Here is a 115343-nt window from a genome sequence, read left to right on the forward strand (position 1 = left end):
TTGAGCCGAAAATCGATGTCATCGAGCACCCGCACGATGTCGATGTAGAGCAGGCTCGCGTCGGTGGTGTAGCAGCGGCCCTCGCCGAAGTAAAAGCCGCCGCCGACGATCAGCGAGGGCTGGATGATCGGCACGATGCCGGCCTCCGAGAGCCCCTTGATCTCGCTCGGCCCGTACTGGCTGGCGGTCGGCACGCTCACGCCGCGCACCTGCTTGAGCACCATCGAGACCTGCGGCGCGTAGCCGGCGATCGCGCCAGTGGCCGCCGAGGCGACGTCGACCGTCGCGCCGCGCGCGGCCACCAGCACCATGCGGCTCACGTCGCTCTTCAGCGGCGTGGCCGTGGCGTCGACGTCGTGAACGTAAGTGGGCGACTTCGCGGTCGCCGGGTTGATCATCGCCACGCCGAGCCGTTTCTGGCCTTGCGACGACATGGTCTCGACGTGCGCCTTGAGCGCGAGCAGGTTGGTCGGCGGATTGCCGCCGGCGGCGGGCACGCCGACATCGGTTTCGTTCGCGAGGCAGACGAAGTCGACATCGTCCGCGGCTTCGAGCGACGCCAGCGCGCCGGCGTAGTCGTTGCCGTTGACCTTGACGCCATACACTTTCGAGGGCGTCGGACTTTGCAGCATCGCGAGCTTGAGCGAGGTCGACAGTGTCGTGTCGGCCACGCTGCCGTCGGGGTTGACCTTGGCGAAGTGCTGCGACACGTCTGACGCCGTGTCCACGACGGTCGGCATGTCGAATGCCGCATCGCCGCCGTCTGCGCCGGCGGGGGTCTTGCCAACGATCGCGATCACGCCGGGCGAGCGCTGCGCGATGGGCATCAGCGCGGACGTATCGATGTTGACCAGGATGAAGGGAAACGCCGCAGGGACGGTTGCTGACATAAGTTGCTCCTTTGATGTCAGTTCTGAACACGAAACGGGCGATCCATGCTGGCCCGGTGAAATTTCGCAATGCCAGGTTTAATGGCTCGAATCGATATGGATTGCTAACATGCTTGTTTAGACGACCGCGAGGCCGATTCCCTGGAGCACCAGCCAGCCAGCGGCCGCCGCACGCCGCGCGCTTCGCGCGGCGTCGGCCGCCATGCCTGCGGCGGCGCCCGGCCAGCCGGTATCGTCGAACGCCGCGGCCGGCACGATCCACGTGATCGGCAGCGGCTCGCGGATCGGCAGCGTGGCGTCTACCGCGCGGGTGAGGCCCATCTGGCCAAGCTGCTGCCGAACGATCCGCGATTCCGTGAGCAGGTCGCCAACCGAAAAGCCCACGTCGCGGATCATCAGCGCGGTCCCGATCGGCAGCGGCTCGGGCAGCGACGGCACGTCGTTGGGCGGCGAAAAAGTGATTTGCAGGGGATAGGCATGGAGCACGCCGCGCAGGTTCACGATCAGGTCGCTTACGGACGATGCGCCGTTGTCGTGCAGCCACTGGTCCAGCAGCGCGCCTGTCATCAGGTCGGGCTGCGCGAAAGCTGCACGCAGATGCGTGAGCAAGCGCGTGCGCCGTTCGTTTTCGAGCGCGGCGGAATCGGCCGGCAGTGCACCGAGCGCGGCCACGATCTCCGCATCGATCCGTCCAGCATCGACCACGTTGCCGCGCGCCGCGCTTACGTGTCCGGTAGGCGGCGTCGAGCGGGCGATGATCGCGCCGCGCCAGAATGCATCCACGCGAATCGCGCTTTCGCCGAGCCCCGACAGCACGAACTGCGAGTCGGTGCGCTCGCCCGTGGCCGAGCGTCCCCAGTATCCATCGAGAGTGGCAACGCGCGGGACCGCGAGGCCGAGCTGGATATCGTCGAAAACCGCGCTGTACGGTCCTTGAATGGGCATCGCGCTGGTGTCGTAAGCCGTCGACGCGATTTGCGCGAGGCTGTCGCTGTCGAAAACACCACCGCGAGCCGCCGGATCAGCGAGCCTGATGAGGAGCGTATCGACGAAGTTCACGCTGGCATCCTTTCTTCGCTAGCCTGCAGACAATCGTGGCACTACGATGAAAACAGACAGCACTGTTTTGAATTGAAATTCAAAAGGCTTTGCCGTGCGTTGAGCGTAGACGATGGGTGAATCTTGTCAAGAAACGGCGAGATTGCGCATCGCTCATTCCTCAGGTGTGAGGCACCTTACGCGCGAATCGTTCGTTGGAGATTATTTAAGCATCTCAGTATCGAATGTTTATTCACGTTTGGACGGATGAAAGCGCTTTCGCAAAGGTCGAAAACAAACTTTGGTATCCGAAACGTGATTGCGCGCGAGGATCGATGGCAATGCGTTTTGCATGCGTAAAGTTTTTCCCGTCGTCCTCGGTTGCATTGCTGATTTCCGGATACGGCGCGTTATCGGCTTGCCAGCACACTCAGAACTTGTGGCGCAACCCGGCCACCACCACGGTTTGGCTTGCAGAACTGGACGGAGAGAACATGTAGACGTCGGCGTTCGCACCGCTGGCCCGCTGGTAGTCGCAGAAAAGGTAGATATCGGTGCGCTTCGAGAGGAAGTAATCCGCACCGGCCTGGATGTTGTTCCAGTGCGGCGCGCGGTTATAGCCGCCATATCGGCCGGCAGTGTACACATAGCCTGTCGAAAGCAGCAGCGACGGAGTTACGCTATATGACGCGCTCACATCGACGTTTACAAGATGCAGGCTGGTCGTGTCGAGATAGTCGTACCGCACGTCGGTCACGAGACCGGAGACGCGCAGTTTCCCCGCCGTGTATTGCGCGCCCGCGCCGAACTCGCGCTGACGCCGTACGCCCACTGAGGGATCCAACGGACTCGAATGGAAGAGCAGGAAGGGGGCACCTGCGTAGTCGTCGGTCAGCGCACCCGAAGGGTTGGCACCCGCGCCAGGGCGATCGTTCTGCAGGTAGATGGCCGCAAGCCTGAACTGGCTTGCCTCGTAAGCAACACCCGAGCTCACCGAGCGATTGAGCGCCCACTGGCCGGCGGCGTTGCTCATGGCGTACATGACCTGCGCGCGCAAACCGCCGACCGTAGGGCTTTGGTATTTGAGCGAATTGTTGTAGCGATAACTGCCGAACACGTCGTCGTTGTCGCCCGGGTGCACGGCAAGCCCCGTTGCGGCAATGGCCGATTCGAAGGGCGCGAGGTAATCGTAAGCGGTGTCGTACTGCCGCCCCGCCGTCAACGTGCCGAAGCGTTCGCTGCTCAGACCCACGTAAGCCTGGCGCCCAAACATGCGGCCGCCCTGTTGAAACTTTCCGGTCGTGATGTCGAAGCCATTCTCCAGCGTGAAGATCGCTTTCACGCCGCCGCCCAGGTCTTCCATCCCGCGCAGCCCGAAGCGGCTGTTCTGGTTCGTACCCGAGACGAGTTTCAGGTTGGCATGGCCGCCCTCGTTGCTGGCCCACGCGAGACCCTCTGAGAGAATGCCGTACAGCGTGATGGAGCCTTGCGCCTGCGCGGGCGCATGCAGAGCCAGCAGGCCGAATGTCAGGATGAAACCGGTTCTCAGGCGCACGAACGCCTTGCATGGGGTTGCAGTCATTGTTCTTTCTGATGGTGATGGGAATACGTTTCCAGCGGCGCTACGATTGGCAGTCCAAAAAATAGTGGACAGGAAAGACGATTCGATTGTCGCGGGACGGGCAGGCCGTCCCGGTGCGGTCTAAAGGAACTTGGGCGGCGAGCCTAGTCGAACGCGCCTGCGAGCAGCGCCCCGTAGCCGTGCGGCCGTTGCGCGAGACCGAGCGTGCGCAAGCAATGCCAGAGCAGCGCCTGGTTGCTGGTCACCACCGGTTTGCCGCGCGCTTCGATGGCGTCGATGACGGGCGCGAGCTGAATGCCCGCGCAACTGATCAGGAACGCGTCGACGTTGGCGAGATCCACACGGTTGGCGAGCTCCGCCCAATGCTCCGGCGGCAGCATGCCTTGCTCGACCGGCGTGGATCGCGGGTCCGAGATTTCACTTACGATCTCGATGCCCGCGCGCGAGAGAAACGCACGCTCCATCTCGACGACCTCGGCCGGATACGGCGTCATCAACGCGACGCGTTTCGCGCCGCAGGCGGTCAGCGCGGCGAGCACCGCGTCGGTGGTGGTGACCGAACGAATGCCGGTTGCCGCGAGAATGCGCCGGTTGATCGCATCAGCCCCGACCGCCATGCTGGCGGCCGTGCAATTCATGGCGATGAGCTCGACAGCGGCTGTGGCGAGCAACCCTGCGTGCGTTTCCACGTCGGCAATGACAGCGGTGTCGCTCTCCAGCGAAGTCCGCGAGAAAGGCATGCGCGTGGTGACGAACTGAACTCCCTCGGGCGCCATCAATTGCACTTCAAAGTCGCACAACCCGCCGGACGGATACAAATGCCCAATGCGGGCCCGAGTGCCAAAACCGAGACTCATAACCAGTTCCGTGACAAGAAAACAGATTTGCCGAAGCACGTGCGCATCATGCGTCGCGCGCGCGCCGCACGTGTTCCGGCGTGGGCGTGAGCAGCACGGCAAGCGATGCGAGCAGCGCGGTCGCGGCGAACATCACGAAATTCCAGAAGGGGGAGATATTCAGACCGGCAAGGTAGCCGCCGATCACCGGGCCGCACATCGCCCCGAAGCGTCCCACGCCCACTGCCCAGCCCGTGCCGGATGCGCGCGCGTGCGGAGCGTAGTAGTTCGCCACGTAGCCGAGCAGCACGAGCGCCACGGCGATACTGCCAAACCCCGCACACGCGACGAGAAGGTAGTTCACTACCATTACGCTTTTATACGAGAGCGCGGCGATCGACACTGCACCGACGAGAAACGCCGAGGCGATCGTGAGGCGCGGGCCGAAGCGGTCTGCAATACGCCCGATCGCCACGCCGCCCATTGCCGCCGCAAGATTGAACACCGCGAAGAACGACAGGCTCGAGCCAAGATCGTAACCGTTCTTGCGCATGATCTGCGGTAGCCACGTGCCCAGGCCGTAGACAAGCATGATCGCCATGAACTGCGCGGCCCATAGGCAGAGCGTGCCCATCGCGTTCTTGCGCGAGAACACTTCATGCAGTACCTCTCGAAACTGCGCCTTTTTCTGCTCACCCGGTGCGCCGCGCGCCGGTTCGCTCATGCCGAGCCGCACGGCAAGCTTACGCGCATCCTCATGGCGGCCTTTGCGCACGAGGAACTCGAGCGACTCGGGCAGCCACATCATCAGCACGGGCACGAAAAGCAGAGGTGTTGCGCCGATGGCCACGACCGCGCGCCAGCCAAAACTCTCGATGAACGCCATGCCGGAGAGCGCCGAAACGAGCGCGCCGATCGGATAGCCCGAGTACATGATCGCGAAGTTCAGGTTGCGCCGCTTCGGCGGCGAAAACTCGATGGTCAGTGCTGCCGCCACGGAAATGACGCCGCCGAGTCCAAGGCCGCCTATGCCGCGCATGAGCGCGAAGATGGCAGGGGTTGGCGCCCACACCGCGCCGAGCATCGACAGCGAAAACAGGGCGACGCAACCAATGAGGAGTTGCTTGCGGCCCGCGAGATCGCTCAGAAGGCTGATGAAGTAAGCGCCGAAAAGCGTGCCGACGAGCGCAGCGCTGCTCATCTGGCCGATTTCCAGCGGCGTGAGGTGCCAGTGCGTATCGGCCAACAGCGAGGGGACGATCGTGCCCATTACGCCGATGTCGTAGCCCTCGGAGACGATGGCGACCCAGCATAGCGCGAGGACGAGGCAGGTTGTGCGCAGCGGGATGGTTTGGGCGGGGCTTTCGGCCGCCGCATCGGCAACGTGCATGACATCTCCGGGTGATTGGGAAATATGGAATCGGAACGGGCGCTATGCGGACCGCCCAGGCGATGCCATGGCGCGTCAGACTCAGCGACTCGAATAAATAGTGGCATTCATTATTTTTGAGCGCAAACCAGTGTTAACCCTGATTAATATCAAATTGCTCCCTGCGTGGCGCGATAGGGAGCAGGAAAAAAGCCATAAATTCAGGGGAATTGTGGAGTCTGCGCGGGAGGCCGTGCGCCGCGGTAAACGCGCGGCGCTGGAATTGTGTGAATCGTATTAGTTATACGCTTTCCGCACGCTTGCGACGCGTGCGTGGCGCCGGTACCTCCGGCCCCAGCACGAGGTCGACCATGAGCGCCGCAACGGCTTCGAGGTCGCGCGTGTCGCCGATGCGGCTGTTGATCGCAAAGCCGTCGTGCGCCATCCACAGCACATGCGCGAGCAGCTTGTTGGTTGCCACATGGGCGACCTCGGGCGGCAGGCTCTCGACGATCAGTTCCGTCACGAAGTCTTCACAACGCGCGAGCAGGTCGTTGGGCTTGGGCGTGCCGCGCGGCGCGCTCGCGAGCGCTTCGATCATGGCGTTCGCGAACGAGTAGTCGGCGGCCGGAATATCGCCCCAAAGCCCCAGTACGATGCGGCGTAGGCGCGTGCGCGGCGTGGGGAACTTGCGTACCGCGTCGCGCAGCGTCTCGAGCTGCTGCATCAGCCACGGCGTATAGATCTCGTAGAAGATCAGCAGCTTCGAATCGAAATATACATACAGGTTCGCGACCGTCATGCCCGCAGCGCGGGCAATTTCCGTCATTGTCGTCGCCGTGTAGCCCTTGCGGCAGAACAGATCGAATGCCGCGGCGACGATTGCGTCGCGCACGTCTGCCTTTTTGACTTGTGCCATCCATGTCCCCTGTGCGGCCGCCGCTTCCCGCGCGGCCCTGTTGTTGAGCGGTCGATCCCGGAGCGTGTCATGACCGGGTTGCATTCGTTATTTTACCAGGCCTCCCGGGCTCGGCATGTCGATCAGCGTTAAGTCTTGGTCCGGATAAATTGATACTTGACAAGGCTAGTGCTTCAAAACAGAATGGCATTTAATTTTGAGAGTTGATTGAACGGAGGCATCGCACCATGAAACCCGAAACGTTTTTCCTCACGGACCGCTATCCCGAGCTTGGCAAAGGCCCGGTGCCGCTCGAACCCTATGTCTCACCCGAGTATTACGAGCGCGAGAAGACGCAGATCTTCAAGAAGACCTGGCTGCAAGTTGGACGTGTCGAAGAGATTCCGCATCCGGGCGACTATTTCGTAAAGGAGCTGGCTGCCTGCGATACCGAAATCATCGTGGTGCGCAACAAGGCCGGCCAGATTCGCGCCATGCACAACGTGTGCGCGCACCGCATGAACCAGCTCGTGTACGACAAGTGCGGCCATACGCGCAAATTCTTCTGCAAGTTCCACGGCTGGGCCTATGACCTCGACGGCAAGCTCACCGGCGTGCCCGACGAAGACTGCTTCTTCGACATGAGGCGCGAGGACTATGGTCTCGCCCAGGTATCGTGCGATGTGTGGCAAGGCTTTATCTTCGTGAACATGGACCCGCAGCCAGCGCAATCGCTGGCCGAGTTCATGCAGCCGGTTTATGGGGAGGTGGAGGGCTACCCGTTCGACAAGCTCACCTGCGGCTTTCAGTGGACGAGCGTTGTGAACTGCAACTGGAAGCTCGCGCTCGATGCATTCCAGGAGGCTTACCACGTTGCCTATGTGCACGGACGCTCGATTGCCGATGCCATTGACCGCAGCGAAGGCGGCAGCATGCGCCCGCTCGACGTGGTATGCGGCGACCTGCACCGGCGGCTTTCGCTCGCCGGCAACCAGAAGTCCGTGTATGGCAACCCCAAGGCCGTGACCTCGGGCGGCGCCGCGGCCGAGCAGGCGCTGGCCGAATCCGCACAGACTCGCCCGATTGCGGCAGCGGCCTTGCGCGCGGCGATCGGCAGCGCGAAGCATGAGTTTCCGCTCGACGCGCTGCCCAAGGGCGTGAACTGGACGAAAAGCGAAAACTGGCTGTTCGACATCAACGTCGTATTCCCCGACTTCTACGTTTCGCTGCGTCCGAACTATTGCCAGGCGTACAACTTCCGGCCCATCGCTCACAACAAAACCCTGTTTGAAGGCCGCGTGTATTACCCGGAGATGACTACCGCGGGCGGGCGCTTCTTCCTCGAGTACATGAAGGTCGCGCTGCGCGACGTCCTGCTGGAAGACATGAGCACGCTGGAGCGCACCCAGCGCGCCGCGGAAACAGGGGCGAAGTCTCACATGATTCTTCAGGATAGCGAAATTCTGGTCCGGCATGGCGCGCACGTCGTCGACCGGCTTGTCGCTGCTGCCATCTGAACTCACGCCCGCCTTTAAATCCTGAGGATTTTTTTATGGAAACGAAGACCATCAATATCGAGGCGCTGCGCGCCACCGCCGCGCCGGTGCCCGAACTGCCAGCGGAATTCGCAAGCCTGCAGTCGTTTGCCGGCTGGGCGCTCGACACGGAAACTGCGCGCAACGTGCGCCGCCACGCCGTGACGATGGACGAGATCCACGCGTTCGTTGCCGCGATGCTGCCCGAAATGGAGCGCATTTTCGCGTGGCTCGATCGCTTCGACATGAACGCCCTGCCTGCCGACGCGCGCGCGCTGATGTGTCTGACGCTCTCACTGGCCGAAGTCGCGCCGGCCGTCGAGTTCTACGCGCAGCAGGCCGTGGTGGACGGGTTCGACCCGCGCCGTTTCGCCGCCGATGAGGCGTTCGTCATGTCGCCCGCGCTGTGAGCGACGCAAGGAGACAAGCATGAGTCAATGCCGCGTTTTCGCCATCGACGACAACCTCAAGGAAGTCGTGGCAGATGGTCTCTACATGAAGCATCTCTTCGGGCAGACGATGAGCGTTGCGGTCGTGAAGTTTGTCGAGGCCGCTGGTCACGCCCTGCCGGTCAAATCGCACCAGCACGGTGAGGAAGCATCGCTGCAGGTGAGCGGTGGCTGCTCGGTGTTCACGGGCGAGGGCGCCGCCACGGACACCGAATTTCCCATGCACGCTGGCGAAGCGCTGCTGATTCCCGCCAACACGCCGCATTACGGTCGCAACCGCTTCGAACCTGCCGGCATGAGCCTGCGCCTGAACGCGGTCACGCCGCCGCGCAAGGAGTATGGCGCGGAAGACACGGTGCCTTACTATCCGCTTGCCGAGCGCAAGGAGCAGCCGTGAGCGAATCATCCTTGCAGCCCTGCCGGCTCGTCAGGCAAGCAGAGTCCGCCACGCGCGGTTCGGCGTTCGACATGAGCATTCGCGAGTTGCGGGGCGGCGAGCGGATCGAAGCGGCCGCCGGACTCGCAGGCGAAGAAGTGGCGGCAATTCTCGAAGGCAGCTTCAGCATTGAAGCGGCTGGCGAGCACTATCGGCTCTCGTCTGGCGAAGCCATCATCATTCCGCCTGGCGCGGCGCGGGCGTGGACCTGCACGTCCGCCACCGGTGTGCTGTATCGCGTGATCAATCAGGGCGGCTTCGCGGCCGGCGAGGCGGGGGCATCATGAGCGCCGCGCGGCATGTAGTGATCGTCGGCGCGGGGCATGCAGGCGGTCGCGTGGCCCAGCATCTGCGCGCGCTCGGCTATCGCGATCGGCTGACGCTGATCGGCGAGGAGACGCACGCGCCCTATGAACGGCCCGCGCTCTCGAAAGAACTGCTGCTCGGCGAAAAGCGCGGCGACGAACTCATGCTCGGCCCCGCTTCGTTCTGGGATGACGCCAGTACCGTCGAGCGCGTGCATGCGCGCGTCACAGGCGTCGACAAGCAGGCGCGGCGGCTCGCGCTCGACGACGGAACGAGCCTCGGCTTCGACGAACTCGTGATCGCAAGCGGCGGCGCACCGCGCATGCTCGACGTGCCGGGTGCGATGCTGCCTGGCGTGATCGGTCTGCGCACGCTCGACGACGGCCTCGCGCTTGCCGAAGCGTTGCGCAGCGTGAAGCGCATCGCCATCGTCGGCGCGGGCGTGATCGGCATGGAGGTGGCGAGCAGCGCGCGCGCGCTCGGTATCGAGGTCACGGTGCTGGAGGCCGGCGAGCGCATTCTCGCGCGCAGTCTGCCGCCCGCGCTTTGCGCATGGCTGCGTGAGCGACACGAATCACAAGGCGTGCGTATCGAGACCGGTGTGCAGGTGCGCGCCATCGCGTCCAACGAGGGCGAGTGCGGCTATATCGTGCAAGCCATGCGAGAGGACGGTACGACGTTCGCATTGCCGGCCCAGCGCGTGCTCGTGGCCGTCGGCATTGAATGTGCGGTGGGCTTTCTGGATGGCACAGGCCTCGCCTCGCGCGAAGGGGTGAGCGTTGACGAGCGCTGCCGCAGCCCGCTCGCGCCGTGGTGCTACGCGGCGGGCGATGTCGCGCAGGCCTGGCATCCGCTTTACGGAAAGCCTGTGCGCCTCGAAACATGGCGCAATGCCGAAAACCAGGCAGCGGCCGTGGCGGGCTTCATCATGGGGCGCAATGAACCGTACATGGAGATCCCGTGGATGTGGACCGACCAGGCTGGGCATAACGTCCAGGTTGTCGGCCTGCCTTCGCGCGACGACGAGGTATGCGTTCGCGCAACGCGCAACGGTCATCCGTCTACGGTGCTGCTGCTGCGCGAAGGATGCGTCACGGGAGGTGTGCTGATCGATAACGGCCGCGAGCGCCGCCATCTCGAAGCACTCGTCGCCCGGCGTGCGAAGCCGGCGCCCGAGCGGCTTGGCGACGCGTCGATTCCGCTCAAGGAGCTTGCACAATGAACGACGCAAGCCTGCACGAGCGCGTGGCGCGCCTCGAAGCCGTCGAGGCGATTCGCGAACTCAAGGCGCGCTACGCGGCACTTGCCGACGCAAAATACACGAGCACCCACGAACGCCAGCCCGCCGACGTGCTGGCACGGGTGGCATGGGACCAGGCACTGTGCTTTACCGAAGACGCCGTGTGGGAAGGTGGTGCGGGATTCGGCGACTCGCTGGTGGGCCGCGCGCAGTTGCACGAGTGGTTCAAGCGCTCGCCGTGGTGCTTTGCGGCGCACTACTACGGCAGTCCACAGTTCGATATTCGCGCGGATGAGGCGAGCGGCACCTGGCGGCTGTGGCAACTCGCCATGCGCGAGGACACGCGCGAGGTCGTGCTGCTTGCCGCCGTCACGCGAGAACGATATCGGCGCGACGCCGATGGCGCATGGCGTTGCGCTTACATGAATTTCGCACAGATCCACCTTGCGCCGCTCGGCGCCGGTGCGAGCGCGCTCGCCGCGACGCTTGCGGCGCTCGACGCTGCTCGATCAGTGCGCGCGTGATTACGTGAATTTTCAACAGGAAACCGGAATATGTGTACCCTGACAATCGCACATGACGAAGCCCACAGCGAAGCCAACCCGGCCGCCCAGCCGGTGCATTGGTATCGCGCCGGCGAGGTGGCCACGCTCTTCGCAGCCGGCCCGAGCTGCGGCGTGCGCATCGAGCATCATGAGCTGGCGCTCTTCGAGATCGACGGCACGGTCTACGCCCTCGACGACATCTGCACGCATGGCCACGCACGCCTTTCCGAAGGCGAGTTCGAAGGCCATGAGGTTGAATGCCCGTTGCACGCAGGGCTGTTCGACGTGCGCAACGGCCGCGCGCTATGCGCGCCGCTCTCGCGTGACGCTCGCTGCCACGCCGTGAAGGTTGAGGACGGCGTAGTGTTTGTCAACACCGAAGCACTGCAGGAGAGAGCGTGATGCAGGCGCCAGGCAATCGCGCCGCGCTGGCTGTTCGTGGCAAGCCGCGGGTCGCCGTGATCGGCACGGGCGGCACGTTCGCGATGCAGGCACGCCATCGTTTCGACTGGATCGAATATGGCGAAAGCGGCGTCGTCCGATCGATTGACGAACTGATGGACGAGATGGGCGCGCTCGGCAACGTTGCAGACACTGTCGAACTCGTACCCGTTCCGTTTCGGGCGCTGGGCAGCACGGCCATCGCGCCAGCCGACTGGCTGGCGCTGGCGAAGCTGATCCGGCGCACAGCCGCCGCGGACCCTGGCATTGCAGGCTTCGTCGTCACGCATGGCACCGCCACGCTCGAGGAAACCGCGTGGTGTCTCGATCTGCTGCTCCATCTCGATGTGCCGGTGGTCATCACGGGCGCGCAGCGCCCGTTGAATACGGCCGGCAGCGACGCGCCCGGCAACCTGCGCGCGGCGCTCGCGCTCGCGCAGTCAGATGAGGCCCGTGGCGCGGGCGTGCTCGTGGTCATGAACAGCCAGGTGTTTGCCGCACGCGACGTGACGAAGGCCGCAAGCTTCGAGCTTGGCGCATTCGAGGCGCCGCAGTTCGGTCCGCTTGGGCGCGTCGAGGCTTCGGGGCGCGTCGTCATGCGGCGCGGGCGCGTCGGCGCCGGACCAAGTCTGCCGCTCGACATGGAAACACTCGGCACGCTGCCGCGCGTCGATATCGTGCTCTCGTACGCGGGTGCCGACGCCGTGGCGATCGACGCCTTCGTTGCTGCGGGCAGCCGCGCGATAGTAAGCGCCGGCCTGGTGCCGGGACGCCCTGCAGCGGCGGAGCAGGCCGCGCTCGCCCGCGCGGCGAAAAGCGGCGTGGTGGTGGTGCAATCGAGCCGCGCAGCGCGCAGCGAAGTGCCAACCCAGGCGTTCCTCGAAGCAGCCGGCGTGCTCGCGGGCGGTGACCTTGCCCCGCAGAAGCTGCGTGTTCTGCTGATGCTCGCGCTGAGTTGTACGAACGATCGCGCGCAGATCCAGCGATGGATCGATGAGGCGTAAGACGGATCCCTGTGAATCCGCCAGGAGCGGTATTAGCCGTGACCGCATCGACGATGTTCACGGCAACGATGCCTGGACCAATTTTCCCTAATTTCAGGAGACAGAATGATGAGCGCACAAGTATTCGGCTCGAAGGAAGTGCACAGCCTGCTGATGGCGGCCGCGAATCTCAATGGCGGCAGCGGCAACGCGCGTTTGCAGCAGATCGTCCATCGATTGCTGCGCGATCTCTTCATGGCCATCGACGATCTCGACATCACGCCAGATGAAATCTGGTCCGGCGTGAACTATCTGAACAAGCTCGGCCACGATGGGGAAGCGGCGCTGCTCGCAGCCGGGCTCGGTCTCGAGAAGTACCTCGACATTCGCATGGACGCCGCGGACAAGGCAGTTGGTCTGGAAGGCGGCACGCCACGCACTATCGAAGGCCCGCTTTATGTGGCGGGCGCGCCGGTGCGCGAGGTCGTATCGGCCATCGCCATCGATCCGGATGAGGACGCAGGGCCGCTGGTGATTCACGGCACGGTCACGGATATGGCCGGCAAGCCACTCGCTGGCGCCCTGGTGGAATGCTGGCATGCGAACTCGAAGGGCTTCTATTCGCACTTCGATCCGACCGGCGTGCAGAGCGATTTCAACTTGCGCGGCGCGGCGAGGACGGGCGCGGACGGCAAATACGAATTTCGCACGCTCATGCCCGTAGGCTATGGCTGCCCACCGCACGGTGCGACGCAGCAACTGCTGGACGGGCTCGGCCGCCATGGCAACCGCCCGGCCCACGTGCACTTCTTCGTCACGGCCGAAAATTCGCGCAAGCTCACTACGCAATTCAATATCGAAGGTGACCCACTGACCTGGGATGACTTCGCCTACGCTACGCGCGAGGAGCTTATTCCGCCCCTGGTCGAGAAGACCGGCGGTACGACGCTGGGTCTGAAGGGCGATACGTACAAGGCCATCGAGTTCAATATCACGCTCACGCCGCTGGTTCAGGGTAAGGACAACCAGATCGTCAATCGGCTGCGCAAGGCCGCTGCGGCGTAACGTCCAAGCCGCAAAGCCCGAAAAGACGATTGCATCCGTGAAATTGTCGTGCTAATTTTTCATGAAATTAAGCCGATTAAATTTCACGGATGCTGCCATGTTCGTCGAATCGACCCGTCATGTGGAAAGCTATTACGCCCGCACGCTGCCCGGCGAGGCGCCGGAGCGCCCGTCCCTCGCGGGCGAGTGCGACGCCGACATCCTGATCGTCGGTGCGGGTTTCAGCGGGTTGCATACGGCGCTGCGGCTGGCGCTAGCGGGCCGGCGCGTGGTGGTCGTGGAGGCGAGCCGCGTGGCATGGGCCGCGTCCGGACGCAACGGCGGGCAGGCGCTGCTCGGCTGGTCGTGCGATATGGGGCCGATCGAGCAGTCGCTGGGACTCGAGGGCGCGCGCGAGCTATGGGACAGCATGCGCTGGGCGGCGCGCGAGGTGCGCGAACTGCCCGCGCGCCACGGCTTCGATATCGACTACCGGCCCGGCAGCCTCTGGACCGCCGTGAAGCGCAACCGCATTGCGCTGCTGGAAGAGGCACGCGACGAAGCCGCGCGCACATGGGGCTACGACGCGTTGCGCGTTATCGCCGAGCCGGACATGTCCGAATGGGTGGGCAGCCCGCGCTATCTCGCGGCGCTTTACGATCCCGAGGCCGGCCACCTCAATCCGCTCAAGCTGGGGCTGGGCATTGCCGCCGCGATCGAGCGCGCGGGCGGGCGCATCTTCGAGCAGACCCGCGTGCAGCAATGGCGCGAAACGCCAACGGGTTTCGTCGCGACCACACCCCATGGCCAGATCCGCGCGGGCACGCTCGTGCTCGCCTGCAACGCTTATATCGACCGGCTCGACCGCGAACTGGCGCGCCGTGTCCTGCCGGTCGGCACGTATCAGGTGGCGACCGCGCCGCTCGACCCGCAACTCGCGCATACGCTCTTGCCGCGCAATAGCTGCGTGATCGATAACCAGTTCGTTCCCGACTACTTCCGGCTGAGCCCCGATCATCGGCTGCTGTTCGGCGGCGCGTGCACGTATCTCGGCGGTATTCCCCAAGACATTCGCGCAGCGATCCGGCCGAGCCTCGAACGCGTTTTCCCGCAACTGCGTGGCGTCGAGCTCGAATACGCGTGGGGCGGCCATATCGATATCAGCATCCGGCGCACGCCGGACGTGGGGCACGCGCGCGGGCGCTACTGGCTCCAGGGTTTCTCGGGGCACGGCGTGCTGCCCACGCTGGCCGCGGCGCGAGCCGTGTCCGATGCGATCCTCGGCGACACGCGCTTGCTCTCGCGCTACGAGGCCATCCATAATCCGCGTTTTCCGGGCGGCGACGCGCTGGCCGCGCCGCTCGAAGCGCTCGGCAAGCTTTGGTATCGCATGCGCGACGTAGTCTGAATGAGGTATTCGGCATGGACAAGGAAGAAGAGATCGAGGGCCTCGCGATCCTCATTCGCGATCTGCGCAAGCACAAGAAGGTGACGCTGGCCGATCTCGCGCAACGGATCGGCCGCTCGGTGGGTTTTCTCTCGCAGGTCGAGCGCGGCATGTCGCGGCCCACGGTCGCCGATCTCACCGCCATCGGCGAGGCGCTGCAAACGCCGACCACGTACTTCTACAGCGTGAGCAAGCCGCGCGCGCTACCGTGGGTCACGCGGCCCGGCGAGCGGCGCACGCTTTACTACGGTGGCGGCATCACCGATGTGCTGGTTTCGCCGAGCATGTCGTCGGGCTTTTCGATGCTGGAGAGCCTGCTGGAGCCGGGCGCCACGAGCGGCGAACGCCCGGTGGACGACAGCGACGAGCAGGGCGGTTTCGTGCTCGAAGGTGAGCTCACCATCTGGCTCGATGGCGAGGATGAAGCGGTCACGCTCAAAGCCGGTGACAGCTTCCAACTGCCGGCGCGCTGCCGCTTCAGTTACGCGAATCGCTCGGACAAGGACGCGCGCGTGCTTTGGGTGTTCACCTGAGGCCCGATTCGATGACTGCCTCGACGCCTGCCTGATACGTCGCTACGAGAGACACGCGCTTTGCCGGCGCGCGCGTGTTCATCATGATTTGGAGTCCGGATTAAATGGCAGGTCCACCATTTCCCGCTAAAGAGGAACTCGACGTGAGCACCACCGCAACTGACCTCGTGAGCGAAGTACGCGCCTTTCGTGCGGCCCATTCCGACGTGCAATACGTCGACCTGATCTGCCTCGACATCCCCGGGCATTTCTACGGCAAGCGTTACCCCATCGCCATGCTCGAGAAAGTGGCCGCCGGCGCACTGCTCAAGCTGCCGCAAAACTGCATCTTGCTCGGTGCGCAAGGCGGGGTGTATCCGATCGGCGAATACTGCTTCCACGACGGCGATCCCGATGTGCCGCGCCGCCTGGTGCCGGGCACGCTCAAGCGGGTTCGTTGGGAGCAGCAGCCGCTCGCGCAAATGCTCATTACCTCGGACGGCACCGCGACGCCCATCGGCTTCGAACCGCGCCAGGTGCTCGCCCGCGTGCTCGACCGTTTTGCGAAGCGCGGCCTGAAACCCGTGGTCGCGTTCGAGTTGGAGTTCTATCTGTTCGATGCGAAGCTGAGCGAAGGGCTGCCCCGTCATGCGCGCGATCCACTGTGCGATGACGAAGACAATCAGCCGAACATGCATATCGAGCGCCTTTCGCGTTTCGCGCCCGTGCTGCACGAGATGGTCGAGACCGCGCGCGAGCAGGGTGTGGACGCAACGGTCATCACCGCCGAGCTCGGGCCGGGGCAATTCGAAATCAACTTTGGCCATTGCTACGATGCATTGCGCGCGGCGGACTGGTCAGCGCTCTTTTGCCGGAGCACGCGCGCAGTGGCGCTGCGGCACGGCTATCGGGCGAGCTTCATGTCGAAGCCATTTCTCGATGCGCCCGGCAGCGGTATGCACGTGCACGTGAGCCTTTACGACGAGGCGGGCCGCAACGTGCTCGCCGCGCGAGAGCAGCGCGCGTTGCGGCATGCCGTGGCGGGCTGCCTCGCGCTGCTTCCGCATTGCATGCCGGTTTTTGCGTCCAATCACAATGCATTCCGGCGCTATGGCGCGATGGTCAACGCGGCAAGCCGGGCGAGTTGGGGTTTCGAGGATCGCGATGCCTGCATCCGCATTCCCGAATCCGATGAGGCGAATCTGCGCATCGAGCACCGGCTCGCGGGCGCGGATGCCAATCCGTATCTCGTGCTCGCGGCCATTCTCGCGGGCATCGAATATGGCCTGGAAGCGGGCCGCGAGCCGATCGCGTCGCTCAATCGGGACCGCACGAGCGGTGTCGATTTTCCGTGCGACATGCTTTCGGCGGTGGCCGCCATGCGCGGGCATGCCGGCGTGCGGGAGGGGCTCGGCGACGATTTCACCATGGTTTATTGTGAAAATAAACGTCAGGACCACCTCGATTTTATGAATTCGATCGGTGCGCGAGAATATCGCTGGTTTTTGTAAAATAACGCGAAATAGTGACAAAATCGGCGAGAAAATCGCCTGCAGGAATCATTCCCGGCAGTCGCCCAGCCCGTAAGCCCCGTGTGCTTTGCGTTTCGATATGCAACGTAATTTGCCTGTTTGGCCCGTGTGAGGTAGGGTATGCAGGTTTTCTCAACTCAACACAGGTAGCAGATGAACAAACAGGAACTCATTGACGCAGTCGCCGCAAGCACGGGCGAGACCAAGGCAGCCACCGGAGCCGCAATCGACGCGATCCTCGAAGTGGTCACCAAGGCGGTCACGTCGGGCGATTCCGTGCAACTCGTCGGCTTCGGTTCGTTCTCGACCGGCCAGCGTGCTGCCCGCGTGGGCCGCAACCCGGCAACGGGTGCGGAAATCCAGATCGCTGCGGCAAAGACGGTGAAGTTCACGGCTGGCAAGGCATTCAAGGACGCCGTCAACGCGTCGTGATGCGGGCTGCCGCCGCGTGAGGTTGCGGTGGCGAAGCGCATCATAAACCGGGAGCAGGGCGCATGACGCCTCGCTCCCGGTATTCTTTTTGCCGCGCCGAATCGCCAGGTGTCCGTCTGGTTATTTCAGTTCATTACAGTGACCGTCGTTGGCTGCCGGGCTGTCCCGGTCCGCATCACCCGCATCGCCTGCATCATTCGCCCCAGTGCGCTGCAATTCGTTGCGCCGCCGTTTGGCCTCATACATGGCTGCGTCCGCGGCACGCAACATTGCTTCCACGCTTTCGCCTTCCTCGCAGCTTTGCCAGCCCAGCGAAAAACTCAATCGCGGTCCGCCGTAGAACTGGTTGTTCAATTCCACCAGCTTGGTGATGCTTTGCGCAACGACTTCGGCGTCGCGCGGACCGCTGCCGGGCATCAGCACCACGAATTCGTCGCCGCCGATGCGTGCGGCGTGGTAAGGCTTTTGAATCGCTTTTGTCAGCACCTCGCCTGCGCGGCGTAGCAACGCGTCGCCGGCGGCGTGGCCCAACTGGTCGTTGACGGCCTTCAGGTTGTCCATGTCCACGACGATCGCGCTCACCGGGAACGGCCCCTTGCGCTGCAGGCGGTTCATTTCATCCACGTAGAACGAGCGGTTCTTCAGTTTCGTGAGCACGTCGTGCTTGCCGAGGAATTCGAGGTAGGCTTCGGCCTTCTTGCGTGCGGTAATGTCGGTGAGCGCGAGCAGTACGAGATCCCACGACTCTTCGTGACCGGGAAACACCGAGAATTGCAGATGCACGTTGAGCGCGCTGCCATCAAGTGCGTAATTGACGACCTCGCGCTGCTGAAAGAGACGGCCTTCCCATAGATCGAGAAGCTGCTCGCGAAAATACGGGCGCATGTCGTCACGGAACACTTCGGGCAGGCGCGAGAGCAGCGTGTCCTTGTCGGGTGCGCGATACATGCCGAGTGTGTAGTGATTGACGTCGATCACCTGGATCTCGTTCATGCAGCGCTCGACGAATTCAGGGTGCACGTCGGTAAATGTTCTGAAATCGACGATGCCTTGCATGCGCACTTCGTCCAGCAGTTGGCGAATCGCCGTGAAATTCTCGACCCATAGCGATACTGGCGCATGCTCGAAGATCCCGTGCGCGTATTGCTCGCTCATGGCGGCGCGATGGCGTGCATCCTCCAGTGCGGAGACGTCTTCGATCGAGACGAGCACGCGGCTCCAGTCGCCTTCGTGACCGGGCAAAATCACGCCGCGCAGCAGGATGTCCATGCGCCGGCCACCGAGCGTGTAGTTCACGCTCTTGCTCCGGAACGTCGTGCGGCCTTGCCACATTTGCTCGAGTTCGCCCACGTGCGCCTGGAACATGTCGTCGCGCAGCACGTCGGCAAGACGCGCGGTGAGCTCCTCATGGCTGCGCGCGCCGTAAAGCGCAAGCGTATGCCGGTTGACCTTCAGCACGCGGATGCAGGCCGAGCATTCGGCTACGCGGCGCGGGTCTTCTTCGAGCCACGCGCGCAGATTCGTGACGCCCGCTTCGCGCCACCGGTCGAACAGGGCGCGCAACTGGCTATAGTCTTCGAGCCAAAGCGAGGTGGGGGTGACGTCGAAGAAGTCGAGCAGGTCGACGCCCATGTTGGCAAAGCTGGCGGCGGTTGCCTGTGTGCCTTGTTGCATGTTTCGTGCGTTGAGAGAGGGATGGCGCGAGCGCGGGCGGCGCGGCGGATAACTCGCATCCTACCCGAATACCGGGTGCATGAAACTGCGTTCGTGGCTGACTATGCAACGTGTATCGTTTGCGTATTGAAAGGCGGCCCGGCAGGCAGGGTCGCTTTGCGATTGCGTCCGGCCAGGCGGTAGCGAGCGATGACGTAGCACAGGGAGCAGGTGATCATCGGCCGAGTGATGGGGCAAAGGATGGTTGGACGAACCCGTGTAGCGGACACCGGGTTCGTCGAGATGCCGTGCTCGAGTGGCGCGCGACGCTAAAACTCCGCTTCGCCTGCAGCCAGCTCGAACCCTTCGTTCAGCCACCCCGTGATGCCGCCGATCATGATCTTGACGGGCCGCCCGAGTCGAGCGAGCCGGATCGCGCCGCGTGTTGCGCCGTTGCAATGCGGGCCCGCACAATAGGTCACGAAGAGCGTGTTCAGCAGGTAGCCTTCGAGCTTCGAGGCGACGATCTTGCCGTGCGGCAGATTCACCGCGCCCGGCACGTGGCCGCGCGCAAAAAGCGCGGGGCTGCGTACGTCGAGCAGGACGAAGTCCGCCGAGGACGGACTGCCGGACAGCGACGCATACACGTCGGCGCAATCGGTTTCGAAGGCGAGTGAGGCGCTGAAATGCGCGAGCGCCTCGGCGCTCGGTGCAGCGGGGAGTTCGGATACAGGTGACATGCCGGTTGCTTGTTGTGGTGTCGATGGCTTTATTCTCTCGCCTCGCACGGTGATGTCGACAGTGGCGCGATCGACAATTTCCGGTAACATCGCGCCATGTCCGATTCCACTTCTCATCTCGTCGTTGCGCTCGCCTACGACCGTCTTTGCACTTTCGAATTCGGTTGCGTGACGGAGTTCTTCGCACTCGAGCGGCCCGAGCTCGACGTCGCCTGGTATCGCTTCGCCGTGTGTGCTGTCGAGCGTGGGCCGCTGCGCGCGGCAGGCGGCATTACCGTGTCCGCACCCTATACGCTTGCGATGCTCGATCGCGCGCAGACGGTCGTGATACCTGGCTGGCGCGATGCCGGGGAGCGTCCGCCCGAAGCGCTGCTGAGGAAGCTGCGCGCGGCGCATGCACGCGGGGCGCGGCTGTGCTCGATCTGCTCGGGTGTGTTCGTGCTGGCTGCGGCTGGCGTGCTCGACGGCAAGCGCGTGACTACGCATTGGCGTTATGCCGAACGGTTGCAGCAGTGCTATCCGCAACTGCATGTCGAACCGGATGCGCTTTATATCGAAGAAGGGCAGGTGTTGACCTCGGCGGGGTCGGCGGCGGGCATTGACATGCTGCTGCACCTCGTGCGCCGCGATCACGGCGCAGCTGTGGCCAATCGCGTGGCGCAACGGCTGGTCGTGCCGCCGCATCGCGAGGGCGGCCAGGCGCAATACGTGCCGCGTCCGATGCCGCACGACGAAGCCAGTCCGCTTGCCAAGCTGATGGATTGGGTTCGCGCCAATCCTCGCCTCGACCACAGCGTGGCTTCGCTCGCGACGCGCGCTGCGATGAGCGCGCGCACGCTGCAGCGGCAGTTTCTCGATGCGACGGGGATGGGGCCTTACGCCTGGGTGGTGCGGGAACGTGTGAGCCTCGCGCGCGATCTGCTCGAATCGCGGCCAAACTTGCCCATGGACCGTGTGGCGGATCTGGCGGGCTTCGGCTCCGAGGAGTCGCTGCGACGGCATTTCCGGCGCATCGCGCTTACGAGTCCCGCCGCGTATCGCGAGCAATTCGCCCACGGTGCGCAAAGCAAGCGGCCGCGCGCCCCAGGCGCAAAACGGCGCGCTTCCCAGTCCGGGTAAATCATCCACTGATGCATCAGTACTCCAGAACAATCTTCCCGAAGTGCCCACCTGCCTGCTGCAGACGGAACGCATCGGCAATCGCCTCCAGCGGGAACGAGCGGTCGATCACGGGCTTGATGCCGGTGGCGTCGATGGCGCGCACGAGCTCGATCTGATGCTGCCGGTTCCCGACGATCAACCCTTCCAGGCGCTGCTGGCGGCGCATCATTGTGCCGGTGGGCACCGGGCCCGCGATACCGGTCAGCACGCCGATCAGCGCAATATGCCCGCCAACGCGTGTAGCCAGGATCGACTGTTCGAGCGTTCCGGGTCCACCGACCTCGACCACGTGATCGACGCCGCGTCCATTCGTGAATTCCAGCACTTTGCCCGCCCATTGCGGCTCGCTGCGATAGTTGATGGTGTGGTCCGCACCGAGTTTCCGCGCGCGCTCGAGCTTCTCGTCGGATGACGAGGTGGCGATCACGGTCGCGCCCATCGCCTTGGCGAATTGCAGTGCGAACACCGACACGCCGCCCGTGCCCAGCACCAGCACCGTGTCGCCGGCCTTGAGCGCGCCGTTCACAACCAGCGCACGCCATGCGGTCAGCCCCGCCGTGGTGAGCGTGGCCGCTTGGGCGTGACTGTAGCCGCGCGGGCTGTGCGTGAAGGCCGTGGCGGGTGCGACCACGGCTTCGCGCGCGTAGCCATCGACGCCGTCACCTGGTGTGGCGGAGAAGTCGGCAAGCGTGGGCTCGCCGTCGAGCCATGGCGGGAAGAACGTGGACACCACGTGGTCTCCCACGGCGAATTCGCTTGCGCCAGGACCCACGGCTTCGACCACGCCCGCGCCGTCGGACATGGGAACGCGCCCGTCGGCGGCGCCCATTTTCCCGAGCACCACGCCCAGGTCATGGTAGTTCAGCGAACTGGCGTGCAGACGCACGCGAATTTCACCAGCCTGCGGCTCGCCTGGCGGGGCGAGATCCACGAGCTTGAGATTGTCGAGCCCGGCGGGCGCGATCAGCTGGATGGCTTTCATGACGATCTCCTGGTACGCGCCGCAGCGCGGCGTCGCGGGTGTTGGCGAGCTTGCCGTTGCGAACAACAGAACGAAGCATAGACGCGTGCGCGTGACGGAGTTCGAGAAGAGGCCTGCCTGAAAGCCATTGTTGCCCTGGAGGCCGGTGGTTCACTTTAATCGTTTACGTTTGACTAATTGATTAGCTATTGACAAATAAATTACGTCGCTCCTATGATGCGCCAACGGTAGTCGCAAGAGGCACGGCGGCGCAGCAATCATCCGTACCAGAATCCGGGCGGCCGTTAGTGGAGATTTCATCGAGTCATTCCGAAGGCGCGTCAGACGCCACTCAACGGAGATCCGCGTGGCGCGGATTTCCCAAAAATCTGGAGACAGGCACATGCCGCAATCGATCATCACGGACCGCGCATCCGACCCCACGCTCGCGCCGTCCGCCGCCGCTTCCCCGACCAGCGACGACCTGCTGTACCGCAAAGTCGCGTGGCACGTCATTCCGTTTTTATTCGTCTGCTACGTCGTATCGTTTCTCGATCGGATCAACATCGGCTTTGCGCAGTTGCAGATGAAGCACGACCTCGGCTTCAGCGACGCGATGTACGGACTCGGCGCGGCCATTTTCTACGTGGGGTACGTGCTGTGTGAGGTGCCGAGCAATTTGCTGCTCGCACGCTTTGGCGCGCGCCGCACGTTCATGCGCATCATGCTGCTGTGGGGCATCGCTTCGACCTGCATGATGTTCGTGCATACGCCCACGCACTTTTACGCGCTGCGTTTCCTGCTTGGCGTGTTCGAGGCGGGTTTCTTCCCCGGCATCGTGCTGTACCTGACTTATTGGTTTCCGCCGCGCCGCCGTGCTGCGGTGCTTTCGATCTTTTTTGCCGGTGTCGCGGTGGCGGGCGTGCTGGGCGGGCTCGTCTCCGGATGGATCATGCGCGACATGGGTGGCGTCATGGGTCTGGAGGGCTGGCGCTGGATGTTCGCGATCGAGGGCCTGCCCGCTGTGCTGCTGGGCCTCATGGCGGCGTTCTGGCTCGTCGACGGTCCGGAGCAGGCACGCTGGCTCAGCGATTCGGAAAAAGCTCATCTGCTCGCGCAGCGCGACGGAGCGACGCTGGACGCGCGCGCGAGCAAGCACGCAAAGGCGTCGTCACATTCGTTCGGCGCGGCGCTGCGCAATCCGCGTGTCTATCTATTTGCGTTCATCTATTTTTCGCTGACCTGCGCATCGCTCACGCTCAACTTCTGGATGCCGCTGATGATTCGCGACTTCGGCGTGCATGACGTGCTGGCGATCAGCCTCTACACCGTGATCCCGAACGCGATAGGCGCGGTGGGCCTCATGCTGATCGCGCGCCGATCCGATCGACGCGGCGAGCGCCGCTGGCATTTCGCGGCCTGCACCATCGGCGGGGGCGTGGCGCTTTCGCTGCTCACGCTGCACCTGGCGAACTTTGCCGCGATGATGGCGATTCTGTCGCTGGCTGCCGTGCTGATCTTCGCCGCGCTGCCGATTTTCTGGGCCGTGCCGCCTGCTTACCTGACGGGCAAGACAGCGGCTGCTGGCATCGCGCTCATCAGCAGCATCGGCATTACGAGCGGAATCGTGAGTCCGTGGGCGATCGGGCTCATCAAGGTGCATACGGGCAGCATGGACAATGCGCTCTATATGCTTACCGCGCTGCTGGTGGCAAGCGGCGTCGCGTTGCTGGCGGGGGTGCCCCCTGTGCAAAAGGCGCATTGAGCGCGGGCGGGCGGCGCCTCGAGAATCTCCTCGGGCGCCGTTTGGTTCAGATGTCCAGTTCTTCCATGGAGTCCACCCGGTCGTGGTAGAAGGCCAGGTGGTCCTTGATGGGTGCGACGGCGTCGTGCGGCGACTCGTAGGTCCACACCGCGTTGATCGAGCGTTCACCGCCCGGCACGATCGAGTAGTAGTTGCAGTTGCCTTTGTAGGGGCAATACGTGGCATGGTCCGTGCACGCGAGCAGCGACATGTCGGCATCTTCGCGCGGCACGTAGAACACGGCCGGATAGTTCGCTTCGCGCAGCATCAGCGCCCGTCGCGTATCGGCGACGGTCTTGCCCGCGACCTTCACGACCACGCGCAATGGAGAAGGCTCGATCGTGATGGGATGATCCGGGCCAGGAATCTTCACGGTTTTCGTGTGCATGACGGCACTCCTTGCAGGCATGAATCCGGGGCCGGAGCCGGCTGATGCGGCTCGGCCGATGCCTTGCAGTGTAGGGCGAAAACCGGTTTCGCCGCCTGGTGCACGCAGTGTGTCGTGCTGCATCGAGTGGTATCGGTGATAGTGATATTCCTTGTTTATGCTTATGAGCGATATTGGCAAAATATCGCCTACAGGCATATACTTGTTTTATGCTTTTCAGGAATATCCCATGAAGATCATCGTCCATACGCCGACGGGGCTCGCCGAGATCCTGCAGTCGGCCAGAAAGGCGTGCGGCATGACCCAGGCGCAGGCAGCCGCCTCGCTCGGCATCGGGCAGCCGCGCCTGTCCGCGCTCGAAACCACTGGCACAGCGAGTATCTCGCTTAATCAGATGCTTGCGCTGTTTGCGCTCTACGAACTCGAACTGTGCGTGCAGTCGCGCGATCACGGCGAGTTGTACGAGGCGCGAGAAGACCGGCCGGAGTGGTAGGAGATGGGGCGCAAATCGCACTCCCGCACACTCTCGATCTGGGCCAACGGCGAGCGCGTCGGCACCTGGACAGTACCGCCCTTGGGTGAGACCGAACTGCGCTATGACCCCGCCTGGAAGGCATCGGCGGCGGGGCGGCCGCTTTCGCTCTCGCTGCCGTTCGGCCTGGGCGAGCGGCCGCTGCGCGGCGCGCGAGTGTACAACTACTTCGACAATCTGCTGCCCGATAGCACGCAAATTCGCCGACGCATCGCGGCGCGCTTTAGCACCGGGTCACTCGGCGCGTTCGACCTGCTCAAGGCGGTCGGCCGCGACTGCGTGGGCGCCGTGCAGCTGCTGGAAGAGGACGAGACGCCGGCGCGCATCGAACGCATCGAGGGCACGCCGCTCGACGATGCGGCCGTCGAACGGCTCCTGCTGGAAACTTCAGGCGCGCTGCCGGGCGGCATGGGCGCCCCGGACGAAGAATTGCGCATCTCGCTCGCGGGCGCGCAGGAAAAGACCGCGCTGCTTTATCACGAGGGCCGCTGGCATTTACCCCACGGCGCCACGCCCACGACGCACATCCTCAAGCTGCCGCTTGGCCTGATCGGCCATCGCAAGGTGGATTTTCATACCTCGGTGGAGAACGAGTGGCTGTGCCTGGCCTTGCTCAAGGCCTATGGGCTGCCGGTGTCGAACGCGCAGATCGTCACGTTCGGCGCGCAGAAAGTGCTGGCGGTCGAGCGCTTCGACCGCGCGGTGTCGCGCAGCGGCATGCTGCTGCGCTTGCCGCAGGAGGATTTTTGCCAGGCGCTCGGCGTGCCGCCACATTTCAAGTACGAATCCCAGGGCGGCCCGGGCGTGCGCGAGATCGCGGACCTTTTGCGCCAGTCCCAAGCCGCGCGCGAAGACATCGAAACTTTCCTCGCCGCGCAGATTGCCTTCTGGATGCTGGCGGCGCCCGACGGCCATGCGAAGAATTTCAGCCTGCGTCTCCTGCCGGGCGGGCGCTTTCAGCTTGCACCGCTCTACGACGTCATGTCGATCTGGCCCGTCGCGGGCGACGGCGGCAATCAGTGGTCGTGGCACAAGGCTACGCTGGCGATGGCGGTGTGGGGCAAGGGACGGCACTACCGCATGCGCGACGTGAAGCGCAGCCACTTCGACGCCACCGCGCAGCTATGTCACTACGGCGCCGACGCTGCTTCGATCGTCGAGCGTTTCGTTGCTCGCACGCCGACAGTCATCGACGAGGTGGCCGCCACGTTGCCGGAAGGCTTTCCTGAGCGCGTGGCAGCGAAGCTGTTCGACGGGCTGCGCTTCTCCGCGCAACGGCTCGTGTCTTAGCCGTTCACCTCAGGCTGCGTGATGGCAGCGCTCAGCGGATGGAAGAGGGATGCTTCGCGAGCGGCGTGACGTTCATCGTCATGTACGGGAACAGCGGCAGCCCGGAAAGCAGCGTGTGCAGCTCGTCGTTCGATTCCACGTCGAACAGGCTGTAGTTCGCGTATTCACCCACGATGCGATACAGCGCCAGCCATTTGCCCTGACGTTGCAGGTCCTGCGAGTACGCCTTCTCACGCGCCTTGATTTCCTCGGCCTGTGCAGCGGGCATATCGGCGGGAATGTGCACGTCCATACGAACCATGAAAAGCATGTTATGTCCTCGTCAAAATCAATTAATCAGGAAGCCAAAATACACGTGAATGTTATTTACGGCGATAGTGAGCGAGCTTGTCTTCATCGATTGCGATGCCAAGCCCGGGGCCTTCCGGCAGATGCAGACAGAAGTCGCGATACACAGGCCGCTCGACCACGATATCGTCCTTCACGAGCAGTGGTCCAAACAATTCCGTGCCCCACGCGAGCCTTGGCAGCGTCGCGAAGCAATGCGCCGCCGCGAGCGTGCCCACACTGCCTTCGAGCATCGTGCCGCCATAGAGCGCCATGCCGCCCGCGTCGCCCACGGCGGCCGTGCGCAGCGTGCCGTAGATTCCGCCCGATTTCATGATCTTCAGCGCGAACACATCGGCGCACGCACCGCGCACGAGGTCGAGCGCATCTTCCGGGCCCATCAGCGTTTCGTCGGCCATGATCGGTACGACGAAGCGCGCCGCAAGCCGCGCCAGCGCCGCGCGCTGCTCGCGGGGCACCGGCTGCTCGATCAGGTCGATGCCGGCGGCTTCGAGCATGGCGATGCCGGTTGCCGCATCGGCTTCGTTCCAGGCCTGGTTGACGTCCACGGTCACGCGCGCCCGGTCGCCCAGCGCGCGCTTGATGGCTGAGACGTGCGCCACGTCTTCGCGCACGCTGCGCCGGCCGATCTTGAGCTTGAAGGTGTCGTGGCGGCGCTCGCCAAGCCAGCGCTCCGCTTCGTCGATGTCGCGCTGCGTGTCGCCGCTCGCAAGCGTCCACAGCGTGGGCAGGGCGGTGCGCACCGCGCCGCCGAGCAGCGTGGCGAGCGAAACGCCAAGGCGCTTGCCCTGGGCATCGAGCAGCGCCGTTTCCAGTGCGCATTTCGCGAAACGGTTGCCGCGTGCGACCTTGTCGAGCCGCGCCATGGCCGCGTGAATATTGGTTGCGTCCACACCTTTGAGCGCGGGTGCAAGATAGGTGTCGATAGTGAGCTTGATGCCTTCGGGGCTTTCGTCGCCATACGAGAGGCCGCCGATCGTGGTCGCCTCGCCGATGCCTTCGACGCCGTCGCTGCAGCGCAATCGGACGATCACGAGCGTTTGCTGCTGCATGGTGGCCATCGCGAGCTGGTGCGCGCGAATGGTCGGCAGATCCACGAGGATCGCTTCAATGGAGCTGATGGTTGCGTTCATACCTGGCAGATTGGATCAAGTGAGTTGGACCGAGTATGCAGGCCGTGCGGGCGATGTGTCCAACACCGAAAATGTCTGAATCGATACTTGCCAGGTATGGTGCCAGTGGCGCATGCGCATTGAATGGCGAGCAGGTTTAGCGCTCCGGCGGCGCGAGGTGCTCCATTTTCTCTTCTGCGTAGAGCACATAGATGAGTTCGAGCATGCGGCGCACATCCTCGGATTCATCGAGCATGCGCGTGCTCATGATGATGGGCGAGGTGAGCTTGGCATCGTCGAGATCCTTGTACGACACGTCATCGCGCTTGAGGCCGTAGACGCTGCTCGGCACGATCGAAATGCCTTCGCCCGCCGCCACGAGTCCGAGTGCGATCTGCAGTTCGCGCGCCTCGTAAAGGTGTTGCGGTTCGAGCGCACGGTCGTGAAAGGCCGCGAGCACCTGGTCGGCATAACTGGGGCGCGGGTGCTTCGGGTAAATGATGACGGTCTCGTTGACGAGCTCGCGCAGCGAAAGCGTCGGCTTGGCATCGACGAGCGGATGCCCGAGCGGCAGCGCAACGATCAGACGCTCCTCGCGCAGCACCACGCGGCGAATACTCGGATCCTCCAGACGAATGCGCCCGAACCCGACGTCGATGCGGCCTTCCTTGAGCGCCTTGATCTGGTCCGTTGTTGACATTTCGATGAGGCTCAATTCGACCGCGGCATTCTCCTGACGATAGCGCCGGATGATTTTCGGCAGCATGCCGTAAAGCGTCGAGCCGACGAAGCCCACCGAAAGGCTGCGCTCAATCTTGCCCACGCGCCGCGTCATGGACTCGAGCTCGGCCGTCTGCGCGAGTAGCTGCACCGCATGCTGATAAAAGAAGCGGCCGGTGTCGGTGAGCTTGAGCGGGCGCGAGTCGCGCTCGAAAAGTTGCACGCCCAGCATTTCCTCGAGCTGCTGGATTTGCCGCGAAAGCGGTGGCTGGGCAATATGCAGCCGCTGAGCGGCGCGCGTGAAATTGCGCTCTTCGGCGACGGCCACGAAGTAGCGCAGGTGTCTCAGCTCCATGTTCATACCTGCCGGATATGGTCCTGATACTAATTCAGTGTTGGACGCGCCTACTGCCTGCCAACTATGCTTCTCTCACAGCATTCGACGCCATTCATTATACCTTCGGAGCATGAAAACTCCGGTCCGATTGAAGCGGCGAGAAATGCCGAGTTATTTTCCCTGAGATAAAGAAGTGGAGACAGTAGCCATGAGCGCGAAGGTATTCGACACCCAGGAAGTGCAAAACCTGCTGAAAGCAGCCACCAACCTCGGTGGCGCGGACGGCAATCCCCGCTTCAAGCAGATTCTCAATCGTTTGCTGGGCGATTTGTTTCAAGCCATCGACGATCTCGACATTTCGCCCGATGAAGTCTGGGCCGGCATTCACTATCTGAACAAGCTCGGCAAGGATGGCGAGGCTGCGCTCCTCGCGGCGGGGCTCGGCCTGGAGAAGTACCTCGACATCCGCATGGATGCAGCGGACAAGGCTGCAGGCATCGAAGGCGGCACGCCACGCACCATCGAAGGCCCGCTGTATGTGGCCGGTGCGCCCCTGCGCGATGGCGTGTCGAAAATCGACATCAATCCCGACGCGGACGCGGGCCCGCTCATCATTCACGGCACGGTTACCGGTCCGGATGGCAAGCCGGTCGTTGGCGCCGTGGTCGAATGCTGGCACGCGAATTCGAAGGGCTTCTACTCGCACTTCGACCCGACGGGCGCGCAAAGCGACTTCAACCTGCGCGGCGCAGTGAAGACCGGTGCCGATGGCAAGTACGAATTCCGCACGCTGATGCCGGTGGGCTACGGCTGCCCTCCGCAAGGCGCCACGCAGCAGCTTCTAGACGAAATTGCCCGTCACGGCAATCGTCCCGCGCACGTGCACTTCTTCGTCACCAGCGACAGTCATCGCAAGCTCACGACGCAGTTCAACATCGAAGGCGATCCGCTGATCTGGGACGACTTCGCCTACGCCACGCGTGAGGAGTTGATTCCTCACGTCGTCGAGAAAACCGGCGGTACGGCATTGGGCTTGAAGGCTGACACGTACAAGGACATCGAGTTCAACTTCGCACTGACCACGCTGGTGCAGGGCAAGGACAACCAGATCGTCAATCGCCCGCGCGCTTCAGTCACGGCGTAATACCCCGCAACATCCCGCTATGACGGTGGCCAGCTAGTTCTGCTGCCATAGCGGGATCCCGCAAAAATCATTCGATACCGATGCGCGAGTTCTGTGCAGGGGCCAGTTCGCGTCCACGGAGAGGAACCATGTCCGCCATTATCGACAAAGCTAACGAACTGGATCATCTGCTCGCCACGGCGGTGCAGGATGACAAAGAGGCCGGTATCTTCCGCTGCCGCCGCGATATCTTCACCAACGCCGATTTGTTCGAACTGGAGATGAAACACATCTTCGAGAACAACTGGGTGTATCTCGCGCACGAAAGCCAGATTCCCAATAACAACGATTACTACACCACGTGGATTGGCCGCCAGCCCGTGGTCATCACACGCGACAAGACTGGCGAATTGAACGCCGTCATCAATGCCTGTGCGCACAAGGGTGCGATGCTGTGCCGGCGCAAGCACGGCAACAAGGGCAGCTTCACCTGCCCGTTCCACGGCTGGACCTTTTCCAATACCGGCAAGCTGCTGAAAGTCAAGGACGAAAAGACCACCGAATATCCCGTGCAATTCAATACGCACGGCTCGCACGATCTGAAGAAGGTTGCGCGCTTCCAGAACTACCGTGGCTTCCTGTTCGGCAGTCTCAATGCGGATGCCGTGCCGCTCGAAGACTACCTCGGTGAAGCCCGCGTGATCATCGACCAGATTGTCGACCAGGCTCCGGAAGGTCTCGAAGTGCTGCGCGGCAACTCCTCGTACATCTACGAAGGCAACTGGAAGATGCAGATGGAGAACGGCTGCGACGGCTACCACGTCAGCACTGTTCACTGGAATTACGCCGCCACAATGGGGCGCCGCAAGGAAGACGGCACCCAGGCCGTGGACGCGAATAGCTGGAGCAAATCCGTGGCCGGCGTCTATGGCTTCGACTACGGGCACATCTTGCTGTGGACGAAAACGATGAACCCCGAAGTGCGGCCGGTCTATCGTCAGCGAGACGAAATCAAGGCGCGCGTGGGCGAGGTGAAGGCGGACTTCATCGTCAATCAGACGCGCAATCTCTGCCTGTATCCGAATGTGTTCCTGATGGATCAGTTCAGCACGCAGATTCGTGTCGTGCGTCCGATCAGCGTGGATAAAACCGAAGTCTCCATTTTCTGCTTCGCGCCGAAGGGGGAAAGCGCTGCCGACCGCGCGACACGCATTCGCCAGTATGAAGACTTCTTCAACGTCTCCGGCATGGGGACCGCCGACGATCTGGAAGAGTTCCGTGCGTGCCAGAACGGTTACGCCGGCATCACGGCAATGTGGAACGACCTGTCGCGCGGTGCGCCGTTGTGGGTCGAAGGCCCCGACGAAAACGCCAGCAAGATGGGGCTGAAGCCGCTCATTTCGGGCGAGCGCAGCGAAGACGAGGGATTGTTCGTGTGTCAGCACGAATACTGGGTGCGCGTGATGCGTGACGCACTGAAGAAGGAACAGCAAGGGGCACGGGCATGAGCTTCGATTACCGGAAAATTTGCGCAGCGCTCTACCGTGAAGCGCGACTCCTGGACGACCGCCAGTGGGACGAATGGCTCGCCTGCTATACGGACGATGTCACTTACTGGATGCCCGCATGGGACGACGACGACCAGTTGACCGACGACCACGAAAGCCAGATCTCGCTGATGTATTACCCCGATAAAGGCGGGCTCGAGGATCGCGTGTTTCGCATCAAGACCGAGCGCAGCGGCGCTTCGACGCCCGAGCCGCGCACCAGTCACAACGTCACGAACGTGGAAGTGCTGGCCGAGCGCGAAAACGAAGTGGACGTGCGGTACAACTTTCACACGCTGAGCCACCGCTACAAGGTGAATGACCAATACTTCGGCACGATGTTCGTGACGTTGCGAAAAGCTGGCGACGACTTGTTGATCGCATACAAGAAGATCGTGCTGAAGAACGACTATATCCGGCAGGTTCTCGACGTCTACCACGTTTGACGTCGAGCCAGAAGCCATCAGAGGCAAGTATCACAGGCAGTGGAGGAGGTTCCCATGTCCAGTTTCAAGGTTGCACTGAATTTCGAGGACGGCGTCACCCGTTTCATCGACTGTAAGGCGGGGGAGAAGGTGCTCGACGCTGCCTTTCGCGCGAAGATCAATTTGCCGATGGATTGCTCCGATGGCGTGTGCGGTACCTGCAAGTGCCGCGCGGAGAGCGGCAGCTACGATCTCGGCGACGATTACATCGAAGATGCGCTGACCGAGGAGGAAAAGAACGGCGGTCTCGTGCTGACCTGCCAGATGGTGCCGCAAAGCGATTGCGTGATTGCGGTTCCCACCTCGTCTTCCGCGTGCAAGACAGGGCACGGCAAATTTGCCGCGACCGTCTCGAAGGTCGAGCAGCACAACGATGCAGCCGTGGTGCTCGAAATGAATGTGGATGCGAACGCGCCGGTGTTCCTGCCAGGGCAGTACGTGAACATCGACGTTCCCGGCAGCGGGCAGCGTCGCTCGTACTCGTTTTCATCGGCGCCGGGCGAAGCGAAAATCAGCTTCCTGATCAAGAAGATTCCCGGCGGCGTCATGAGCACGTGGCTGGAATCGGCTCAGCCCGGCGAAAAGCTCGAGTTGCACGGGCCGCTTGGCAGTTTTTATTTGCGCGACTTGCAGCGGCCGTTGCTGTTCCTGGCCGGCGGCACGGGCCTCGCGCCGTTCCTTTCGATGCTCGAAGTGCTGGCGCGCACGAATCCGCAGCAGAAGGTGCATCTGATTTACGGCGTCACGCGCGATCTCGATCTGGTGCAGGTGGAGGAGATCGAGGCGTATATGGCGAAGCTGCCGAATTTCAGCTTTGCGACTGTCGTGGCCGAAGCGGAATCGAATCATCCGCGCAAGGGCTGGGTTACGCAGCACATTCCGGCCGACGCACTGAACGACGGCGATGTCGACGTGTACCTGTGCGGGCCGCCGCCGATGGTCGACGCGGTGCGCAAGTATTTCGACGACGAAGGCGTGAAGCCGAACAGCTTCCAATACGAGAAGTTCACTCCCAACGCACCGGCGAAGGCGGCATGAACATGCAACGATTCACAGGCAAGGTCGTCGTCGTCACGGGCGCGGCGCAGGGCATCGGGCGGGGCGTGGCGCTGCGTGCGGCCGCCGAGGGCGGCAAGGTGGTGTTCGTCGATCGCGCCGATTTCGTTTCTGAAGTCGCCGCCGAGGCTGAAGGCGCGCAGACCGCGGGATTCGTCGCCGATCTGGAGACCTACGAAGGCGCGCGGGCGACCATGGCGTTCGCTGCCGAGAAGTTCGGCGGCATCGACATTTTGATCAACGGCGTGGGCGGCGCGATTCGCATGCGTCCGTTCGCCGAATTCGAACCGGCACAGATCGACGCGGAAATTCGCCGCTCGCTGATGCCCACGCTATATGCGTGCCATGCGGTGCTGCCGCATTTGCTCGCGCGGGGTGGCGGAACCATCGTCAACGTTTCGTCGAACGCCACGCGCGGTATTCGCCGCGTGCCGTATTCGGCGGCCAAGGGCGGCGTCAACACGCTAACCCAGGCGCTGGCCATGGAATACGGCGAGCACAATATTCGCGTGGTCGCGAGCGCCCCGGGCGGCACTAGCGCGCCCGCACGCCGCGTTCCGCGCAATGCGGCCGGAGATAGCGAGCAGGAAAAAGCGTGGATGAACGAAGCGGTGCAGCAGGTCACCGAATCGACGTTCTTCAAGCGCTACGGCACACTCGACGAACAAATCGCGCCGATCCTCTTTCTGGCGTCGGACGAGGCCAGCTATATCACCGGCACCGTGCTGCCGGTCGCGGGCGGAGACAACGGCTGACACATGAACGCCATGCGCCAGTTGATCAAGGATTGCTCGCTGCCTGCCGTGCTCGCCGGATGCATCGCCACGCTGATCTCGTTCGCCGGGCCGCTCGTCATCGTGTTCCAGGCGGCGCAAGGCTTGCCCCATGCGCTGCTTGAATCATGGGTGTGGACGATCGCGGTGGGCTCCGGCGTGCTCGGCATCGTGCTGTCGTTGCGCTACAAGGTGCCGGTGGTCATCGCGTGGTCGGCGCCGGGCTCGGCGCTGCTGATTTCGCTGCTGCCCACGGTCGATTATGCGGCGGCAGTCGGTGCGTATCTCGCGGCAAGCCTCGTCATTTGTCTCGTGGGCGTCACCGGAACGTTCGACAAGATCGTTTCCAGATTGCCGGCGGGCATTTCCGCAGCGATGCTCGCGGGTATTCTGTTCGGCTTCACATCGAAGCTGTTTGTCGTGTTGCCCGCGCAGCCGGTACTGGTCGGCTCGATGTTCATTGCGTTCTTTATAGGCCGTCGCGCGTTCCCGCGCTATGCCGTGGCAGGCGTGCTCGTGGTCGGTGCGTTGATCTCGGTCGCGCTCGGAAAGCTCGTCGGCCACGTACCGCCAATGCAGCTCACCAGCCCGGTCTGGACCACGCCGCGTTTGGACTGGCAGGCCATCGTCAACATCTCGTTGCCGCTGGTGGTGGTGGCGCTCACGGGACAGTGGGTGCCGGGCATGGCGGTGATGCGCAACGCGGGCTACACGCGGCCCAGCGCCGGGCCGGTCATAGCATGGTCGTCGGCGGCTTCCGCTTTGCTCGCGCCGTTCGGGTGCCATGGCCTGAATCTGGCCGCAATCACGGCGGCCATTTGCACGGGCCACGAGGCGCATGAAGATCCGGGCAAACGCTATGTCGCCGGGGTATCGGGCGGTGTGCTGTATATCGTGCTTGGCGCCATCGCCGCGACAGTGCTCTCGCTGTTTGCCATGCTGCCGAAGGAGTTGATCGCCGCGCTCGCGGGGCTTGCGCTGTTCCCGACTGTCGCAAGCGCGTTGGCCGCATCGATGGCCGATGCCGGCGATCGCGACGCCGCATTGGTCACATTTATTGTTTCGGCATCGGGCATGTCGCTGTTCGGTTTAGGTGCGGCTTTTTGGGGGCTGCTGTTCGGTCTCGCGGCGCACGCGTTGCTGCGATGGAAGTCTGTGCGCCAACCCCGCATGAGCGTGATTCAAAAATGAACCGGGCGGCCACACGCGCGGCGCCGCGTCATTTGCAGGAATCTGGTTGAAATTTTCAACTAAATAACTATACTCCCATGCGTCACCGGTCTTGCCGGTGCACGCCACGGGAGTACGCGCTTGTCCACAGGACTCTATTCCGGTTTTCTCACCTTCAGGCTCGACCTCGCGAGCGCGCTGCTGATCGAGCGCGCCAACGCCGTCTACCGCGAGCGCTGGGGTCTCGACGTGCGCGCGCTGCGCGTGCTGCGGCTCGTTTGCGGCGAGGCCGGCATCACGCCCAAAGCCGTTTCGCAGCGCGCCTTGATCGAAAAAACCCTGCTCTCCAAGACGTTGGCCGAACTGGAGGGGCGCGGCCTGATCGTCCGCGATACGCATGCTCAGGACCGCCGCAGCGTCGCACTGAGCGGCACGCCCGAAGGCGTCAAGGTGGCGAGGGCCTCCGCGAAGGCGGGCGCCGCGCTCGAAGCCGAGCTCTCGGCCGCACTCACGCTTGGCGAGCGCAAGATACTTGACCGCCTGCTGGAAAAACTTTCAGATAGCCTGCTGGTGAACGCCAGCGGCGCAACCTGACCAGGAGTGACTCATGCACAATCTGGCTTCATCGTTCGCACCCGACATCGACGCGCTTTTGCCCGAGCTTGAGTCGATCTACAAGGACCTGCACGCGCATCCGGAACTCTCGATGCAGGAGTTCCGCACTGCGCAAATCGTCGCCGATTACGTGGAAAAGCTCGGCTTCGAAGTCACGCGCGAAGTCGGCGTGACCGGGGTGGTGGCGCTGCTGCGCAACGGCGAGGGCCCGGTGGTGATGCTGCGCGCCGACATGGACGCGTTGCCGGTGACCGAGTCCACGGGTTTGCCCTATGCGAGCAAGGTCACCGTGAAGGACGAGGACGGCGTGCAGGTGGGTGTCGCGCACGCTTGCGGCCATGACATGCACGTGACCTGGTTGCTGGGCGCCGCGCGTTTGATGGCGGCGCATCGCGACGGCTGGCGCGGCACGCTCATGGCGGTGTTCCAGCCCGGCGAGGAGGTGGGCCGCGGCGCGCGCAGCATGGTCGACGACGGCATGATCGCGCGCTTTCCGAAGCCCGACGTCATCCTCGGCCAGCACGTGATGGTGGGCTCGGCGGGCACGGTCGGGTATCGCAGCGGCACGATTCTCTCGGCCGGCGACAGCATCAAGGTAAAGCTCTTCGGCCGCGGTTCGCACGGCTCGCAGCCGCAGACGTCGATCGATCCGGTGATCATGGCGGCCTCTACCACGCTGCGCCTGCAGACCATCGTTTCGCGCGAGATCGCGCCGAGTGATCGCGCCGTGCTCACCGTCGGCTCATTGCAGGCGGGCACGAAGGAAAACATCATTCCCGACGATGCCACGCTCAAGCTCAATGTGCGCACCTACGACGAGGACGTGCGCGAGTACATGCTCGGCGCGATCCGGCGCATTTGCTGCGCGGAATGTGCAGCTTCCAATGCGCCGCGCGAACCTGAGTTCACCACGATCTCGACCCTCCCGCTTACCGTGAACGACGACGCCACCACCGCGCGCCTGCGCACGGCATTCGAGGCGCATTTTGGCGAGCGCGCCTACGAAACGCAGCCTGCGGCCGCCAGCGAGGACTTCAGCGTGTTTGGCCGCGAATGGGGCGTGCCATACGCGTTCTGGTTCGTCGGCGGCACCGATCCCGAGATTTACGCGAAGGCCAAAGCGGCAAAGAAGATCAACGAGATTCCGAGCAATCACTCGCCCTTGTTCGCGCCGGTTATCGACACGACGCTGCGTGCGGGCGTCGAAGCCATGCTTTGCGCCGCCGGCGCGTGGCTTGGCTACGAGAATCAGCGCGAGTGCACAACCGGACAGGAAAGCGAGGCAGCGTGAGCGCAGCACTGGGTGCGCACGTCAGCGCGCATATGAACGCCCATACGGCGTACACGGTCCTCGATCTGGTCGGCACCTTTGCATTCGCGATCTCGGGCGCCGTGGCCGCGCGGCAGCGGCGGCTCGATCTGTTCGGCATCATCGTCGTGACCTTCATGGTGGCGTGCGGCGGCGGCATCGTGCGCGATGTGAGCATCGGCGCGATTCCGCCCGCGGGGCTGTCCAACTGGGCGTATCTGGCGGTGTCGCTGCTCGCGGCGGCGCTCACTATTGCCGCTTATCCAAAAGTGCGGCGGCTGCGCCATCCGGTGCTGTTTTTCGATGCGATCGGGCTGGGACTGTTCGCGGTGTCGGGTGCGCAGAAGGCGTGGATCTGGACCAACAGTGCAGAGACCGCGATCCTGCTCGGCATGGTGAGCGCGGTGGGCGGCGGCGTGCTGCGTGACATTCTGCTTTCGCGCGTTCCCGCGATTCTGGAGCGCGAGATCTATGCGTCGGCTGCGCTCCTGGGGGCGGCGTTACAGGTCGGGCTCAATGCGGCCGAGTGGTCGTCGTCCTGGACGCCATGGGTCGCGACTGCGGCCTGCGTGGCGCTGCGGCTCGCGGCGCTGCATTTCGGCTGGCGTCTGCCCGTGTTTCATGCGCGTGAAGGCGCGAGGCACACGCATTCCCGTACCAATCCGGCCGACGATCGGCAACACCAAAACGAACGATAGCGTGTTCAAGGGCCGATGAAGCGCGGCCGTCCATGCCGCGCATGATGGCGGCGTGCAGCGAGAAAGCACTCGCTTCAATGACGCGCTATATTTTTCCAGACGCAGTGCGGTTGGATCAGTGTGCATCGAACGATGCCTGGCCCCTGGCGCCGCGTGAAGCATCCCCAGCGGTACGGAAAAGCGAAGCAAGAAACCCACCTGGGAGCTGAGATGGGAAAAAAGCAACTGGGCGCGTGTGTCCTGCTCGCAGCCAGCACGGCTGCCTCGGCACAATCGAGCGTGACGCTCTATGGCCGCGTCGACGGCGGCATCGAATACCTGAACCATATCGCCAACGGCACGGGCGGCAGCTCGACCCGCTGGAGCGCGGAAGGCGGAGATTGGGGCACCAGCATGTTCGGCCTCAAGGGCAGCGAGGATCTGGGCGGCGGCACCCGTGCGCTGTTCGACCTCGAAACCGCCGTGCAGATCATGAACGGCACCACGGGGGGCGGCCGGTTGTTCTCGCGCCGCGCCTATGTCGGCATGAAGAACGAGACGTGGGGCCAGTTGCAGGCGGGCCGCAATCTCTTCATCGACAGCGATGGCGTATGGGAATTCGATCCGTTCGTGCAGCAGGCGGTGTCGTCGGCTTCGCTCGTGCGCGGCCGCAACTGGCAGCAGACCAGCAACAACGTCGAATATCACAGCCCGGTCTGGCATGGCTTCGACGTGCAGGGGCAATATGCGTTCGGTAATCAGCCGGGCGCATGGAACAGCGGCGCGCCGGGCGAGTTCGGCCGCTCGGACGGCATCATGCTCACGTATCACTCGTCGCTCTTCGACGTGCGCGGCATCTACGACGAGCTGCGCGATCAGAACGGCCGCCTTTCAAACATCTTCACGGCCTCGCGCGAGTATTTCGCGGGCGGCAATCTGCGCGTGCAGAAGTTCAAGATTCAGGCTGCCTACACGCACTATTCCGCGCCCGACTCGCCCGTGGGCGTGGCGCATAGCGCCGACCACTACTGGTTGGGCGCGACCTACCAGGCTACGCCGCGCTGGGCCATGACGGCGGCGGGTTTCTATATTCACGTGGGCGAGGGCGGTGGCGACGCTGCGCATGATCCGTCGAGCCATGCCATGCTCTATGCGCTCGGGACCACTTACAACCTGAGCGCGCGCACCTTCCTTTACGGCACCGTTGCGTACGTGGATAACAGCAAGAACGGGACCTTCTCGGTGTTCGCCACGCCGCGCGATTCGGGTTCGCCCACGAGCCCGATGGCCGGCGAGTCGCAGACTGGCGCGTACATCGGCATGATGCACGTATTCTGATCTGATCAAGAGCGGTGAAAGCGGCGCCCTCAAACGGAGGTTGAGACCATCATGTCCAGGCAAGCTGCATCGTCGACGTCGCCGGGGTTCATCGGCGGCATTACGCTAGTTTTCATCGCGCTTACGGCGCTCTATCTGCTGGCGGGCGGCGCATGGCTGCTTTCGCTCGGCGGCTCTCCGTACTACGTCGTGACCGGCGTCGTGCTGCTCGGCGTGACGTGGCTGTTGCACCGGCGCAGTCCCGCCGCGCTCGTGCTCTATGCGCTCGTGCTGGTGGGCACGGCAATCTGGTCGCTCTGGGAGTCGGGGCCCGACTTCTGGGCGCTCGCGCCGCGCTCCGGCGTGCTGGTCGTCTTTGGCGTGTGGCTCCTGCTGCTCGTGAGCTGGCGGCTCGAAGGCGCGAAGAAGCTGGGCGTGAGCACGCTCGTCGCCGCGCTCGTGATCTGGGCGGGCGTGCTGGTCTACGCGTGCTTCAACGATCCGCAGACGATCAACGGTTCGTTCGGCGCATCGGCGGGTACGACGCCTGCTGCGAATCCCGACGGCATCGATCCTGCCGACTGGCCCGCCTACGGTCGCACTCAGGAAGGCACGCGCTATTCGCCGCTGCAACAGATCACGCCGGAAAACGTGAAGAACCTGCGGGTGGCCTGGACCTTCCGCACGGGCGACATGAAAGGCCCGAACGATCCGGTCGAGATCACCAATGAGGTCACGCCGCTGAAGATCGGCAAGCTGCTCTATCTGTGCTCGCCGCACCAGAAGCTTTTCGTGCTCGACGCGCAGACGGGCGAGCTCAAGTGGAAATTCGATCCGAAGCTGCAGGCCGATCCGTCCTTCCAGCATGTGACTTGCCGCGGCGTGTCGTATATCGATCTCGCGGCGAATGCGGCGAACGCGGCAACAACGCCCGCCGCCGCCGCGAGCGACGTTGCAGCCAGCGCTTCGTCCGCGCAAGCCGCGGCATCGGACGCCATAGCCACTTCGTCGACGCAGGGCGCTGCGCCCGCCAGCGACGCAGGCGCATCGGCCAGTCAAGCTGCCGCGCCGGCGAGCGATGCCGCACCGGCCGCGCCAGCGACCACCGCATCGGCGAACGGCGCCTGCACGCGCCGCATCCTGCTGCCCGTGAACGACGGCCACCTCTATGCCCTCGATGCGATCACCGGCGAGCGCTGCGCGGGCTTCGGCAACAACGGCGAGCTCGACCTGCAGCATGCGATGCCGGTCAATACGCCGGGCATGTACGAGCCCACCTCGCCGCCGGTCGTCACGAACAAGGTGATCGTGATGGCGGGCGCGGTGGAGGACAACTTCTCGAACCGCGAACCGTCGGGGGTGATCCGTGGCTTCGACGTACGCACGGGCGAGCTGCTCTGGGTGTTCGACACGGGCGCGGAGAGTCCGAACAAGATTCCAGGCCCGGGCGAGCATTACACGTGGAATTCGCCGAACTCGTGGGCGCCCGCCGCCTACGACGCGAAGCTCGACATCGTCTATCTGCCGATGGGCGTGAAGACGCCGGACATCTGGGGCGGCGACCGCACGCCGCTGATGGAGCGCTACGCGAGCGGCATCCTGGCGCTGCACGCGTCCACAGGCAAGCTCGCCTGGTTCTACCAGACCGCGCACCACGACCTGTGGGACATGGACATGCCCTCGCAGCCCACGCTCGCCGACATCGCCGACAAGGACGGCAAGACCGTGCCGGTGGTGTACGGCCCTGCGAAGACGGGCAACCTGTTCGTGCTCGACCGCCGCACCGGCCAGCCCGTCGTGCCGGCGCCCGAAATGCCGGTGCCGCAAGGCGCGGCGCCTGGCGACCACGTCGCGCCGACGCAACCGTTCTCCTCGCTCACGTTCCGCCCGAAGAAGCTGCTCACCGACGCCGACATGTGGGGCGCGACGATGTACGACCAGCTCGTGTGCCGCGTCATGTTCCACAAGCTGCGCTACGAAGGCACCTTCACGCCGCCTTCGCTGCAAGGCACGCTGGTATTCCCGGGCAACCTCGGGATGTTCGAGTGGGGCGGCATTGCCGTCGATACGGACCGCCAGATCGCCATCGCCAACCCGATCGCGCTGCCGTTCGTCTCGCGGCTGATCCCGCGCGGCCCGGGCAACCCGATGGAGCCGGAGCCGGGCGCCAAGGGCAGCGGCACGGAGTCGGGTATCCAGCCGCAATACGGCGTGCCCTACGGCGTGACGCTCAACCCGTTCCTCTCGCCGTTCGGCCTGCCGTGCAAGCAGCCGGCATGGGGCTACATGGCCGCAATCGATTTGAAAACCAACGAGATCGTGTGGAAGAAGCGCATCGGCACGGTGCGTGACAGCTCGCCTGTTCCGCTGCCGTTCAAGATGGGCATGCCGATGCTGGGCGGCCCGATCGTCACGGCGGGCGGCGTGGCCTTCATCGGCGCGACGGCGGACAACTATATCCGCGGGTTCGACGTGAACACCGGCAAGGAGATCTGGCGCGCCCGTCTGCCGGCAGGCGGCCAGGCCACGCCGATGAGCTATTCGGTCAACGGGCGGCAGTACGTGGTGATCGCGGCGGGCGGGCATGGCTCGTTCGGCACGAAGCTCGGCGACTACGTGATCGCCTACGCGTTGCCGCAGTAACGCGTGCGGCTTTGTGTGTGGTTTTGTGTGCGGCTTCGCGCCCGCTTTTGCGAGCGGAGCGCGCCGCCAGGCGCGCTCGTCTTGCTCTTCGTGCTCTTTGTGCTGGCGGCGCACCCGCGTGACGCGCATGCCCAAAGCACCGTCACGCTCTACGGCTTGCTCGACACGAGCATCGAAGTCACCAACCCTGGCGCGGGCTACGTCGCGCGCATGGACTCGGGCGCGTATCGCGGTTCGCGCATGGGCCTGCGCGGCGCCGAGGACATCGGCAACGGTGTGCGGATTCTGTTCGCCCTGGAGAACGGCTTCGGCTCGAACGACGGCACGTTCGCGGTGAATAACACGATTTTCAACCGCCAGGCGTGGATCGGCCTGGGCACGCCGTACGGCACGCTGCGCGTGGGCCGCCAGTACTCACCCATCTACATTCCATTCAAGGGCGGGCTCGATGCGTTCGGCGCGGGCACCATCGCCTCGGGGCTCAACAATCTCTCGAAGATCACGCCGTACGAGAGCAACGCCATCACCTGGCTTTCGCCCGAATTCCACGGCTTCTCGACGACGCTGATGATCGCGCTGCGCAATGCGAGCGATGGCGATGGCAACGGCATCGCGGGAAACATCGAAACCTTTGTGTATCGCAACGGCCCATTGCGCATTTCATACGCGCACCAGCAAACGCATGGCAATGGCGCGCTGCGTGCGAATCTGGGCGGCGTTTCGTATGTATACGGCCCGATCACGGGTTTTGTTTCGTTCTTCAACGGCGATGGCGGCACGCCGCGCTATCACAACGATGGCGTGTCGATATCGGCGCGCTATGCGGTGAGCGCGCGTTTTCGCGCTGCGCTGGGCTACACGTTTATGCGCGACCGCTCCGGCGGCGACAATGACGCCGACCAGTTCAGCGCGGCTTGCAAGTACGACGTCTCGGCGCGCGTATTGCTTTACGCGAGCGCTGGTTGGCTGCGCAATCACGGGCAGGGCGAAATGACGTTGCGTGGCGTGAGCGTCACCGGTCTTCCGCCATCGTGGCCGGGCGCGACGGTGCGGGGTGTGCAGCTCGGGATGATCGACCGGTTCTAGCCGCCGGCCCTTGCCTTTGCGGCGCGCTTTGCGCTTTCTGCCCGTGGCAATCAGCGCTCGACCTGGCAGGACGACTTCGACAAGTTCAGGATCGGCTAAACCGGTGACGATGCGGGCCGGCTGTTGCACGCCTCGCCCAGCTCGAACGAGAAGTCGAGGCCCACTGCCGGCCGCCTGCGCCCATAGCCGCCGTCGATGAAAGGCATCACGCGCGGCGGCGGCGTCTTCGATTTTCCGGATGAATCGAACTGGGGAATGGCGAGATTGTCGACCTTTGCGCTGTCGACGATGTTGCGCGTGGCCTTGACCGAAACGCTGGAGCCGTTGAATAACGCGCCGCTGAGCGCACTGCCCGTGGCGCCGAGGTCCTGCGCCTGGGCAAGCACCGGAGCCGATAGCGCTGCGCACGCGATCATCGCGCGCAGCGTCAATTGCCTCGTATTGCTAAACGAATCCACCGCATCTCTCCTGAAAGCCGGGAAGCGCTGGCAGCGGAGCTGCTCCGGCAGATTCGACTTTACGCCGGGAGTATACGAATCCATTAAACGAAATGCAGCCATTTTCAGGCGTTAATTGTCGCTTTCTTGTAACCCGTATTCGACCCCGTAAATTGAAAAGGGCACTGCCAATAGGGTCCTGTAAATGCTGCAATGCGGCGCGCCACGCTGTTCAGCACCGCGCGCAACGCGCACATCCAGCCCTTTCCAGCGTGAGGCCGGTGCATAATGAACTCCCGCCGATGCAGTCCATGGCCGTCCTTTCTGGAGTCCGCCATGCAAGTAAGAAACGAGGAATTCGTCACCCATCTGCTCTCCGATCTAGTGGAATTCGCGCGTGGGCGTTTACCCGAACCGACCTTCCAGATCGTCGAACCTTTTCTAAGGCATTACTACGACTTCGTCGACGCCGAAGACCTGCGCAGCCGCAGCGTGGCCGATCTCTACGGCGCCGCCATGGCGCACTGGCAGGCGGCGCAGCGCTTCGTGCCGGGCAGCGAGCGCATGCGGGTCTACAACCCGATCCTCGAGCAGCACGGCTGGCACTCCGACCACACGGTGATCGAGATCGTCAACGACGACATGCCGTTTCTCGTCGACTCGGTCTCCATGGCCGTCAACAAGCTCGGGCTCGCGCTGCATTCGGTGATGCATCCGGTGTTTCGCATCTGGCGTGGCCAGGACGGTGCGATCGTGCGGGTGGACATGGGCGGCGCGGGCGCAGACGACGGCCAGTCGCAACTCGCCTCGTTTATCCATTTCGAAGTCGACCGCTGCGGCGATGCAGCGAAACTCGAGGAACTGCGTGGCGCTATCGCCAAGGTGCTAGGCGACGTGCGCGCGGCGGTCGAGGACTGGCCGAAGATCGTCGAGGTGGCGCGCGCCACGATCAAGGCCATGAAGGCGCGCGAAAGCAGCGCCGAAGACGTCGAATCGCGCGCGTTCCTCGAATGGATGGCGGCCGACCATTTCACCTTCCTCGGCCAGCGCGACTACGCGCTCGTCGAGCACGGCGATGGCTTCGCCCTGCGCGGCGTGGAAGGCTCGGGCCTCGGCATCCTGCGCGAGTCGCTGCGCGCGCCCGGCACGCCCGATACGACGCCGCTGCCCAGCGCGGCGTCGGAAATCATCACGGGCGCGTGGCCCATCTTCCTGACCAAGGCGAATTCGCGCGCGACCGTGCATCGGCCCGGCTATCTCGACTATGTGGGCGTGAAGCTCGTGGGGCAGGACGGCAAGGTGAGCGGCGAGCGGCGCTTCGTGGGGCTCTACACCTCCACGGCCTATATGGTCTCCAGTTCCGAAATTCCCATCGTGCGCCGCAAGTGCGCGAACATCGTGCGGCGCGCGGGCTTCCTGCCCAAAGGGCACCTCGGCAAATCGCTCGTGACGGTGCTCGAAACCTGGCCGCGCGACGAACTCTTCCAGGCCGACGAAGACGACCTTTTCGACGTTGCCATGGGCGTATTGCGCTTGCAGGAACATCAACGCACGCGCCTGTTCGTGCGGCGCGACCGCTTCGGCCGTTTCGTGTCCTGCCTCGTGTACGTTTCGCGCGACAAGTACAACACGGATCTGCGCCTGCGCGTCGCCAATCTGCTCAAGGAAGCGTTCAACGGCGAATCGGTGGAATTCACGCCGCTGCTGTCCGAATCGGCGCTCGCACGCATTCATTTCGTAGTCCATGCGAAAACCGGCGCCATGCCCCAGGTGAACACGCGCGAGCTGGAGGGGCGGCTCGTGCAGGTCACGCGGCGCTGGCAAGACGATCTGGCCGACGCTTTGCTCGACGCTTTTGGCGAAGAGCAGGGCACGCGGCTCCTGCACCGCTACGCCGATTCGTTTCCCGCCGGCTATCGCGACGACTATCCGGCGCGCACCGCCGTGCGCGACATCGAGCTGATCGAGCGCGTGCAAGGCACGCGGCGCATTGCCATGAATCTTTACCGCCCCATTGAAGCCGGACCGCGCGCGTTCCGCTTCAAGGTGTACTGCACGGGCGAAGCCATCGCGCTGTCGCGCAGCCTGCCGATGCTCGAGCATCTGGGCGTGCGCGTGGATGAAGAGCGTCCTTACATCATCGAAGCGCCGGGCTGCGAACCCGCATGGGTACACGATTTCGGCCTCGAGCTCGCCGACGACGCGGAGTTCGACATCGAACGCGTGAAAGACCTGTTCGAAGACGCATTCGAAGCCGTGTGGAGCGCGCGTATCGAGAATGACAACTTCAATCGCCTCGTGCTGCGCGCATATTTGAGCGCACGCGAAGTCACCATTTTGCGCGCGTATGCAAAGTATCTGCGCCAGGTGGGATCGACATTCAGCGATGCCTATATCGAGCGTGCCCTCACGGGCAACCCGGCCATCGCGCGCCAACTCGTCGAGCTGTTCGTCATTCGTTTCGATCCCATGGTCGGCGATGTGGGAGAAGCGCGTGAGGTGCGCACCGAGCGCGCGCTCAAAGCCATCGAAAGCGCGCTAGACCAGGTCCCCAATCTCGACGAAGACCGCATACTCAGGCAATTTCTCGGCGTCATCAACGCGACGCAGCGCACCAACTATTACCGTCGCGATGCGGACGGCGCGCTGCTTCCGTCGCTGTCGTTCAAGTTCAATCCGGCAAAAGTGCCCGGGCTGCCCGAGCCCAAGCCGATGTTCGAGATCTGGGTCTACTCGCCGCGCGTGGAAGGCGTGCACCTGCGCGGCGGGCGCGTCGCGCGCGGCGGCTTGCGCTGGTCCGACCGGCGCGAGGACTTCCGCACCGAAGTCCTCGGCCTCATGAAGGCGCAGATGGTGAAGAACGTGGTGATCGTGCCGGTGGGCTCGAAGGGCGGCTTCGTGGTGAAGAATCCGCCGCCGCTCACCGACCGCGAAGCGTGGATGCGCGAAGGCGTGGCGTGCTATCAGACCTTCCTGCGCGGCCTGCTCGATCTCACCGACAACCTCGTGAACAACGTGATCGTGCCGCCGCCAGACGTGGTTCGCCACGACCCCGACGATCCGTATCTGGTGGTTGCGGCGGACAAGGGCACCGCGACCTTCTCCGACTACGCCAACGCGATTTCGCACGAATATGGCTTCTGGCTCGATGACGCCTTCGCTTCGGGCGGCTCGGTGGGCTACGACCACAAGAAGATGGCGATTACGGCGCGCGGCGCGTGGGAGTCGGTCAAGCGGCACTTCCGCGAAATGGGCGTCGATACGCAGGCGACCGACTTCACCGTGGTCGGCATCGGCGACATGTCGGGCGACGTGTTCGGCAACGGCATGCTGCTCTCGCCGTATATAAAGCTGGTTGCCGCGTTCGATCATCGGCATATCTTTCTCGACCCCAATCCCGATCCGGCAACGAGCTTCGCGGAACGCAGCCGGCTCTTCGCGCTCGAGCGATCGAGCTGGGCCGACTATGATCCCGCGGCCATCTCGGCGGGCGGCGGCGTGTTCGCGCGCACCGTGAAGACCATTCCGCTTTCGGCGGCCGTGCAAAGCGCGCTGGGCATCGAGGCGGCGTCGCTCGCCCCAACCGAATTGATTCGTGCGATCTTGCTCGCGCCCGTCGATTTGCTCTACAACGGCGGCATCGGCACCTATGTGAAGGCCGCGCGCGAGACCCATGCCCAGGTCGGCGACAAAGCGAACGACGCGGTGCGCGTGAACGGCGCGGAACTGCGCTGCAAGGTCGTGGGCGAGGGCGGCAATCTGGGCGTCACGCAGTTCGGCCGCATCGAATTCGCCCAACGCGGCGGGCGCATCAATACCGACGCCATCGACAATTCAGCGGGCGTCGACTGTTCGGATCACGAAGTCAACATCAAGATCTTGCTTGGCCTCGTGGTGGCCGATGGCGAGATGACCATGAAGCAGCGCAACACGCTGCTCGCCGACATGACCGACGAGGTCGGATTGCTCGTGCTCAGCGACAACTACTACCAGACCCAGGCGCTCTCGATCGCGGGCCGCTACAGCGCGGAACTGCTCGATGCGGAAACGCGGCTCATGCGCTGGCTCGAACGCGCGGGCCGCTTGAACCGCGCCATCGAGTTCCTGCCGACCGACGAGGAAATCGCGGAACGGCAGGGGGCGAAGCTCGGTTTCACGTCGCCCGAGCGCGCCGTGCTGCTCGCCTACAGCAAAATGTGGCTCTACGACGCGCTGCTCGAATCGGACGTGCCGGAAGATCCGCTCGTCGCCAACTTGCTGATCGATTATTTTCCGAAGCCGCTGCAGCAGCGCTACAGCGAACCGATGCAGCGCCATCCGCTGCGCCGCGAGATTCTCGCGACCCACCTGACGAACGCGCTCGTGAACCGCGTGGGCTGCGCGTTCGTGCATCGCCTGATGGAAGAAACAGACGTGCAGCCCGGCGACATCGTGCGCGCATGCATCATGGCGCGCGACGTGTTCGACCTCAACGATGTGTGGCGCGACATCGACGCGCTCGACAACCGCGTGCCCGACGACGTGCAGGCACGCATGTTCGTCGACGTTGCGCGGCTGCTCGAACGCGCTGCGCTCTGGTTCCTGCGGCATCTGCAGGCGGGCGCGGTGGACAGCGAAGGGGCGCTGCTCGCGCGTTGCCGCGACGCGGCGCAGCGGCTCGCGCCGCAATTGCCGATGCTATTGCCTGCCGGCGATCTCGAGGCGTTGTCGGCCCGCCAGGCGGCGCTCGTGAACGCGGGCGTGGAGAGCGCGTTGGCGGTGCGGGTGGCAAGCGGTGAAATTTCCATCGCACTGCTCGATATTGCCGATGTGGCGGCGGCGTGCGACCGGCCGCTCGAGCACGTGGCGGCAGCGTATTTCGCGCTGGACATGCGCCTGAACTATGGCTGGATCGGCGAACGCGCGGCGGCGCTGCCTACGCCCACGCATTGGGACACGATGGCGCGTGCAGCGGCGCTTGCGGAGGTGGCGCGCCTCAAGCGCGCGCTCACCACGAATGCGCTTGCCGCCGCGCCCGACAGCGCCGATGCGCAAGCCCTCGTGGATGCCTGGTGCGAACAGCACGCAGCGGCGCTCGAACGCTACGGGCACCTGCTAGCGGAGTTGCGTGCGACGAGTGGCGTGAGCCTTTCCGTGCTGCTGGTGATCGTGCGCGCGATGGCGGCGCTGGAGCGACCTTGAGGTGCAAGACGTCACGCGGGAACCATCGGCTAAATGCGGGTGGTTCCCGTGCTGAACATTTCGCGAATTGGCATTGCGTCAATCAATAGATTTAATCTCCGGAATTGATAATCTCGAGTCAATGTGGATGTCCATTCCGATTCTTTCAATAATTAATAAAGCCTTTCATGAATGAATTGCGTCAATTACACGCATTCATTTATTCGCATCGACTCGATCTCTTAACGCTACTTCCTGCCCGCGTGCAAGCACAACGCTTGTTCGCGCGTCTTCGTGCGCTCCTCGGGGAGCCGCTCGCCCACCGTGTCTACGCCCGCTGGGAACGGCCCGTCGGGTTCGGAAACACCGGGTCCTTCAGCACGCGGCGCTATATCGATCAACTGAAATTCGGTTAATTTTCACAAGAATTAGAGCGCTATCAAAGCGCCAATTTAATTGCATCGGAATTTGACAGAAACGAGAGTCTTTAAGAGAGGCCTGTGCGATGCTTCCGCTCAAAATCCGAAGACATGAAATTCGCCATGCCCGCGCGATGCGTGCCTTTCGGCAAGACCATGAAAAGGAAACACTATGTCGTGGCTGACAGACACACTTCGGCAGTACCCCGAGATCGCCATCTTTCTTTCGTTAGGCATTGGCTACTGGGTGGGGGGCAAGAGCTTCAGGGGCTTCAGCCTCGGGGCCGTTACGGCAACCCTGCTTGCGGCTATCGCCATTGGCCAGCTCGGCATCACGGTTTCATCCAATGTCAAATCCGTGTTCTTTCTGATGTTCCTGTTCGCAGTCGGTTATGGGGTGGGGCCGCAGTTCGTGCGCGGCATCGCGAAGGACGGCCTGCCGCAGGCCTTGTTCGCTGTCGTGCAGTGTCTGTTGTGCCTCGCCGCTCCCATCGTCGCCGCCAGATTCGCCGGCTATGACCTGGGATCCGCTGCGGGCCTGTTCGCCGGCTCGCAAACCATTTCCGCCTCGATGGGGCTCGCGACCGATGCCATCGGCCGGCTCCATCTTCCGCCGGAGCACGCCAAGGCGCTGCTCGACGCCATGCCGACCGCCTATGCTGTCACCTACATCTTCGGCACGATCGGCTCCGCGCTCATTCTCGCGACGCTCGGCCCGCGGCTGCTCGGCATCGACCTGCCGGCCGCATGCAAGGAATACGAAGCAAGCTTGGGCGGCAAGCGTGCCGGCGCGCAGGAGGGCCGCGAATGGCATGACTACCAACTGCGCGCCTATCGCATTGCCGGCAACAGCGCGCTCATCGGCAGCACGATAGGCCAGATTGAGGCTTCCGAGGCGGCGGGTGTGCGGCTTTTCATCGAGCGCGTCAGGCGCGCGGACGCCGTCCAGGAAGCCACGCTGGACTTCGTTGTGCAAGCCGGTGACGTCATAGCCGTTGCCGGGCCGCGCGACCAGCTCGTGTCGCAACTCGGCGCGAGCGGGGCAGAGGTGGAGGACGCGGAACTGGTCGCCGTCAGCACCGAGGGCGTGGACGTTTACGTCACCAGCAAGTCGGTTGCCGGCAAGACCTTGCAGGAACTCGCGGACCTGCCCGGCGCACGCGGGGTGTACCTGAAGAAGATCAAGCGCGGGCCCACCGAAACGCCGATCCCGGTGTTGCCCAATACGAAGCTCGAACGCGGCGACACCGTCACGATCGTGGGCCGCACCCAGGACACCAGCGCCGCCGCCAAAGCACTGGGCGTGCTCGATCGCCCCAGCACGGTTGCCGACATTGCCTTCGTGAGCCTCGCCATCGCGCTGGGCGCGTTGATTGGCGCGATCGTGATCAACGTGCACGGCATTCCGCTAACGCTGTCCACGGCGGGCGGCGCGCTCATCGCCGGGATCGTGTTCGGCTGGCTGCGCGCGATCCACCCGACCTTCGGGCGCATTCCCGAACCTACCGTGTGGTTCATGAACTCCGTGGGTCTCAATGTGTTCATTGCCGTGGTGGGCATCACTGCGGGCCCCGGATTCGTCGCCGGCTTGCAGCAACTCGGCGTCAGCCTGTTCCTCTGGGGTATTTTCGCCACGGCGGCGCCGTTGGTCGTCGGCATGTATATCGCGCGCTACGTGTTCAAGTTCCACCCCGCGATCCTGTTCGGCGTATGCGCGGGGGCAAGAACCACAACGGCGGCACTGGGGATGATCTGCGACGCCGCACGCAGCCAGGTGCCCGGACTCGGCTATACGGTGACCTACGCGGTCGGCAACACGCTTCTGACGATTTGGGGAATGGTGCTCGTGATGATCCTGAGCTGATGTCTGGACCAATTAGATATTTCGCTAACTAATGAAATGGAGCACAAATTGACGACTTCAAAAGACAACCACGCAACCCAGGCGCAAAAATTCTCGGCGCTCAGTCCGTTCGAACTCAAGGACGAACTGATCAAGGCGGCCGGTGGCGGCGCAACGGCTCGTTCGGCTGCAAACCTGCCCATGCTCAACGCCGGCCGCGGCAATCCCAACTTCCTCGCGACGATTCCGCGTCACGGCTTCTGGCAACTGGGCCTGTTCGCCATGCGCGAGTCGGAGCGCTCGTTTGCCTATATGCCCGAGGGCGTGGGCGGCTTCCCGCAGCGCGAAGGCATTGTCGAGCGCTTCGACCTGTTCGTGCGCGAGAACAAGGGGCAAGCCGGCGTCGATTTTCTCGCGGGCGCGGTGTCGTACGTGCGCGACCAACTGGGCCTTCCCGCAGGCGACTTTCTTTACGAAATGTGTGAAGGCATTCTCGCCTGCAACTATCCGGTGCCGGACCGCATCCTCAAGAACACGGAAACCATCGTCGGCCAGTACCTGCGCCGCGAGATGATCGGCAAGCATCCGTTCGTGGGGGAGTTCGACGTGTTCGCGGTGGAGGGCGGCACCGCGGCCATGACGTACATTTTCAACACGATGCGGGAGAATTTTTTCATCAAGCCGGGCGACACGATCGCGCTCGGCATGCCGATCTTCACGCCATACATCGAAATTCCCGCGCTCAACGACTACGAGCTCAATATCGTCAACGTCCAAGCGGATGTCGCGAACGGCTGGCAGTACTCGAAGAAGGAACTGGACAAGCTGCGCGATCCGAAGGTCAAGGCGTTTTTCCTCGTGAATCCGAGCAACCCGCCTTCAGTGAAGGTGGACGCGGCGAGCCTCGAATATATCGCCGAGATCGTCAAGACGCGCCCGGACCTCATTATCCTCACCGACGACGTGTACGGCACCTTCGCCGACAACTTCGTCTCGCTCTTCGCACTCGCTCCGAAGAACACGATTCTCGTGTATTCGTATTCGAAATACTTTGGCGCAACGGGCTGGCGTCTGGGTGCAATCGCGACGCACCGCGAGAACGTTCTGGACAGCGCGCTTGCGAAGCTGTCGAAAGAGCAAAAACAGACGCTGCACAAGCGCTACGAGTCGATCACGACGGAGCCGGAGAAGCTGAAGTTCATTGACCGGCTGGTCGCGGACAGCCGCACCGTCGCGCTCAATCACACGGCCGGCCTTTCGACGCCGCAGCAGGTGCAGATGGTGCTGTTCTCGCTGTTCTCGCTCATGGACACACCGGGCGCGTACAAGAATGCGCTCAAGCGCCTCATTCGCAGCCGCAAGCGTGCGCTCTTCGAGACCATCGGCATTCCGTTGAAGGAAGGGGATCCGAACGTCGTCGACTACTACACGGTGCTGGATCTCGAGTATTTCGGCGAGCGCGCCTATGGCCGCGATTTCGTCGAGTGGCTGCTCAAGAACACCGAGGCTTCTGAACTGCTGTTCCGTCTCGCCAGGGACGCACATGTCGTGCTCCTGCCTGGCCAGGGCTTCGGCACGCCTCATCCGTCGGGCCGCGTGTCGCTCGCCAATCTCAATGAGTCGGACTATCGCGCGATCGGCAATGCGATTCGAACGCTGCTCGACGAATACCTGGAGCGCTATTGCGCGCAGACGGGTAAGAGCGTAGCGCGCTAATCCAGGCGCTGCCTCAACCGTCCGCGCAGCCGGTTGAGGCGGTGCGTGGGCATGAAGCGTCCAACCCGAGGGCGCGTACCGAAAGGAGCATTCAGATGTCTTTGGATTTCGAGAAGATCACTCCGTACGACGAATTCAATTTACCGGTTCCGCAGGACGAATTTCCGGCAACCGGAATGTCGGCCAGGGCCGCAGCCGCGCTTGTCGAAAGCGACGAATGGACGGATACCAATCCTGTTCTGAACATGTCGTCGTTCGTGACGACCTTCGCCGAACCCGAAGCATTGGAGACAGCGAAGCGAAATATCTTCAAGAACTATATCGACCACGACATGTACCCGCAGTTGTTCGCGATGGAAACGCGAATGGTGCGCTGGCTTCACAAACTGTGGAATGGCCCGCGCGACGCGGAGCCTTACGGAACTGCGACGGTGGGCTCATCCGAGGCGTGCATGCTCGCGGGTCTCGCGCACAAATGGAACTGGAAGCAGCAGCGCGAGAAAGCGGGTAAGGACGCAAGCCGGCCCAATCTGGTGACGGGCGGCAACGTGCAGATCGTCTGGAAGAAGTTCATGCGGTACTTTGACGTCGAACCGCGCATCGTGCCGCTCAAGCCGGGGCAATATAGTTTGACGGCCGACGATCTCGGCCAGTACGTCGACGAGAATACGATTGCCGTCGTGGCCATTGCCGGGCAGACGTTTACGGGGGAAGACGACGACTTTGCCGGCATTCATGCCTGGCTGGACGACTACGAACGGCGCACGGGAATTTCGGTTCCGATGCATATCGATGGGGCGTCGGGCGGCTTTATTCACCCGTTCCTCTATCCGGATTACCAATGGGACTTCCGGCTGCCGCGAGTGCAATCGATCAACGCATCCGGACACAAGTACGGCCTCACCCCGCCGGGGCTCGGCTGGGTGATATTCCGCGACCGCAAGGTATTCAATGAAGACCTGGTGTTCTACGTGAACTATCTGGGCGGTGAAATGCCCACCGCGACTTTGAATTTCAGCCGCAATGGTTTCCAACTGGCCGTTCAGTATTATCAGTTCCTGCGCCTTGGATTCGATGGCTACAAGCGCGTCATGCAGCACACCCTCGATAACGCGCTCGCGCTGCGCGAAATGCTCGTGAAAAGCGGCTATTTCACGATCATGAACGATACGCAGCGCATTCCGGTGGTGGCCGTTACGCTGGACAAGAAAATCACGCGCTTCAACGAATTCGACGTGTCGAACAAGGTGCGCGAGAAGGGCTGGGTGCTATCGGCCTATACGATGCCGCCAGACGCGGAGTCGGTGAGAAGCCTGCGCGTTGTGGTGCGCCCGCACATCAACCGCAACGTCGCGAGCAATCTCGGGCGTGACATCATCGATGCCTGCCGCTATCTGGCGGAGCACGGCGGTAATGCCACGCCGCCGGCGCTGCATGGCCACGCGCATCTAAAGGGCTCGCCGGCCAAGTGCTGAAGCGGGGCGCGCGCATGGCCTGGCGCGTGTGATCACGTGCCAGGCCGCGCCGACGCCCACGTTGATTGAGGAGCGCATCTGGAGTCAGGCGACCACCCGCGAAGTTTTCGCGCGCGGCGACGGGTCGACTGCGGAGGACGCGGTGGCGCAGGCGCGCTGAGCGCGTCTTGCGGCTTCGTTCACGTGCAGGCTTGTTCGATGTGTGTCAGTGCGCGGCGATGGACGCCGCGATACGGTCTGCGAGCATCCCGAGCACGCGGCTCATCGCGGCAGCTTGGGCCGTTGCGGCGTCGGCTGCTTCGTCGTCCGCTGCGCTGGCCGGGGCCGCGGTTTCGAGCGTCGCCTCGCGAGTCAGCGTGGCACGCGTGGGCTGACCCGACAACAACGTCCACGATGCCTGCATCTTCAGTGCCCCGCGCGCATCGGCCTGAACACCGAGTATCGTGACGACCAGCGTGCGCGTGTCCGCGGGCACCGGCGCGTCGGGGAAAACGAAGGCGCCGGCGGGCAATCGCATCACGAGGTCCTGAGCGAGCGTGCGCCTCATCATACGCGCGAGCGGCGCACCCCATCGGTGGTTGTCATCGATCGCCAGCCGGTTCGGTGCGATCTGCGTGACCACTTCGGGCCGATCGAGTTCGGCGGGAATATGCACCGCGGTCAGTTGCACCGCCTGCATTGCCGGCATGGCGCCCGCTGCCTGGCCCGGCGCCGCGCTCAGCGTCACATAGTGCATAGGCGGGCTGTGTCCGCAACCCGCGAGTATGAGCATCGCGCCCATCCGCGCGGCCGCCCCGGCCGCTGCCCTGAAGCGGACGAGGCGGGCATATGACGCAGAGTGCACGCCTGTGCGTGTAGCCGGTCGCCGGGAGCGGCGCATCATGGGCCTACTCCTCGGGCCGGCCGCGCGCCAGCGCTTCAGGGTGACGGTCGAGATAGTCAGCGAGCGTTCGCACCGAGCGCGCCGCGTCGCTCAACTCGCGCAGGGCAGCGGGCAGATCGTCCTGGCTTGATACATCGCCCCCGAGCGTGCGGTTCGCAGCGGCGACAGTGCTATCGACCGCCTTCGCGGTTTCGCGCAGTTGCGCCACGAGCGGCCCAACTTGCGGCGAGACCTGTTGCAGCGTGCGGTCGATCTGTGCCACCGAGCGGTCGATGTGGGTGAGGCTCTCGCGGATCTGCGGCGAGTTGCTCAAGGCATCAACGTGGGCCGCAATGCTGCGGACCTGGTCGCCCGTTTCCTTGATCGGCAGTGCGTCGATCTTCGCCACGACGTCATTGGCTTGCGCGGCGATGGCGTCGAGATCGGCGGATGGCGCATCCGGAATCACCGGTACGCCGTTTTCGGCAGTGAGGGTGGCGGCGGGCGCGGTTTTCACGAAGTCGAGCACGACCTTGCGCTGTCCCACGAGCGGCGGGTCTTGCGACAGACGCGCGCGTAAGCCCCGAGCGATGAGGCGTTCGAGCATGGTGTCGACGATCGGCCGCCAGTCGCCGTTGGCTGGCGCCGCCACGCCTGCGATGCCAAGCCGCGATGGATCGAGCGCCAGTTGCGCGAGCGTGCTCAGTGCGCCCGTGCCGGCGTCATAGTTCAGGCGCACACCGGTGACCGTGCCCACGCAAAATCCGCGCAATTGCACATTGGCGCCGCTTTTGAGCTCGCCGGCGGCACCCTCGAAGCGCACGGCATAGCTCACCATCGGCCCATGCAGCGGCGCGAGCGCGGGCCGGTGCTCAGCGCCATCGAAGTGCGTGGCGGGCTTGCCGCGGCCTGGCTCCATGACGATCTCGGGTCCGGAGAGCAGTGCTTTCATCGATGCCGGATCGCTCAAGTCCAGCTCGGCGCCGCGCAGAAAGAACTGCGTACCGGCGCGCAGGTATGGCGCGTCCTTGCGGTCGATTTCGAGTTTCGCCTCAACGCGCCGCCCGTCGGGCGTGAGCGCCACGCTCGACACCTGGCCCACCTTGACGCCGTGCAGCGTGACGATCGTTTCGTCTGCGGCCATGCCATAGGCGTTGTCGAACCCGACCGTGACGGTCTCCCCCTTGTGAACCAGCGCCTGTACGCCGAGCCATCCCGTCACGCAGATCGCCGCAATGGGGACCGCCCAGATCCAGCCTGGCCAGGCGCTGCGACGGACCTCGGCCTGGGTGCGCCGCGAGCGCGCGTCTGTCATGGCCGGCTCCGGAGATGCACGTCCCACATCATGCGCGGGTCGAACGCGTGCGAAGCCGCCATCGTGAGCATCACGGCGAGCGCGAATGCCGTCGCGCCGATCGCTGGGCGCGCTTGCGCCATGCCGCCGAAATGGATCAGCGGCACGAAGGCGGCAATGGTGAAGACATCGACATTGGACCAGCGGCCCAGCTCGTCGATCCAGCGGTACAGATGGGTTTTCGTGCGCAGATGCCGGCGCGAGCGCCGCCGCACGGACGCGATGAACCAGCCCATGCCGACGATCTTGGCCACGGGAATGACGATGCTCGTGCCAATGATAAGTATGCCGAAGGGCCAGAGGCCCGCGAGAAAGAGCTCGTGGACGCCATCGGCGATGCGGTGAGAATCGTGCTGGCCGAGTTGCAGCGAGACGGTCATCGGATAGAGGTTGGCGGGCACCGTCAGCACGAGCGCCGCGAGCGAGAGTGCCGCCGCGCGCACGACGGCGTCGGGTTTGCGCACGTGCAGCTTCAACCCGCAGCGCGGGCAGGGCCGGTTTTCGTGCGACACGGGCACGACCAGATCGCATACGGTGCACGACAGGGCGCGCTCGCGCGGGTGCAGCGTGTGTTCCGCGGCGAACGCGCGCCACACGGTGCGGCGATCGAGCGATGCACGTGCGAGCATCGACATCAACGCTGCGACGATGAAGCAATATCCGCCCACGCCTATCGTACCCGTAAGGTTTTGCGTTACCCGCGCATAGCCGACGCAACAGCCCATGAGATAAACGTCGGGCATGGCCCAGGCGTCGAGCCGGATGGTCCAGCGAAAGAGCCGTCCCATGCCCCTGAAGCGCCAGCCGAAGCGCACCGCGGCCAGCACGAGCACGAGGCCGCCGAAGCGCACGAAAGGCAGCACGATGCCGCACGCCCCGAGCAGCAGCGCGAGGATCAGCGAGCCGTCGCGCCAGATCGCCACGACGCCCGAGGCGAGCACCGACGAGCGCTCGGCGCCCAGCACGTGGACCGTCATCAAGGGCGCGAGATTGGCCGGGAACAGCAGAACAAAGGTGCAGACCGCACAGGCGAGTGCCGCGTCCACGCTACGGCCGCTGCGCCGCTCCAGCGGGTAATGGCAGGTCCGGCAACGCGCGATACCGTGCGGGGAGAGCGGCGGAAGGTCCTGAAGCGCGCCGCATTCGGGGCAGCCGAGTGTCATGCTGGTTTATCCGCTCGATTGTTCGCTGGTTCGGTCGCTGGCTCGTTCATCAGGCGCTGGCAGCGGGCCGTTCATCGCGTGTCCTGCGCGCGCCGGCAACGGCGCCGCTTTGCCGCCCGTTCGAGCAACGATTGTGCCCAGCTCGAGAAGATGCGCGGCGCCCGCACCGCGATTCGCAAAGGAACGCAGGCTGCTGCAATGAGAGGGCGACTTGCCGCGCTCGCCATCCGCGCAGAGCGTCGCGCCAACCGCGCGTCGTCAAAGGAGGACGTCATGAACAGCACGCTGGACCCCGACAACGAACCGACACAGCAACCTGCCGCACCGGGCCACGACAACGAGGCACTGGGCCCTGGGGACTCGTCCGATACGGGCAGCGACAGCAGAGGTGCGAAGCGCCACGACTTCGATCGCGACACGGAACTCGACAATCACGCGCTGGAAGCCGGCGCCGACGAAGCGCAGAGCGACACCGACCGCAGCGGCACCGGTGAGCGCGCCAGCGCCGATGGTGACGAGACGCTGCGCCCCGGCAGCGATGTATTGCCGGACGACATCGAGGAAGAACAGGCGCAAGAGGGCGCGGACGAAGAAGAGGACGAGGACGAAGGCAAGACTTGAGGGCCGCTCGCGACGCTCAATGGAAGCGAAGGGCGTAACGCATCGAGCCGTCGCGAAGTGAGCGCGAGAGAAACGTCGAACCGCGCATGTAGAAGCTACAGGTAAGCGATGAAACGCCGCGTGACGTGACGGCGCGTGGCTGCGCGACGCGTGGGCGCGCTTACGGCACATCCGTTGCACGGTTTCACTACGCCAACGCAACCCAGGAGGTGACGATCATGACTCAGCATTCCCGAGGGCACGCCTCATCGCACGACAGCAACGCTGGACATCGTTTCATCGACGTGCAAAAAGCGCTAAAGGGCGCGTCCTATCCGGCGGACAAGCAAAGTCTGCTCGAATGCGCACGTTCGAACGGCGCGAGCGAGGAGGTCGTGCACGCCCTCGACAGCCTGCCGGAGCGCGAATTCGCGAATCCCGCCGATGTGTCGAAAGGCGTGGGCAACGAGGCCTCCTGACGTATGCCATGTCGAGCCGTCCTCTTCCGGAGGGCGGCAGTAGTCACGAGTGTCTCGGGCGGCGCCTTGCGCCGGCCGGAAGCAGCACCTGTTCGGCGATCGTCTGCGATACGTCGTAATGCTGGCGTCGGGGATGCACCCGGCTCGTTGTAGTGCAGCTTCGCGAGCAGCGCTTCGGGCCGACCGCACTGGCCGCGCCGATGGCGTTGCTGCGGGTTTTGACGGTCAGCCGTCTCGCGGACTAGCGTTCGCGGCGGCGCTCATGCGCATGTTAGTCCGTTAGTGCGAGGTCTCGCCGACATGTAGCGCGTTCGTGACCGAGGTGAACTCCGTCCAGTTCTTGAATGGATTGGGCGGCGCGATTCTTCTGTGCATCGTCGGAGACCGTACCCGTGAGCGTCACGACACCGCGATTCGTCGTAATGTGCACATCGTTCGAGTCGAGATCAGCAGTGCCGAGCAACGCCGCTCTCGCTCGGGCGGTGATGATCGCGTCGTTCGTCTCTGAGCCGACCGACGAACTCCCGGCGACCAGGCCGTGCGGTGGAGGAACCTCCGGGCGCGCGGCGCCAGAGCCGGACTGGGCAAATGCACCGGCAGCCATCGTGCCTATGGGGACCCCGGGGGAAAAGCAACGGCGCTACCGTTGCACGCCCATTTTTCGTGCACGAAATAGGCGAAGGGGAAGCGCCTGGCCGGATCATGTACCTTGATGTTTTTCTTCCCTTTTATTTTACATAAGATAAATTATCGACGTTTTAAGTTTAAGTGTAAGAGCAAAGTAGTAGTGTCGTACCTGGGCAAAGTACAGATGTCGTACCTGGGTCCGATTTGAGGCGCACGCGCGCGTCGACGTCCCGCTCTTGCTCCGCCACGACAGGAAGCTGTACAGCAGCGCGGCACCAATGGCGGCGGACTTGCATTTAGTCCGTTTGCTACCTTCTGCGGTATTCGAGCGTCAGAGCGAAAAGGATCACGGCGACGTTGAATATCGCCCGTGCGAAGCTGTGTATCGCGCTGGTAGCGCCACCAAAGGCAAACACCGCGGACACCGATGCAACAACAAAAAATACGAATGCAACAATCACCAACTTCTCCAGGTGAATTTGTGGGTTGCGGCGACGTTCCGGAACTTGCCACGTCCTGCTTCCACACCTCGCGGTTTCGGCTCAAACAGGCAATACCTCGCTATCGCGCAACACAACTTCGCGCTGGCGAAATTCACGTTGCGCTTCGGAACGAATAACGGGCCGATCGAAATGCGAGACCGCCTGATCGACAAATGCGCGCACCTTGCCCGGTAGGAATTCCCGCGCCGGGTAGACGATGTTTATGGTGACGTCGTCGTTGCCGATTCGATATTCATCCAGCACCCGGATCAGCGTCCCGAACCTCACGTCGTTGGCCACCACGAACTCGGGCGCGACGGCGATACCGGCGCCGGCAAGCGCGATATGCCTTTGCATCAGCGCGCTGTCTACCGCGAAGCTTGCTTCGTGTGGAACGCTGTGATCAATGCCGTCTCCGTCGGTTAAATGCAGTACTTTGCCGTGAGCCGTATGGGTGATCAGGCGATGCCTGGCGAGATCAGCCGGCCGCAGCGGTGCTGGCGCCCCCATCAAATATGCGGGTGAGGCGACGGCCACGAGCGGTGCGTGCGCAAGCGCGCGCGAAACCCACGATACGGAGGTGATCATCCTGTCGGCGACCATCCCGACATCGAAACCACCTGCGAGCAGGTCGACTTCCGCTTCGGTCAGGGTGATGCGCAGTGCAACGTCGGCATAGCGCGCCCTGAAATCTGCAAACAGCGCAGCGAGTTCGGGCGACATGAGGCTCCCGAGCACGACCACGTGCAGGTCCCCGCAAACGCGGCCAGACTCATGCATCGCGCAGGTTTCGATTCTCTCGAGGTCGGCCAATAGCGCGCGGCACCCATCCGCATAGCGCGCCCCCACCTCGGTCAGCACAATTCGGCGTGTCGAGCGCTGGAAAAGCCGCACGCCGAGATGTGCTTCCAGTTCGCTGACATGGCGCGTCACTCTTGCAGGTGAAAGCTGCAATTGCTCAGCGGCTCGTGTAAAGCCATGCATATCAACAACTTTCAGAAACGTACGCATGGCAGCGATGAGATGGTTCAAATTGACACCTGAATCAGCATGGAAAATCGGACGTCGACCGGCGTCTGGACACCGCCTTTGCGGCTTCGGATAGACGCCATTCAGGAATGGGTTCAGCTGCCGAGATAGATATTGCAGAAACTTGCAGGGCCGACGCAGGGAGACGGGTTTTGATTGCCCGCGGCAGGCGTAGCCGCTTTGGCTGCGTCCTTGCTGGCCACGCCTTGCGTGGCCGCGACCTGCAACGGGTGTGCCTGATTCGCAGCTACAGCAGGGTCCTTCTCAGTCGGGCTTTGTTGTGCGAACGCGCCTGCGGCGAATCCGAACGAAGCGATGGAAAAAACGATGACTTTGGCGGACGAAACTTTAAACATGATTTAACTCCAGAATTATTAAATTCGAACTACGAATCATTGAATGAAGATGCTTGCTTCGCATCGTTCTGTTTCCCTGCTTCGCTGTCGACGGATGAATCATGCGACAAACTCGGGCGACTGTCCAAATCGTTTTTTCGATTCAGTCTATAAGGATAAACGATTAGTTTCGGGCTTTTGCCGGCCAATGGAGTCGAAGGCGCGCAACGAAGCAAAGCGCGCCGGATGCTGCGTGGCGCGTCAATGGGAAGGTCAGTCGGGAGAGAACGATGGCCGCTCGAACGAGACTTCCGTACGGAACGATTTCAATGCGGAACTAGCACGAGCGAGGGACAGACGCCCGCTCGCGCAAATGGCTCAACTACCGAAGAACACCGAACAGAAACTCACTGGGCCGACGCATGCATTTGCTGCCCGATCCTGCGCAGCCTTCGCATGTTGAGCAGCGACAGCTGCCGGCGCGTGGTTTTCTGCCACTTCACGCTGTACGCCTGCAACCGTACCCTGAAGATCAGCCACTAGCGTGGCGCGAGCGCCGCCGGGGTGCCCCTGTGCGTCGGGTACATCAGTCTGCGCATAAGCCTGCGCCGATACGGTCGCAAACGCGCCCATGGAGACAAGCGCAATTGCCGCGAGGCGGGTCATCGATTGCTTCTTCATTTTCAGTTCCTTGCAAAAATCCAGATACGATTTTGTCGATCCATCCGGCCCGCGTACCGTAAGCCGGTGAGGCGGCGGATCGACGGACCGAAGCATGCAGCGTCTGGCGCACGATGTCCAAGCCGAAAAATCGATCTGCTCCATAAGGGAAACCGATGATCTCCTCGTGACCATTTCACGGATGGTGCCGCGCTCCTGCGTGACCGCCCAGCATTGCCATAAGTAAAACCGATCGGTTCTTTCAGAAATCCGACTTGGACGCGCCATCGGGCGGCAGGCACAATTTGTCGCGTCCGCAATAGAGTAAAACCCGGATCCATTCGTTGGATCTATCACTGACCCTGATTGTCAGAGCGCATATCGACATGCCCTGCCCCGGCGCGGCACGTGGTGCGCTCGCGCCAAAAATGCCTGTATATCCAGTACTTTCCGTGTGGAACTTTTTTCCCCACACAGATCATCCCCGCCATTTCCTCTGCCCTCACCGTTTGGCAAGTGCCACCGCTTGTCACCCAGGCGACCCGCATCGACGCACACCACCCGCTGTGACGATGCAGACCGCGCTTCGCGCCTGATATCACCGGCCGTTGTATTCGCAGAATTTCACAGGATTTCCCGTGCCGCATGCCTCTGCCGCGCCGCTTCGGTCGCGCGACGCATTCACCATTGATTCTGGAAAGGTGCTTTTCTCGCTGAGCACTTATCTAGCTGCAGCACTTGTGCTAGTCATCGCGTTCACGGCCAGTCTGCCGCGACCATGGTGGGCACTCCTTACGGTCTATGTTACGGCGCAGCCCATGGCGGGCGCGTTTCGCCCGCGCGTGCTTTATCGCCTGGCCGGCATCGCTACCGGCGCGCTCGTTACGATCGCAATCGCGCCGAATCTGCAGAATTCCCCTGTATTGCTGGTTCTCTGCCTGGCCATCTGGATCGGTCTATGCATCTATCTCGCGGTGCTGGATCGCACGCCGCGTGCCTTCCTTTTCCAGATGGCGGCATTCAGTTCGGCCGTCATCTGCTTTCCATATCTGGATGATCCTTCGTACATTTTCACGACGACGATTTCGCGCGTCGAGGAAATGACGGTGGCCATTCTTTGTGTGACCACTGCACACTGGATTTTCCGGCCTGTCGATATTCGCTCCGTCATTCACCAGCGTGCATTGTCGTTCCTGAACGATGCCTGCCGCTGGACGGGTGAAGCCTTCGGCGTTCAGCACACGCGCCTCGAATACGAGCACCGTCGCAAGCTCGCGGCCGACGTGACCGAACTGGGCATGATGGCCGTGAATCTGCGCGCCGAACATCGCTTCGCCTATGCGACGCGTTCCGCCGTGACCGAATTGCAGCATCGGCTCGCTACGCTGCTTTCGATCGCATCCGCGGCCGCGAACCGGCTCGATCTGCTTCGCTCGCTCAACGCAGTTGACAGCGAAACCGAAGCGCTGATCGATTCACTGGTGAGCAGCCTGAGCGCCTCGCAGGAAGTGGGTGATGCGTGTGACGACGGCCTGGTCGCCCGCTGCCGCGCCCTCGCTGCAGAGCGTCTGCACAGAAGGCAATGGCAGTCCCTGCTCGCCGCGAACCTGCTGGAGCGCACCGCAGAGTTCATCGAGACACTGCATGCTGCGCGCGGCCTGGTTCGCGCGTTCGTCGAGGACAAGCCCGTGCATGGCCCCACCATGCAACTCGCCTCGAGCAACGACAATTTCCCGCTAGCGCGGGACCATGGCGTGGCACTGCTCGCCGGCGCAGCAATGACGACGGCCATCATGATCTATTGCGCCGTATGGATTCTGCTCGCTTGGCCCAGCGGCGCTGCAACGGCTGCATTCGCCGCACTCGTCACCTGCTCGTTTGCCGCTCAGGACGACCCCGCGCCGGTGATAGGCCGCTATCTGATCGCTACGCTCATGACGTTTCCGCTGGCTGCGCTCTACCTCTTCGTGATCCTGCCGCGCGTGGATGGAGCCATCATGCTCATCGTGACGCTCGCGCCGGCTCTCGTATGGATGGGTTATCTCCAGGCCGATCCGGCGCACAGCGCGCGCGCGCTGCCGATGCTTTCCTGCTTCATCGTCGCGATGGGTTTTCTCGACCGCTTTCAGGCCGACTTCGCGGGCTTCCTCAATACGGGGCTTGCGCAAATTGGCGGCATCGTCACCACCCTCGTCGTCACCCGGCTGTTTCGTTCTGCCAGTTCACGCTGGACCGCTTATCGGATTGTGCGCCAAAGCTGGGCGGATCTCGCGCAACTCGCGGATATGGCTCATCCGCTGGATGCGCAGGCTTGGACGGCACAGGCTGTAGACCGTCTTGGCCAGGTTGCGGCACGCATGGCGCTCGCCAGTGCCGACGATGTGCTGCACGCCGCCGATGGTCTCAACGACCTGCGTATCGGCCGCAACCTCATTCGCGCGCGCGAGGGTCGCGCGAGCCGCGATGCGGCCACGCACATCGCCATCGAAACGGCGCTGCGCGAAGTGTCGAAGCTGTACCGCGCGAGGCTCGCGGCCCATCATCCGCTGCCCGGCTCGCCCGAATTGCTCGAAGCGCTCGACCGCGCGATCGACTTTGTCGCCGGCCAGCCTCTGGAACGTGCGGACCCCACACTCATGGCGCTCGTTGGCTTGCGATGCAACCTGTTCCCGCAGACATATCAACACCGAGAGGTCGAACGATGATTGAAGAGATCCGCATTCTGGGGGTCTATATGCCGGCGGCGCTCTTCTGGGCCGCCATCGCACTGGTCGTCACGTTTCTGTTGCGCGGTGCACTGTTGCGCTTGCCTCTGCGGCAAGTGCTGTGGCATCCCGCGTTGATCGATCTCGCCGCCTTCTTCGCACTTTGGTGGGGACTCACCCGCCTCGCCGACGCCTGTTGCCCCCACGGTTTCATTTCCTGACATGCAGCGATTTTCCAGCCTCTTGCGCACCGGCCTCACCGTAGCGATCATCCTCAGCATCCTGGCCGCCATTTACGCCCTATGGGTTCGCTACCAGATCGAGCCGCTCACGCGAGACGGCAAGGTGCGCGCCGACATCGTGCCGATCGCCCCCGATATCAGCGGACTCGTGACCGATGTGCGCGTACACGACAACGAAACGGTCAAACAGGGGCAAGTTCTGCTTGTGATCGACCCGTCGCGCTATCAGATTGCACTCGCCCAGGCCGACGCCAATCTCCAGAGTGAACGCGCCGACCTCGATGAGGCCGTACGCGAAGACCGCCGCAACCGCTCCATGCCCGACGTGGTCGCAACGGAGTCCACAGAACAAGGCACGGCCCGTGTGCAGAAGCTGCGTGCCGCCGTTGCGCAGGCGCAGGCTGCCCGCAACCTCGCCGCATTGAATCTCGATCGCACGCTCGTACGGGCGCCCGTCGACGGCACGGTGTCCAATGTGGGCCTGCTGCCCGGCACGTATCTGACTGCCGGAAAGGGGGCGATGGCGCTCGTCAGCAACCAGTCGTTGCGCGTGGAAGGCTACTTCGAAGAAACCAAGCTGCCGGGTATTCACGTTGGAGATCCGGCCAGCGTCTATCTCATGGGCGTCGCCACCGCCATTCGCGGCCACGTTCAGAGCATCGCCGGCGGTGTGCAGGATCGCGAACGCGAAGGCGGCGACGCGCAGCTCGCCAACGTGAACCCTTCGTTCACCTGGGTCCGTCTTGCGCAGCGTATCCCGGTGCGCATTGCGATCGACTCGGTGCCCGCTGGCGTGCGTCTGGTGCCGGGTCAGACGGCTTCCGTCGAAATTCAAGCGCGTGCGGGCGATGTCGCGGTACGCCGGAGCTTGCCATGGTAAGCACGCGAGCCGTTGCGGCTGTAGCGATCAGTGTGCTTCTCGTGGCTTGCGCCGAGGTGGGTCCCGATTACAAGGTCCCGCCACAAGCGCTCGTCAACGCGCCGGTGGCGCAAGGTACGTTCATTTCCGGGGCGACCTTGGCCTCGGATGATGCACTGCCCGATCACTGGTGGCGCCTCTACAATGACCCTGTGCTCGATCGCCTGGTGGAAAACGCGCTTGCCAACAACGTCGATCTCAAGGCCGCAGAGGCCAATCTCGAACGCAGCGATGCGCTGCTCGCGCTCGCACACACGGCGCGCGAACCGTCTGTCGCAATCGGCGCGTCCACCAGCTACACCCAGCAGTCTGCGCAGGCCGTGCTTTCGCATGTCCAGCCGCCCAGGCACGAGATCTACGACATGGGTGTTTCGATCAGCTACGACCTCGATCTCTTCGGCGGCATTCGCCGCGGCATCGAGGCAACTGCAGCCGATCGCGACGCGGTCGTCGCGGCCCGGGACCTCGTGCGCGTGAACGTCGCCGCGCAAACGGCGCACGCCTATTCGGATCTGTGCAACGCCGGCAATCAGATCGACATCGTGCAACAGCAGATCGCCGTGCAGGAGCGACGCCTCGCACTCACGCGAGAACTGATCGCGAACGGCCGCGCCCCCGCGTTCAGCCAGGACCAGCAGCGAGGGGAAATCGAGAGCAGCCGCGCACAACTCGCTCCGCTTGAAGCAGGCCGCATGAACGCCGCGTTTCGTCTAGCCACCTTGATGGGCGAGCCGCCCGCCAACTACGACAAAGCCCTGCTCGCCTGCCACACGCCGCTACAGTTGAAGGCGCCGCTTCCCGCGGGCGACGGCCGCGCATTGTTGAGCCGCCGGCCCGATATTCGCGCAGCCGAACGCCATCTGGCCGCAGCGACTGCGGATATCGGCGTGGAGACGGCGGCGCTCTATCCGGACATCAAGATTGGAGCGTCGATCGGATCGACCGGTGCGGCCACCAGTTTCCTTTCCCCACTCACGAACCGCTTTGCTGTGGGCCCGATGGTCAGCTGGGATCTCCATCGCAGCGCGATTCGCGACCGGATTGCGGCTGCGCGTGCGCAGAGCCGCGCGAGCCTCGCACATTTCGATAGCACGGTGCTCGCAGCGCTGCGCGAAACGGAAACTTCGCTCGACAATTACGCGAGTGCACTCGCCAGGCTGGAGCGGCTCCAATCCGCTCGCGACGAAGCGCGTGAAGTCGACGCCCGCACCAACGAGTTGTGGCGCGGCGGCAAGGTCGGAGGTCTGGCAGCGCTGGATGCACAACGCACGAGGCTAGCAGCCGAGAGTGCCGTCGCGCTTGCGCAGGCCGATGTCAACAACGATCAAATCGCCACCTTTCTGGCGTTGGGAGGCGGATGGCAGTGACCCTCCGCTAGTCACGCCGCATTTCACCCAGCCAAACCTGTTATTTACCTGACTTCCAATCGATGCTCGAAAATACCAACGCAACACCGCAGCACACTGATCTCGGGACCGCTGCTTGCGCGCAACCCTCGATCCAGGCCGGGAAAGCCATCGTTGCCAATCACGGATTCAACCTCCGCAACCGAAATCTGATGCATCGCAATCCGCTCCTGCGAAACATCAGCTATCTGCTCGCCGTCGACGAACATCGAAACTTCACGCGTGCGGCGGATGCACTATTCGTTTCGCAGTCGGCCCTCTCGCAGAAGGTTCGACAACTGGAGGACGAGCTTGGCGCGCAGTTGTTCGATCGTGGCGGTCGGGCCGTGCGCCCGACCGATTTCGGCACGATCTACCTGGAGTACGCGCGCCGCGCATACTATGATCTTCTTACGGCGCAACGCGCCGTACAGGACGTACAGGACCTTTCGCGCGGACAGTTGCGTCTCGCCTTTACGCCAACGTTCACCGAATATCTCGTCGCCCCTGTCGTCGAGCATTTTCATGAGCTGTATCCCGGCATCGTCATCGAAATGATCGAGATGTCGCTGGACGCCGTCGAAACCGCGCTGGTCGAGGACCAGGTCGATCTCGCATTCGGCTTTACAGACGTACGCTCCGAAGAGATCGAAGCGGAACCGCTTTTCTCCGAGCAATTGATGCTCGTGGTCGGCAACAGTCATCCACTGGCTAAACAGCGTGTCGCGGTCGCACCGGAGGAATTCGCGAAAACGCCGCTTGCGCTGCTCACCACGAGCTTCGTTTCGCGCTTTTATGTCGACAGCTATTTTCTGTCGCGCGATTTGCAGCCCACGGTTGCATTGCAGGCGAATTCGATCAGTGCCGTGCTCAAGATCGTGAGCCGCGGAACGATTGCGACCATATTGCCCAGCTCGATCGAATTCGAGCACCGCAACCTGCAGTATGTGTCGTTGAACCCGGCTTTTCCGGTAAGAACCGTCGCGCTGCTGCGATGCAAGCGTGCCTACCGTTCCGTGGCATCCGCCGCGTTTGCGGCGTCGGTTCTCGAGCTGCTTGGTGACGGATGCCTGTCTTCGCTTAGAACATCCATACAAGGCGCCGCTTGAGCCCTAGCCGGGTGTAACGCATCAGTAACCCGGACGGCACGTCCCGCCCGTTCCGGTTTTGTGGATTACCGCATGTCAGCAAGAAACAGATCAATATCCCTCGCCAACGAAGTCCCTTCATGCACACGTGCTGGAAATGCGCCCGTCGAGCGTACGACGGCCGAAATGCAACCACCCATTGCCGTCCGCAAGAACAAGGTGAGGGTCATCGTCTCAATCGATCCCGATCTGCTCGCGTCCCTCGACTCCCTTGCAATGCGCAAAGGCCTCAGTCGCGCCGGTGCTATTTCGCTAGCCTGTGCTGATCTTCTCGAGGTGCATCGCCACTCCACCAGGCCGGCGGAATAGCAGCTCGCAGACTGCACTCGGCGCCGAAGCCGGCTCCGCGCGATCATCGGCCCCCAGCCAATCAATCGTCCACGACTCTTCACGACGACTTTGCTAACGCGATTACCAGGAAACGCGCAGCGTTCTCATATTGAATCCAGTGTCCTCCGGGAAGAACCGCCCACTTGCGGCCGCGACGACTCCGTGAGAGCCAATCTGCGACCTTGGCCGGGTAATTCGCGGTTACGTTGCCTTCACCCCAGATGAACAGAATGGGATGGCGAAGTACTCGATCACGGCGGCAATGTCATTCCTGGCCTCTTCGCATGCAGCAACGATCTTGCTTCGATCTTCCGCGGCACTTACCCAGGACCCGGCACGACACTCGGCCCGGCTATCGTGTTCGGCTGGCGCATTTCAGGCCCATATTTTGGCCTTGTGCGCGCCCTGTGGGGTCGCGGCTCCGCCCTGGGCGACGAACTTTGCGAGGTGTAACTGGCGAGCGCCCAGAAAGCGATTTTGTTCAGTACAAGATCAAAAATCACTCGACTGGCTCGTACGGCAAACCCACGTAATTTTCCGCAATCGTCTTGAGTCCAGCTTCGGACGTCGTGTAGTAGTCGTAGTCTGTACCCTGCATGCGCTTGTCGAAGGTGTCTCGCTCCGAGAACTCGTGCAGCAGGTTCGTCATGAACCATGAAAAGCGCTCTGCCTTCCACACGCGGCGCAGCGCGATCTGCGAATATTTTTCCAGCAGATCGGTGCGACCGTCGCGGTAGACCCGATTCAGAATACGATACAGCGTGCTCACATCGCTCGCGGCAAGATTGAGCCCTTTCGCGCCGGTCGGCGGTACGATATGCGCCGCGTCACCAACTAGAAACAGCTTACCGTACTGCATCGGTTCAACCACATAGCTGCGCAGCGGTGCGACGCTCTTCTCGAGCGACGGACCGGTGACCACCTTCTCAGCCACGTTCAGCGGCAGGCGCGCTTTCAATTCTTCCCAGAAGCGTTCGTCGGACCAGTCTTCGGCCTTCTCGGTCAACGGCACTTGCAGGTAGTAGCGGCTGCGCGTCGTCGAACGTTGGCTGCAGAGCACGAAACCGCGTTCGTGGTGCGCATAAATCAGTTCGTGATTGACCGGCGGTGTGTCGGCGAGCAGGCCGAGCCAACCAAAAGGATAGACGCGCTCGTAGTGTGTGAGCACCTCGACCGGGATCGTCTTGCGTGAAACGCCATGAAAACCATCGCAGCCGGCGATGTAATCGCAATCCAGGCGGTATGTTTCGCCGTTCCTTTCGAATGTGATGTAGGGCGCGTCGCCTTTCACGTCGTACAACTGAACGTTGGCCGCTTCGTAAATCGTGGTTGCACCGCTGGCCTCGCGTGCCGCCATCAAATCACGCGTCACTTCGGTCTGGCCATAGACCAGGACCGACGAGCCACCTGTGAGCGCTTTGAGATCGATCCTGTCACGTCGCCCGCCGAAAATAAGTTCAATGCCGTCGTGAACCAGTCCTTCCGCATCCATGCGCTCGCTCACCCCCGCCTCGCGCATCAGATCGATCATGCCCTGTTCGAGCACGCCCGCGCGGATCCGGCCAAGCACGTACTCGCCGCTTTGACGCTCAAGAACGACGTTGTCGATGCCCGCCTTGTGCAGCAACTGCCCCAACAGCAGGCCCGACGGCCCGGCGCCGATGATCGCTACCTGGGTTTTCATAACCGATGTCTCCTGTATTCCTATCTACACCGTGACCTTTTCACTTTTGCTCTTCGAGCCCGAATCATTGGCGTCACGGTTGAATTGCATTTTTCTAGAAATACAGAGCGCTGGTAAGGCAATTTTTTCGATTAAAATTGGACTTTTAGAAAGTCTCCTGCGGGCCGACAACCGGCGACAGATCCATGAAGCAACCGGCACAGCACAACATCCCTGTATTCAAGTTATACGGAGAAGGACCTGACTGGAGCACGCTCGACTTGCTGCACTGTGAGTCGATACCTGAGCGAAGCAGTTTGCACGACTGGGAAATCAGGCGGCACACGCATGCCGACCTCGCGCAGCTGCTGTACGTGCAGAAAGGAGTTGCACTGCTCGAAATTGAGGGCGAAAAGACCAGGATCGACACGCCTTCGGTCCAGGTCGTCCCGCCGATGTGCGTACACGGTTTCCAGTTTTCTCCGGAAGTCGACGGCTACGTGATCACGATCGCCGCGCCCCTGACGAACTGGCTTCAGCAGCAAATCGATGCGCCTCGCCGCGTACTGGAGCATCCAGCGTGCTATTCGGTCGGCAACGATCTACCCTACCTGAATACCCTGTGCAGCCAGTTAAACCAGGAGTACGGCCTTCCCGCGCCTTCGAGGGACTTATTGCTTCGGTCGCTCGTGAGCGCGCTAGTCGTGTGGGTCAGCCGTCAGGATCAAGAAGGCGAGGAAAGGGACGCCCCCCAGGATCGCGGCCAAGCGCTCCTGAAAGCGTTCTCCGGGCTGATCGAAAAACACTACCGCGAACATTTTCCCATTAGCCGCTATGCCGAACGCCTCGGGGTGACGCCGGTGTATTTGAATATGGTTTGCCAGCGCATTGCAGGCAAGAGCGCGCTCGCTCTCGTCCATCAGAGACTGCTGCTCGAAGCGAAGCGAAGCCTGACTTACACCTCGCTCAATATCAATCAGGTGTCCGACTTTCTGGGCTTCACGGAACCGGCGTATTTCACGCGATTCTTCAAGCGATTCACGGGTGCTACGCCAAACGCATTTCGCAAGCGAGAATGATTTCTCCGCTTTCAATATCCGGCCGTGTACGGAAAAACCACCCCACATGCTCTCGCGCTAACACGATCCGGCCGGATCGGTCGTATACAAGCAGGCTTTGTCGCAACAAGCGATCTTCACCATTGCCTGGCGCGGAACTGCTCAACATCACACAACCGTCGTCGAATACTTTCCGGGCCACAGTTCCAACCACGGTGCAAGGGCGCGCGCACGAGCACGTGGCCGCAGTTCGACGAGTCGTCCGCGTTGCCCAGGGTGGCCACTGCCGGCGTGCCTGTGGACCGGGCGCCTACGACACTAACAAACGGCCCTAGTGCATGGGCACGCTTCCCTGAACACCCGACTGAACCACGCTGCCGCCTCGCCCGATCATAGCGAACAGTGCGGACGCGGACACGAGGGCCGGGAGCGCGAGCAGGCCGAATACCGAGCCGAACTGCCAGCCGAAGCCCATCAGTGCTGCGCCGACCAGCGCCCCCGCCACCCCGCCGATACGGCCGACTCCGAGCATCCATGCGACGCCCGTCGCCCGCCCGTGCGTCGGATAAAAGGCGGCAGCAAGCGCGGACATCGACGTCACTGCGCTCGTCACCAGTGTGCCAGTCAGAAACACAAGCGTGCCGAGCCACAACTGATGTCCGACACCGCGCCCCACCAGCAGGACCATCAGTGCAGCAAGCACATAAGTGGCCGCAATCACGCGGTTGGCGTTGAGGCGGTCCATGACCCAGCCCACACAGAGGTTGCCGACTACACCGCCGAGCGGGAACAGTGACGTCATGAGCGCAGCGCGCTCGCCGGAAAAGCCAGTGTCGCGAAAGAGCGTAGGCAGCCAGCTAGTGAGCAGGTAATAGATCAGCAGGCCCATGAAATACGCGAGCCACAGCATCAGCGTCCCGAAGCGGTACTGTCGCGACAGGACGACGCGAATCGCCGATTCGTGCTTCGTGCTCACACCGCGCTCCGGGGCAACGAAGCGACAACCTTCGAGCGTTGTACCGTGCGCAATACGCCCGAGGATGCTCGCGATTTTCGCGTCGGCACGTTGACGTACCGCCATGAACTGAACCGACTCCGGCAAGAGCAAGATCAACAGAAAGGTAAGCACGATCGGCCCGATGCCGCCCGCGATCAGCACGCTTTGCCAGCCAAAATGCGGAATCAGCCATGCAGACGCGAATCCCCCGAGCGCGAGGCCGGTGGAAAAGCCACAAAACATCGTATTGACGACAACCGCACGCACGCGTGTCGGCGCATATTCGGACATCAGCGTGACGGCGTTCGGCATGGCTGCGCCGAGTCCGAGGCCCGTGCACAAGCGCAGGATGGTTAGCGACTCGACCGAGCTGGCGAATGCCGCTGCAAGACTCCATAGTCCGAAAAAGGCTACCGAAAGCACCAGCACCGTCTTGCGCCCGAGGCGGTCGGCGAGCGGACCAGCCAGAACTGCACCGATGCCAAGCCCGACCAGAGCCGCGCTCATTACCGGACCCAGCGCGACTCGCGCAATACCCCACTGCTGCACGAGCGACGGCGCGATGAAGCCGATGGCAGCCGTGTCGTAGCCGTCGGCCGCCACAACGAGAAAGCACAGCACGAGAATGATCCACTGAAATGGGGAGAACCGCTGGCTGTCGATAAAGGCCTGGGTATCGACGACGCGTTCCAAGGTCTTCATTACAGCCCTCCAGCGAAGTGATAGACGAGCGGGGGCAACGCGCGGGCGGAGCCGGCGCGATCGAGCGCTTCCATTGCAATGTCTCCAAGGGTCGATGTCGTTTTATTGCTGCGCCGTACCCGCGGACGCGGAACGGCCAGGGTGACAGGGTCGCTTCCCGCCCCATCTTAATCAGGCATCCGAATCTCTTCCGTAAAGAGCGGACACAAGACATGTTCTGCGTCTTCCACGAAAGAATTTCTGTCGAATCCGCCTGCCTGAAGTATAGGCAGACGGCGTCGGCCGATCATGGACAAAACTACGTAAAAACAGGACAATCTGCACATGCGAGGGAAGACATCATGAGGAAAATCCCTAATTACGAGCTGTACGGCGAAGCCTCGTCCGCCCGGCCCCCGTGGCACGATGCATTCAATTTCGAGTGGATTCCCGAGCGCAGCCGGCCGAATGACTGGAACATTCCCGCGCACCGCCATGACGCACTCCTGCAGTTTTTGTACATCCGCAGCGGCCACGGCCACGTCGTCGTCGAGAGCGAAAAAAACCCGTTTGACCCGCCGTGCCTCGTGATCCTTCCCGCGACGGTGGTGCACAGTTTCGTGTTTTCGCCGGAGATCGACGGCCTTGTCGTGACGGCGGCGCAGCGCGCGCTGGAGTCCATTGCGAAGTCTGTTTCGACGACGCTTATCACGGTTCTCCAGCGCCCCGCCGTGATCCCTGTGCGCGGGCCGGCGGCCAGCGACGAAACACTGATGCCGCTATTCAATCTGCTCGAATTGGAATTCCGCCGTGGTGCGGCAGGTTATACGGCGGCGGGGATGTCACTGTTAATGGCACTTTTCGTACAGGCGGCGCGACTGGTCGAACATGCCGACATGCCGGTGGCCGCCCTCGCCGCGCGACGCAGTTTGCAAATCAGACGCTTTCGTGAACTGATTGCCCAGCATTTCCGCGAGCATCGTCCGGTCGAGTTCTATGCAGACGCGCTCGATATCACCGCGCCACAACTCGGGCGCATCTGTCGCGACGAGCTCGGCGCGTCACCCACCGCGCTAATCAACGACCATCTGATTCGCGAAGCGCAGCGCGACCTCGTCTATTCGGGAATGACCGTCAAACAGATCGCGCACAGCCTGGGATTCGAGGACAGCGCCTATTTCAGCCGCTACTTCCGCAAGCAGACCGGCGCGACACCCCGCGAGTTCCAAAGCTCGGCTCATCGCGACCTTGCATTGGGTACGTCGTAGTTGGCTTACTTTGCGACGCTACTCAGCGCGGCCGCACGAATGAGCCGCGTCTCCTGTGCCGTGATCAGATGGCCCGATGCCTCGAGATAGGCCGGAAAATCTGGATGCGTATCGCGTGCAAGGCATCGTCGTTCGTAGTCTGCCAGATCGTCATATCCCCACAGGTGCGTGAACTGGTTCTGCGCCCCGACCAGGCTTGTCCAAAAGCCGAGCGGATGTCCAAGCGTCTCGAGCAGGATCGGCATGGCGAGCCTGTCAAACACTTCGAGAAACTCCGGCATTTTGCGCAGCGCGATCGTGTAGACCCGGAAGTCCACGAGGGGCTTTGCCAGATACATTGGTTGGGTGCTCATGCGCGTACCTTCTCTTTGCAGGTCATGGCCTTGGTGGCGATGGCGTTACCGGTGACATAGCCGAACGTCATGTTGGGTCCATGGGTGATGCCGGCACCCGGATAGTTGCCGCCCATCACGCTGCGCCGGTCATTGCCGACCGCGTAAAGGCCCTCGATCTCGCTGCCGTCGGCACGCAGTACCTCGCCGGTGACGCTGGTCCTGAGGCCGTCGAACGTGCCCAGATCGCCCATCACCACCTTCACTGCATAGAAGGGGCCGGTCGCGATCGGCGCAACGCAAGGGTTGGGCTTGTTATCGGGATCGGCGAGATAACGATTGAACGACGTGCTACCGCGATGGAACGCCGGGTCTTCTCCGCGCGTGGCGTCGAGATTGTAGGCGCTGACCGTCGCTTCAAGCGCATCAGGAACAATCCCGCAATTGCGCGCCAATTCGCTGATCGTCTCGCCCTTGATCAGGTAGCCTTTGCGCAGCAACGGACCCACCGGCATCGGCGCGGGCTTCGCGTACCCCAGTCCATACTTGGCCAGCGCGACCTTATCGCAGATCAGCCACATCGCCGTCTCCCGTTCACCCTCGCAGGCGCGGATCAGCGCCGCGCCAACATCATGGTAAGAGTTCGACTCGTTGGTAAAGCGCTGACCGCTGCGCAGCACACCGATCACGCCCGGCTTGTAGCGGTCGAGCAGGTGCGGAAACACGCCTGTGCGGCCCTTGCCGAAGGGCACCTCGGAGACAGGCATCCAGGCCGCCGCATCGGGAAAGCCAAGTTGCACTGCGCCGCCCACCTTCTCCGCCATGGTCAGCCCGTCGCCCGTATTGCCGACGGGCGTGGGCGAGAGATGCTTCCCCCCACGCTTCACATGCGGATAGACCTGCGCAATGCGCTTGCGATCATGCGGAAAGCCACCGCAAGCCAGCACGACGCCGTGCCGGGCAGTGATGCGAAGATCGCCGTCCGCAGCGGTTGCGCGCACACCGACCACCGTGCCGTTCTCGCTCAGCAGTTCCTTCACGGGCGTCGAAGTGCGGATCGGAATATCGATTGCCAGCGCCGACTTCGCGAGCCTCGCAGCAAGCGCGTTGCCGCTCGTAACGTTGATCCCGCGCCGGTAGAGCGCCAGTTCCTTGAGGTGCGTGGCCAGACGCCGGGCCACGTAGCAGAACGAAACAAGGGATTTGGTCGCGCGGAAGAAGTGTTTGAGGTCAGCGTTCGAGGAATTGAACATCATTCCCATGAAGGTGATCGTCTCGAGCGGCGGCTTGAGGCGCTGCATGTCCTTGCCCAGACCGCGAATATCATAGGGTGCGGCGAGGATCGAGCGGCCGATGTCGACGCCGCCGGGCGCATCCGGGTGGTAGTCCGGATAGAGCGTGGGCACGAACTTCATCTCGGTCTCCCGCTCGAAGAACTCGACCATTTTCGACCCGTTCTCGATAAAGCATTGGACCGCAGCAGCATCGTAGTTGCGGCCCGTCTCGCTCATCATGTATTCGCGCACGTGCTCGACGGTGTCCGCCGGGCTCTGCTGCCGGCCATATTTGCTCAGCGGAATCCACAAGACCCCGCCCGACAGCGCGGTGGTACCTCCGAACACGGACTCCTTTTCGAGCACGATGACATCGAGGCCGCGCTTCTTTGCAGTGATCGCGGTGGCGAGGCCTGCGGCACCCGATCCGACCACGACCAGATCGCAAGTGATCTCCTTGGCCATATTCACTCTCCTTTTCGTTATGGTGTGAGGGTGCTCACACGGCCGGGGTGGCGTTAAAGCCAGGGCGCGGAACCATGTCCATCAGCATGCAATCGAGCCCGCCGTCGACAAGCACTTCGGCGCCATTGACGTAGGCAGCCAGGTCAGAGGCAAGGAACAGTGCCGGACCGGCGAGATCCTCCGGCTCGCCAATGCGGCGGCTCGCGGTAGCCGCAGCGCGGCGAGCCTCGAATCCAGGCTCCTCGTAGAATTTCGCGGACAACGCAGTGCGGATCATGCCGGGCAGCACGCAGTTGCTGCGCACGCCGCGCGGGCCCCACTCCGCCGCCAACTGCCGCGAGAGCAGCAGCACGCCGGCTTTGCTCGGGCTATAGGAGCCACTATTGGTCTGCGGATTGAGCGCCGCAATCGAGGCAACATGAACGATACTGCCCTTGCCCCCTGCCAGCATGTCGCGCCCGAACGCGCGGGCACACAGCAGATAGCCGGTGAGGTTCACGGCGATGGCCTGATTCCAGTCTTCGATCGAGACCGTCTCGAGCGGACCGGAGCGTAGCAATCCTGCATTGTTGACCAGCACGCTGGCCGGACCGAGCGCTGCGCGAACTTCGCCGGCGGCTGCGGCAACCGAAGCTTCGTCCGACACGTCGCAGCCGATAGCGTGCGCCACGGCGCCGGCTTTCCGAAGTTCGGCGGCAACGGCTTCAGCGCCGGCAAGATTCCGGTCTACGAGCGCCACACGTGCTCCAACACCGGCGAAGGCGCGCGCAATACCGGCACCAATACCGCTACCCGCGCCCGTGATCACGCAGACCTTGCCGTCGAGGTTCAGACCGTAGGGGGCCGAAACGGCGGCGAGATTTTCCATTTGCTGTGCCATGTAATTACTTTCCCTAAAATTTTCCGTGCAATTACGCTTCCTGAAATCCGTATCGCCATTGAACGCCCCAAGCGCCTGTGGAACAATGGACAGAGACTACATATAACAGGACATACCGTGCATCATGGCCCATGACCCAAAGCGCCGCCGGACCGTTCTGCACTTCGCGCTCTACGGCGCGGAAGCCGGCCAATCCTGGGTCGACATGGTCCATTACGAGCCGATTCCCCTGCGAGCCGGACGCTTCGACTTCGAGATCAAGCCGCACGTCCACGACGCGCTGATCCAGGTGCTCTACGTCACCCGCGGGGGCGGCGAAACCTTCATCGACGGCAAAACATGGGCAGTCGTTGCACCATGCCTGATCGTCGTGCCCGCTCACTCGGTCCACGGCTTTCACTTTCGCAGCGACATCGACGGGCACGTCATTACAGCCGCTCAGCCCGCGCTGGAATCGCTGGCGATGACGGCCGCGCCCGAGTTGCTGGAATTCATGCGCACGCCAACGGTGCTCACGGTCGATCCCGACGTCGAACGCGGCACACCGCTGGACACGCTTTTTCAGTCGATCGGGCACGAGGCGAAGAGCCACGAGCGCTGGCAGTTCACCGCAGGCGCGGCACTGGCGATCGCCCTTTTCGTCAAGATCGGACGCCTCAGCGAGAGCGCCCGGCTTTCAGCAAGCTCCGAGCAGCGGACGATGGCGGCGCGCATCGAACGGTTCCGCGCCCTGCTCGACCGCCATTGCCGCGAGCGGCGGCCAGTGGCGAGCTACGCCGACGAGATGGGTGTAACGACCGGCCAGCTCTCCCGCATCTGCCGCGCCACCTTCGGGGTCTCGGCAATCGAGGCAATCGACGCACGCTCGATCCACGAGGCCAAGCGGCTGCTCGGCTATTCGACGCTCAGCGTGAAGCAGATCGCCAGTGAACTGGGCTTTCAGGACGAGGCCTATTTCGGCCGATTCTTCCGCAAGCAGACGGGACTGCGGCCAACCGAATACCGCTCCGCGGCCCACGATCGATCCTTGCCGCCCGAAAAGGGGAAAGCGGACTGACCCGAGCGCCCCTCCTCCGGTTCAGGCCGACAATCTGTCCAGCTTGACGAACAGGTGCTCGGGCCCTGAGTTGGTCAGATTGTTTCCCCGCACATACTGGATCGGCCTTGCTGGATCGAGCGCAATACCGCCAATCTTGCGGGCCAGCGCCTTCGTCGCAATCAGTGTTTCCAGCTTGGCGAGCGGCGCGCCAAGGCATTTGTGCATGCCGTTGCCGAAACCCAGGTGGCCGCTGGAATCGCGGTCGATGTCGAACGTCTCACCGTCGACAAACTTGCGGCTGTCGCGGTTCGCGGCCGACAGCAGCAATCGCACCACCGCCCCCTTGGGCAGATCCACGCCCGCGACCGTGGTTGCTTCGGTAGTGATGCGGCTCACACGCTGGACTGTTCCGCGATAGCGCGCCACCTCCTCGACGAAACGGTCGGCGTCGGCGGAGTTTTCGCGGATCCGTCCCAGCAGATGCGGCTGTTCGGCGAACATGCGGAAAGCGTTGGCGACAAGGATGGTCGTCGTGTCATGCCCGGCGATGAAGACGAAGGCACACAGTTCCTTCGCCTCCTTTTCCGAAAGCAGACCGTCCTTCCACATGCGCGCGATATGCCCGCCAATCGACTGGCTGTCGGTGAGTGCAAGCCGCTCCATCGCTTCCTTCAGGTATGCGAAGAAAGCCTGCGCGCTTTGCTCGTCGGTGCCGGTCCCCGGTGCATTGCGGGCGAGCCGCCCGAAATAGCTAAAGGTCTCGTCCGACCAGAACTTCATCTTCTCCTCATCCTCGTTCGGCACGTCGATCATCGTGGAGATGGTCGAGATGCTGAGCGGGATGGCGAAATCGTTGACGACATCACCGCCGCCTTTGTCAATCATCGCGTCGAGCAGGTCCTCTGCCCTTTGCGCGATCTGTTCGACAAAGGGATCGAGCGACAGCGGCAGGAAAGACGGCTGGACGACCTTGCGTAAGCGCGAATGATCGGGCGCATCGAACAACGTGAGGAACGTCAGTGGCGGCGGGCTGACAACCTCGGATGAAAACAGCTTTGGATTACGAATCGCTTGATAGACGTCGTCATAGCGCGAGAGGAACCAGACGTCCGAAGTCGCCGACTGGCAACGCAGCACCGGCGCGTGCTCCCGCATCCAGCGGTAGTGCTCGTAAGGGTCGCCTTGCGAGCCGTCATCGACCACCTTGAATGGCTCCAGCCCCTCGGGCCAGTCCAGTTCGTGTGAATAGGCCGGAAGAGTCCTGGCGGTGAACGGGCAAATCTGCGGTGCGCTCTGCGGCACGGCAAACGGGGCAGCGGTGGGCGCTGCGACCATGGGTGCGCTCTTGCCCAGCGCCATACGCTCCAGCGCCCGGCTCATCGTGGCCCTGGAATGGTGAGCATGCAGCGCAATCACGTCTCGCGCCGCATTCAGGTCCCCCAGTTCGAACGCGGCAACAATGTCCCGGTGCTGCTGGACGATATCGCCGACGATCTCGATCTGGTCGGTCAGCGCGCGGGCGATGTAGTCCTGCACAGCCAGTTGCCGGTAGAGCGCGATCAGCTGGGTATTGCCAGAAGCTTCGATCGTGAACATGTGGAAGGCGCGGTTTGCCTCGATGTAGCGCGCCACGTCGGTAAAGCGGTGCCCGCACACGAACTGCGCCGTCGCTTCGGCGAGTTGGCGAAAGTTGATCAATTGCTCGCTCGACAGCCGGCCCATCGTCAGTTGAGCCGCTCCCAGTTCGAGAGCCATGCGCAGGTCGAAGGCTTCATCGACATCAACAGGCGCGATGCGCTCCTCGCCGGTCTGCACCACCAGGCCAGTGCCGGCGAATTTCTCATAATAGAAGTTACGCGGCGTCAGCCCTTCGGACGAGAGAAAATTGCGCACTGCATCGACCATCGGCGGCGGGCCGCAGAGATAGACATCCGCATCGCCATCGTTGAGCTGGGAGGCAACGATGTGGTGAGTTACATACCCCTTGTTGGGATAGGCACTGTCGGGGTTGGAGACGGTGCAGGCATAGGTGAAGTTCGGCAGGCGCTGCGCATAGGCTTCGAGCCGGTCGAGGCCGACCAGATCCTCATCGTTGTTCACGCCGAGGATCATGTGGACTGGATACGGGCTGCCGCCGTCCTCCACAATCTTGTCCAGCATCGAGAGAAACGGCGCGAGGCCCGTGCCACCCGCCAGGAACAGCACCGGGCGCTCGATGGAGCGCAGGTAGAAGCTCCCCATTGGGCCACGAAATTCGATTGGATCCCCTACTTTGGCGGATTCGCAAAGCCAGGTCGACATCGTGCCTTGACGCACGTTGCGCACAAGGAAGGACACGTGCCGCTCGGACGGCCCCGAACTGAACGAGTAGGACCGCGTCTGATCGGTGCCGGGCACCCGGATGTTGACGTACTGCCCAGGAAGGAAGCTGAGATCCACACGATTATCGAGTTCGACCGAGAAGACGATCGTGCTGTCCGACGCTCGTTGGCAGGTGATGATCTGTCCACTGAAGGAGGACGGGCCGGTGCCCGAAACATCGGAGTTCGTGGCGATCTGAATCACGCAGTCCGAACGCGGGCTCATCTGGCAGGTGAGAACCTTGCGGGCGCTCGCCTCCTCAGGGCTAAGCGCATCTTCCACGCAGTCGCCCAGAACGTACTCGCCAGACTCGCAAACCGCCATGCAGGTGCCGCACACGCCATCACGGCAATCGAGCGGAATATTGATTTTCGCGCGAATGGCGGCATCGGTGATGCGCTCTGTATCTTCGCATTCGATGAAGCGGGTCACTTCATCCTCAAAACGTAGGCTTATCTGGTGGGCCATGGCGGTGTCTCCTCTAGAGCCGCCCGAACATGGCGCTCCGCTGGCGGCATGCTCGGGCTGGGGCGGCGCGAGCTAACCGTGTTTCTCGCAAGCGCCCGGTGGGGTTAATGCCGCCAATTTAGAGCCTGTGCCACATTCCCCTCAACGGACAGAGACAACGTTCACCCGGACAAAACGTGCATCGTGATCGATGCCAAAGGAATGTAGCAATTTGCGCTCCACCCGCCTTCCGCGGGCACTGTCAGGTTGAGGGAGATGTAACGGTAGAACGCTATAATCAATTCAACCCCGCCTGCCCCCGTTTGCATTGGCACGTTCGCGACGCGGTCCTTGCCCCCAATCCGATGACAACGCAACTATCAGCCCAAAGTCCGGAAGCGACGCTCAAGATCATTCCGCCGCGCGCGCCGAGGGACATGCTGGCCCGTACCCGTCTGAGGTCGGACAGCGAGCAGTTTCGCGATCGCGCCGTGACCGTTGTGCAGGCGCCGCCGGGCTTCGGGAAGACGTCGCTCCTGATCCAGTGGCGACAGGAATACCTGAGACACGGCAGCGCTGTTGCGTGGCTCTCGCTCGACGGGCACGACGATCCTCAACGCCTGCTCGGAGGTCTCACGCTTGCCGTGCGCGCCGGGTCCGGCAAGGTGACGTTCGGCAAGCGCCTGCTAGAGGGCGGCGCGATTGCGGAGTCGCCACTGGAGGCGCTCACGGTATGGCTGGCGGAAGTGGCCCGCACTGCGTTCGATACCGTGCTGATGCTCGACGAAGCCGAAAAGCTGCCGCAGGCGAGCCAGGACGCGCTTGTCTATCTGCTCGAAAACCTGCCGCCCAACCTGCGTGTGGTGATTGCCGCGCGCGCCGGCTTCGACAAGGTAATCAGACGCCTGGGGGCGGCTGGACGGTGCGTCACGGTGGATGCCGCTGCGCTTCGCTTTCGGCTGGACGAAACCATTGCCCTGATAGGCAAGCGGCTCGACGCAGTTGTCGATGCTGAAGCGAGCGCACGATTGCATGACATCGCGGAAGGCTGGCCGCTAGGCCTGCAACTCGCCCTTGCCACCATTGCCGACTCCGGTGACCCCGTAGCGAGCATCGACGCCTTTGCCAGCAGCACCGCCGGCATTCGCGAACAGTTCGTCACCGCGCTGCTGGAGAGGCTAAGCACTGAGGACACGGAATTCCTCGTGCGCGTATCCATTGTCGAGATTCAGCACGAGGATCTTTGCGCGGCACTCACGGGGGAACACGACGCAGGTAAGCGCCTCCTTCGGCTTGCGCGGGAGACGCCGCTCGTCGTTGTCGGCGCGCAGGGGCGTGGCCAATGGTTCCGCATGCACGCGATGGCGCGCGAAGCGCTGCGCGCGCGTCTGGGCGCGCAGCCACAGTCCGCACGCGAAGATCTGCACCGCCGCGCGATGCAGTGGCTGGCCGACAACGGCATGGCCGAAGCGGCCGCGCGCCACGCGCTCGCGTGCGGGCAGGAGGAAACCGCATATGTGCTCGCCCAGCGGTCGTTGCATGAGGCCGTCACGCAGGGCCATGTCGTGGCCGTGCTCGAGTGGCTCGAATGGTTGCCTGAGCCTGTGCTGGAGCGACATCCGCGACTACGGCTTGCGATGGCATGGGCGCTTGCGCTCAGCGACCGGCAGCGACAGGCCGAGGAGCAGGCGCAGGCGATCTTGCGCAGCACCGAGCCGGATGACGCAATGCGCTTTGAGATCGACCTCATTCTGAGCGCGGCGGCCTACTTCGCGGATGAGCCGGACCGGGCGGCGCACCTGCTCGAACGCTGGGGCAACGCTCCGCCCGTTAGCGATCCTTGGTTGCAACAGGTGCAAGCCAACCGGCTGTCGGTGCGCGCCATCATGGCCGGTGAATACGCGGCGGCGCGTCAGTACGGACGACATGCGCCGCGCGGGGGTGCCAGTGCGGCCGACCGTTACGTGGTTCGCTGGCGCACGTGCTTTACGGGCTTCAGCTACCTGCTCGAAGGGCAGGTCCTGCTGGCGGAGCGCACGTTGCGCCCGTCGCTCGTGCAGGCGGACGACGATCTCGGTCGCCGCCACCCGTTTTCCTGCATGCTCGCGGCCCTGCTCGCTGCAACGCGCTACAACCAGGGCGACCTCGACGAAGCGGCGGCGTTGCTTGCAAACCGGCTGGACGTCATCGAGCGCAGCGGTACGCCCGATGCGGTGATCTTCGCCTACCGTACCGCCGCCCGGGTCGCAGCGGCTTGCGGCGCGGAGCACCGGGCCTTCGATTTGCTCGAAACGCTCAATGCCATCGGCGCCGCCCGCCATATGCCGCGGCTAAGCGTGGTGAGTCTGGCTGAGCAGATCAGGCTGCACAGCGGCCGTTTCCGTTCGGCGAGCTGTCACACGCTTGCCAACCGGCTGGACGATCTGGTCGCCGCACACGCCACCGAGGATGCACCGCTCGCGCGCGGCGTCCTGCTCATGCACCAGCAGATCGCGCGAGCGTTTGTCGCATTCGCTGCTCAGGACTGGCGAAGCGCAGACGAGGCACTGGCACTTGCGCAGCGGTGGACCGATTCGATGAAGCTCGGAGTCGTTGGCGCCGAGATCATGGCTTTACGGGCGTTCGCGCGGGACCGCTGCGGGGAAGACGGCACCGCTCTGCTGCGGGAAGCGAAAGACCTGGCGGCGACTTATGGAATGAATCTCGCCGCGCTCGCCCTTCATCCTGCGCTCGTCGACTGGTTGCGCGAGCGCGCGGCCGACAGCGACGCACCGCCCGTGCGCGTCCGCTCGACCATGCCCGCGTCCGCTGGCGCGTTGCAGGATGCCGAAACAGGAGACGGCCCGCGCGTCATGCCCAGTACAGCGCTTACGCCCAAGGAGCGCACCGTGCTCGAACTGGTAAGTCGCCACCTCACGAACAAGGAGATTGCGCTTGCCATGGGTGTCGGCCAGGAAACGGTGAAGTGGCATCTCAAGAATCTCTTCGTCAAGCTCGACGCGACGTCGCGCAAGCAGATCGTTCGCCGCGCGCAACTGATGGGTTTGATTCAGGAAATCGCCTGAAGGACCCAATGAACCCGTCAGCGTCTTAAAGGCTCCCCGCGTTTTCCCTATGATGAATGACAAGATTCAAAGTTCTACGTTGAAGTACGGCATTTTCAAACGTTGAACGATTAGCCTCTCGATAGATGACATATCAATCTAATACCGAATCGAGCGGGACTCCATGATTTTGTCAACAGGATGCAACGCGAATAGGACGTCACCCGGTGTCATGGACCTGAAAAGCGCCTGCTTATCGGGCCCGGAAGTCCGACCCGCAAGGCTTTCCGGCTTATACCACGTCACGGAATTACGGAAAACCCGCCCACCCACTGATGGGGGGAAGGATTTGTACGCTCGCACGTATCCTTCTTAATCAGTTGCAGCGTCATCTTTTTTGAGCGCTGTCACCCGGGTGATAGAACATAGTTACGCAGGAGACCACATGAAGTTGAGAATCACGTGCGCCGCGGCCATTTTCGCATTTGCAGGCGCAGCACACGCGCAATCGTCGGTGACGCTTTACGGAGTCGTGGACTCTGGTTTGCTTTACCAGAGCACGTCGGCATCGTACGCAGCGGCGCCCTTCCTGCCGAACACCAAAATAAACGGCAACGCAGGTCATGTGGTCCAGCTCAAGGACGGTGGCATTTACTCGAGCATCTTTGGCATGAAGGGCTCGGAAGACCTTGGTGGCGGATACGCCGTCAACTTCAAGCTTCAGGGCGCGTTCAACAGTTCCACGGGCCAGTCGCAGAAGACCGGCACGCCCACTGGAACCGCGATGTTCACCCAGGTCACGTCCGTCGGCGTGTCGGGTCCGTTCGGCAAGATCGATTTTGGCCGTCAGTTCGCTCCGATGGCCTATGCAATGGCCGAAACGGACGTGCGCAATGCGCAGTACTTCGGCAGCGTCCTGACCGCCTGGCTGACCATGAACACGATGTCGGGCTGGACCGGAAGCAACACGAACGGCCAGATTGGCGCACTGTATGACGACAATGCGATCGTCTACAACTCGCCGTCGTTTTACGGTGTGTCCGCTGCACTCGAGTTTGCTCCCGGCGGCGTGGCGGGGCAGGCTCAAGGCGGCACGCGCGAGTCGGCCGTGCTCAAGTATTCGGGCTTTGGTCTGAACGCCGATGCCGTCTACTACAACGGACACGATGCCAACCCGTACTCGTATGCCTCGCTCGGTAACCCTGCGACTGCCACGACCGGCATCCAGCCGACCGGCCTGAACAACAACCGCTTCGTCTATTTTGGCGCGAAATACACGTGGCACGGCATCTCGATCTCCGGTTCGTTCAGCAACGGGCGCAATCCGGCCAACCCGAATGGGGTACCGAAGGCATTTGTGGTCTCCGGTGACTTCGACATGTGGACTGGCGGTCTTGGCTACCGCTTCTCCCCGGCGCTCAATTTCACCTCGGGCGTCTACTACCTGAAGGACAACAAGAACAACTCGAACCAGTCGACCGCCTACGCAATCGGCGCCGACTACAACGTATCGAAGCGCACGCTGATTTATGCGCAGGCTGGCTACGTGTCCAACCGCGGCCAGATGAACCAGGAACTTATTTATGGAACGCCTGTAGCCCCGGGCAAAAACACCACGGCCTTCAACATCGGCATGCGCCATACCTTCTAAGACGTATCCGCTCAACCCGAAGCCGCCGAAAGGCGGCTTTGTCATTTTCTGCTTTGTCGTTTCTGCGCCGCCCACGATCTTGTAGCGCGCATCCACGAAACGTCGGACCCGATCCACTTCCGCCACCAATCTGCATGGCCCGCCGGCAGGCTACAGCCTGCGGCGTGCCTTGCATGCTTACATACCGCCCAGGGGCTTCTGGACCGTCAGCTTGTTTGTCACCGAGGTCACGCCGGGAACGCCCCTGGCGATCTCAGCGACCTGCTCGACCTGTGCGGCATCCGTAACCGAGCCATTCAGCGTCACCGCCCCATTCTTCGCGGTGACACCAATACTGCCGCCGTGGATCTCCTTGTGCCTCGCAATCGCCGCGTACACCGCACGGCGCAGCTTGGTGTTGCCTGGTGCAGCGGGCGCCGCTGTGCTGGACGCCGTCGCAGCCGCAGTGCCAGGTGCGCTGGCCGAGGTTTGGGCCGACGCGTTCAGGGCCGCTGCGGCGAGCAGTGCGCAGAGCGCCAGGCTGAGGGTCTTCGTAGTCGTGTTCATTACATACTCCTGTGGTTATTGCTGCTGGGTGAAACGCGGTAATCCAGCCGGCCATTACGCCGCCCGGTAGATTCATGCAAGCGCTCTGTTTTGCGCGATGTCGAATCTCTTGTCTTTTACTCGGACGCAAAAAGCAATTCGCCTGTGGCGGAACTGGCTCGTCCCTGCCCCAGGCGTCTTTCCCTGATCTGCATTTGCTTGAATTGCAAGGCACGCGGCGGCACCCATGACTACGAGAAGTGTTCTCGTGCAACTTTTAAAAACACGATGTTAAATCAATTATACAGTTGCAAAATCAATCACATTTAGCGCACGGCCTCTTCGCGCAACCTGTTCACGCGAACGAGATCGACGACGTAATTGCGCCTGCCGATCAGGAACACGGCTGCTGCAACCAGCGGCGCGAATGGCACGAGCTGCAGCGCACCGAGCAACCCGATGCGATCGGCCATGAAGCCGGTCAGCACGGCGGCGGGCGCGAGCCCCAGCAGGTTGTTAGCCAGCGTCAGCGTGGCAAACGCTGAGGCGTGGATCGACGGCGGCGTGAGGTTCGCCACCATCGCGCCCGAGGGGCCGGCCGCGCCTGCGCAGAAGAACATGCCGGCGCCGATCATGGCGAGTTGCGCCGGACCTGCCGGCATGCGCAAGCCAATTGCGAGCAGTGCGAAGCAGATCAGGCAGTACGCTATCGCGATGCTCCATTTCCGTTCGCCGACGTGCCTGCTGAAGCGGTCCGCAAGGTTCCCGCACACCACCATGCCGAGGCCCGTCACCAGGACGAACGCCGCGGCAGTCACGGCAGCCTTGCCGGTGGCCATGCCGTAGTAGCGGTTCAGGAAGCTCGGCATCCAGCTCCAGATGGCGGCCGGAACCAGCAGATGAACGCCGCTGCCCACATAGGCACATACGACCGAACGCGTGGAAAACAGCCCCTTCATCAACGCGCGCAAGCTCGTGCGCATACCGATGTCCTGCGCTTGCCTGCCCACGCTTTCCAGCTGCAGCGGCGCAAGCCGCTTTTCGGTGACAACGATACGATAGAGACCGACCAGCACGATCCCCATGGCCGCCATCGCGCCAAACGAGGCGCGCCAGCCGAGATGAGCCGCAACCGCACCACCGAGCGCCATGCCCAGCACCGAGCCGAACGCGCCGCCCGCCATAAAGGCGCCGGTGATCGTGGAGCGCAGCCGCGCCGGGAAAATACTTAGGACCACCGCGATTCCGACGCTGCCATAGGCGGCTTCGCCAATACCGACAAAGGCGCGCGCGAGGAGCATTTCGCCATAGTTGGTCGAGAGCGCACAGCCGAGCGTCGCGAGGCTCCACATGGCCGCCATCAGGGCGATGCTCTTCACGCGGCCCCAGCGGTCGGCCAGCACCGAAAGCGGAAAGGTGAGCACGCCCACCATCAGCGCGACCACACTGCTCAGCGAGCCGAGCCGGGTGTCCGAGAGGTGCCATGTCGTCTTGAGCAGCGGGAATACGGCATTCAACACCTGCCGCGACATGTAATCGGAAAGCAGCAACCCGACGGTCAAGGCGAACACGACCCACGCATATGTGCGCACGTTCGTTTGTTTCACCGAAAAATCGCCCGCAATGGGCTCGGCATGCGTGGTAAGCATCTTGGGTCTCCTTACGTCGCGCTCGAGGTCGGGCGCTGTTGTGACATGCTGCACATCGGAAAAATGGCGGCAGGTTATCGATACTGGCTGGGCCGTCACCAGCCCGCCGAGAATTGCATCGTGTTCTTCGATATGGGTGTCCCGGCATTTCGCGCCGCGGCTGGTCGCATGAAACACCCGGAACATGACTGACCCATGGCGATGGCAAGATACGCCTGAATCGCGATACACTTTTATGATTGGACGCCATCGTTTTAGGGCTTCGTGCCACCAGGCGTTAACACCAATCCATGCGAAAACGCGGCCGCTGCCGAATGAAGACAGGCGGCAAGCCAGATGCGTGGGGGAGACGTAATCATGGAAACGATGCTGCGCGCGGGCGCAATGAGCGGATATCTCGACGTGGCGCGGCGGGCTGGGCTGAACCCGGTCGAGCTTGCTCAGGAAGCCGGAATCGACGCCGCGGCGCTCGCAAATCCGGACGGGCGCATTCCCGCCTCCGCCGCTTGCCGGGTCCTCGAGCTCACGGCCGAAAAGGCATCGTGCCCGACTTTTGGCCTGCGAATGGCCGAAACGCGCCAGAAGTTCGGCACGGGCCTCATCAACGTGCTGCTCGCGCACAAGCGCACGCTGCGCGAAGTGCTGCTCGCCGCGGCCGAATACCGCCATCTGTTGAACGAAGCCCTCGCGATCTATGTCGAGGATGCGGGTGACACGGTGACCATCCGCGAGGAACTGGTCGTCGATCCGGGCATTCCGACGAATCAGGCGATCGAACTCGCTGTTGGCGCGCTTGCGCGCCACGCCGGCGCCCTGCTCGGTGATCGCTGGAAGCCCCGTTCCGTTCATTTCGTCCATCGTGGGCCGGCTGATCTCACGTTTCACCGCCGCTTCTTCGGCTGCCCGCTGGAGTTCGGCAGCGACTTCAATGGCCTCGTATGCGCCGCCGCCGACCTCGACTACCCGAACCCCGCCGCCGACCCTGAGCTGGTGCGCTATGCCGAGAGCCTCGTCGATTCGCTCAATGTGGCGGGCGTCGGCTCCGTCGCGCTCGAAGCGCGCAAGGCGATCTACCTGCTGCTGCCGCTCGAGCAGGCCACTGTTGAACGGGTGGCCGCGCATCTGCATCTGAGCGTTCGCACCATGCAGCGCCAGCTTGGGCTCGCCGATACGAGCTTCACGCGACTCATCGAGGAAGTGCGCTCCGAGCTGGCTGTGCGCTACATGAATAACCCACGCTATCCGATCGGGCGGGTCTCCCTCCTGCTTGGCTATTCGCAGCAGGGCTCATTCACGAACTGGTTCAGCGCTCGCTTTGGCATGACGCCGCGCGACTGGCGCAGTAGCCACCTGAAATGACCGCGTGGCGATCGCGTTGCGCGCAGGACAACCACTCGGCAACGGCCTTCGTCATGATCGATGATTCAACTTCATGATTGATCCATCAACCTTTTGCAGCTCGTGGTTCGATCGCCCGCACTGGGCCATGCAACGTAACGGCCACGATGGGGTCCATGTAAAATAAGGCCAGATTGAATGTCAAGTCCACAAACAGAGAGTAGTCATGGCAATCACTGCAGCGCCCGATCAATCCCTGACGTACCGGCTAAAGGCTTTAAGCAAGATCGCTGACAAGAAGAGCGGCGAAGTCGCGCGCGACAGGCTTGGCCTGAGCTACCCCGAGGCGATCGTGCTCAGCGTCGTTGGGACGTTCGGTCAGCAAACCATCAGGGATATTTCCCGCCGTGGCAATCTCGACAAGGGCCAGGCAAGCCGTACCGTGGAAAGCCTGATCGCCCAGGAAATGCTGACGAAAACAAGCAACGACGCTGACGGGAGAAGCGTGGTGATCGGGCTGTCGGCTGACGGCCGGAAGATTTTCAAAAAAGTCGGTCCGGCGATGGAGAGACGGGACAAGGAACTCTATAAGGGCATGGAAGAAGAAGAACTTCTGGCTTTGCGCTACCTGTTGGACAAGGCGCTCTCCATCAACGGATGGGACGAGTCCTGAAAGGGCTGCCGCGAGCCGGCGAATTCCCTGCCGCTAACGGGCGCATGGAGTTCACCGCGCGCGGCTGCCGCTCTGGCTGCCATCAATTACCCTATCGCCCCGTCATCCAGGACACCCCTTGAAGCAAACCCGCCAGATTCAAACGTGGCGGGTTTTTTTTGCCTGCGTGGGCCTGGTTGCCGCCTTCCTCGCTGGCTGTTTCGCGGCCGTTGCCGCAACCCGAGGGCTACGCCGCGCATTCCGCTCGGGTGTCTTGCTACGAAAGTCGATGCCCGCTTTATCGAGGATATCGATAGCCAGCTTGCCTTTGTCCGCGCTTGCGCTCGCGGATGCCAACTGTGCGGCCTCGGTCGAGGCGGCCGTCTTCGGGGCCGCTGCACTCGCCTTCCCGGCCGCGGTGGCAGGCTTGCGGCGGACGACGGGATTTTCGACTTCAGCGCTTGCGCTCACCTCTTCAAGCGTGATGCCAAACCTGGCCATCTCCGCGCGGATTCTCACGATCGCCTCGGCGCGCTCGCGCTCCAGCGCTCCCTGCGCCTCTTTCTGCAGATTCTGGATGTCGAACATGATCTCATCGTATGTACGCGGCATCGCCAACTCCGGATTTTTTGCCTCGCCATTATAGGCCGGGCTGATGCCGAGATTAGGCGATTGGTCCACGATCTGCATCGGATCCCATCGGCATTCGTTGGCGACGCGATACGAACAACATCTTCATCGCAATTGAACATAGTTGATTTGTCATATAAATGACGATGACAGATTGCCGGCTCGTACTGGTGTTAACACCGAGTGTCACGAAATACCAAAACTCTGGCGTCCAATCATAAAAATATGATGCGGGATTGTCGTATTGTTCATAGCAACAACGAATACCCATCCTTTAGATTAAAGAAACCCATGAATGAGCTTTCTGGTTACGACTTCGAAGACTTGAAACCCGGTATGGAGGCAAGCTTCGCAAAAACGATCACTGAAGCAGACATTGTCCTGTTTGCTGGCGCGTCGGGCGACAACAATGCCGTCCATATCGACGAAGAATTTGCGCAAGGCACGCAGTTCGGGGGCCGCATAGCACACGGAATGCTGACTGCAAGCGTCATCTCTGCCGCGATAGCTGGCCGGCTGCCGGGACCGGGCACTGTCTATCTCGGGCAGAATCTGCGCTTCAAGGCGCCCGTCAAGCCCGGCGATACGGTACGGGCAACCGTGACAGTCCGCGAACTGATTCGTGGCAAGTGCCGCGTTGTTCTGGATACCGTGTGTACGGTGGCAGGAAAGGTGGTCATCGATGGCGAAGCCGTCGTCATGCCCACATCACTTCAGAAGCGCAGTAGCGCCAAGTTGAGCGTGGTGAATCGATAAATACTCAACGAGCGCGCAAATGATTACTCAACCCAATGTGGCGGAAGGCGCCGTTCAGGCGTTGTCCAACGCGATGCTGGACTTCCTGAAGATGTTCTCCGGCGTCGCATTTGTTGCAGACGCTCTCCCGAGTCCGCAACTTGACGCGAGCACGCAATACTTGCAACAACAGTTGACGCTGTGGGCCGCCACGCTAACCCGCTCCGTTGGCATGGACACGCTGCCTGCGATCAGCCCTGAGCGGCACGACCGCCGGTTTCAGGCAGACGATTGGTCGAGCAATGCCTGGTACAGCTTTCTCAAGCAAAACTACCTGCTCAACGCCCGCCTCCTCGAACAGTACGTCGAGGCAGTATCCCTTGATGATAAGGAAAAGCAAAAGCTGCGGTTCTTCACGCGCCAGTTCATCGATGCTGCCAGCCCGGCAAACTATGGCGTCACGAACCCGGAAGCCCTGCGGGCGGCGCTCGAATCCAACTGCGAAAGTCTATGGGGCGGCATCGCCAACCTGCAAGACGACTTCGCTCGCAAGACCATTTCCATCACCGATGAGACCGCTTTCGAAGTGGGCCGCAACGTCGCCGTATCGGAAGGGGCAGTCGTATTCGAAAACGATCTCTTTCAGTTGATCCAGTACGCACCCCTAACCGCACAGGTCGCGAAGCGGCCATTGCTGATCGTGCCGCCCTGCATCAACAAGTTCTACATTCTCGATCTGCAGCCCGAAAACTCGTTTGTGCGCTTTGCGGTCGAGCAGGGACAAACCGTATTCATCATTTCCTGGCGTAATCCCGACGCCGATCTGGCACGCACGAGCTGGGACGACTATCTGGAATCGGGCGTTATGCAGGCGATCGACGTCACGCTGGCGATTACGGGCGCAGACAAGGTCAACACCGTCGGCTGGTGTGTGGGCGGCACGATCCTCTCGTCGGCGCTGGCGGTGACGCGTGCGCGCAACGAAGACAAGGTCGCGAGCCTGACGCTGCTCACAACGATGCTCGACTTCACCGATCCCGGCGATCTCGGTGTTTTCATCAACGAGCAAACCGTTTCACAGCGGGAGCTGACCATTGGGCGCAGCGGCATCTACCCTGGCCGCGAACTCGGCTTTACGTTTCAGATGCTGCGCGCCAACGATCTCATCTGGCCTTATGTCGTCAACAACTATCTGAAAGGCAAAACGCCGTCGGCTTTCGATCTCCTGTACTGGAACGCCGACAGCACCAACCTGCCGGGACCGATGTACACGTGGTACCTGCGCAATATGTATCTCGAGAACAATTTGTGCGAGCCCGGCAAGCTGAGCATGTGCGGCATGCCGGTGGATCTTGGCCTGATCGACACGCCCGCCTATGTGCTGGCGACGCAGGACGATCACATCGTGCCGTGGCAATCGGCATGGCGCAGCACGCAGCTGCTTGGCGGCGACGTGAACTTCGTCCTCGGGGCTAGCGGTCACATTGCCGGCGTCATCAATCCGGCAACGAAGAACAAGCGCAGTTATTGGGCCGAAGGCGATCTCGGCGGCGACGCCCAAGGCTGGCTGGCCTCTGCGGAGGAAATGCCTGGGAGCTGGTGGAATCATTGGGCCAGTTGGCTGGCGACTCACGCGGGCGGCCGGGTCAAGGCCCGCGCGCGGCTTGGGAATCGCAAGCACGAGCCGTTCGAGCCGGCACCGGGCCGTTATGTCAAGGTGCGGGCAGACTGAGCAACGCCGGGCAAGGCGCGCGGGTTTCCGCGCTCGCGCGCCTGAATACGCGCTCGCATCGGCGCCATCTGTTGGCACGCCAAGCCGTGCCCTCCCCTTTGGCGGGCAAGTTGCACTAGTCGATTGCGTCATTGAATTAGCACCCCGTCTGTGTTCAGATCTAGGTCATGGGAAAAATGAATCTGACAGATATTGAGCGGGAGCAACTGCTGTCGGCGGCGCGTAGCCGGACGGTGCGTGCGGCGGACGTGCGACGCGCGAAGTTGATCCTGATGCTCGAGGACGGCGAGTCGCGTGACAGCATCATGCGCACACTCGGTTGTGATTCTCGCTTCATCGCGCGCTGGTCGGCGCGATTCCTCAGTGAGCGGCTGGCCGGCATGTATGCCCGGCACCCCGGGCGTGCGCCCAGGCAGCCTCCCGCGAGACTGGAAGCGCGGGTGCTCAACCGAACCCTCAAACACAGGCCTGCCGACGGTTCGACACACTGGAGCAGCTACAAACTCGCGGCAGAACTCAGCGACGTGTCGGTCTCGACCGTGCAGCGCATCTGGCGCAAGCACGGCATCAAACCGCAGCAGCTGGGGCGGCACATGGTCTCCAACGACCCGGATTTCGAGGCCAAGGCGGCCGACGTGATCGGGCTGTACCTGAACCCACCGGCGCACGCAGCGGTGTTCTGCGTGGACGAGAAGACCGCGATCCAGGCGCTCGACCGCAAGGACCGGATGCTGCCGCTGTCACCGGGGCGTGCCGAGAGCCACGGCTTCGAGTACAAGCGCAACGGCACGCTCAGTCTGTTCGCGGCATTCAACACCGCCACCGGCGAGGTGTTGGGCAAAACGGCAGCACGCCACACCAGCGAACAGTTCGTGGCCTTCCTGACCGACGTCGTCGCCAGCCAGCCCAAACGCCGCGAAATCCATGTTATCTGCGACAACGTCAGCAGCCATAAGACGCATCGGGTCGCCGAGTTCCTCGATGCGCATCGCAACGTGCGCCTGCACTTCACGCCGACCTACTCGTCGTGGCTCAACCAGGTGGAGAACTGGTTCTCGCGCATCCAGCGCGATGTTATCGCGCGCGGCATCTTCACTTCGGTGAAGGATCTGGATCGCAAACTGATGCATTACATTCGCGAGCACAACAAGAACCCGAAGCCGATCAAGTGGAAATATGACGATCCTTCGCGTCGGATTCGAGTGGTGCCAATTCAATGACGCAGCGGACTAGCCGGCGAGGGACAAGCGCTGCGCCATTTCACGAGACCTGCATTGCGCCTCGGTCATGATTTCATTCTGCTCGACCAGGCATGCCGCGCCATTTTCAGCGATCTTGATGCCCATATCGGTGCGCAACGCGTCCACCTCAACGTGGCCTTTTAGGTTTCGTTTCCATCGACAGTCTTCGCGCTCGTGTCGAACGGCTTGGGGATTTCACTGCTGACCGCCAACTCCCGGCTGAACCGCCTGAATGCGAATGGCCGCCATCAAGGCAACGGCCGGATGTTCTGATTCATGCGAAAGAAGTTCGTCTGATCATACCGGGCCTTGATCTGCTGAAGCCTCCGGTAGTTCGGACCGTATGCCGCGGCAATGGGCTCGCCCGCCTCGTCGTCATCAAGGTAGTTGACGTAGCGGCCGGAGGCGAAGAATGGCTGCATTTTTTTGTAGGTCTCACGCGCCCAGGCCACACATGCCCCGGTCTCGGCAGGCTGCATCCATTGGCTGAGCACGAGGAAGTTGTAGCCTTCGCGGCGATGCGGGAAAGCCGTATCGCTCACATCGACACGGGTGACCGCGCCGTGAAAATGCTCGAGCAGCAATTGGCCCATAGGCGTCGGGCAACGCGCGAAGCAATCGATCATGGTGTCGATCACGGCATCGCTTAGTTCAGCAAGGAAGTTGGATTTCCAGTAGTTGAGCGCGCCTTTGGGGTAGTTGGCGTCGAGCATGCCATTGAGTTGCGTGTAGGGCATGGGCCCCACAGCATCCAGCAGGGGCGCGGCGAACTGCTTGAGCGGGCGCATGGCCGTTTCGGCGTCCGCCAGCGGCCCGCAGTGGCAAGTCACCATGGCGGTCACCGGCAGGCCTGAGCCGTCCGGCGCATGCGTCAGCGTCGCGAACAGCGTGTGCTCGTCGGGCAGCGCGCGTGTGCGATCGCGGAAAAATTCCAGCAGATCGCGAGCGCGCTCGATCGGATGGACGATTGGCCCGCCGGTGATGGTCGGGCCTACCGGGTACAGCGCATACTCGAAACCCGTGGCGACTCCAAAGTTCCCGCCACCGCCGCGCAGCGCCCAGAACAGTTCGGGCTCCTGCTCCCTGCTCGCTTGCAGGACCTTGCCGTCGGCTGTGACGAGTTCCACCGCCAGCAGGTTATCGAGCGCCAGTCCGTATTTGCCCATCAGCCAGCCGATTCCACCTCCGAGAGTCAGCCCTGCAATGCCCGTGCTGGAGACCACGCCTCCGGTGACCGCCAGGCCGTGCAACTGCGTCTCGCGGTTGAGTTCGCCCCAGGTGACGCCGCCTTGCGCCCAGACCGTTCTATGCTGCGGATCCACGCGGATTCCCTTCATCAGCGACAGGTCGATGACCACCCCGCCATCGATCGTCGCCCGTCCCGCCACGTTGTGGCCACCGCCTCGTACAGCGACTTCGAGGCCGAGTCTGCGGGTCAAGTCGAGGGCGGCCACCACGTCGGCCACGCCAAGGCATCGGGCGATCAATGCTGGCCGCTTGTCGACCAGACCGTTGTGAACCTTCCTCGCATCGTCATAGCCAGCGTCCGTGGGACACAGCAGCTGCCCGCGGAAAGTGGTTGCAAGCTCGGCCGCGGCTTCGGCCAGGGACCCAATTGGCAGCATGGCGTTTTCTCCTCGAGTTCGCTTCAAGTCTCCATCGAAACGACCCCAGGAGCAAACGCGAAGAATTCAGCTGAAGGTGAAATAATTTCATCTACACTGCCCATATGCACAAGCTGCCGCCTCTCGTCGAGCTCCGCACCTTTGAAGCTGCCGCGCGCCATATGAGTTTCCAGAAGGCCGCGCTGGAATTGTGCGTGTCGCACACCGCGATCAGCCACCAGATCCGGCTGCTCGAGCGCTACTGCGGCTGCGCGCTGTTTCGCCGGAGGCCACGGCCTCTTGCGCTGACCGAAGCCGGCGCTCGGCTGCTCCCTGGCGTGCGTAACGGACTGGAATCTTTCGCAGTTGCCATCGCGGCCGTGAAACGGGATGGCGACCAGCAGCCCCTTCGTGTAACGGCCACCAACGCCTTCGCCAGCCGCTGGCTGGTGCCCCGACTGCCGGCATGGCGGAAATTGCATCCGCACGTGCCGCTGGAAGTGATCGGCACCGATGCCGTGCTCGATCTGCAGGCCGGCGATGGCGACGTCGCCATTCGTTATGCGACCTGCCGGAAAACGCCCTCGGACGGGATCGTCGATGCACTCGTGAGCGATACCTTTTGGCCCGTCTGCAGTCCGCACCTGCTATTAGAAGGCGAACTAAAGCGGCCCGCCGATCTCGCGAGGCATGTCCTGGTCCACGCCTGGTGGGGGCCGGCCGACCGTGACCCACCCACGTGGCAGCGATGGCTGGCCGTGGCTGCGCGAAGGTGGCGCGGCGTACCCGAGTTCAAGGACATGCAGCACCTGAGTTTCCGCGAGGAACTGCATGCGATTGAGGCGGTCATCGCAGGCCAGGGCATCGGCATTTTCAGCGACATGCTCGTGGCGCCCGAACTCGCCGCCGGTACGCTGGTAAAAGCCTTCCCACTGAGCTTGCCTGGCTATGGCTTTTATGTAGTACGCAGACCAAACCATCCGCGCGAGCGAACCATTGCGGCGTTTTCTGAGTGGTTGCGCTCGGTCGTTTAAAAGGTATTGATTCGCTTCTGGGTTACTGGTTTTGCCAGTTTTGATACTCGCGAATCGGCATATCGGCCTGATTCAGCTGCGACCTCTGAAATGCCATAAAGGGCAGGCTGCAGCGTGAGCAGGCCGAGCGAAAAATACGCCATAATCTGTCGCCAGATAATCTTGTTTCGAATCACGGGTATTGCCAGCGTTTCCACCATAGCGAATCACGGTTTGTCACGAATCTTGACGCGATAAAACTGGAGAAGCGAGTCACGGATGTCCAGACCCAATCCCACGCTGCATCGCAGCCAGAAACCGCCCATGACCCGGGCGAAGCGGCGCCTCTTGATCTTTGGGACAATCGCTTTGTTAGCGGCGCTTGGCGCGATACTGGCGAGCGTGATCGCCCCAGCCTTCCAGCACACCATCGTCATCACCACGGGCGCGGACAACGGCATCTATCGCGGCTTTGCGGATCGCTATGCGCCCATCCTGAAGCGCGCAGGCATCAAACTCGACATCCGCAGTTCATCCGGCTCGGTGGAGAACTATGAGCGGCTGCGGGACCCGAATAGCGCCTATGAAGTCGGCTTTATCCAGTCGGGCACGACCAGTCCGCAGGCAACCGACGGTCTGCAGACGATTGCTGCCGTGTCGTACGAACCGATCTGGGTGTTCTATCGCAGCGACACCACGGTCGACCGGCTGACGCAACTGCGCGGCAAGAGGATTTCCATGGGCGTGCCCGGCAGCGGTCTGCTCAACGTGGCAAAGGTATTGCTCGGTTATAGCGGCATCACGAGCGAAAATTCCACGCTGCTGCAAATGGATGCGCCTGCCGCTTATCAGGGACTCCAAAGCGGCCAGATCGATGCGGCGTTCTTCATTGGCAGACCCGATGCCGATATGCAGAAAGCCCTGCTGAATAACAAGACCCTGAAGTTGATGAACTTCGCGCAGGCCGACGCGCTGGTTCAGAAATTCCCGTCGCTTTCGAAAATTGTCTTGCCGCGCGCCTCCACCAGTGTCGCCGAGGACCTGCCACGCACCGACGTCACGCTGCTCGCGGCAACGGCACTGCTCGTATCGAAAGACATGATGCATCCGGCGCTTGCCTATCTGCTGCTCGACGCGGCTCACACCATTCACGGCGGCGAAGATTACTTCACGCCGATTGGCACGTTTCCGAACCTGCGCACCGAGGAATTTCCGATCTCCGATGAAAGCATCCGCTATTTCAAATCCGGCCAGCCATTCCTTTACCGCTATCTGCCCTTCTGGCTCGCGAGCCTGATTGAACGGCGGTTATTGATCCTCGTGCCATTCGCGGCGCTCCTGATCGGTCTGATTCAGGCATTGCCACGCATGGTGGAAGCGCGGATGAAAAAGCGGCTCGTGGTCTGGTACCGCGAAATCAAGGCGCTGGAAGACGAAGTGTGGAACAACCGCGAGCCGTCTCGCGCACAAATTGCGCAATGGCGCGATGAGATCGAAAACATCGACGCGAATGCCAGCCGGATACGGATTCCCTATCGCTATTTTCAGGACGTTTACGCGCTGAAGCAGGCGATCGGTGTCGTGCGCGACCGCATTGCGCAGGTTGCCCAGAGGGCGAAGGAATAGGCAATAAGCCTGTGCGCAAAAATTTACGCCCAGGGCTTATTGCCCGCTTTTGCCCCGAAGCAGTGATTCAGGATGGCGCTCCAGGTAATCCGCCATCGCGTTGAAATATTGCAACGTGGGCGTCAGACCTTGCAAGGACTGATGCACCTCCACATGGAATGGCGAGCCTTGCTGCAAGAAGACCCCGGCTCCAGCAAGCGATTGCTGGGTGGCGTCCAGAGCGTCGCTTAATGGCGGCAGGACATCATTGCTCAAAGACGTCATCTTTCGGTTCATGCCTTGCAATGACGTATTCAGGTTCGTGCCCATTTCATCGAGCGGCACCTTGTCGAGCTTTGCCGCCATCTCGCCGGCCTGGTTTTGCAGCGCGAGGACCTTGCTTGGCACGGTCGGCAATTCGATTACATCGTGATCGAAATCTGCCTTGGCGGGCTTCGCCTCCGGGAACAGGCTCAGCGCCACATAGAGCCGCCCCGTCAGCACGTTGGCGATGCGCAGTTGCCCGCGCAAGCCGCGCGCGACCATGGCTTTCATCGCGGCTTTACCCTCGATCGAGTGCGTTTCAGGAAATTCGCCGCGCGAAAGGCGCCGCAGGCGTTGCGGGTACACATTCATGCTCACCGGCATGATGAGAGTACGCGCCCGGCGATCGTAATCGATGCCGATGTTCGTTACCTCGCCGATCACGATTCCCTGAAAGTCCACCGGTGCGCCCACCGCGAGCCCACGAAGCGACTGATCGAAATACATCACCACGCGCAGCGGTAAACCGTCCGGCTCACGCATTGCTTCGGCCTGGTTTGCAGCTAGGGTGAACGCCGTGTTGTCGGGGGCTTGAGGCTGCGGCGGACTATCGGGCCGCGCTTCGAATGCCAGCCCTCCCGCAAGGATGCTTGCGAGCGACTGCGTATCGATATTGACGCCGTTCGAGGCGATTTTCACCTTCACGCCACTCTCGCGCCACCATCGCGTGTTCGTCATCACGTACTGATCGAAGGGGGCCTTCACAAACACGTCGACGTTGACGCTCGCCCCGTCCTTGCCGATCGAATAGCCGATCACCTGACCAACCCGATCTCTCCGGTAAAAAATGGGCGAGCCGACGTCGAGGGCGCCGAGCGTTTCGGCGTGCAGCCGGTAGCGATGGCCCTTTTCATCGACAGTCACGGCGGGCGGCGCTTCCAGGCCGACGAAATCGCTTGCCTGCTGTTTCGATCGGCCGGCGTCGGCTTCGATATACGGGCCGTTCAGCAGTGCGGAGAGTCCCGACACGCCACTTGCGCCAACTCGTGGCGCCACCACCCAGAACCGGCTGTCCTTCGCGGTGAATTTTTCCGCGTCCCTGGTGAGTTCAACGGTAACCAGCACGCGGGAGAGGTCGTGAGAAAGCCTGATCGCGCGGACAATGCCGATGTCGACGGACTTGCATTTGATGCGGGTCTTGCCGCGCTCGAGGCCTCCGGCGGCAGCAAAGCTGATCGTGACGGTGGGACCGCGCGAGTTTGCCGACCGGACGATCAGCACGACGCCAAGCAAGGCTGCGACGAGCGGAATGGTCCAGACGAGCGAAGGCAGCCAGCGCGCCCGGGAACGCGACGCCCCCTCCCTCATTTCGCCACCGGCTCGCGACGATATAGATCGATCAGATGAATGAGCCGCGCTGGAACCCGTTCGACACGCATGGAACCACTCCGTACGTTGGACAAACGACGATAGCTCGACATTGAATCGAGCGACTGCAATGTGCGCAACGGCCCCGGATTGCTGTCCGTTCCGCCAATACCACTCAACCGCACACCACCCCCCCCTCAGTGAAACCCCTGGGCGGTTCGCCAAGTGGCCTGCGCTATCATGCGCACACATTTTTTAGAACGACGTTCTGCTAGATAGAACATCGAGACAGCAAAGCCCTTATTCCGCCCCCAGGAGGCGCCCCATCATGTCCAGCCTGCCGCTCGACGTCATCCACGAATCGCCCCCAGTTCACGCCCTTGCAGCCAGCGCCGCGCAAATCAACGCGCGCATCGACCGCCTGCCCGCCACGCGCGCGATCTGGGCGCTCGTGCTGATGCTCTCGCTGGGCGGCTGGTTCGAGTTCTACGATCTGTTCTTCACCGCCTACGTGGGCCCCGGTCTCGTGAAGAGCGGCCTCTACTCGACCACCACCGCGTCGTTCTTCGGCTTCTCGGGGCTCGGCGCCTTCGTGGCCGCCTCGTTCGCGGGCTTGTTCATCGGCACGTTCTGCTTCACCCGGCTCGCCGACCGCTATGGCCGCCGGACGATGTTCACGGCGTCGCTGCTCTGGTACTCGGCCGCGACCTTCATCATGGCGTTGCAGACCACCGCGCCGGCCATCAACGTTTGGCGTCTGATCGCCGGCATCGGCGTGGGCGTCGAGCTGGTCACCATCGATACGTATGTGAGCGAGCTCGTGCCGATGCACATGCACGGCCGCGCGTTCGCCTTCGTCCATTTCGTGCAGTACACGGCGGTGCCGTCGGTGGCGCTGCTCGCGTGGTGGTTCGTGCCGCGCGCGCCGCTCGGCATCGACGGCTGGCGCTGGGTGGTGCTGCTCGGCGCGTGCGGTGCGCTCATCGCCTGGGCGATCCGCCGCCGCGTGCCGGAGAGCATGCGCTGGCTCGCGCAGCGCGGCCGCACCGAAGAGGCCGCGCGCGTGCTCGCGAAGCTCGAAGCCAAGGTCGAGGCACAATACGGCCGCCCGCTGCCCGCGCCCGACTACGCTCGCGCAAGCGCCAGCGCGCCGCAAAGCAAGGCGCGCTTCGCCGAAATCTGGCAGCCGCCGTATCGCCGCCGCACGCTCACGATGCTCCTCTTCAACCTGTTCCAGGCGATCGGCTTCTATGGCTTCGCCTCGTGGGTGCCCACGCTGCTCGTCGCCAAGGGCATTACGGTCACGCACAGCCTGCTTTACGCATTCGTGATCGCCGCTTCGAATCCGTTCGGCCCGCTTATCGGCATGACCTTCGCCGACCGCATCGAGCGCAAGACGCTCGTGGTGCTCTCGGCGCTCGCCATCGCCGTGTGCGGCGCGCTGTTCGCCATGCAGACCGCGCCCGCCATGCTGATGCTGTTCGGCGTCCTCATCACGTTGGGCGGCACGCTGCTCTCGGTCGGCTATCACGCCTACCAGGTCGAGCTGTTTCCTACCCGCATGCGGGCGACGGCGGTGGGCTTCGTCTACTCGATGTCGCGGCTTTCGGCGATGTTCTCGGGCTTCATGATTGCGTTCGCGCTGCGCCACTTCGGCGTTCCCGGCGTGTTCGCGCTCATCACGGGCGCGATGGCGGTGGTTATGGCGGCAATCGGTTTGTTCGGCCCGCGCACCAACAATCGCGCGCTCGACGATATTTCTCATTGATCAAGAGGCTGGAATCACTGTGACTATGCTGCCTTTGGCCGGAGTGCGCGTTCTCGATCTGTCCAACGTACTCGCGGGTCCATTCTGCGCCTATCAACTTGCGCTGCTGGGCGCCGACGTCATCAAGGTCGAGCATCCCGAAGGCGGCGACCTCGCGCGGCGCCTGGGCGCCGACAAGGATGCCGCCGCGCGCAATATGGGCGCCTCGTTCGTGGCGGTGAACGCGGGCAAGCGTTCGATTACGCTGAACCTGAAGGACCCGCGCGGCAAGGAGATCCTGCTCGCACTCGTGAAAGACGCCGACGTGCTGGTCGAGAACTTCCGCCCCGGCGTGATGGATCGTCTGGGGCTCGGATACGATCGGCTATCCGAAGCAAATGCGCGCCTCGTGTATTGCGCGATTTCCGGCTTCGGCGATAGCGGCGAGCTTTCGCCCCGCCCGGCTTACGATCAGATCATCCAGGGCATGGCGGGCGTGATGAGCGTGACGGGCGATTCGACGAGCGCGCCGCTGCGCGTCGGTTATCCGGTCTCGGACACGGTAGGCGGATTGACGGCGGCGTTCGGCATTTGCGCGGCGCTAGTCGATGCGCGCACGAGCGGGCGCGGCCGGCGTCTCGACGTTTCGATGCTCGAAGCCACGCTCGCGACGATGGGCTGGGTGGTGTCGAACTACCTGAACGCAGGCGTCGAGCCCACGCCGATGGGCAACGAGAACTTCACCGCCGCGCCCTCGGGCACGTTCAAGACGGGTGACGGGCTGCTGAACATTGCCGCGAACGAGACGCGCCAGTTCGAGAGCCTGTGCGAGACGATCGGGCGTCCCGAGCTGGCGCGCGACGAACGCTTCGCGGCACGCCATGCACGCAAACACTACCGCGCCGAATTGAAAGCCGAGATCGAGGCCGCGCTCGCGGGCGACAGCGCCGAGAGCTGGGAAACGCGTCTGCTCGCGCGCGGCGTGCCGGTGGGCCGCGTGCTCTCGGTGCCGCAGATTCTCGCGCATCCGCATCTGGCCGAGCGGCGTTTCGTACGCGAATTCGCTCCAGCCCAAGGCGAGGCTGCGCAACGCGTAACCCGCGCGGGCCTGCGCCTCTCGGACGGCGACGCCGCGCCCACCGCGCCCGCGCCCACGCTGGGCGCACACACGCGCGAAACGCTCGCTCAGCTCGGCTACGACGCCGCGCGCATCGACGCGCTGCTCGCGCAAGGAGTCATCTGAACATGTCCACGACAAACGACGCGACGGGCCAACCGGCATCGCTCCGGGCAGAGCACCCCGACGCCGCTGCGCTATGCGCCGACTACTGGCGCACCTCGATCATCGACATTCATCCGGGCTCGATTGCCGTGCGCGGCTACCCGATCCAGGAGCTCATCGGCCGCGTGAGCTTCCCGCAGATGATCTGGCTGATGCTGCGCGGCGAGTTGCCCGATGAAGCACACGCGTCGCTGCTCGAAGCGGCGCTGGTGGCTTCGGTGGATCATGGTCCGCACGCGCCGTCGATCGCGATCTCGCGCATGGCGACGAGTTGCGGGCTGCCGCTCAATGGCGCGATGGCTTCGGCGCTCAACGCACTCGACGACGTGCACGGCGGCGCGGGCCAGCAGGCGGTCGAGCTTTACGAGGCGATTGCCGCGCGCATCGATGCGGGCAATGGGCTCGAAGAAGCGGTCGAAGCAGGCGTGGATGCGTTCGTCGCCGCACACGGAAAATACTTGCCGGGCTTCGGGCATCGCTTCCATCCTGTCGATCCGCGTGCGGGACGGCTGCTCGAGCTCGTGGATGCGCGCGTGCTGGCGGGCGACATTGGCGGACGCTACGCGCAAATCGCGCGCGGGATCGAAGCCCTGCTGAAAATGCGCAAGGACAAGCCGGTGCCGATGAACATCGACGGCGTGACCGCCGTGATCTACGCGGAGCTGGGCTTCGCGCCCGAACTCGCGCGCGGCGTGTTCTGCCTGTCGCGTGCGGTGGGCATTCTCGCGCATGCGTGGGAGCAGCGCGCACGCGGCGAGCGCAACAAAGGGCCCATGCCACGGCAGATTCCTTATGCGTATGCGGGACCGGGCGAGCGCCACCTCGAAACCGGCGGCGCCTGAAAACAGCCGCTAAAACATACGCCGGGCTCAGGCGCCCATATTCGCGGCGCGGGCGCGCTGTGCGGCGCGCAACGCGCGCGAGTCGCCGCCCAGCGCGTCGGTGGCACGCGCGGCGCAGTCGAACAGCGCGTCGAGATGGGCTTCGATGAACGCACGGTCGATGCGCGAGCTCGGCCCCGCTAACGTGAGCACGCCGCGCAATGCGCCTTGCACGCCGAATACCGGCATCGACACGCCGGCGGTTTCGCGCTCGCGCTCGCCAATCGACATGCAGTAGAAGTCCCGCCGCGTCTGCTCGAAAATCTCGCCCGGCTCGCCGCTGAACGCGAGCAATGCGCGCCCGCCCGAACCCGTCTCCAGCGGCAGCACGTCGCCTTCGCGCACGTGATGGCGCACGACGTGTTTCGAATCGACGCGATGAAGGCACACGCGCACCGCATTCTCACGCACGTAGAACGAAACGCTCTCTCCGCTCGCGTCCATGAGTTCGCGCATCAGCGGCACGAGGATATCCCCCAGATTCAAACTGCGCTGATAAAGCGCGCCGAGCGTGAAGGTGGCCGGCCCGAGTTGATAGCGGCCATCGTCGAGACGCAGCAACAGCCGGTGCTGGATCAGCGCACCCGCTAGGCGCAGCAGCGTGCTCTTGTAAAGGCCCGTGCGCGCCGCGAGTTCGGCGAGCGTGAGCGCGCCGTCGTCGGGGCGAAACGCGAACAGGATGGCGCACGCACGGTCAATGACGGCAACGCCTTCTTCCTTCTTGAGCGGCTTTTCCGCGGGCATGAGTGTCGATGCGGGAATGAGAACGAAGCCGATTTTACGCGATGTCGTGCGCTATTCGGGCCGCGCGCCAAAGCCGTCTCAATGCGCGCCGTAGTCGACTCTGGTTGCGCCCAGAATACTGCCGTCCGGCGCCTGAACCAGCACCGCCGCCAGATCGCCAGAAGGCACGCGATGACTGAGCGTCATCGAAGCGCCGTTCCACTCGCCGATGGGCTCGATGGAGCGAACGATGTTCGACTCCTTGAGCGCGCGGCCGGTGTTCTCGCCGCGTCCAACCGCTGTGACATGCTCGCGGTCGTAGCCGATGAGAAGGATCTGGCCTTGTCCGTTTCCGGCTTCCAGCGTAATCGACAGCGTGTTGCCCGAGCGCATGCCCTTGACGGACACCGGGTCGGCGTCACTCGTTTGAGCCGCGAGGATGGCTTTCTCTCCGGCGTGACGGTCCCAGCCGACGAAGCTCTTGCGACCGTCCACGACCATTTCCGGCGTGTAGGAACTGCTGCCGAAATGCGAACTGTAGGCGGCCTGTCGTCGCGTGGCCGCTTCCAGCGAATACGGATCTTTCCAGCCGAGGCCGTCCCACCAGGTCACGTGAAACGCCAAAGGAAGCACGTCCTGGCGGCCGCTCGAAAGATCGGACAGGTAGGCATCGGCAGGCGGGCACGAAGAACATCCTTGCGAGGTGAACAGTTCGACTACGACAGGCCGGGCCGACGCGGCGACAGGCACTGCAACAAGCAAGGCGAAACCGGCAACAAGACGGGCGTACACGATGGACCTCCGAAACGTGGCGTGCTCGCTTCTAGTTCGTCCAGGCCATCTGAAAAGTTACACCGTGATCAAGCCGCTTCCGTAGCACCGCACCTCGCCCGACACATGCCGGCACGGCGGCTCGTGCGAATCGAGCGCCGCGCCGGCAGACTTGCGGCGATTTACATCGACGAGCCCTGGCCCGAGCCCTTCACGCCAACCGATGCGCCGCCTTGCGCCGCAGCCGCGCCGTCGAGCGTTTCGCCAGCCTTCGCCTTCGCGCCGCCTACGGCGTCTTCGGCGCTCGACGTGGCCTCCTTCGCTTGATGCTTCGTCTTTTTAGCGACGTGCTTCGCGTGCTGCTTCGTCGAATGAGTCGCCGACTTCGCGGTCTCCTCGGCGGTATCAGCCGTCGCGCCCGCGGTATTCGCCGCGCCGTTGGCGACGTTGCCAGCAGCTTCGCCAGCGCTGCCCACCGCCTTGCCAGCGCCATTCACCGCGCCGCCGACGAGACCGCCGGCACCCGCGCCCGTGCCAGCGGCGTTCGCACCGGCGCCTGCCTGCGCACCTGCGCCCAGAACCGGCGTCTGGACATTCGCGCCCACGCCGGCCGAACCCTGCGCGCCCGCCTGGTTGGTTTGCGCAAAAGCAGCCGTGGTAGCGAAAGCGGTCAATGCGGCGCCGAGCAACATCGTGCGAATCGTGTTCATGGTTTTCTCCCTAAAGTCACTAAAGGCATCAATCAAGCTTGGATGATCTTGGCCGAATCGTCCCGGCCATTCATCTTTTGCTCACCGCACCGTGCGGCAGGCAGGGCCACTTTAGCGAGCCTTGGGCAAGAAATCGTCGATTCTTGAGGACTGTTACTCCGGTTGCAATTGCTGACGATTGGCTGACTTTCTTTAACAGTTGCCGCGTTGTGCGCGGCGAGGCATCGTGTTCAAGCCGTCTTTCATGCCGCCGGAGCAACCGAAGCGCCCTCGATGCCATGGCGTGCCAGTGCTTCGGCCACGAAGCCCGACGCCTTCATCGTCTCGACGAATTCGCCAAGCACCGCAGCCGCGTGCGGCCCGCGTTGCTTCGCTACGCCCATCGCCTGGCGGATCACCATGAAGCGCTCGTCGAGCAAACGCAGCCCCGGCGCCTTGCGTGCATCCGCTTCGAGTTGCTGCTTCACGCCTGCCGCCACTTCGAGCCTCTGGTCGAGGAACGTTTGCACGACCGCGGGCGACGACGGCGCACGCACGATTTGCGCAGCCTTCAACTCGCGCGTGAGAAAAAGATCGTATGCACTGCCCTTGCCGACCGCAACGCGGTTGTGCGGCTGGTCCACGTCCGCGTTGACGCGCACCGGCGAGTCGTCGCGCACCAGATAGAACCCTTCGATCAGCACATAGGGCGCGGTGAAGGCGATGGTCTCTCCGCGTTTGGGATCGACGGCGAAGAAACCGAAGTCGGTGCGCGCCTCGCTCACCGCTTCCACCGACTGCGCCGCCGTGTCGAGCACGACGAGTTCGAGCGGCACGCCGAGTTGCTGCGCGAACGCCCGCGCAAGATCGACGGACACGCCAGACGCTTCGCCCGAAGCCGGGTCGCGCCCCGCGAGAATGGGATTGCCGAGATTGATGGAAGCGCGCAGCGTGCCGGTGGGCGCGAACGCGTCGACGATGGCGGAATCGATGTTCATGAGCGTGGCAAGGTGAGCGCCGCGCGCGTCGCGCGCGGCTCGGTGTGAGGGTGCGGAAGTTCAAAGAGGTCGCCGGAGCCCCGGCGAAGGCATTATCACACCGCGGCAGCCAGCCGTCGAAATCTGGCGCCGCGCTCCCGGCCTTGCGCCGCGGAGTTAGGACAGTGCCGTGCGCTCATGCTGCTCATCGCACCCATGCCGCGCATGCGCCGTGAAAAATGCGCGCGCTCGGCGTCGTCCATCAGCGCGAGAAACTGATCGGCGTCCATGTGAATCAGCGCTTCGTGGTCGCCGGCTTCGAAGTAGACATCCGGTTGCCCCGCGAGGCTCGAATCAAGCCAGGTTTTCATGCCATAGGCCATGCACACCGGCGGCAAGGCGCCCGCATCGCAATCCTTGAACAATTCGCGCAGCTCGACCTCCGTGGCGAGCGCGAGGCGGCGTCCGGTTTTGCTCCATAGCTCGGAGAATTGCACGGCGTGGGTCGAGGGCAGCACGGCGGCCACATAACCGTGCTCGTCTTCGAGCAGCACGGTTTTTGCGAGGCGGTCACCGGGAATGTGCGCCGCGGCAGCCGTTTCCATGCTGGAATGGCTGTAAGGGTGACGCACGATTTCGTAACGGGAGCCCTTGTTGCGCAGGCACTCCTGCAAAGTTGGCGAGATCGACATGGCATACCTCCTGTCGAAAACCAGAAAAGAAATGAACGTCTGGTGTCTCTTCAGAATAGGTCACGCGGCGCCAGTCGGCACAATGAGCTCGCATCGAATTGCAGCACCTCAGGCGGCGATTTCGCGCACGAAGTCGAGAAAAACACGGACCTTCGCTGAAACGAAATTCGAGCCATGATAGTAGGCATATAGCGGGAATGTTTCGTCCACCCATTCGGGTAAAAGAAGGATGACTTTCCCGTCGGCAATCAGCTCTTTCGCATAGAGTTCCAGCAATTGCGCAATGCCCGTGCCGCCGAGACAGGCGCCAAGCAGCGAACCGGTATCATTGACCATCAGTCGGCCGGCGACGGCGAGCGGAATCACTTCGTTGCCACGATGGAATTCCCATTCGAAAGCGCGGCTGGTCTTGGGATCGCGCATCAACACGCACTGGTGTCCTGTCGCGATATCGTTGGGGTGCCTGGGCTCACCGTACCGAGCGACATACGCTTTCGATGCGCAGGTGAGCACGCGCGTTTCCAGCAGCAGTCGCGCGCGATACGAGGAAGGCTCGGGAATGCCGAAACGCACCGCTACGTCGAACCCGTCGGCAACGAGATCACCCATTCGGTCGCGAACGCTGATCTCGACGGAAAGATCGGGGAAACGCTCGAGGAACTCCGCCAATCTCGGGGCCAGTGCGTAATGTCCAAACGTTCCATCCACATTGACCCTTAGCTTTCCCCTCACGCGCGCCCTGGATTGCGCGGCGTCGACTGCGGCTTCCTCGATGCCGGCCAGGTGCGGCGCCACGGCTTCGTAGAAGCGACGCCCTTCATCGGTTAGCGAAATTGCGCGCGCCGTGCGGTTGAAAATGCGGATGCCAACGCGCTCTTCGAGTCGGGCCACGGCGCGGCTCACCGCAGGCTGCGTCAAGCTCATGGCCTCACCCGCCCGCGCAAAGCTGCCAGCTTCGATGACTGCCGAAAGTACGCCGATTCCACCAAGGAGTCTGCTGTCGAACGCCATGAGACATACATTTGGTCATTGTTCAAATAATCATAATTCATTTTTTTAATTTATCGAGCCGATCTACATTGCTTCTTGTCGCCGGATGCACGGCATGAGTAGACATAAGGAGCAGCAATGAAGACGCTGGAAAAGAAAGTCGCCATCATCACCGGGGCGTCGCGCGGTATCGGCGCGGCACTCGCCCTTCGTCTCGCAGCGGATGGGTTCAAGGTCGTCGTGAACTATGCGGGCAGCGCCGGCCCGGCGCAGGCAGTCGCCGACAAGGTCAAGGCCGCGGGCGGCGAAGCGATCGTCGCTCAGGCCGACGTCGCCGATCCGGCGGCCGTCATCGCCATGTTCGACGCGGCAGAGCGCGCCTTTGGCGGCGTGGATGTTGTCGTCAACTGTGCCGGCATCATGAAGCTCGCACAAATTGCCGAGTGTGACGACACGACTTTCGATCAGACCGTCGCAATCAATCTCAAAGGCACCTTCAACGTCTGCCGCGAAGCGGCAAAACGCCTGCGCAACGGCGGGAGAATCATTAATCTCTCGTCCAGCGTCATTGGCGTTCGCTTGCCGTCCTATGGGATCTACATCGCCACCAAGGCGGCTGTCGAAGGCCTGACCCAAGTCCTGGCTCAGGAAACGCGGGGGCGCGGCATCAGTGTGAATGCGGTCGCGCCCGGCCCTGTCGCCACCGAGCTTTTCCTCGACGGCAAGAGCGCTGAACTCATCGATCACATGGCGAAGATGAACCCGCTCGAACGGCTTGGCCAGCCAGACGACATCGCGCAGGTCATCGCTTTCCTCGCTGGTCCCGAGGGCGGCTGGGTCAATGGCCAGACGATCCGCGCCAACGGCGGCATGTGCTGACTCAGCTTTTCACGCGCAATGCACGCGGATCGTAGGGGGCGCTCAGATGCACGTTGACCGGAACCCGTTCCCCGGCCACGTCGATCGCATAGCGCCCGTCAGCGAGCCACGCCGCATCGACCGCGCCATCCTCGCGCGAGACGAAGCCCATCGCGACCGGGCAGCCGAGTGTGTGGCCGAAGGCCGCCGAGGTGACCGAGCCCACCGCCTCGCCATCGCGCAGAATGGCCTCGCCGCCCCACAGCATCTGCTCGCTCGCGCCTTCTGCGGTGAGCACGACCAGGCGGCGCTGCAAGGGCTGCTGGCGCAACCGCAAGAGCGCTTCGCGGCCCCGGAACGCAATGTCCTTGTCGAGCTTGCACGCGAACGAGAGACCAGCCTCGAACGGATTGCAATCGGGCGAGAGCTCGCGGCCCCACGCACGATAGCCTTTTTCGATGCGCAGCGAATCGATCGCGTAATAGCCGGCATTGACGAGCCCGAAGGCCTTGCCCGCTGCATGCAGGGTTTCGTATACGCCGACCGCGAATTCGACCGGCACGTACAGCTCCCAGCCCAGTTCGCCCACATAGGTGAGGCGAGTCGCGCGCACCGTCGCATAACCGATGTCGGCCTCGCGGCTTTGACCGAACGGGAACGCTTCGGCGCCCCAATCGGCCTTCGACACGCTTTGCAGCAGCGCGCGAGAATGCGGCCCCATGACGGCGAGCACCGCGTACTGGCTCGTCACGTCCACGAGCACGCAGTGGCGATCGGCGGGAATCGCTTTCTCCAGGTAATCGAGATCGCGCGTTGCCTGGGCCGAGCCGGTCACCACGAGGTACTGATCGTCGGCGAGACGCGTGAGCGTGAGGTCCGACTCGTAGGTGCCGCGCTCATTTAGCAACCCTGAGTAAATGGTGTAGCCAACCGGTACCGCCACATCGTTCGCGACGATCGATTGCAGCACCGCTTCCGCATCGCGACCCTTCACGAGCAGCTTCGCAAACGAACTCATGTCGAACAGCGCGACGCCTTCGCGGCACGCGCGGTGCTCCGCGCCGCTCCACGGCAGCCAGTTTTGCTGACCGAATGCGTAGTCGATGCGCGCTTCATGCGGGCTCGGCGCGAAGAAGTTCGCGCGCTCCCAACCCATCTTGCTGCCGAAGCACGCGCCATCCGCCGCGAGTTGCGCGTAGATCGGCGAGCGGCGGAACGGACGCGCCGTGTCGAGCTCGCGGTTCGGCCAGGGCATCGCATAGTGCAGGCCCAGCGTTTCCTTCACGCGGTCATGCAGCCAGGTGTCGTTGCCGTTGAAGCGCGCGAAGCGGCGAATGTCCACGGGCCACAGATCCATGGTCGGCTCACCCGCGACGATCCACTCGGCCAGCGCCATGCCTGCTCCGCCCGCCGAGGCAATGCCCATCGAGTTGAAGCCCGCGCCCACGAAGAAGCGCCGCAACTCGGGCGCCTCGCCCACGATGAAATTGTTGTCGGGAGTGAACGATTCCGGCCCGTTGTAGAACTGCCGGATCTGCGCGGTTTCGAGCGCGGGCACGCGCTGCAGCGCGTTTTCCATCAGGATTTCGAACTGATCCCAGTCGTCGGGCAGTAGCTGGAACTCGAAATTCTCGGGGATACCGCTCATGCCCCACGGTTTCGCGTTGGGCTCGAAGCCGCCCATCACCAGGCCACCCACCTCTTCCTTGAAATAGATGAAGCCGTCCGGATCGCGCATGACCGGCAGATCGGGATGCACACCGGCGATGCGCTCGGTCACGATGTAGTAGTGCTCCGCCGAATGCAGCGGCACGGTCACGCCGCACATGCGGCCGACCGCCTTCGCCCACTGCCCCGCGCAATTGACGACGATCTCCGCGTGCAGCGTGCCCTCCTCGCCGTCCTTGTTGCGCCACGATACGCCGGTGGCCGCGCGGCCCGAGGGCGTCGCTTCCGTATGAACCGCGGTGATGCGCGTGTTCTCGACAATGCGCGCGCCGCGCTGGCGGGCGCCGCGCGCGAGCGACTGCGTGAGGTCGGTGGGGTTCGCCTTGCCGTCGCCGGGCAGCCAGACCGCGCCCAGCAGGTCGTCGGTGCGCATCACCGGCCAGAGCTCGCCGGCCTCGCGCGGGCCGATCACGTCGCACACCACGCCGTAGGCCCGCGCGGAGGCCGCTGTGCGCTTGAGTTGCGTCATCCGCTCCCCGGTGCGCGCCACCGAGAGCGAGCCGCACTGCTTCCAGCCCGTGGCCAGCCCCGTCTCGGCCCCCAGCTCGGCGTAGAGCGCCGTCGAATAGCGGATCAGCTTCGTCATGCTCTGCTGCGAGCGCAACTGGCCGACGAGACCTGCGGCGTGCCAGGTGGTGCCGCACGAGAGCGCGCCCTGCTCGAGCAGGACGACGTCGCGCCAGCCGAGCTTGGTGAGGTGATACGCGACGGAGCAACCGACAATGCCGCCGCCGACGATGACGACGCGTGCGTGCGTGGGGACAGAGGTAGACATGGGCATGAGCCTCGATGCAAAGAGAGAGGACGTGGCGGGCAATTCATACCAACAGCGGACAGGCCAAAGAATGCAACACAAAACAACAAAAAACAACATCAAAGTCACATCCAGGGATTAACGGAATTGCCCGGCCCGAACGCCACATCCGCCTGCTCCGACAAGGGTTCCCTATCCATCTCATCGGGAATTCACCGTATCGCGCCGTCTCCTTCGGGGTACCGCACACCACGCCGGATCGAGTCACACGGTATTTTGTGGTATTTTGTGACTTCAGCTGTTTCATCCGGGAACCCCACCATGGCCGATAACCACGCCGCTCCGCCCGATGCATCCGTTACGCCGGCCACGCTGCTGAGCCGGCGGCTCGCCGTGGGCCGCATCGACTACATCCTGCAAAGCCTCGACGCGAGCGGCTCGGTGAGCGTCGCGGACATGTCGGCCACGCTCGGGGTCTCGCGCGAAACCATCCGCCGCGACCTCAAAGCGCTGGCCGAGCAGGGCCGCCTGAGCCTCGTGCACGGCGGCGCCGCGAAGCGTGCGCAAGACGAGCCGTCGCTCGCCACGCGCGAAGCGGCGAACGCCGTTGGCAAGGCGGCCATCGGCGCGGCGGCGGCGCGCCTCGTGACCGACGGCATGGTCGTGCTGATCGATTCGGGGTCGACCACGCTCGGGCTCGCGGCCTCGCTCGCGAACCATAGCGACCTCACCGTGATCACCAACAGCCTGCCGATCGCGCTGCTACTGTGCCGCTCGCCGGGTGTGAAGGTCATCATGCTCGGCGGCGACATCGAGCCCAACGACGAGGCAGCGTTCGGCGTCGAGACCATGGCTGCGCTCGCGCATTTCCGCTGCGATCTCGTGTTTCTGGGCGTGGGCGGCATCTCGCCCGAAGGCGAGCTCACCGACTATTCGCGGCTCGCCGCCGAACAGCGCCATCTCATGATGAAGGCCGGCAAAGAGGTCTACGTGCTCGCGGACCACAGCAAGTTCGAGCACGGCACGCCGGTGCGGATCGCGCCTGTGCCGCACATCGCCGGGCTGATCGTCGATGCGCCGCCGCCCGCGCATATGTCGCGCGTATTCGCGCAGAACCAGTGGAACGTGATCGTCGCCACCGGCCAAAGCTGACGCGCCCTCGCGCATCCCCGCTCCGGGCGGCCCAGGCCGCCCGTCTCTGCTTCCCCCCGATCGACTTTGCTGCCTGCACTGCCATCGATTGCCGGCGCGCCGCACACCCTCCCCGACACATCGGTATATTTCCTGGGTATGTGGCAATTTATGGCGTATTGACTGTTTTTGTTGCGAGGCCTAAAGTGGCTTTAACAATGCAGTGACGCAGTGTCAGAACCGAAGTCAGAACCAAACTTCACGGAGACACCTCATGACAGCTTCCACGTCTTGCCCGCCCGCCACTTCTGAAACTGGCGATCCGCTGCTGCTCACCCCCGGCCCGCTCACGACCTCGCGCACCGTCAAGGCGGCGATGGTTCACGACTGGGGCTCGCGCGACGCAAACTTCATCGAGATCAACCGCTCGGTGCTCGCGCGTCTCGCCAGCATCGCCAACGGCGCCGACGACTGGGTGACGGTGCCGATGCAGGGCTCCGGCACGTTCGCCGTGGAAGCGATGCTCACCACCTTCGTGCCCTCGAACGGCGAGGTGCTGGTGCTGATCAACGGCGCTTACGGCAAGCGCGCAAAGCGCATCCTCGATATTGCCGGCCGCAAGACCGTGGTTCATGAAACGCCCGAAGACACTCCGCCCGATCTCGCGCAGGTCGAGGCCATCCTCGCGGGCACGCCGTCGATCACGCATGTGTTCACGATTCACTGCGAAACCACCTCGGGCATCCTGAACCCCATCGCGCAGATCGGTGCGCTCGCACACAAATATGGCAAGCGCTTTCTCGTCGATTCGATGAGCGCATTCGGCGCGTTGCCGCTCGACGTGCAGACCATGCATATCGATGCGGTCGCCGCCTCGTCGAACAAGTGCATCGAAGGCGTGCCGGGCCTCGGCTTCGTGATCTGCCGGCGCAAGGCGCTCGAGCAGACGCAGGGCAACGCCACCACGCTCGTGCTCGACCTGCACGAACAGTGGGTCAACATGGAGAAGACGAGCCAGTACCGCTTCACCCCGCCCACGCATGTGATCGTGGCATTCCACCAGGCGCTCGAGGAATTCGAAGCCGAAGGCGGCGTGGCCGGACGCGGCGCACGCTACCGCAACAACTGCCGGATCCTGCTCGAAGGCATGCGCGCGCTCGGCTTCAAGCCGCTGCTGCCCGATGCCTTGCAGGCCCCCATCATCGTCACGTTCCACATGCCCGAGGACCCGCGCTTCGTGTTCAATCAGTTCTACGAAAGCCTCAAGGCGCGCGGCTACGTGATCTACCCAGGCAAGCTCACGGTAGCGGACTCGTTCCGCATCGGCTGTATCGGCCGCATTGGCGAGAAAGAAATGCGCGCTGCGCTTGTTGCGATCGGCGAGGTGCTCGACGAGATGGGTGCGGCCGACGTAGGTGTGACGAGTCCGGTCGCTAAAACCGCTTGAAGGAAAACGCAATGAGCACGCTGAACGACAACGCACTGGCCGTGAATGGCCGCGAATACCGCTTCCCCACCGCGCCCGTCGTGGTGATCTGCCTCGACGGTTCCGAGCCCGCCTATATCGAAGAGGCCGTCAAGGCCGGATGCGCCCCGAACCTCGCGAAGCTGCTGCGCACCGGCACGAGCCGCATCGCCCAGTGCGTGATCCCGAGCTTCACGAACCCGAACAATCTCTCGATCCTCACGGGCCGCCCGCCGAAGGTGCACGGCATTGCGGGAAACTACTTCTACGACCGCACGAGTGGCGAAGAAGTCATGATGAACGACGCGCGCTTCCTGCGCGCGCCCACCATCTTCGAGACCTTCTTTAGAGCCGGCGCGAAAGTGGCGGTCGTGACCGCCAAGGACAAGCTGCGCACGCTGCTGGGCAAGGGGCTCGATTTTTCGAGCGGCCGCGCGATCGGGTTCTCCGCCGAAAAGGCCGACCAGGCCACGCGCGAGGCCAACGGCATCGGCGACGTGCTGGCCTTCGTGGGCAAGCCGCTGCCCGACGTGTACTCGGCCGACCTCTCGGAATTCGTGTTCGCGGCGGGCGTGAAGCTGCTCGATACCTTCCGCCCCGACCTGATGTATCTCTCGACAACGGACTACGTGCAGCACAAGGCCGCGCCCGGCGCGCCGAAGGCCAACGACTTCTACGCGATGTTCGACCACTACGTGGGCCAGCTCGACGCGGCCGGCTGCGTGCTCGCGATCACCGCCGACCACGGCATGAACGACAAGCATCGCGCCAACGGCGAGCCCGACGTGCTCTACCTCCAGGACCTGTTCGACGAGTGGATTGGCAAGGGCAAGGCGCGTGTGATCCTGCCGATCACCGACCCTTACGTTGCGCACCACGGCGCGCTCGGCTCGTTCGCCACCGTCTATCTGCCCGAAGGCGCGGACGCGGCAGCGCTCCTCGAACGCCTGCGCAAGACCGATGGCGTGGAGCTCGCGCTCGACAACGCGGCCGCCTGCGAGCGCTTCGAGCTGCCGCCCGACCGTGTGGGCGACATCGTGGTGGTCGGTACTCGCAGCAAGGTCTTCGGCACGAGCGCGGCGCGCCACGACTTCTCCGGACTCACCGAGCCGCTGCGCTCGCACGGGGGGCTCTCGGAGCAGGACGTGCCGCTGCTCGTGAACCGCAAGATCGACTGGCCGCAGGGCCGCGCGCTGCGCAACTTCGACATCTTCGACGTCGCGCTGAACTGCGTGGTGCAAACCGCCATCGCTTGATCCACTACAGGCGCGACCAGCACCACAAGCAACGGCCCCACCCTGCATGCCGCCGCGCCTGGGCGAACGGCGCATGCAGGCCAAAGCACAGCCAACGAAAAACTCACCGAAACCGAAACACGGAACGAGGTAGCGATGAACGTCATGACGA

The 115343-nt window shown here is 63.1% G+C and carries 101 protein-coding genes and 2 pseudogenes (2 of these 103 running past the window's edge); 63 read left to right on the forward strand and 40 right to left on the reverse strand.

Going from position 1 to position 115343, the window contains the following annotated elements; translation table 11 throughout:
• The 6 genes from P5W99_RS32035 to P5W99_RS32060 all read right to left on the reverse strand — a co-directional run.
• Positions 1-890: the 5' portion of a hypothetical protein gene (locus P5W99_RS32035; RefSeq protein WP_421028566.1), read on the reverse strand. Its footprint begins 295 nt before the window's first position; the window shows 890 of its 1185 coding nt (coding positions 1-890); it begins with the start codon at positions 888-890; its stop codon lies beyond the left edge, outside the window.
• A gap of 117 nt (positions 891-1007) precedes the next feature.
• The gene (locus P5W99_RS32040) at positions 1008-1949 is read right to left on the reverse strand and encodes a hypothetical protein (RefSeq protein WP_421028567.1); all 942 of its coding nucleotides are present in this window, start codon (positions 1947-1949) and stop codon (positions 1008-1010) included.
• Between the two features lie 409 nt (positions 1950-2358).
• Positions 2359-3510, reverse strand: a complete 1152-nt coding sequence (locus P5W99_RS32045; protein WP_434666347.1) for a porin — start codon at positions 3508-3510, stop codon at positions 2359-2361.
• Between the two features lie 143 nt (positions 3511-3653).
• Entirely contained in the window at positions 3654-4367 is a 714-nt protein-coding gene (locus P5W99_RS32050; protein WP_421028569.1) for a maleate cis-trans isomerase family protein, read from the reverse strand.
• Positions 4368-4413: 46 nt separating this feature from the next.
• The gene (locus tag P5W99_RS32055; RefSeq protein WP_434666351.1) at positions 4414-5736 is read right to left on the reverse strand and encodes an MFS transporter; all 1323 of its coding nucleotides are present in this window, start codon (positions 5734-5736) and stop codon (positions 4414-4416) included.
• Positions 5737-6016: 280 nt separating this feature from the next.
• A complete protein-coding gene (locus P5W99_RS32060; RefSeq protein WP_421028571.1) occupies positions 6017-6634 on the reverse strand; it encodes a TetR/AcrR family transcriptional regulator in 618 nt (205 codons plus the stop codon).
• A 227-nt stretch (positions 6635-6861) separates the two neighbouring features.
• Here P5W99_RS32060 and P5W99_RS32065 point away from each other — a divergent pair, with 227 nt between their 5' ends.
• The 13 genes from P5W99_RS32065 (at position 6862) to P5W99_RS32125 (ending at position 17515) form a co-directional block, all read left to right on the forward strand.
• Positions 6862-8130, forward strand: a complete 1269-nt coding sequence (locus P5W99_RS32065) for an aromatic ring-hydroxylating oxygenase subunit alpha (RefSeq protein ID WP_434666356.1) — start codon at positions 6862-6864, stop codon at positions 8128-8130.
• Between the two features lie 35 nt (positions 8131-8165).
• Positions 8166-8558, forward strand: a complete 393-nt coding sequence (locus P5W99_RS32070; RefSeq protein WP_421028573.1) for a hypothetical protein — start codon at positions 8166-8168, stop codon at positions 8556-8558.
• Positions 8559-8577: 19 nt separating this feature from the next.
• Positions 8578-8994 carry a cupin domain-containing protein gene (locus P5W99_RS32075; RefSeq protein WP_421028574.1) on the forward strand — a complete coding sequence of 139 codons (417 nt, stop codon included), beginning with the start codon at positions 8578-8580 and terminating at the stop codon, positions 8992-8994.
• Positions 8991-9320 carry a cupin domain-containing protein gene (locus tag P5W99_RS32080; protein ID WP_421028575.1) on the forward strand — a complete coding sequence of 110 codons (330 nt, stop codon included), beginning with the start codon at positions 8991-8993 and terminating at the stop codon, positions 9318-9320. Before P5W99_RS32075 ends, P5W99_RS32080 begins: the two co-directional genes overlap by 4 nt.
• Complete coding sequence (locus P5W99_RS32085; RefSeq protein WP_434666360.1) at positions 9317-10561, forward strand: NAD(P)/FAD-dependent oxidoreductase; 1245 nt, start codon at positions 9317-9319, stop codon at positions 10559-10561. The genes P5W99_RS32080 and P5W99_RS32085 overlap by 4 nt, the downstream gene beginning before the upstream one ends.
• Entirely contained in the window at positions 10558-11103 is a 546-nt protein-coding gene (locus P5W99_RS32090) for a nuclear transport factor 2 family protein (protein ID WP_421028577.1), read from the forward strand. Before P5W99_RS32085 ends, P5W99_RS32090 begins: the two co-directional genes overlap by 4 nt.
• A 30-nt stretch (positions 11104-11133) precedes the next feature.
• The gene (locus P5W99_RS32095; RefSeq protein WP_421028578.1) at positions 11134-11526 is read left to right on the forward strand and encodes a non-heme iron oxygenase ferredoxin subunit; all 393 of its coding nucleotides are present in this window, start codon (positions 11134-11136) and stop codon (positions 11524-11526) included.
• Positions 11526-12569: an asparaginase gene (locus P5W99_RS32100; RefSeq protein WP_434666597.1), complete on the forward strand. Its 1044-nt coding sequence runs from the start codon at positions 11526-11528 to the stop codon at positions 12567-12569. Before P5W99_RS32095 ends, P5W99_RS32100 begins: the two co-directional genes overlap by 1 nt.
• A gap of 108 nt (positions 12570-12677) precedes the next feature.
• Complete coding sequence (gene catA / locus P5W99_RS32105; RefSeq protein ID WP_421028792.1) at positions 12678-13613, forward strand: catechol 1,2-dioxygenase; 936 nt, start codon at positions 12678-12680, stop codon at positions 13611-13613.
• 97 nt (positions 13614-13710) lie between these two features.
• Entirely contained in the window at positions 13711-15000 is a 1290-nt protein-coding gene (locus P5W99_RS32110; protein ID WP_421028579.1) for an NAD(P)/FAD-dependent oxidoreductase, read from the forward strand.
• A gap of 14 nt (positions 15001-15014) precedes the next feature.
• Positions 15015-15572, forward strand: a complete 558-nt coding sequence (locus tag P5W99_RS32115) for a helix-turn-helix domain-containing protein (RefSeq protein WP_421028580.1) — start codon at positions 15015-15017, stop codon at positions 15570-15572.
• 143 nt (positions 15573-15715) lie between these two features.
• On the forward strand, positions 15716-17062 hold the full coding sequence (locus P5W99_RS32120) for a glutamine synthetase family protein (RefSeq protein WP_434666363.1): 1347 nt from the start codon (positions 15716-15718) through the stop codon (positions 17060-17062).
• Between the two features lie 174 nt (positions 17063-17236).
• Positions 17237-17515, forward strand: a complete 279-nt coding sequence (locus tag P5W99_RS32125; RefSeq protein WP_027818693.1) for an HU family DNA-binding protein — start codon at positions 17237-17239, stop codon at positions 17513-17515.
• Positions 17516-17635: 120 nt separating this feature from the next.
• Here P5W99_RS32125 and P5W99_RS32130 read toward each other — a convergent pair whose 3' ends face one another.
• A complete protein-coding gene (locus P5W99_RS32130; protein ID WP_434666366.1) occupies positions 17636-19189 on the reverse strand; it encodes a diguanylate cyclase domain-containing protein in 1554 nt (517 codons plus the stop codon).
• Positions 19190-19497: 308 nt separating this feature from the next.
• Positions 19498-19908 (reverse strand): rhodanese-like domain-containing protein, encoded by a 411-nt coding sequence (locus tag P5W99_RS32135; RefSeq protein ID WP_421028583.1) that lies wholly within the window; start codon positions 19906-19908, stop codon positions 19498-19500.
• Positions 19909-20004: 96 nt separating this feature from the next.
• On the opposite strand from P5W99_RS32135, the gene ftrA reads away from it, so the two are divergent.
• Positions 20005-21027: a transcriptional regulator FtrA gene (gene ftrA / locus P5W99_RS32140; protein ID WP_434666371.1), complete on the forward strand. Its 1023-nt coding sequence runs from the start codon at positions 20005-20007 to the stop codon at positions 21025-21027.
• A 16-nt stretch (positions 21028-21043) separates the two neighbouring features.
• Here ftrA and P5W99_RS32145 read toward each other — a convergent pair whose 3' ends face one another.
• The gene (locus P5W99_RS32145; RefSeq protein ID WP_421028585.1) at positions 21044-22051 is read right to left on the reverse strand and encodes a zinc-dependent alcohol dehydrogenase family protein; all 1008 of its coding nucleotides are present in this window, start codon (positions 22049-22051) and stop codon (positions 21044-21046) included.
• Here P5W99_RS32145 and P5W99_RS32150 point away from each other — a divergent pair.
• Both P5W99_RS32150 and P5W99_RS32155 read left to right on the forward strand, forming a co-directional pair.
• Positions 22050-22172 (forward strand): hypothetical protein, encoded by a 123-nt coding sequence (locus P5W99_RS32150; protein WP_421028586.1) that lies wholly within the window; start codon positions 22050-22052, stop codon positions 22170-22172. The two genes, P5W99_RS32145 and P5W99_RS32150, sit on opposite strands and share 2 nt — an antisense overlap.
• 261 nt (positions 22173-22433) lie before the next feature.
• On the forward strand, positions 22434-23795 hold the full coding sequence (locus P5W99_RS32155) for an MFS transporter (protein WP_434666374.1): 1362 nt from the start codon (positions 22434-22436) through the stop codon (positions 23793-23795).
• A 46-nt stretch (positions 23796-23841) separates the two neighbouring features.
• Here P5W99_RS32155 and P5W99_RS32160 read toward each other — a convergent pair whose 3' ends face one another.
• Complete coding sequence (locus tag P5W99_RS32160; RefSeq protein WP_434666377.1) at positions 23842-24222, reverse strand: DUF427 domain-containing protein; 381 nt, start codon at positions 24220-24222, stop codon at positions 23842-23844.
• 229 nt (positions 24223-24451) lie between these two features.
• Here P5W99_RS32160 and P5W99_RS32165 point away from each other — a divergent pair, with 229 nt between their 5' ends.
• Together P5W99_RS32165 and P5W99_RS32170 are read left to right on the forward strand one after the other, a co-directional pair.
• Positions 24452-24715: a helix-turn-helix domain-containing protein gene (locus tag P5W99_RS32165; protein WP_421028589.1), complete on the forward strand. Its 264-nt coding sequence runs from the start codon at positions 24452-24454 to the stop codon at positions 24713-24715.
• Positions 24716-24718: 3 nt separating this feature from the next.
• On the forward strand, positions 24719-26044 hold the full coding sequence (locus P5W99_RS32170; protein ID WP_421028590.1) for a type II toxin-antitoxin system HipA family toxin: 1326 nt from the start codon (positions 24719-24721) through the stop codon (positions 26042-26044).
• Positions 26045-26075: 31 nt separating this feature from the next.
• On the opposite strand, the gene catC is transcribed toward P5W99_RS32170, so the two are convergent.
• From catC to P5W99_RS32185, 3 genes are all read right to left on the reverse strand, one after another.
• The gene (gene catC / locus P5W99_RS32175) at positions 26076-26354 is read right to left on the reverse strand and encodes a muconolactone Delta-isomerase (protein ID WP_434666381.1); all 279 of its coding nucleotides are present in this window, start codon (positions 26352-26354) and stop codon (positions 26076-26078) included.
• A gap of 52 nt (positions 26355-26406) precedes the next feature.
• Positions 26407-27525, reverse strand: a complete 1119-nt coding sequence (locus tag P5W99_RS32180; RefSeq protein ID WP_421028592.1) for a muconate/chloromuconate family cycloisomerase — start codon at positions 27523-27525, stop codon at positions 26407-26409.
• Between the two features lie 136 nt (positions 27526-27661).
• Positions 27662-28579, reverse strand: a complete 918-nt coding sequence (locus P5W99_RS32185; protein ID WP_421028593.1) for a LysR family transcriptional regulator — start codon at positions 28577-28579, stop codon at positions 27662-27664.
• 190 nt (positions 28580-28769) lie between these two features.
• On the opposite strand from P5W99_RS32185, the gene catA (P5W99_RS32190) reads away from it, so the two are divergent.
• The 12 genes from catA (P5W99_RS32190) to P5W99_RS32245 all read left to right on the forward strand — a co-directional run bounded on the left by catA (P5W99_RS32190) (position 28770) and on the right by P5W99_RS32245 (position 42362).
• Complete coding sequence (catA, locus tag P5W99_RS32190; RefSeq protein ID WP_421028594.1) at positions 28770-29705, forward strand: catechol 1,2-dioxygenase; 936 nt, start codon at positions 28770-28772, stop codon at positions 29703-29705.
• A gap of 128 nt (positions 29706-29833) precedes the next feature.
• Positions 29834-31192, forward strand: coding sequence for a Rieske 2Fe-2S domain-containing protein (locus P5W99_RS32195; protein WP_421028595.1), 1359 nt, complete (start codon positions 29834-29836; stop codon positions 31190-31192).
• On the forward strand, positions 31189-31677 hold the full coding sequence (gene benB, locus P5W99_RS32200; RefSeq protein ID WP_421028596.1) for a benzoate 1,2-dioxygenase small subunit: 489 nt from the start codon (positions 31189-31191) through the stop codon (positions 31675-31677). Before P5W99_RS32195 ends, benB begins: the two co-directional genes overlap by 4 nt.
• A gap of 54 nt (positions 31678-31731) precedes the next feature.
• Positions 31732-32754, forward strand: a complete 1023-nt coding sequence (gene benC, locus P5W99_RS32205) for a benzoate 1,2-dioxygenase electron transfer component BenC (RefSeq protein ID WP_421028597.1) — start codon at positions 31732-31734, stop codon at positions 32752-32754.
• On the forward strand, positions 32751-33527 hold the full coding sequence (benD, locus tag P5W99_RS32210) for a benzoate diol dehydrogenase BenD (RefSeq protein ID WP_421028598.1): 777 nt from the start codon (positions 32751-32753) through the stop codon (positions 33525-33527). Before benC (P5W99_RS32205) ends, benD begins: the two co-directional genes overlap by 4 nt.
• A 3-nt stretch (positions 33528-33530) precedes the next feature.
• Positions 33531-34736, forward strand: a complete 1206-nt coding sequence (locus tag P5W99_RS32215) for a benzoate/H(+) symporter BenE family transporter (protein WP_434666388.1) — start codon at positions 33531-33533, stop codon at positions 34734-34736.
• Between the two features lie 120 nt (positions 34737-34856).
• On the forward strand, positions 34857-35309 hold the full coding sequence (locus tag P5W99_RS32220; RefSeq protein WP_421028600.1) for a MarR family winged helix-turn-helix transcriptional regulator: 453 nt from the start codon (positions 34857-34859) through the stop codon (positions 35307-35309).
• Between the two features lie 13 nt (positions 35310-35322).
• Entirely contained in the window at positions 35323-36621 is a 1299-nt protein-coding gene (locus tag P5W99_RS32225; RefSeq protein ID WP_421028601.1) for a M20 family metallopeptidase, read from the forward strand.
• 32 nt (positions 36622-36653) lie between these two features.
• Positions 36654-37337, forward strand: coding sequence for a trimeric intracellular cation channel family protein (locus P5W99_RS32230; protein ID WP_421028793.1), 684 nt, complete (start codon positions 36654-36656; stop codon positions 37335-37337).
• Positions 37338-37547: 210 nt separating this feature from the next.
• Positions 37548-38654, forward strand: coding sequence for a porin (locus P5W99_RS32235; RefSeq protein ID WP_421028602.1), 1107 nt, complete (start codon positions 37548-37550; stop codon positions 38652-38654).
• 51 nt (positions 38655-38705) lie between these two features.
• A complete protein-coding gene (locus P5W99_RS32240) occupies positions 38706-41276 on the forward strand; it encodes a glucose/quinate/shikimate family membrane-bound PQQ-dependent dehydrogenase (RefSeq protein ID WP_421028603.1) in 2571 nt (856 codons plus the stop codon).
• 81 nt (positions 41277-41357) lie between these two features.
• On the forward strand, positions 41358-42362 hold the full coding sequence (locus P5W99_RS32245) for a porin (RefSeq protein ID WP_434666393.1): 1005 nt from the start codon (positions 41358-41360) through the stop codon (positions 42360-42362).
• Positions 42363-42457: 95 nt separating this feature from the next.
• On the opposite strand, the gene P5W99_RS32250 is transcribed toward P5W99_RS32245, so the two are convergent.
• Positions 42458-42820: a hypothetical protein gene (locus P5W99_RS32250; protein ID WP_434666396.1), complete on the reverse strand. Its 363-nt coding sequence runs from the start codon at positions 42818-42820 to the stop codon at positions 42458-42460.
• A 315-nt stretch (positions 42821-43135) separates the two neighbouring features.
• On the opposite strand from P5W99_RS32250, the gene P5W99_RS32255 reads away from it, so the two are divergent.
• The 4 genes from P5W99_RS32255 to P5W99_RS32270 all read left to right on the forward strand — a co-directional run bounded on the left by P5W99_RS32255 (position 43136) and on the right by P5W99_RS32270 (position 53412).
• The gene (locus P5W99_RS32255; protein WP_434666399.1) at positions 43136-47980 is read left to right on the forward strand and encodes an NAD-glutamate dehydrogenase; all 4845 of its coding nucleotides are present in this window, start codon (positions 43136-43138) and stop codon (positions 47978-47980) included.
• Positions 47981-48550: 570 nt separating this feature from the next.
• On the forward strand, positions 48551-50242 hold the full coding sequence (gene aspT, locus P5W99_RS32260; RefSeq protein WP_434666401.1) for an aspartate-alanine antiporter: 1692 nt from the start codon (positions 48551-48553) through the stop codon (positions 50240-50242).
• A gap of 48 nt (positions 50243-50290) precedes the next feature.
• A complete protein-coding gene (locus P5W99_RS32265; protein ID WP_434666403.1) occupies positions 50291-51937 on the forward strand; it encodes a bifunctional aspartate transaminase/aspartate 4-decarboxylase in 1647 nt (548 codons plus the stop codon).
• 95 nt (positions 51938-52032) lie between these two features.
• Complete coding sequence (locus P5W99_RS32270) at positions 52033-53412, forward strand: glutamate decarboxylase (protein ID WP_421028609.1); 1380 nt, start codon at positions 52033-52035, stop codon at positions 53410-53412.
• Between the two features lie 205 nt (positions 53413-53617).
• On the opposite strand, the gene P5W99_RS32275 is transcribed toward P5W99_RS32270, so the two are convergent.
• The 3 genes from P5W99_RS32275 to P5W99_RS32285 form a co-directional block, all read right to left on the reverse strand.
• Positions 53618-54184 carry a PqiC family protein gene (locus P5W99_RS32275; protein ID WP_434666406.1) on the reverse strand — a complete coding sequence of 189 codons (567 nt, stop codon included), beginning with the start codon at positions 54182-54184 and terminating at the stop codon, positions 53618-53620.
• 115 nt (positions 54185-54299) lie between these two features.
• On the reverse strand, positions 54300-55589 hold the full coding sequence (locus P5W99_RS32280; RefSeq protein ID WP_434666409.1) for an MlaD family protein: 1290 nt from the start codon (positions 55587-55589) through the stop codon (positions 54300-54302).
• A complete protein-coding gene (locus tag P5W99_RS32285) occupies positions 55586-56791 on the reverse strand; it encodes a paraquat-inducible protein A (RefSeq protein WP_434666411.1) in 1206 nt (401 codons plus the stop codon). Before P5W99_RS32285 ends, P5W99_RS32280 begins: the two co-directional genes overlap by 4 nt.
• 273 nt (positions 56792-57064) lie before the next feature.
• Here P5W99_RS32285 and P5W99_RS32290 point away from each other — a divergent pair, with 273 nt between their 5' ends.
• Positions 57065-57412 (forward strand): chemotaxis protein, encoded by a 348-nt coding sequence (locus tag P5W99_RS32290; protein WP_421028613.1) that lies wholly within the window; start codon positions 57065-57067, stop codon positions 57410-57412.
• A 218-nt stretch (positions 57413-57630) separates the two neighbouring features.
• A complete protein-coding gene (locus P5W99_RS32295) occupies positions 57631-57870 on the forward strand; it encodes a DUF2795 domain-containing protein (protein ID WP_421028614.1) in 240 nt (79 codons plus the stop codon).
• A gap of 271 nt (positions 57871-58141) precedes the next feature.
• On the opposite strand, the gene P5W99_RS32300 is transcribed toward P5W99_RS32295, so the two are convergent.
• The 4 genes from P5W99_RS32300 to P5W99_RS32315 form a co-directional block, all read right to left on the reverse strand.
• Positions 58142-58474: a BON domain-containing protein gene (locus P5W99_RS32300; protein ID WP_421028615.1), complete on the reverse strand. Its 333-nt coding sequence runs from the start codon at positions 58472-58474 to the stop codon at positions 58142-58144.
• A gap of 565 nt (positions 58475-59039) precedes the next feature.
• The gene (locus P5W99_RS32305) at positions 59040-60011 is read right to left on the reverse strand and encodes a LysR family transcriptional regulator (RefSeq protein WP_434666416.1); all 972 of its coding nucleotides are present in this window, start codon (positions 60009-60011) and stop codon (positions 59040-59042) included.
• Between the two features lie 92 nt (positions 60012-60103).
• A complete protein-coding gene (locus tag P5W99_RS32310) occupies positions 60104-60364 on the reverse strand; it encodes a hypothetical protein (RefSeq protein WP_421028617.1) in 261 nt (86 codons plus the stop codon).
• A 357-nt stretch (positions 60365-60721) separates the two neighbouring features.
• A complete protein-coding gene (locus tag P5W99_RS32315) occupies positions 60722-61024 on the reverse strand; it encodes a hypothetical protein (protein WP_434666418.1) in 303 nt (100 codons plus the stop codon).
• Between the two features lie 617 nt (positions 61025-61641).
• Here P5W99_RS32315 and P5W99_RS32320 point away from each other — a divergent pair.
• The 6 genes and pseudogenes from P5W99_RS32320 to P5W99_RS32345 form a co-directional block, all read left to right on the forward strand.
• On the forward strand, positions 61642-63708 hold the full coding sequence (locus tag P5W99_RS32320) for an FUSC family protein (RefSeq protein WP_421028619.1): 2067 nt from the start codon (positions 61642-61644) through the stop codon (positions 63706-63708).
• A complete protein-coding gene (locus P5W99_RS32325; RefSeq protein ID WP_421028620.1) occupies positions 63705-63929 on the forward strand; it encodes a DUF1656 domain-containing protein in 225 nt (74 codons plus the stop codon). Before P5W99_RS32320 ends, P5W99_RS32325 begins: the two co-directional genes overlap by 4 nt.
• Position 63930: 1 nt before the next feature.
• Positions 63931-64830, forward strand: coding sequence for an efflux RND transporter periplasmic adaptor subunit (locus P5W99_RS32330; protein ID WP_421028621.1), 900 nt, complete (start codon positions 63931-63933; stop codon positions 64828-64830).
• Positions 64824-66236, forward strand: a complete 1413-nt coding sequence (locus tag P5W99_RS32335; RefSeq protein WP_434666420.1) for an efflux transporter outer membrane subunit — start codon at positions 64824-64826, stop codon at positions 66234-66236. Before P5W99_RS32330 ends, P5W99_RS32335 begins: the two co-directional genes overlap by 7 nt.
• A 191-nt stretch (positions 66237-66427) precedes the next feature.
• Positions 66428-67363, forward strand: a complete 936-nt coding sequence (gene cynR / locus P5W99_RS32340) for a transcriptional regulator CynR (protein ID WP_421028623.1) — start codon at positions 66428-66430, stop codon at positions 67361-67363.
• 603 nt (positions 67364-67966) lie between these two features.
• A pseudogene (locus tag P5W99_RS32345) lies at positions 67967-68185 on the forward strand (FAD-binding protein); the annotation flags it as partial.
• 46 nt (positions 68186-68231) lie between these two features.
• Here the strand turns inward: P5W99_RS32345 and pobA are convergent.
• Positions 68232-69416, reverse strand: a complete 1185-nt coding sequence (gene pobA / locus P5W99_RS32350; protein ID WP_421028624.1) for a 4-hydroxybenzoate 3-monooxygenase — start codon at positions 69414-69416, stop codon at positions 68232-68234.
• A gap of 185 nt (positions 69417-69601) precedes the next feature.
• Between pobA and P5W99_RS32355 the strand changes: the two genes are divergently transcribed.
• Positions 69602-70474 (forward strand): helix-turn-helix domain-containing protein, encoded by an 873-nt coding sequence (locus tag P5W99_RS32355; protein ID WP_421028625.1) that lies wholly within the window; start codon positions 69602-69604, stop codon positions 70472-70474.
• Positions 70475-70784: 310 nt separating this feature from the next.
• Here P5W99_RS32355 and P5W99_RS32360 read toward each other — a convergent pair whose 3' ends face one another.
• Positions 70785-72152, reverse strand: a complete 1368-nt coding sequence (locus P5W99_RS32360) for an MFS transporter (RefSeq protein ID WP_421028626.1) — start codon at positions 72150-72152, stop codon at positions 70785-70787.
• A gap of 341 nt (positions 72153-72493) precedes the next feature.
• Here P5W99_RS32360 and P5W99_RS32365 point away from each other — a divergent pair, with 341 nt between their 5' ends.
• A complete protein-coding gene (locus P5W99_RS32365; RefSeq protein ID WP_434666601.1) occupies positions 72494-73399 on the forward strand; it encodes a helix-turn-helix domain-containing protein in 906 nt (301 codons plus the stop codon).
• Positions 73400-73404: 5 nt separating this feature from the next.
• On the opposite strand, the gene P5W99_RS32370 is transcribed toward P5W99_RS32365, so the two are convergent.
• The 3 genes from P5W99_RS32370 to P5W99_RS32380 are packed head-to-tail and all read right to left on the reverse strand — an operon-like array spanning position 73405 to position 76350.
• Positions 73405-73752, reverse strand: coding sequence for an NIPSNAP family protein (locus P5W99_RS32370; RefSeq protein WP_421028627.1), 348 nt, complete (start codon positions 73750-73752; stop codon positions 73405-73407).
• Positions 73749-75470 (reverse strand): FAD-dependent oxidoreductase, encoded by a 1722-nt coding sequence (locus P5W99_RS32375; RefSeq protein ID WP_421028628.1) that lies wholly within the window; start codon positions 75468-75470, stop codon positions 73749-73751. Before P5W99_RS32375 ends, P5W99_RS32370 begins: the two co-directional genes overlap by 4 nt.
• Positions 75471-75504: 34 nt before the next feature.
• Positions 75505-76350, reverse strand: coding sequence for an SDR family NAD(P)-dependent oxidoreductase (locus tag P5W99_RS32380; RefSeq protein WP_421028629.1), 846 nt, complete (start codon positions 76348-76350; stop codon positions 75505-75507).
• A 124-nt stretch (positions 76351-76474) separates the two neighbouring features.
• Here P5W99_RS32380 and P5W99_RS32385 point away from each other — a divergent pair, with 124 nt between their 5' ends.
• On the forward strand, positions 76475-77407 hold the full coding sequence (locus P5W99_RS32385; protein ID WP_434666428.1) for a helix-turn-helix domain-containing protein: 933 nt from the start codon (positions 76475-76477) through the stop codon (positions 77405-77407).
• A gap of 21 nt (positions 77408-77428) precedes the next feature.
• Here the strand turns inward: P5W99_RS32385 and benC (P5W99_RS32390) are convergent, their stop codons facing one another.
• Positions 77429-80218 (reverse strand): benzoate 1,2-dioxygenase electron transfer component BenC, encoded by a 2790-nt coding sequence (benC, locus tag P5W99_RS32390; protein ID WP_434666431.1) that lies wholly within the window; start codon positions 80216-80218, stop codon positions 77429-77431.
• Between the two features lie 416 nt (positions 80219-80634).
• On the opposite strand from benC (P5W99_RS32390), the gene P5W99_RS32395 reads away from it, so the two are divergent.
• Both P5W99_RS32395 and P5W99_RS32400 read left to right on the forward strand, forming a co-directional pair.
• Positions 80635-83262: a LuxR C-terminal-related transcriptional regulator gene (locus P5W99_RS32395; RefSeq protein ID WP_434666434.1), complete on the forward strand. Its 2628-nt coding sequence runs from the start codon at positions 80635-80637 to the stop codon at positions 83260-83262.
• A gap of 424 nt (positions 83263-83686) precedes the next feature.
• Complete coding sequence (locus P5W99_RS32400) at positions 83687-84892, forward strand: porin (protein WP_421028633.1); 1206 nt, start codon at positions 83687-83689, stop codon at positions 84890-84892.
• Positions 84893-85069: 177 nt separating this feature from the next.
• Here P5W99_RS32400 and P5W99_RS32405 read toward each other — a convergent pair whose 3' ends face one another.
• Both P5W99_RS32405 and P5W99_RS32410 read right to left on the reverse strand, forming a co-directional pair.
• Complete coding sequence (locus P5W99_RS32405) at positions 85070-85438, reverse strand: BON domain-containing protein (RefSeq protein WP_421028634.1); 369 nt, start codon at positions 85436-85438, stop codon at positions 85070-85072.
• 305 nt (positions 85439-85743) lie between these two features.
• Positions 85744-87066, reverse strand: coding sequence for an MFS transporter (locus tag P5W99_RS32410; RefSeq protein WP_434666438.1), 1323 nt, complete (start codon positions 87064-87066; stop codon positions 85744-85746).
• A gap of 45 nt (positions 87067-87111) precedes the next feature.
• Here P5W99_RS32410 and P5W99_RS32415 point away from each other — a divergent pair, with 45 nt between their 5' ends.
• From P5W99_RS32415 to P5W99_RS32425, 3 genes are all read left to right on the forward strand, one after another.
• A complete protein-coding gene (locus P5W99_RS32415; protein WP_421028636.1) occupies positions 87112-87258 on the forward strand; it encodes a hypothetical protein in 147 nt (48 codons plus the stop codon).
• Between the two features lie 165 nt (positions 87259-87423).
• Positions 87424-88425, forward strand: coding sequence for an AraC family transcriptional regulator (locus P5W99_RS32420; RefSeq protein WP_434666441.1), 1002 nt, complete (start codon positions 87424-87426; stop codon positions 88423-88425).
• 205 nt (positions 88426-88630) lie between these two features.
• Positions 88631-89077, forward strand: a complete 447-nt coding sequence (locus P5W99_RS32425; protein WP_434666444.1) for a MarR family winged helix-turn-helix transcriptional regulator — start codon at positions 88631-88633, stop codon at positions 89075-89077.
• A gap of 138 nt (positions 89078-89215) precedes the next feature.
• Here the strand turns inward: P5W99_RS32425 and P5W99_RS32430 are convergent, their stop codons facing one another.
• Positions 89216-89746, reverse strand: a complete 531-nt coding sequence (locus P5W99_RS32430) for a hypothetical protein (RefSeq protein ID WP_421028639.1) — start codon at positions 89744-89746, stop codon at positions 89216-89218.
• Between the two features lie 231 nt (positions 89747-89977).
• Between P5W99_RS32430 and P5W99_RS32435 the strand changes: the two genes are divergently transcribed.
• The 3 genes from P5W99_RS32435 (at position 89978) to P5W99_RS32445 (ending at position 93373) form a co-directional block, all read left to right on the forward strand.
• A complete protein-coding gene (locus P5W99_RS32435; protein WP_434666446.1) occupies positions 89978-90442 on the forward strand; it encodes a MaoC family dehydratase in 465 nt (154 codons plus the stop codon).
• A gap of 91 nt (positions 90443-90533) precedes the next feature.
• On the forward strand, positions 90534-92153 hold the full coding sequence (phaC, locus tag P5W99_RS32440; RefSeq protein WP_434666604.1) for a class I poly(R)-hydroxyalkanoic acid synthase: 1620 nt from the start codon (positions 90534-90536) through the stop codon (positions 92151-92153).
• A 167-nt stretch (positions 92154-92320) separates the two neighbouring features.
• Positions 92321-93373 carry an IS630 family transposase gene (locus tag P5W99_RS32445; protein ID WP_421026256.1) on the forward strand — a complete coding sequence of 351 codons (1053 nt, stop codon included), beginning with the start codon at positions 92321-92323 and terminating at the stop codon, positions 93371-93373.
• 269 nt (positions 93374-93642) lie between these two features.
• Here P5W99_RS32445 and P5W99_RS32450 read toward each other — a convergent pair whose 3' ends face one another.
• Complete coding sequence (locus P5W99_RS32450; RefSeq protein WP_421028641.1) at positions 93643-95019, reverse strand: FAD-binding oxidoreductase; 1377 nt, start codon at positions 95017-95019, stop codon at positions 93643-93645.
• Positions 95020-95123: 104 nt separating this feature from the next.
• On the opposite strand from P5W99_RS32450, the gene P5W99_RS32455 reads away from it, so the two are divergent.
• On the forward strand, positions 95124-96032 hold the full coding sequence (locus tag P5W99_RS32455) for a LysR substrate-binding domain-containing protein (protein ID WP_434666450.1): 909 nt from the start codon (positions 95124-95126) through the stop codon (positions 96030-96032).
• Here P5W99_RS32455 and P5W99_RS32460 read toward each other — a convergent pair.
• Positions 96029-96232, reverse strand: coding sequence for a hypothetical protein (locus P5W99_RS32460; RefSeq protein ID WP_421028643.1), 204 nt, complete (start codon positions 96230-96232; stop codon positions 96029-96031). The genes P5W99_RS32455 and P5W99_RS32460 overlap by 4 nt on opposite strands.
• A 103-nt stretch (positions 96233-96335) precedes the next feature.
• On the opposite strand from P5W99_RS32460, the gene P5W99_RS32465 reads away from it, so the two are divergent.
• Positions 96336-97637: a TAXI family TRAP transporter solute-binding subunit gene (locus P5W99_RS32465; RefSeq protein ID WP_434666607.1), complete on the forward strand. Its 1302-nt coding sequence runs from the start codon at positions 96336-96338 to the stop codon at positions 97635-97637.
• A 36-nt stretch (positions 97638-97673) separates the two neighbouring features.
• On the opposite strand, the gene P5W99_RS32470 is transcribed toward P5W99_RS32465, so the two are convergent.
• Entirely contained in the window at positions 97674-99248 is a 1575-nt protein-coding gene (locus P5W99_RS32470) for an intermembrane transport protein PqiB (protein WP_421028644.1), read from the reverse strand.
• 328 nt (positions 99249-99576) lie between these two features.
• Here P5W99_RS32470 and P5W99_RS32475 point away from each other — a divergent pair, with 328 nt between their 5' ends.
• Genes P5W99_RS32475 through P5W99_RS32485 form a run of 3 tightly spaced genes read left to right on the forward strand, consistent with a single transcriptional unit; the run spans position 99577 to position 103119 of the window.
• Complete coding sequence (locus P5W99_RS32475; protein WP_434666454.1) at positions 99577-101016, forward strand: MFS transporter; 1440 nt, start codon at positions 99577-99579, stop codon at positions 101014-101016.
• A gap of 25 nt (positions 101017-101041) precedes the next feature.
• A complete protein-coding gene (locus tag P5W99_RS32480) occupies positions 101042-102238 on the forward strand; it encodes a CaiB/BaiF CoA transferase family protein (protein WP_421028797.1) in 1197 nt (398 codons plus the stop codon).
• 2 nt (positions 102239-102240) lie between these two features.
• Positions 102241-103119 (forward strand): citryl-CoA lyase, encoded by an 879-nt coding sequence (locus P5W99_RS32485; RefSeq protein WP_421028646.1) that lies wholly within the window; start codon positions 102241-102243, stop codon positions 103117-103119.
• A 27-nt stretch (positions 103120-103146) separates the two neighbouring features.
• Here P5W99_RS32485 and P5W99_RS32490 read toward each other — a convergent pair whose 3' ends face one another.
• The 6 genes and pseudogenes from P5W99_RS32490 to P5W99_RS32515 all read right to left on the reverse strand — a co-directional run bounded on the left by P5W99_RS32490 (position 103147) and on the right by P5W99_RS32515 (position 108021).
• The gene (locus P5W99_RS32490) at positions 103147-103902 is read right to left on the reverse strand and encodes an IclR family transcriptional regulator (RefSeq protein ID WP_421028647.1); all 756 of its coding nucleotides are present in this window, start codon (positions 103900-103902) and stop codon (positions 103147-103149) included.
• Positions 103903-103980: 78 nt separating this feature from the next.
• Entirely contained in the window at positions 103981-104673 is a 693-nt protein-coding gene (locus tag P5W99_RS32495; RefSeq protein WP_434666459.1) for a DUF1223 domain-containing protein, read from the reverse strand.
• A 161-nt stretch (positions 104674-104834) separates the two neighbouring features.
• On the reverse strand, positions 104835-105362 hold the full coding sequence (locus P5W99_RS32500) for a hypothetical protein (protein WP_421028649.1): 528 nt from the start codon (positions 105360-105362) through the stop codon (positions 104835-104837).
• 242 nt (positions 105363-105604) lie between these two features.
• A complete protein-coding gene (locus P5W99_RS32505) occupies positions 105605-106339 on the reverse strand; it encodes an ABC transporter substrate-binding protein (RefSeq protein ID WP_421028650.1) in 735 nt (244 codons plus the stop codon).
• A 194-nt stretch (positions 106340-106533) separates the two neighbouring features.
• Positions 106534-107010, reverse strand: a pseudogene (locus tag P5W99_RS32510) (aminoacyl-tRNA deacylase); the annotation flags it as partial.
• Between the two features lie 108 nt (positions 107011-107118).
• Positions 107119-108021, reverse strand: a complete 903-nt coding sequence (locus P5W99_RS32515) for a LysR family transcriptional regulator (protein WP_434666463.1) — start codon at positions 108019-108021, stop codon at positions 107119-107121.
• Between the two features lie 117 nt (positions 108022-108138).
• On the opposite strand from P5W99_RS32515, the gene P5W99_RS32520 reads away from it, so the two are divergent.
• Positions 108139-108879, forward strand: coding sequence for an SDR family oxidoreductase (locus P5W99_RS32520; protein WP_434666466.1), 741 nt, complete (start codon positions 108139-108141; stop codon positions 108877-108879).
• Between the two features lies 1 nt (position 108880).
• Here the strand turns inward: P5W99_RS32520 and P5W99_RS32525 are convergent, their stop codons facing one another.
• Positions 108881-111361 (reverse strand): GcvT family protein, encoded by a 2481-nt coding sequence (locus P5W99_RS32525; protein WP_421028654.1) that lies wholly within the window; start codon positions 111359-111361, stop codon positions 108881-108883.
• A 300-nt stretch (positions 111362-111661) separates the two neighbouring features.
• Between P5W99_RS32525 and P5W99_RS32530 the strand changes: the two genes are divergently transcribed.
• From P5W99_RS32530 to phnY, 4 genes are all read left to right on the forward strand, one after another.
• Positions 111662-112492 (forward strand): DeoR/GlpR family DNA-binding transcription regulator, encoded by an 831-nt coding sequence (locus P5W99_RS32530; RefSeq protein ID WP_434666470.1) that lies wholly within the window; start codon positions 111662-111664, stop codon positions 112490-112492.
• A gap of 253 nt (positions 112493-112745) precedes the next feature.
• Positions 112746-113918 (forward strand): 2-aminoethylphosphonate--pyruvate transaminase, encoded by a 1173-nt coding sequence (locus tag P5W99_RS32535; RefSeq protein ID WP_434666473.1) that lies wholly within the window; start codon positions 112746-112748, stop codon positions 113916-113918.
• A gap of 11 nt (positions 113919-113929) precedes the next feature.
• Complete coding sequence (gene phnA, locus P5W99_RS32540) at positions 113930-115192, forward strand: phosphonoacetate hydrolase (protein ID WP_421028657.1); 1263 nt, start codon at positions 113930-113932, stop codon at positions 115190-115192.
• A 135-nt stretch (positions 115193-115327) separates the two neighbouring features.
• Positions 115328-115343, forward strand: the start of a protein-coding gene (phnY, locus tag P5W99_RS32545) for a phosphonoacetaldehyde dehydrogenase (RefSeq protein WP_421028658.1). 1433 nt of this gene lie beyond the right edge of the window; the window shows 16 of its 1449 coding nt (coding positions 1-16); the start codon lies at positions 115328-115330; its stop codon lies off the right edge, out of view.

This window comes from Paraburkholderia sp. A3BS-1L (genome assembly GCF_051125215.1).
Lineage (GTDB): Bacteria > Pseudomonadota > Gammaproteobacteria > Burkholderiales > Burkholderiaceae > Paraburkholderia.

What these genes read in the sequence shown, in the direction of transcription:
- P5W99_RS32045 (WP_434666347.1), bottom strand. Translation starts at nt 3,510, where the DNA reads ATGACTGCAACCCCATGCAAGGCGTTCGTGCGCCTGAGAACCGGTTTC.
- P5W99_RS32050 (WP_421028569.1), bottom strand. Translation starts at nt 4,367, where the DNA reads ATGAGTCTCGGTTTTGGCACTCGGGCCCGCATTGGGCATTTGTATCCG.
- P5W99_RS32055 (WP_434666351.1), bottom strand. Translation starts at nt 5,736, where the DNA reads ATGCACGTTGCCGATGCGGCGGCCGAAAGCCCCGCCCAAACCATCCCG.
- P5W99_RS32060 (WP_421028571.1), bottom strand. Translation starts at nt 6,634, where the DNA reads ATGGCACAAGTCAAAAAGGCAGACGTGCGCGACGCAATCGTCGCCGCG.
- P5W99_RS32065 (WP_434666356.1), top strand. Translation starts at nt 6,862, where the DNA reads ATGAAACCCGAAACGTTTTTCCTCACGGACCGCTATCCCGAGCTTGGC.
- P5W99_RS32070 (WP_421028573.1), top strand. Translation starts at nt 8,166, where the DNA reads ATGGAAACGAAGACCATCAATATCGAGGCGCTGCGCGCCACCGCCGCG.
- P5W99_RS32075 (WP_421028574.1), top strand. Translation starts at nt 8,578, where the DNA reads ATGAGTCAATGCCGCGTTTTCGCCATCGACGACAACCTCAAGGAAGTC.
- P5W99_RS32085 (WP_434666360.1), top strand. Translation starts at nt 9,317, where the DNA reads ATGAGCGCCGCGCGGCATGTAGTGATCGTCGGCGCGGGGCATGCAGGC.
- P5W99_RS32090 (WP_421028577.1), top strand. Translation starts at nt 10,558, where the DNA reads ATGAACGACGCAAGCCTGCACGAGCGCGTGGCGCGCCTCGAAGCCGTC.
- P5W99_RS32095 (WP_421028578.1), top strand. Translation starts at nt 11,134, where the DNA reads ATGTGTACCCTGACAATCGCACATGACGAAGCCCACAGCGAAGCCAAC.
- P5W99_RS32100 (WP_434666597.1), top strand. Translation starts at nt 11,526, where the DNA reads ATGCAGGCGCCAGGCAATCGCGCCGCGCTGGCTGTTCGTGGCAAGCCG.
- catA (WP_421028792.1), top strand. Translation starts at nt 12,678, where the DNA reads ATGAGCGCACAAGTATTCGGCTCGAAGGAAGTGCACAGCCTGCTGATG.
- P5W99_RS32110 (WP_421028579.1), top strand. Translation starts at nt 13,711, where the DNA reads ATGTTCGTCGAATCGACCCGTCATGTGGAAAGCTATTACGCCCGCACG.
- P5W99_RS32115 (WP_421028580.1), top strand. Translation starts at nt 15,015, where the DNA reads ATGGACAAGGAAGAAGAGATCGAGGGCCTCGCGATCCTCATTCGCGAT.
- P5W99_RS32125 (WP_027818693.1), top strand. Translation starts at nt 17,237, where the DNA reads ATGAACAAACAGGAACTCATTGACGCAGTCGCCGCAAGCACGGGCGAG.
- P5W99_RS32130 (WP_434666366.1), bottom strand. Translation starts at nt 19,189, where the DNA reads ATGCAACAAGGCACACAGGCAACCGCCGCCAGCTTTGCCAACATGGGC.
- P5W99_RS32135 (WP_421028583.1), bottom strand. Translation starts at nt 19,908, where the DNA reads ATGTCACCTGTATCCGAACTCCCCGCTGCACCGAGCGCCGAGGCGCTC.
- ftrA (WP_434666371.1), top strand. Translation starts at nt 20,005, where the DNA reads ATGTCCGATTCCACTTCTCATCTCGTCGTTGCGCTCGCCTACGACCGT.
- P5W99_RS32150 (WP_421028586.1), top strand. Translation starts at nt 22,050, where the DNA reads ATGACGATCTCCTGGTACGCGCCGCAGCGCGGCGTCGCGGGTGTTGGC.
- P5W99_RS32145 (WP_421028585.1), bottom strand. Translation starts at nt 22,051, where the DNA reads ATGAAAGCCATCCAGCTGATCGCGCCCGCCGGGCTCGACAATCTCAAG.
- P5W99_RS32155 (WP_434666374.1), top strand. Translation starts at nt 22,434, where the DNA reads ATGCCGCAATCGATCATCACGGACCGCGCATCCGACCCCACGCTCGCG.
- P5W99_RS32160 (WP_434666377.1), bottom strand. Translation starts at nt 24,222, where the DNA reads ATGCACACGAAAACCGTGAAGATTCCTGGCCCGGATCATCCCATCACG.
- P5W99_RS32165 (WP_421028589.1), top strand. Translation starts at nt 24,452, where the DNA reads ATGAAGATCATCGTCCATACGCCGACGGGGCTCGCCGAGATCCTGCAG.
- P5W99_RS32170 (WP_421028590.1), top strand. Translation starts at nt 24,719, where the DNA reads ATGGGGCGCAAATCGCACTCCCGCACACTCTCGATCTGGGCCAACGGC.
- catC (WP_434666381.1), bottom strand. Translation starts at nt 26,354, where the DNA reads ATGCTTTTCATGGTTCGTATGGACGTGCACATTCCCGCCGATATGCCC.
- P5W99_RS32180 (WP_421028592.1), bottom strand. Translation starts at nt 27,525, where the DNA reads ATGAACGCAACCATCAGCTCCATTGAAGCGATCCTCGTGGATCTGCCG.
- P5W99_RS32185 (WP_421028593.1), bottom strand. Translation starts at nt 28,579, where the DNA reads ATGGAGCTGAGACACCTGCGCTACTTCGTGGCCGTCGCCGAAGAGCGC.
- catA (WP_421028594.1), top strand. Translation starts at nt 28,770, where the DNA reads ATGAGCGCGAAGGTATTCGACACCCAGGAAGTGCAAAACCTGCTGAAA.
- P5W99_RS32195 (WP_421028595.1), top strand. Translation starts at nt 29,834, where the DNA reads ATGTCCGCCATTATCGACAAAGCTAACGAACTGGATCATCTGCTCGCC.
- benB (WP_421028596.1), top strand. Translation starts at nt 31,189, where the DNA reads ATGAGCTTCGATTACCGGAAAATTTGCGCAGCGCTCTACCGTGAAGCG.
- benC (WP_421028597.1), top strand. Translation starts at nt 31,732, where the DNA reads ATGTCCAGTTTCAAGGTTGCACTGAATTTCGAGGACGGCGTCACCCGT.
- benD (WP_421028598.1), top strand. Translation starts at nt 32,751, where the DNA reads ATGAACATGCAACGATTCACAGGCAAGGTCGTCGTCGTCACGGGCGCG.
- P5W99_RS32215 (WP_434666388.1), top strand. Translation starts at nt 33,531, where the DNA reads ATGAACGCCATGCGCCAGTTGATCAAGGATTGCTCGCTGCCTGCCGTG.
- P5W99_RS32225 (WP_421028601.1), top strand. Translation starts at nt 35,323, where the DNA reads ATGCACAATCTGGCTTCATCGTTCGCACCCGACATCGACGCGCTTTTG.
- P5W99_RS32230 (WP_421028793.1), top strand. Translation starts at nt 36,654, where the DNA reads ATGAACGCCCATACGGCGTACACGGTCCTCGATCTGGTCGGCACCTTT.
- P5W99_RS32235 (WP_421028602.1), top strand. Translation starts at nt 37,548, where the DNA reads ATGGGAAAAAAGCAACTGGGCGCGTGTGTCCTGCTCGCAGCCAGCACG.
- P5W99_RS32240 (WP_421028603.1), top strand. Translation starts at nt 38,706, where the DNA reads ATGTCCAGGCAAGCTGCATCGTCGACGTCGCCGGGGTTCATCGGCGGC.
- P5W99_RS32255 (WP_434666399.1), top strand. Translation starts at nt 43,136, where the DNA reads ATGCAAGTAAGAAACGAGGAATTCGTCACCCATCTGCTCTCCGATCTA.
- aspT (WP_434666401.1), top strand. Translation starts at nt 48,551, where the DNA reads ATGTCGTGGCTGACAGACACACTTCGGCAGTACCCCGAGATCGCCATC.
- P5W99_RS32270 (WP_421028609.1), top strand. Translation starts at nt 52,033, where the DNA reads ATGTCTTTGGATTTCGAGAAGATCACTCCGTACGACGAATTCAATTTA.
- P5W99_RS32275 (WP_434666406.1), bottom strand. Translation starts at nt 54,184, where the DNA reads ATGCTCATACTCGCGGGTTGCGGACACAGCCCGCCTATGCACTATGTG.
- P5W99_RS32280 (WP_434666409.1), bottom strand. Translation starts at nt 55,589, where the DNA reads ATGACAGACGCGCGCTCGCGGCGCACCCAGGCCGAGGTCCGTCGCAGC.
- P5W99_RS32285 (WP_434666411.1), bottom strand. Translation starts at nt 56,791, where the DNA reads ATGACACTCGGCTGCCCCGAATGCGGCGCGCTTCAGGACCTTCCGCCG.
- P5W99_RS32290 (WP_421028613.1), top strand. Translation starts at nt 57,065, where the DNA reads ATGAACAGCACGCTGGACCCCGACAACGAACCGACACAGCAACCTGCC.
- P5W99_RS32295 (WP_421028614.1), top strand. Translation starts at nt 57,631, where the DNA reads ATGACTCAGCATTCCCGAGGGCACGCCTCATCGCACGACAGCAACGCT.
- P5W99_RS32300 (WP_421028615.1), bottom strand. Translation starts at nt 58,474, where the DNA reads ATGGCTGCCGGTGCATTTGCCCAGTCCGGCTCTGGCGCCGCGCGCCCG.
- P5W99_RS32310 (WP_421028617.1), bottom strand. Translation starts at nt 60,364, where the DNA reads ATGTTTAAAGTTTCGTCCGCCAAAGTCATCGTTTTTTCCATCGCTTCG.
- P5W99_RS32315 (WP_434666418.1), bottom strand. Translation starts at nt 61,024, where the DNA reads ATGAAGAAGCAATCGATGACCCGCCTCGCGGCAATTGCGCTTGTCTCC.
- P5W99_RS32325 (WP_421028620.1), top strand. Translation starts at nt 63,705, where the DNA reads ATGATTGAAGAGATCCGCATTCTGGGGGTCTATATGCCGGCGGCGCTC.
- P5W99_RS32330 (WP_421028621.1), top strand. Translation starts at nt 63,931, where the DNA reads ATGCAGCGATTTTCCAGCCTCTTGCGCACCGGCCTCACCGTAGCGATC.
- P5W99_RS32335 (WP_434666420.1), top strand. Translation starts at nt 64,824, where the DNA reads ATGGTAAGCACGCGAGCCGTTGCGGCTGTAGCGATCAGTGTGCTTCTC.
- cynR (WP_421028623.1), top strand. Translation starts at nt 66,428, where the DNA reads ATGCATCGCAATCCGCTCCTGCGAAACATCAGCTATCTGCTCGCCGTC.
- pobA (WP_421028624.1), bottom strand. Translation starts at nt 69,416, where the DNA reads ATGAAAACCCAGGTAGCGATCATCGGCGCCGGGCCGTCGGGCCTGCTG.
- P5W99_RS32355 (WP_421028625.1), top strand. Translation starts at nt 69,602, where the DNA reads ATGAAGCAACCGGCACAGCACAACATCCCTGTATTCAAGTTATACGGA.
- P5W99_RS32360 (WP_421028626.1), bottom strand. Translation starts at nt 72,152, where the DNA reads ATGAAGACCTTGGAACGCGTCGTCGATACCCAGGCCTTTATCGACAGC.
- P5W99_RS32365 (WP_434666601.1), top strand. Translation starts at nt 72,494, where the DNA reads ATGAGGAAAATCCCTAATTACGAGCTGTACGGCGAAGCCTCGTCCGCC.
- P5W99_RS32370 (WP_421028627.1), bottom strand. Translation starts at nt 73,752, where the DNA reads ATGAGCACCCAACCAATGTATCTGGCAAAGCCCCTCGTGGACTTCCGG.
- P5W99_RS32375 (WP_421028628.1), bottom strand. Translation starts at nt 75,470, where the DNA reads ATGGCCAAGGAGATCACTTGCGATCTGGTCGTGGTCGGATCGGGTGCC.
- P5W99_RS32380 (WP_421028629.1), bottom strand. Translation starts at nt 76,350, where the DNA reads ATGGCACAGCAAATGGAAAATCTCGCCGCCGTTTCGGCCCCCTACGGT.
- P5W99_RS32385 (WP_434666428.1), top strand. Translation starts at nt 76,475, where the DNA reads ATGGCCCATGACCCAAAGCGCCGCCGGACCGTTCTGCACTTCGCGCTC.
- benC (WP_434666431.1), bottom strand. Translation starts at nt 80,218, where the DNA reads ATGGCCCACCAGATAAGCCTACGTTTTGAGGATGAAGTGACCCGCTTC.
- P5W99_RS32395 (WP_434666434.1), top strand. Translation starts at nt 80,635, where the DNA reads ATGCTGGCCCGTACCCGTCTGAGGTCGGACAGCGAGCAGTTTCGCGAT.
- P5W99_RS32400 (WP_421028633.1), top strand. Translation starts at nt 83,687, where the DNA reads ATGAAGTTGAGAATCACGTGCGCCGCGGCCATTTTCGCATTTGCAGGC.
- P5W99_RS32405 (WP_421028634.1), bottom strand. Translation starts at nt 85,438, where the DNA reads ATGAACACGACTACGAAGACCCTCAGCCTGGCGCTCTGCGCACTGCTC.
- P5W99_RS32410 (WP_434666438.1), bottom strand. Translation starts at nt 87,066, where the DNA reads ATGCTTACCACGCATGCCGAGCCCATTGCGGGCGATTTTTCGGTGAAA.
- P5W99_RS32415 (WP_421028636.1), top strand. Translation starts at nt 87,112, where the DNA reads ATGCTGCACATCGGAAAAATGGCGGCAGGTTATCGATACTGGCTGGGC.
- P5W99_RS32420 (WP_434666441.1), top strand. Translation starts at nt 87,424, where the DNA reads ATGGAAACGATGCTGCGCGCGGGCGCAATGAGCGGATATCTCGACGTG.
- P5W99_RS32425 (WP_434666444.1), top strand. Translation starts at nt 88,631, where the DNA reads ATGGCAATCACTGCAGCGCCCGATCAATCCCTGACGTACCGGCTAAAG.
- P5W99_RS32430 (WP_421028639.1), bottom strand. Translation starts at nt 89,746, where the DNA reads ATGCAGATCGTGGACCAATCGCCTAATCTCGGCATCAGCCCGGCCTAT.
- P5W99_RS32435 (WP_434666446.1), top strand. Translation starts at nt 89,978, where the DNA reads ATGAATGAGCTTTCTGGTTACGACTTCGAAGACTTGAAACCCGGTATG.
- phaC (WP_434666604.1), top strand. Translation starts at nt 90,534, where the DNA reads ATGTTCTCCGGCGTCGCATTTGTTGCAGACGCTCTCCCGAGTCCGCAA.
- P5W99_RS32445 (WP_421026256.1), top strand. Translation starts at nt 92,321, where the DNA reads ATGGGAAAAATGAATCTGACAGATATTGAGCGGGAGCAACTGCTGTCG.
- P5W99_RS32450 (WP_421028641.1), bottom strand. Translation starts at nt 95,019, where the DNA reads ATGCTGCCAATTGGGTCCCTGGCCGAAGCCGCGGCCGAGCTTGCAACC.
- P5W99_RS32455 (WP_434666450.1), top strand. Translation starts at nt 95,124, where the DNA reads ATGCACAAGCTGCCGCCTCTCGTCGAGCTCCGCACCTTTGAAGCTGCC.
- P5W99_RS32460 (WP_421028643.1), bottom strand. Translation starts at nt 96,232, where the DNA reads ATGGTGGAAACGCTGGCAATACCCGTGATTCGAAACAAGATTATCTGG.
- P5W99_RS32465 (WP_434666607.1), top strand. Translation starts at nt 96,336, where the DNA reads ATGACCCGGGCGAAGCGGCGCCTCTTGATCTTTGGGACAATCGCTTTG.
- P5W99_RS32470 (WP_421028644.1), bottom strand. Translation starts at nt 99,248, where the DNA reads ATGAGGGAGGGGGCGTCGCGTTCCCGGGCGCGCTGGCTGCCTTCGCTC.
- P5W99_RS32475 (WP_434666454.1), top strand. Translation starts at nt 99,577, where the DNA reads ATGTCCAGCCTGCCGCTCGACGTCATCCACGAATCGCCCCCAGTTCAC.
- P5W99_RS32480 (WP_421028797.1), top strand. Translation starts at nt 101,042, where the DNA reads ATGCTGCCTTTGGCCGGAGTGCGCGTTCTCGATCTGTCCAACGTACTC.
- P5W99_RS32485 (WP_421028646.1), top strand. Translation starts at nt 102,241, where the DNA reads ATGTCCACGACAAACGACGCGACGGGCCAACCGGCATCGCTCCGGGCA.
- P5W99_RS32490 (WP_421028647.1), bottom strand. Translation starts at nt 103,902, where the DNA reads ATGCCCGCGGAAAAGCCGCTCAAGAAGGAAGAAGGCGTTGCCGTCATT.
- P5W99_RS32500 (WP_421028649.1), bottom strand. Translation starts at nt 105,362, where the DNA reads ATGAACACGATTCGCACGATGTTGCTCGGCGCCGCATTGACCGCTTTC.
- P5W99_RS32505 (WP_421028650.1), bottom strand. Translation starts at nt 106,339, where the DNA reads ATGAACATCGATTCCGCCATCGTCGACGCGTTCGCGCCCACCGGCACG.
- P5W99_RS32515 (WP_434666463.1), bottom strand. Translation starts at nt 108,021, where the DNA reads ATGGCGTTCGACAGCAGACTCCTTGGTGGAATCGGCGTACTTTCGGCA.
- P5W99_RS32520 (WP_434666466.1), top strand. Translation starts at nt 108,139, where the DNA reads ATGAAGACGCTGGAAAAGAAAGTCGCCATCATCACCGGGGCGTCGCGC.
- P5W99_RS32525 (WP_421028654.1), bottom strand. Translation starts at nt 111,361, where the DNA reads ATGTCTACCTCTGTCCCCACGCACGCACGCGTCGTCATCGTCGGCGGC.
- P5W99_RS32530 (WP_434666470.1), top strand. Translation starts at nt 111,662, where the DNA reads ATGGCCGATAACCACGCCGCTCCGCCCGATGCATCCGTTACGCCGGCC.
- P5W99_RS32535 (WP_434666473.1), top strand. Translation starts at nt 112,746, where the DNA reads ATGACAGCTTCCACGTCTTGCCCGCCCGCCACTTCTGAAACTGGCGAT.
- phnA (WP_421028657.1), top strand. Translation starts at nt 113,930, where the DNA reads ATGAGCACGCTGAACGACAACGCACTGGCCGTGAATGGCCGCGAATAC.